General features: G+C 73.4%; 105 protein-coding genes and 7 tRNA genes (1 of these 112 cut by a window edge). 74 read left to right on the forward strand and 38 right to left on the reverse strand.

The window, feature by feature from the left end; genetic code table 11:
• Positions 1-693 carry the end of a 2-isopropylmalate synthase gene (locus tag WA788_RS11265; protein WP_335975434.1) on the forward strand. It extends 1,185 nt beyond the left edge of the window, so 693 of the gene's 1,878 nt are visible here — the last part of the coding sequence; the start codon falls outside the window, past its left edge; its stop codon occupies positions 691-693.
• Positions 694-741: 48 nt separating this feature from the next.
• On the opposite strand, the gene WA788_RS11270 is transcribed toward WA788_RS11265, so the two are convergent.
• Positions 742-1,641, reverse strand: a complete 900-nt coding sequence (locus tag WA788_RS11270) for a 5'-3' exonuclease (RefSeq protein ID WP_335976252.1) — start codon at positions 1,639-1,641, stop codon at positions 742-744.
• A 197-nt stretch (positions 1,642-1,838) separates the two neighbouring features.
• Here WA788_RS11270 and WA788_RS11275 point away from each other — a divergent pair, with 197 nt between their 5' ends.
• Entirely contained in the window at positions 1,839-2,849 is a 1,011-nt protein-coding gene (locus WA788_RS11275; protein ID WP_335975439.1) for a DUF2510 domain-containing protein, read from the forward strand.
• Positions 2,850-2,906: 57 nt separating this feature from the next.
• Here the strand turns inward: WA788_RS11275 and WA788_RS11280 are convergent, their stop codons facing one another.
• Positions 2,907-4,112: an amino acid deaminase/aldolase gene (locus tag WA788_RS11280; protein WP_335975443.1), complete on the reverse strand. Its 1,206-nt coding sequence runs from the start codon at positions 4,110-4,112 to the stop codon at positions 2,907-2,909.
• A gap of 473 nt (positions 4,113-4,585) precedes the next feature.
• On the opposite strand from WA788_RS11280, the gene WA788_RS11285 reads away from it, so the two are divergent.
• The 4 genes from WA788_RS11285 (at position 4,586) to WA788_RS11300 (ending at position 8,591) form a co-directional block, all read left to right on the forward strand.
• Entirely contained in the window at positions 4,586-5,560 is a 975-nt protein-coding gene (locus tag WA788_RS11285; protein WP_335975448.1) for a hypothetical protein, read from the forward strand.
• Positions 5,557-6,804 (forward strand): type VII secretion-associated serine protease mycosin, encoded by a 1,248-nt coding sequence (mycP, locus tag WA788_RS11290; protein WP_335975453.1) that lies wholly within the window; start codon positions 5,557-5,559, stop codon positions 6,802-6,804. The genes WA788_RS11285 and mycP overlap by 4 nt, the downstream gene beginning before the upstream one ends.
• A gap of 112 nt (positions 6,805-6,916) precedes the next feature.
• Positions 6,917-7,654, forward strand: coding sequence for an SseB family protein (locus WA788_RS11295; RefSeq protein ID WP_335975456.1), 738 nt, complete (start codon positions 6,917-6,919; stop codon positions 7,652-7,654).
• Between the two features lie 136 nt (positions 7,655-7,790).
• On the forward strand, positions 7,791-8,591 hold the full coding sequence (locus WA788_RS11300) for an MIP family channel protein (protein ID WP_335975460.1): 801 nt from the start codon (positions 7,791-7,793) through the stop codon (positions 8,589-8,591).
• A 26-nt stretch (positions 8,592-8,617) separates the two neighbouring features.
• On the opposite strand, the gene WA788_RS11305 is transcribed toward WA788_RS11300, so the two are convergent.
• Complete coding sequence (locus tag WA788_RS11305; RefSeq protein WP_335975465.1) at positions 8,618-9,013, reverse strand: DUF1844 domain-containing protein; 396 nt, start codon at positions 9,011-9,013, stop codon at positions 8,618-8,620.
• 366 nt (positions 9,014-9,379) lie between these two features.
• Here WA788_RS11305 and infC point away from each other — a divergent pair, with 366 nt between their 5' ends.
• The 12 genes from infC (at position 9,380) to WA788_RS11365 (ending at position 22,281) form a co-directional block, all read left to right on the forward strand.
• The gene (gene infC, locus WA788_RS11310; protein ID WP_335976254.1) at positions 9,380-10,012 is read left to right on the forward strand and encodes a translation initiation factor IF-3; all 633 of its coding nucleotides are present in this window, start codon (positions 9,380-9,382) and stop codon (positions 10,010-10,012) included.
• Between the two features lie 131 nt (positions 10,013-10,143).
• Positions 10,144-10,338 carry a 50S ribosomal protein L35 gene (rpmI, locus tag WA788_RS11315; RefSeq protein WP_103886374.1) on the forward strand — a complete coding sequence of 65 codons (195 nt, stop codon included), beginning with the start codon at positions 10,144-10,146 and terminating at the stop codon, positions 10,336-10,338.
• Between the two features lie 98 nt (positions 10,339-10,436).
• A complete protein-coding gene (gene rplT / locus WA788_RS11320; protein ID WP_335975471.1) occupies positions 10,437-10,820 on the forward strand; it encodes a 50S ribosomal protein L20 in 384 nt (127 codons plus the stop codon).
• A gap of 238 nt (positions 10,821-11,058) precedes the next feature.
• Positions 11,059-11,922, forward strand: coding sequence for a TrmH family RNA methyltransferase (locus WA788_RS11325; RefSeq protein WP_335975476.1), 864 nt, complete (start codon positions 11,059-11,061; stop codon positions 11,920-11,922).
• A 49-nt stretch (positions 11,923-11,971) separates the two neighbouring features.
• Positions 11,972-13,096, forward strand: coding sequence for a sensor histidine kinase (locus tag WA788_RS11330; RefSeq protein ID WP_335976257.1), 1,125 nt, complete (start codon positions 11,972-11,974; stop codon positions 13,094-13,096).
• Between the two features lie 253 nt (positions 13,097-13,349).
• Positions 13,350-14,471, forward strand: coding sequence for a phenylalanine--tRNA ligase subunit alpha (pheS, locus tag WA788_RS11335; RefSeq protein ID WP_335975478.1), 1,122 nt, complete (start codon positions 13,350-13,352; stop codon positions 14,469-14,471).
• The gene (gene pheT / locus WA788_RS11340) at positions 14,471-16,981 is read left to right on the forward strand and encodes a phenylalanine--tRNA ligase subunit beta (RefSeq protein ID WP_335975481.1); all 2,511 of its coding nucleotides are present in this window, start codon (positions 14,471-14,473) and stop codon (positions 16,979-16,981) included. The genes pheS and pheT overlap by 1 nt, the downstream gene beginning before the upstream one ends.
• Positions 16,982-17,201: 220 nt before the next feature.
• Positions 17,202-17,975 carry an ABC transporter ATP-binding protein gene (locus WA788_RS11345; RefSeq protein WP_335975485.1) on the forward strand — a complete coding sequence of 258 codons (774 nt, stop codon included), beginning with the start codon at positions 17,202-17,204 and terminating at the stop codon, positions 17,973-17,975.
• Between the two features lie 142 nt (positions 17,976-18,117).
• Positions 18,118-18,852, forward strand: coding sequence for a polyprenyl diphosphate synthase (gene uppS, locus WA788_RS11350; RefSeq protein ID WP_335975489.1), 735 nt, complete (start codon positions 18,118-18,120; stop codon positions 18,850-18,852).
• The gene (locus WA788_RS11355; RefSeq protein WP_443034010.1) at positions 18,849-20,387 is read left to right on the forward strand and encodes an oxygenase MpaB family protein; all 1,539 of its coding nucleotides are present in this window, start codon (positions 18,849-18,851) and stop codon (positions 20,385-20,387) included. Before uppS ends, WA788_RS11355 begins: the two co-directional genes overlap by 4 nt.
• Positions 20,388-20,531: 144 nt before the next feature.
• Entirely contained in the window at positions 20,532-21,176 is a 645-nt protein-coding gene (locus tag WA788_RS11360; RefSeq protein ID WP_335975491.1) for a dihydrofolate reductase family protein, read from the forward strand.
• Positions 21,177-21,306: 130 nt separating this feature from the next.
• Positions 21,307-22,281 (forward strand): aldo/keto reductase, encoded by a 975-nt coding sequence (locus tag WA788_RS11365; RefSeq protein WP_335975495.1) that lies wholly within the window; start codon positions 21,307-21,309, stop codon positions 22,279-22,281.
• A gap of 66 nt (positions 22,282-22,347) precedes the next feature.
• On the opposite strand, the gene WA788_RS11370 is transcribed toward WA788_RS11365, so the two are convergent.
• Entirely contained in the window at positions 22,348-23,664 is a 1,317-nt protein-coding gene (locus WA788_RS11370; RefSeq protein WP_335975498.1) for a cytochrome P450, read from the reverse strand.
• A gap of 98 nt (positions 23,665-23,762) precedes the next feature.
• On the opposite strand from WA788_RS11370, the gene WA788_RS11375 reads away from it, so the two are divergent.
• The 4 genes from WA788_RS11375 to WA788_RS11390 all read left to right on the forward strand — a co-directional run bounded on the left by WA788_RS11375 (position 23,763) and on the right by WA788_RS11390 (position 26,454).
• Positions 23,763-24,491 carry a TetR/AcrR family transcriptional regulator gene (locus WA788_RS11375; protein ID WP_335975501.1) on the forward strand — a complete coding sequence of 243 codons (729 nt, stop codon included), beginning with the start codon at positions 23,763-23,765 and terminating at the stop codon, positions 24,489-24,491.
• A 185-nt stretch (positions 24,492-24,676) separates the two neighbouring features.
• The gene (locus tag WA788_RS11380; RefSeq protein ID WP_335975504.1) at positions 24,677-24,943 is read left to right on the forward strand and encodes a GlsB/YeaQ/YmgE family stress response membrane protein; all 267 of its coding nucleotides are present in this window, start codon (positions 24,677-24,679) and stop codon (positions 24,941-24,943) included.
• Between the two features lie 161 nt (positions 24,944-25,104).
• Positions 25,105-25,296: a CsbD family protein gene (locus WA788_RS11385; protein WP_335975507.1), complete on the forward strand. Its 192-nt coding sequence runs from the start codon at positions 25,105-25,107 to the stop codon at positions 25,294-25,296.
• Between the two features lie 420 nt (positions 25,297-25,716).
• Complete coding sequence (locus tag WA788_RS11390; RefSeq protein WP_335975513.1) at positions 25,717-26,454, forward strand: hypothetical protein; 738 nt, start codon at positions 25,717-25,719, stop codon at positions 26,452-26,454.
• A 31-nt stretch (positions 26,455-26,485) separates the two neighbouring features.
• Here WA788_RS11390 and WA788_RS11395 read toward each other — a convergent pair whose 3' ends face one another.
• Positions 26,486-27,772 (reverse strand): NAD(P)/FAD-dependent oxidoreductase, encoded by a 1,287-nt coding sequence (locus WA788_RS11395; protein WP_335975516.1) that lies wholly within the window; start codon positions 27,770-27,772, stop codon positions 26,486-26,488.
• A 167-nt stretch (positions 27,773-27,939) separates the two neighbouring features.
• The gene (locus WA788_RS11400) at positions 27,940-28,797 is read right to left on the reverse strand and encodes a 3-hydroxybutyryl-CoA dehydrogenase (protein WP_335975518.1); all 858 of its coding nucleotides are present in this window, start codon (positions 28,795-28,797) and stop codon (positions 27,940-27,942) included.
• A 260-nt stretch (positions 28,798-29,057) separates the two neighbouring features.
• Between WA788_RS11400 and WA788_RS11405 the strand changes: the two genes are divergently transcribed.
• On the forward strand, positions 29,058-30,368 hold the full coding sequence (locus WA788_RS11405) for a glycoside hydrolase family 10 protein (protein ID WP_335975520.1): 1,311 nt from the start codon (positions 29,058-29,060) through the stop codon (positions 30,366-30,368).
• Between the two features lie 113 nt (positions 30,369-30,481).
• Positions 30,482-31,216 (forward strand): DUF7873 family protein, encoded by a 735-nt coding sequence (locus WA788_RS11410; protein WP_335975522.1) that lies wholly within the window; start codon positions 30,482-30,484, stop codon positions 31,214-31,216.
• 405 nt (positions 31,217-31,621) lie between these two features.
• Here WA788_RS11410 and WA788_RS11415 read toward each other — a convergent pair whose 3' ends face one another.
• Positions 31,622-32,350 (reverse strand): SDR family oxidoreductase, encoded by a 729-nt coding sequence (locus tag WA788_RS11415; protein WP_335975523.1) that lies wholly within the window; start codon positions 32,348-32,350, stop codon positions 31,622-31,624.
• A 210-nt stretch (positions 32,351-32,560) separates the two neighbouring features.
• Here WA788_RS11415 and WA788_RS11420 point away from each other — a divergent pair, with 210 nt between their 5' ends.
• The gene (locus tag WA788_RS11420; RefSeq protein ID WP_335976260.1) at positions 32,561-33,040 is read left to right on the forward strand and encodes an RrF2 family transcriptional regulator; all 480 of its coding nucleotides are present in this window, start codon (positions 32,561-32,563) and stop codon (positions 33,038-33,040) included.
• A gap of 69 nt (positions 33,041-33,109) precedes the next feature.
• Positions 33,110-34,285 carry a methyltransferase gene (locus tag WA788_RS11425; protein WP_335975527.1) on the forward strand — a complete coding sequence of 392 codons (1,176 nt, stop codon included), beginning with the start codon at positions 33,110-33,112 and terminating at the stop codon, positions 34,283-34,285.
• Between the two features lie 153 nt (positions 34,286-34,438).
• Here WA788_RS11425 and WA788_RS11430 read toward each other — a convergent pair whose 3' ends face one another.
• Together WA788_RS11430 and WA788_RS11435 are read right to left on the reverse strand one after the other, a co-directional pair.
• On the reverse strand, positions 34,439-36,658 hold the full coding sequence (locus WA788_RS11430) for an NADP-dependent isocitrate dehydrogenase (protein WP_335975530.1): 2,220 nt from the start codon (positions 36,656-36,658) through the stop codon (positions 34,439-34,441).
• Between the two features lie 154 nt (positions 36,659-36,812).
• Positions 36,813-37,259: a DUF1772 domain-containing protein gene (locus tag WA788_RS11435; protein ID WP_335975534.1), complete on the reverse strand. Its 447-nt coding sequence runs from the start codon at positions 37,257-37,259 to the stop codon at positions 36,813-36,815.
• A 92-nt stretch (positions 37,260-37,351) separates the two neighbouring features.
• Here WA788_RS11435 and WA788_RS11440 point away from each other — a divergent pair, with 92 nt between their 5' ends.
• The 7 genes from WA788_RS11440 (at position 37,352) to argH (ending at position 44,562) form a co-directional block, all read left to right on the forward strand.
• Positions 37,352-37,927: a TetR/AcrR family transcriptional regulator gene (locus WA788_RS11440; protein ID WP_335975536.1), complete on the forward strand. Its 576-nt coding sequence runs from the start codon at positions 37,352-37,354 to the stop codon at positions 37,925-37,927.
• Positions 37,928-38,019: 92 nt separating this feature from the next.
• Positions 38,020-39,048, forward strand: a complete 1,029-nt coding sequence (gene argC / locus WA788_RS11445; RefSeq protein ID WP_335975540.1) for an N-acetyl-gamma-glutamyl-phosphate reductase — start codon at positions 38,020-38,022, stop codon at positions 39,046-39,048.
• Positions 39,045-40,199, forward strand: coding sequence for a bifunctional glutamate N-acetyltransferase/amino-acid acetyltransferase ArgJ (gene argJ, locus WA788_RS11450; protein ID WP_335975543.1), 1,155 nt, complete (start codon positions 39,045-39,047; stop codon positions 40,197-40,199). Before argC ends, argJ begins: the two co-directional genes overlap by 4 nt.
• Entirely contained in the window at positions 40,196-41,197 is a 1,002-nt protein-coding gene (gene argB / locus WA788_RS11455) for an acetylglutamate kinase (RefSeq protein WP_335975547.1), read from the forward strand. Before argJ ends, argB begins: the two co-directional genes overlap by 4 nt.
• Positions 41,198-41,235: 38 nt before the next feature.
• Positions 41,236-42,399, forward strand: a complete 1,164-nt coding sequence (locus tag WA788_RS11460; protein ID WP_335976261.1) for an acetylornithine transaminase — start codon at positions 41,236-41,238, stop codon at positions 42,397-42,399.
• A gap of 16 nt (positions 42,400-42,415) precedes the next feature.
• On the forward strand, positions 42,416-42,949 hold the full coding sequence (locus WA788_RS11465) for an arginine repressor (protein ID WP_335975549.1): 534 nt from the start codon (positions 42,416-42,418) through the stop codon (positions 42,947-42,949).
• A gap of 146 nt (positions 42,950-43,095) precedes the next feature.
• Positions 43,096-44,562 carry an argininosuccinate lyase gene (gene argH, locus WA788_RS11470; RefSeq protein ID WP_335975554.1) on the forward strand — a complete coding sequence of 489 codons (1,467 nt, stop codon included), beginning with the start codon at positions 43,096-43,098 and terminating at the stop codon, positions 44,560-44,562.
• A gap of 72 nt (positions 44,563-44,634) precedes the next feature.
• On the opposite strand, the gene WA788_RS11475 is transcribed toward argH, so the two are convergent.
• The gene (locus WA788_RS11475) at positions 44,635-45,303 is read right to left on the reverse strand and encodes a lysophospholipid acyltransferase family protein (RefSeq protein ID WP_335975560.1); all 669 of its coding nucleotides are present in this window, start codon (positions 45,301-45,303) and stop codon (positions 44,635-44,637) included.
• Between the two features lie 534 nt (positions 45,304-45,837).
• Between WA788_RS11475 and WA788_RS11480 the strand changes: the two genes are divergently transcribed.
• Positions 45,838-46,359 (forward strand): GNAT family N-acetyltransferase, encoded by a 522-nt coding sequence (locus WA788_RS11480; protein WP_335975565.1) that lies wholly within the window; start codon positions 45,838-45,840, stop codon positions 46,357-46,359.
• A gap of 64 nt (positions 46,360-46,423) precedes the next feature.
• Here the strand turns inward: WA788_RS11480 and WA788_RS11485 are convergent, their stop codons facing one another.
• The 3 genes from WA788_RS11485 to WA788_RS11495 form a co-directional block, all read right to left on the reverse strand.
• A complete protein-coding gene (locus WA788_RS11485; RefSeq protein WP_335975570.1) occupies positions 46,424-46,921 on the reverse strand; it encodes a hypothetical protein in 498 nt (165 codons plus the stop codon).
• Complete coding sequence (locus WA788_RS11490; RefSeq protein ID WP_335975575.1) at positions 46,914-47,282, reverse strand: hypothetical protein; 369 nt, start codon at positions 47,280-47,282, stop codon at positions 46,914-46,916. Before WA788_RS11490 ends, WA788_RS11485 begins: the two co-directional genes overlap by 8 nt.
• An 82-nt stretch (positions 47,283-47,364) precedes the next feature.
• Positions 47,365-48,171 carry a class I SAM-dependent methyltransferase gene (locus tag WA788_RS11495; RefSeq protein ID WP_335975579.1) on the reverse strand — a complete coding sequence of 269 codons (807 nt, stop codon included), beginning with the start codon at positions 48,169-48,171 and terminating at the stop codon, positions 47,365-47,367.
• A 210-nt stretch (positions 48,172-48,381) separates the two neighbouring features.
• Here WA788_RS11495 and WA788_RS11500 point away from each other — a divergent pair, with 210 nt between their 5' ends.
• The 5 genes from WA788_RS11500 (at position 48,382) to WA788_RS11520 (ending at position 56,865) form a co-directional block, all read left to right on the forward strand.
• Entirely contained in the window at positions 48,382-49,032 is a 651-nt protein-coding gene (locus tag WA788_RS11500; RefSeq protein WP_335975585.1) for a GNAT family N-acetyltransferase, read from the forward strand.
• A 103-nt stretch (positions 49,033-49,135) separates the two neighbouring features.
• Positions 49,136-50,362, forward strand: coding sequence for a precorrin-6y C5,15-methyltransferase (decarboxylating) subunit CbiE (gene cbiE, locus WA788_RS11505; RefSeq protein ID WP_335975589.1), 1,227 nt, complete (start codon positions 49,136-49,138; stop codon positions 50,360-50,362).
• Positions 50,363-50,713: 351 nt separating this feature from the next.
• Positions 50,714-54,508: a nicotinate-nucleotide--dimethylbenzimidazole phosphoribosyltransferase gene (gene cobT / locus WA788_RS11510; RefSeq protein WP_335975594.1), complete on the forward strand. Its 3,795-nt coding sequence runs from the start codon at positions 50,714-50,716 to the stop codon at positions 54,506-54,508.
• A 193-nt stretch (positions 54,509-54,701) separates the two neighbouring features.
• Positions 54,702-56,057 carry a uroporphyrinogen-III C-methyltransferase gene (gene cobA / locus WA788_RS11515; protein WP_335975598.1) on the forward strand — a complete coding sequence of 452 codons (1,356 nt, stop codon included), beginning with the start codon at positions 54,702-54,704 and terminating at the stop codon, positions 56,055-56,057.
• Positions 56,050-56,865, forward strand: coding sequence for a TrmH family RNA methyltransferase (locus WA788_RS11520; RefSeq protein ID WP_335975603.1), 816 nt, complete (start codon positions 56,050-56,052; stop codon positions 56,863-56,865). The genes cobA and WA788_RS11520 overlap by 8 nt, the downstream gene beginning before the upstream one ends.
• A 39-nt stretch (positions 56,866-56,904) precedes the next feature.
• On the opposite strand, the gene WA788_RS11525 is transcribed toward WA788_RS11520, so the two are convergent.
• Positions 56,905-57,276, reverse strand: coding sequence for a MerR family transcriptional regulator (locus WA788_RS11525; RefSeq protein WP_335975608.1), 372 nt, complete (start codon positions 57,274-57,276; stop codon positions 56,905-56,907).
• Between the two features lie 60 nt (positions 57,277-57,336).
• Here WA788_RS11525 and WA788_RS11530 point away from each other — a divergent pair, with 60 nt between their 5' ends.
• Positions 57,337-58,044, forward strand: a complete 708-nt coding sequence (locus tag WA788_RS11530; protein ID WP_335975611.1) for an SDR family oxidoreductase — start codon at positions 57,337-57,339, stop codon at positions 58,042-58,044.
• A 55-nt stretch (positions 58,045-58,099) separates the two neighbouring features.
• Here the strand turns inward: WA788_RS11530 and WA788_RS11535 are convergent, their stop codons facing one another.
• The 3 genes from WA788_RS11535 to WA788_RS11545 form a co-directional block, all read right to left on the reverse strand.
• Positions 58,100-59,293, reverse strand: a complete 1,194-nt coding sequence (locus WA788_RS11535) for an acyl-CoA dehydrogenase family protein (RefSeq protein ID WP_335975615.1) — start codon at positions 59,291-59,293, stop codon at positions 58,100-58,102.
• Entirely contained in the window at positions 59,272-60,489 is a 1,218-nt protein-coding gene (locus tag WA788_RS11540; protein ID WP_335975620.1) for an acyl-CoA dehydrogenase family protein, read from the reverse strand. Before WA788_RS11540 ends, WA788_RS11535 begins: the two co-directional genes overlap by 22 nt.
• Before the next feature lie 316 nt (positions 60,490-60,805).
• Positions 60,806-62,023: a serine/threonine-protein kinase gene (locus WA788_RS11545; RefSeq protein WP_335975624.1), complete on the reverse strand. Its 1,218-nt coding sequence runs from the start codon at positions 62,021-62,023 to the stop codon at positions 60,806-60,808.
• A gap of 270 nt (positions 62,024-62,293) precedes the next feature.
• Here WA788_RS11545 and WA788_RS11550 point away from each other — a divergent pair, with 270 nt between their 5' ends.
• A complete protein-coding gene (locus tag WA788_RS11550; RefSeq protein ID WP_335975628.1) occupies positions 62,294-62,542 on the forward strand; it encodes a hypothetical protein in 249 nt (82 codons plus the stop codon).
• A gap of 793 nt (positions 62,543-63,335) precedes the next feature.
• On the opposite strand, the gene WA788_RS11555 is transcribed toward WA788_RS11550, so the two are convergent.
• The 5 genes from WA788_RS11555 to WA788_RS11575 form a co-directional block, all read right to left on the reverse strand.
• A tRNA-Val gene (locus WA788_RS11555) sits at positions 63,336-63,407 on the reverse strand.
• A gap of 20 nt (positions 63,408-63,427) precedes the next feature.
• A tRNA-Val gene (locus WA788_RS11560) sits at positions 63,428-63,499 on the reverse strand.
• Positions 63,500-63,540: 41 nt separating this feature from the next.
• Positions 63,541-63,612: transfer RNA gene (locus WA788_RS11565), tRNA-Val, on the reverse strand.
• Position 63,613: 1 nt separating this feature from the next.
• Positions 63,614-63,687: transfer RNA gene (locus tag WA788_RS11570), tRNA-Cys, on the reverse strand.
• A gap of 32 nt (positions 63,688-63,719) precedes the next feature.
• A tRNA-Gly gene (locus WA788_RS11575) sits at positions 63,720-63,792 on the reverse strand.
• Between the two features lie 223 nt (positions 63,793-64,015).
• On the opposite strand from WA788_RS11575, the gene WA788_RS11580 reads away from it, so the two are divergent.
• From WA788_RS11580 to WA788_RS11590, 3 genes are all read left to right on the forward strand, one after another.
• Positions 64,016-65,155, forward strand: coding sequence for a chorismate-binding protein (locus WA788_RS11580; RefSeq protein ID WP_335975632.1), 1,140 nt, complete (start codon positions 64,016-64,018; stop codon positions 65,153-65,155).
• An 82-nt stretch (positions 65,156-65,237) separates the two neighbouring features.
• On the forward strand, positions 65,238-66,059 hold the full coding sequence (locus tag WA788_RS11585) for an aminotransferase class IV (RefSeq protein WP_335975636.1): 822 nt from the start codon (positions 65,238-65,240) through the stop codon (positions 66,057-66,059).
• A gap of 17 nt (positions 66,060-66,076) precedes the next feature.
• Positions 66,077-66,913 (forward strand): GNAT family N-acetyltransferase, encoded by an 837-nt coding sequence (locus WA788_RS11590; RefSeq protein ID WP_335975639.1) that lies wholly within the window; start codon positions 66,077-66,079, stop codon positions 66,911-66,913.
• Positions 66,914-66,963: 50 nt separating this feature from the next.
• Here WA788_RS11590 and WA788_RS11595 read toward each other — a convergent pair whose 3' ends face one another.
• On the reverse strand, positions 66,964-67,464 hold the full coding sequence (locus WA788_RS11595) for a DsbA family protein (RefSeq protein WP_335975643.1): 501 nt from the start codon (positions 67,462-67,464) through the stop codon (positions 66,964-66,966).
• Between the two features lie 184 nt (positions 67,465-67,648).
• On the opposite strand from WA788_RS11595, the gene WA788_RS11600 reads away from it, so the two are divergent.
• Both WA788_RS11600 and WA788_RS11605 read left to right on the forward strand, forming a co-directional pair.
• The gene (locus WA788_RS11600; RefSeq protein WP_335975646.1) at positions 67,649-68,131 is read left to right on the forward strand and encodes a hypothetical protein; all 483 of its coding nucleotides are present in this window, start codon (positions 67,649-67,651) and stop codon (positions 68,129-68,131) included.
• A gap of 589 nt (positions 68,132-68,720) precedes the next feature.
• The gene (locus WA788_RS11605) at positions 68,721-68,915 is read left to right on the forward strand and encodes a hypothetical protein (RefSeq protein ID WP_335975650.1); all 195 of its coding nucleotides are present in this window, start codon (positions 68,721-68,723) and stop codon (positions 68,913-68,915) included.
• A 56-nt stretch (positions 68,916-68,971) separates the two neighbouring features.
• Here WA788_RS11605 and WA788_RS11610 read toward each other — a convergent pair whose 3' ends face one another.
• Both WA788_RS11610 and WA788_RS11615 read right to left on the reverse strand, forming a co-directional pair.
• Positions 68,972-69,547 (reverse strand): CGNR zinc finger domain-containing protein, encoded by a 576-nt coding sequence (locus tag WA788_RS11610; protein ID WP_335975653.1) that lies wholly within the window; start codon positions 69,545-69,547, stop codon positions 68,972-68,974.
• A 193-nt stretch (positions 69,548-69,740) separates the two neighbouring features.
• Positions 69,741-70,154, reverse strand: a complete 414-nt coding sequence (locus WA788_RS11615; protein WP_003959770.1) for an SsgA family sporulation/cell division regulator — start codon at positions 70,152-70,154, stop codon at positions 69,741-69,743.
• Between the two features lie 343 nt (positions 70,155-70,497).
• Here WA788_RS11615 and WA788_RS11620 point away from each other — a divergent pair.
• The 3 genes from WA788_RS11620 to WA788_RS11630 all read left to right on the forward strand — a co-directional run bounded on the left by WA788_RS11620 (position 70,498) and on the right by WA788_RS11630 (position 71,227).
• Positions 70,498-70,569: transfer RNA gene (locus WA788_RS11620), tRNA-Val, on the forward strand.
• Positions 70,570-70,656: 87 nt separating this feature from the next.
• Positions 70,657-71,118, forward strand: coding sequence for an SRPBCC family protein (locus tag WA788_RS11625; RefSeq protein ID WP_335975656.1), 462 nt, complete (start codon positions 70,657-70,659; stop codon positions 71,116-71,118).
• Positions 71,119-71,155: 37 nt separating this feature from the next.
• A tRNA-Val gene (locus tag WA788_RS11630) sits at positions 71,156-71,227 on the forward strand.
• A 113-nt stretch (positions 71,228-71,340) separates the two neighbouring features.
• Here the strand turns inward: WA788_RS11630 and WA788_RS11635 are convergent.
• From WA788_RS11635 to WA788_RS11650, 4 genes are all read right to left on the reverse strand, one after another.
• Positions 71,341-73,704: a hypothetical protein gene (locus tag WA788_RS11635; protein WP_335975659.1), complete on the reverse strand. Its 2,364-nt coding sequence runs from the start codon at positions 73,702-73,704 to the stop codon at positions 71,341-71,343.
• On the reverse strand, positions 73,691-74,803 hold the full coding sequence (locus tag WA788_RS11640; protein WP_335975663.1) for a patatin-like phospholipase family protein: 1,113 nt from the start codon (positions 74,801-74,803) through the stop codon (positions 73,691-73,693). Before WA788_RS11640 ends, WA788_RS11635 begins: the two co-directional genes overlap by 14 nt.
• A gap of 170 nt (positions 74,804-74,973) precedes the next feature.
• Positions 74,974-75,717: a class I SAM-dependent DNA methyltransferase gene (locus tag WA788_RS11645; RefSeq protein ID WP_335975667.1), complete on the reverse strand. Its 744-nt coding sequence runs from the start codon at positions 75,715-75,717 to the stop codon at positions 74,974-74,976.
• A gap of 77 nt (positions 75,718-75,794) precedes the next feature.
• The gene (locus tag WA788_RS11650) at positions 75,795-76,184 is read right to left on the reverse strand and encodes a winged helix-turn-helix transcriptional regulator (protein ID WP_335975672.1); all 390 of its coding nucleotides are present in this window, start codon (positions 76,182-76,184) and stop codon (positions 75,795-75,797) included.
• Positions 76,185-76,210: 26 nt separating this feature from the next.
• Between WA788_RS11650 and WA788_RS11655 the strand changes: the two genes are divergently transcribed.
• The gene (locus WA788_RS11655) at positions 76,211-77,740 is read left to right on the forward strand and encodes an MFS transporter (RefSeq protein ID WP_335975674.1); all 1,530 of its coding nucleotides are present in this window, start codon (positions 76,211-76,213) and stop codon (positions 77,738-77,740) included.
• Positions 77,741-77,877: 137 nt separating this feature from the next.
• Here the strand turns inward: WA788_RS11655 and WA788_RS11660 are convergent, their stop codons facing one another.
• On the reverse strand, positions 77,878-79,041 hold the full coding sequence (locus tag WA788_RS11660; RefSeq protein ID WP_335975677.1) for an epoxide hydrolase family protein: 1,164 nt from the start codon (positions 79,039-79,041) through the stop codon (positions 77,878-77,880).
• Positions 79,042-79,216: 175 nt separating this feature from the next.
• On the opposite strand from WA788_RS11660, the gene WA788_RS11665 reads away from it, so the two are divergent.
• Positions 79,217-79,816, forward strand: a complete 600-nt coding sequence (locus WA788_RS11665; RefSeq protein WP_335975680.1) for a TetR/AcrR family transcriptional regulator — start codon at positions 79,217-79,219, stop codon at positions 79,814-79,816.
• A gap of 33 nt (positions 79,817-79,849) precedes the next feature.
• On the opposite strand, the gene WA788_RS11670 is transcribed toward WA788_RS11665, so the two are convergent.
• Positions 79,850-80,533, reverse strand: a complete 684-nt coding sequence (locus WA788_RS11670) for a hypothetical protein (protein ID WP_335975684.1) — start codon at positions 80,531-80,533, stop codon at positions 79,850-79,852.
• A 127-nt stretch (positions 80,534-80,660) separates the two neighbouring features.
• Between WA788_RS11670 and WA788_RS11675 the strand changes: the two genes are divergently transcribed.
• The 3 genes from WA788_RS11675 to WA788_RS11685 all read left to right on the forward strand — a co-directional run bounded on the left by WA788_RS11675 (position 80,661) and on the right by WA788_RS11685 (position 82,403).
• Positions 80,661-81,485, forward strand: a complete 825-nt coding sequence (locus tag WA788_RS11675) for a helix-turn-helix domain-containing protein (RefSeq protein WP_335975686.1) — start codon at positions 80,661-80,663, stop codon at positions 81,483-81,485.
• Positions 81,482-81,703 (forward strand): DUF397 domain-containing protein, encoded by a 222-nt coding sequence (locus WA788_RS11680; RefSeq protein WP_335975690.1) that lies wholly within the window; start codon positions 81,482-81,484, stop codon positions 81,701-81,703. Before WA788_RS11675 ends, WA788_RS11680 begins: the two co-directional genes overlap by 4 nt.
• 79 nt (positions 81,704-81,782) lie before the next feature.
• Positions 81,783-82,403: a GNAT family N-acetyltransferase gene (locus WA788_RS11685; RefSeq protein ID WP_335975696.1), complete on the forward strand. Its 621-nt coding sequence runs from the start codon at positions 81,783-81,785 to the stop codon at positions 82,401-82,403.
• Positions 82,404-82,441: 38 nt separating this feature from the next.
• Here the strand turns inward: WA788_RS11685 and WA788_RS11690 are convergent, their stop codons facing one another.
• Entirely contained in the window at positions 82,442-83,155 is a 714-nt protein-coding gene (locus WA788_RS11690) for an SDR family NAD(P)-dependent oxidoreductase (protein WP_335975701.1), read from the reverse strand.
• Between the two features lie 144 nt (positions 83,156-83,299).
• On the opposite strand from WA788_RS11690, the gene WA788_RS11695 reads away from it, so the two are divergent.
• Entirely contained in the window at positions 83,300-83,905 is a 606-nt protein-coding gene (locus WA788_RS11695) for a TetR/AcrR family transcriptional regulator (protein ID WP_335975706.1), read from the forward strand.
• Positions 83,906-83,968: 63 nt separating this feature from the next.
• On the opposite strand, the gene WA788_RS11700 is transcribed toward WA788_RS11695, so the two are convergent.
• Entirely contained in the window at positions 83,969-84,406 is a 438-nt protein-coding gene (locus tag WA788_RS11700) for a nuclear transport factor 2 family protein (RefSeq protein WP_335975711.1), read from the reverse strand.
• Positions 84,407-84,685: 279 nt separating this feature from the next.
• Between WA788_RS11700 and thrS the strand changes: the two genes are divergently transcribed.
• The gene (gene thrS / locus WA788_RS11705; protein ID WP_335975714.1) at positions 84,686-86,668 is read left to right on the forward strand and encodes a threonine--tRNA ligase; all 1,983 of its coding nucleotides are present in this window, start codon (positions 84,686-84,688) and stop codon (positions 86,666-86,668) included.
• 42 nt (positions 86,669-86,710) lie between these two features.
• On the opposite strand, the gene WA788_RS11710 is transcribed toward thrS, so the two are convergent.
• Positions 86,711-87,370 (reverse strand): potassium channel family protein, encoded by a 660-nt coding sequence (locus WA788_RS11710; protein WP_335975719.1) that lies wholly within the window; start codon positions 87,368-87,370, stop codon positions 86,711-86,713.
• A 66-nt stretch (positions 87,371-87,436) separates the two neighbouring features.
• Between WA788_RS11710 and WA788_RS11715 the strand changes: the two genes are divergently transcribed.
• The gene (locus WA788_RS11715) at positions 87,437-87,994 is read left to right on the forward strand and encodes an HIT family protein (RefSeq protein WP_335975724.1); all 558 of its coding nucleotides are present in this window, start codon (positions 87,437-87,439) and stop codon (positions 87,992-87,994) included.
• 213 nt (positions 87,995-88,207) lie between these two features.
• Here the strand turns inward: WA788_RS11715 and WA788_RS11720 are convergent, their stop codons facing one another.
• Both WA788_RS11720 and WA788_RS11725 read right to left on the reverse strand, forming a co-directional pair.
• A complete protein-coding gene (locus tag WA788_RS11720; protein ID WP_443034011.1) occupies positions 88,208-89,917 on the reverse strand; it encodes a hypothetical protein in 1,710 nt (569 codons plus the stop codon).
• A 57-nt stretch (positions 89,918-89,974) separates the two neighbouring features.
• Positions 89,975-92,218 (reverse strand): elongation factor G-like protein EF-G2, encoded by a 2,244-nt coding sequence (locus WA788_RS11725; protein WP_335975733.1) that lies wholly within the window; start codon positions 92,216-92,218, stop codon positions 89,975-89,977.
• Between the two features lie 185 nt (positions 92,219-92,403).
• On the opposite strand from WA788_RS11725, the gene pgsA reads away from it, so the two are divergent.
• The 15 genes from pgsA to WA788_RS11800 all read left to right on the forward strand — a co-directional run bounded on the left by pgsA (position 92,404) and on the right by WA788_RS11800 (position 108,086).
• Positions 92,404-93,081, forward strand: coding sequence for a phosphatidylinositol phosphate synthase (gene pgsA, locus WA788_RS11730; RefSeq protein WP_335975738.1), 678 nt, complete (start codon positions 92,404-92,406; stop codon positions 93,079-93,081).
• Positions 93,078-94,073, forward strand: coding sequence for a phosphatidylinositol mannoside acyltransferase (locus WA788_RS11735; protein ID WP_335975742.1), 996 nt, complete (start codon positions 93,078-93,080; stop codon positions 94,071-94,073). Before pgsA ends, WA788_RS11735 begins: the two co-directional genes overlap by 4 nt.
• Positions 94,070-95,209: a glycosyltransferase family 4 protein gene (locus tag WA788_RS11740; RefSeq protein WP_335975747.1), complete on the forward strand. Its 1,140-nt coding sequence runs from the start codon at positions 94,070-94,072 to the stop codon at positions 95,207-95,209. Before WA788_RS11735 ends, WA788_RS11740 begins: the two co-directional genes overlap by 4 nt.
• 62 nt (positions 95,210-95,271) lie before the next feature.
• Positions 95,272-95,820: a hypothetical protein gene (locus WA788_RS11745; protein ID WP_335975751.1), complete on the forward strand. Its 549-nt coding sequence runs from the start codon at positions 95,272-95,274 to the stop codon at positions 95,818-95,820.
• 68 nt (positions 95,821-95,888) lie between these two features.
• The gene (pdxS, locus tag WA788_RS11750) at positions 95,889-96,839 is read left to right on the forward strand and encodes a pyridoxal 5'-phosphate synthase lyase subunit PdxS (RefSeq protein WP_335975755.1); all 951 of its coding nucleotides are present in this window, start codon (positions 95,889-95,891) and stop codon (positions 96,837-96,839) included.
• 7 nt (positions 96,840-96,846) lie between these two features.
• Positions 96,847-97,440: a pyridoxal 5'-phosphate synthase glutaminase subunit PdxT gene (gene pdxT / locus WA788_RS11755; protein WP_335975761.1), complete on the forward strand. Its 594-nt coding sequence runs from the start codon at positions 96,847-96,849 to the stop codon at positions 97,438-97,440.
• 65 nt (positions 97,441-97,505) lie between these two features.
• Entirely contained in the window at positions 97,506-98,258 is a 753-nt protein-coding gene (locus WA788_RS11760) for a YebC/PmpR family DNA-binding transcriptional regulator (RefSeq protein WP_335975765.1), read from the forward strand.
• Positions 98,259-98,415: 157 nt separating this feature from the next.
• Positions 98,416-99,024 (forward strand): crossover junction endodeoxyribonuclease RuvC, encoded by a 609-nt coding sequence (gene ruvC, locus WA788_RS11765; protein ID WP_335975767.1) that lies wholly within the window; start codon positions 98,416-98,418, stop codon positions 99,022-99,024.
• Positions 99,021-99,644, forward strand: a complete 624-nt coding sequence (gene ruvA, locus WA788_RS11770; protein ID WP_335975772.1) for a Holliday junction branch migration protein RuvA — start codon at positions 99,021-99,023, stop codon at positions 99,642-99,644. The genes ruvC and ruvA overlap by 4 nt, the downstream gene beginning before the upstream one ends.
• Positions 99,645-99,759: 115 nt before the next feature.
• Positions 99,760-100,839, forward strand: coding sequence for a Holliday junction branch migration DNA helicase RuvB (gene ruvB / locus WA788_RS11775; RefSeq protein WP_335975777.1), 1,080 nt, complete (start codon positions 99,760-99,762; stop codon positions 100,837-100,839).
• 164 nt (positions 100,840-101,003) lie between these two features.
• Positions 101,004-101,513, forward strand: a complete 510-nt coding sequence (gene yajC / locus WA788_RS11780) for a preprotein translocase subunit YajC (RefSeq protein ID WP_335975779.1) — start codon at positions 101,004-101,006, stop codon at positions 101,511-101,513.
• 76 nt (positions 101,514-101,589) lie between these two features.
• Entirely contained in the window at positions 101,590-103,392 is a 1,803-nt protein-coding gene (secD, locus tag WA788_RS11785) for a protein translocase subunit SecD (protein ID WP_335975781.1), read from the forward strand.
• A complete protein-coding gene (secF, locus tag WA788_RS11790; RefSeq protein ID WP_335975785.1) occupies positions 103,392-104,573 on the forward strand; it encodes a protein translocase subunit SecF in 1,182 nt (393 codons plus the stop codon). The genes secD and secF overlap by 1 nt, the downstream gene beginning before the upstream one ends.
• 99 nt (positions 104,574-104,672) lie before the next feature.
• Positions 104,673-105,233 carry an adenine phosphoribosyltransferase gene (locus tag WA788_RS11795; protein WP_335975788.1) on the forward strand — a complete coding sequence of 187 codons (561 nt, stop codon included), beginning with the start codon at positions 104,673-104,675 and terminating at the stop codon, positions 105,231-105,233.
• Positions 105,234-105,461: 228 nt separating this feature from the next.
• Positions 105,462-108,086, forward strand: coding sequence for a RelA/SpoT family protein (locus tag WA788_RS11800; RefSeq protein ID WP_443034012.1), 2,625 nt, complete (start codon positions 105,462-105,464; stop codon positions 108,084-108,086).
• A gap of 92 nt (positions 108,087-108,178) precedes the next feature.
• On the opposite strand, the gene WA788_RS11805 is transcribed toward WA788_RS11800, so the two are convergent.
• Positions 108,179-109,405, reverse strand: a complete 1,227-nt coding sequence (locus tag WA788_RS11805; protein WP_335975792.1) for a DUF349 domain-containing protein — start codon at positions 109,403-109,405, stop codon at positions 108,179-108,181.
• Between the two features lie 217 nt (positions 109,406-109,622).
• On the reverse strand, positions 109,623-110,474 hold the full coding sequence (locus WA788_RS11810; protein WP_335975795.1) for a peptidylprolyl isomerase: 852 nt from the start codon (positions 110,472-110,474) through the stop codon (positions 109,623-109,625).
• Between the two features lie 268 nt (positions 110,475-110,742).
• On the opposite strand from WA788_RS11810, the gene WA788_RS11815 reads away from it, so the two are divergent.
• Both WA788_RS11815 and hisS read left to right on the forward strand, forming a co-directional pair.
• On the forward strand, positions 110,743-111,456 hold the full coding sequence (locus WA788_RS11815; RefSeq protein WP_335975799.1) for an MBL fold metallo-hydrolase: 714 nt from the start codon (positions 110,743-110,745) through the stop codon (positions 111,454-111,456).
• 11 nt (positions 111,457-111,467) lie between these two features.
• The gene (gene hisS, locus WA788_RS11820) at positions 111,468-112,730 is read left to right on the forward strand and encodes a histidine--tRNA ligase (RefSeq protein WP_335975802.1); all 1,263 of its coding nucleotides are present in this window, start codon (positions 111,468-111,470) and stop codon (positions 112,728-112,730) included.
• Positions 112,731-112,833 lie beyond the last annotated feature (103 nt).

Below are 112,833 nucleotides of genomic sequence, written 5' to 3' on the forward strand. Positions count from 1 at the left end.
AAGGGCCTGGAGCACCACGCCCGCCGCGCCGCCGAGGCCGGCCGGCCCGCCGCGCAGATGCCCTGGGACGTGCCCTACCTGCCGATCGACCCCGCCGACCTCGGCCGGGACTACGAAGCGGTGATCCGCGTCAACAGCCAGTCGGGCAAGGGCGGCATCGCCTACCTGCTCAAGGACCGCCACGGCCTGGACCTGCCGCCCGCGCTGCGCGCCGACTTCTCCCGGATCGTGCAGGCCGCGGCCGACGACAGCGGCGAGGAGATCACCGCGCAGGCGCTGGGGGAGCTGTTCGCGGCCGCCTACCTCGCGCCCGCCGACACCGGGCCGCTCACCCTGACCGGCTGGCACGCCGCCGAAACCACCCCGGGCCGCCACGAGTTCACCGCCGTCCTGCACGACGGGAGCGCGTCGCCCACCGGCTCCGCCGGCCGTACGATCACCGGCGCCGGCAACGGCCCGCTGTCCGCGCTCACCGACGCGCTCGCCACCGCGGGCATCCCCGTGCACATCGAGCACTACGCCGAACACGCCACCGGCCCCGGCCCGGACAGCGCCGCGGTCGCCTACGTGCGGATCGGCGCGGGCGGGGAGAGCTGCTGGGGCGCCGGACGGGACACCTCGGTCCTCACCGCCTCGGTCCGCGCGGTGCTGTCGGCCGTCAACCGCTCCCGCCGCGCCGGCGCGGCGGCGTAAGGCGCCCGGCCCGCAGGCCGCTCCCGGCCGCCGAAGCCCTCGGGCCGCTCAGGTCCAGCCCAGGGCCGCGGACAGCCGGGACAGCGGGGAGCCCAGGCCCCAGCGGTCGGCCAGCGCGCCGAACGCGGCCGGGTCGGCAGGATCGGCGGGCAGCGCCGGGTCGAAGGCGGGCAGCGGGACGTCGGTGGCGACCCGCACCACCTTCGGCGCGACGTCCAGATAGGGCGCGGCCGCCAGGATGTTGCGGCGGCGGGCCGGCGTCAGCTTCGAGAACGGCTCGCCGGCCGCCGCCCGCACCCCCGCCAGGTCGCCGTAGAGGGTGACCAGTTCGGCCGCGGTCTTCTCGCCGATGCCCTTCACCCCGGGCAGCCCGTCACTCGGGTCGCCGCGCAGCGCGGCGAAGTCCGCGTACTGCTCCGCGCGGACGCCGTACCGCTCCTCGATCGCCCCGCCGTCGATCACGTCGCAGTCGCCGACGCCCTTGCGCGGGTAGAGCACGCGCACCCCGCGCGCGTCGTCGACGAGCTGGAACAGGTCGCGGTCGCCGGTGACGATGGCCACCGGCGCCGCGGCGCCGGTGGCGAGGGTGCCGATCACGTCGTCCGCCTCGTAGCCGGGCACGCCGACGCGGGCGATGCCGACCGCGTCGAGCACCGCCTCGATCACCGGGACCTGCGGGGACAGGGTGTCCGGGACCTCCTCGGTGCCCGCCTCGGCGTCGGCCACGCGGTGCGCCTTGTACGAGGGGATGAGGTCCACCCGCCACTGCGGCCGCCAGTCCGCGTCCATGCACGCCACCAGCGCGGCCGGCGCGTGGTCGGCCACCAGCCGGGCGATGAAGTCGATCAGCCCGCGCACCGCGTTGACCGGGGTGCCGTCGGGCGCCCGCACCGACTCCGGCACCCCGAAGTACGCGCGGAAGTACAGGCTCGCGGTGTCGAGCAGCAGCAGTTCCCCACCGGTACGGCCGCCGCCGCCGGGCTTCACGTTCGTCACGCGGCCAGCATCGCACGCACCACCGACACCCGGCCGTACCCCGGCCCCGGGACCGGACACGAGCCCCCGCGGGGCCGGGCCGAGGGGCGTGACCTGGATGTGACCCCTGTCCTTACAGGATTCTCATCCTGGGGCCATAAGGTGACGCCGTGACGACGACGACCCCGCCCGGCTGGTACCAGGAGCCCGGGCACACAGGCAACGGCCCGGCCATGGAACGCTGGTGGGACGGGACCGCGTGGACGGAGTACACCCGCACGGCACCAGTGGCCCCGACCGCCGGGCAGCAGCCCTACGGCGGCCCGCCCGGATACGCGCCGTACCCCTCGGGCGACGTCATAGGCTCGCCCGGCGGCGGCAACCGGCGCCCGCGGACCGTGGCCATCGCCATCGGGGTCGCGCTCGTCGTCATCGGCGGCATCGTGGCCGCGGTCGTCGCGGTGGGCAACAACAACGGCAGCGACAACAGCGCGACCAGCAGCAACCGCGGGCCGAACGCGACGATGCCGCAGCGCTCCGGCGGGCCGGGGAACCCCGAGCAGAACCCGCAGTCGCAGAACCCGGCGGACCCGAGCCAGCCGACCGACCCGACCAACCCCTCCGGCGGCGACACCGCCGTCGACGTGCTGGACGGCATCAGCCTGCCGGTGCTCGACGGCTGGACCGGCGGCACCACGCAGGACGGCCTCGCCAGCATCTCCACCGGCAGCTACACCTGCCCGGGCGACACCAGCGGCCAGCAGCAGTGCTCGCTGGGCGGCGCCTACTCCGAGCCGGCCGAGGCGCTGAAGGTCACCGCGACCACCGCCGAGGCCGCCGCCAAGGCGGACATCACCGGCAACGCGGCCGAGGCGTACAGCTCCGACACCTACGGCGCGACGACCTCGCACCAGCAGCTCCAGTCCAAGGCGGTCACGGTCGCCGGGCAGAAGGGCTACCTGGTCCGCTGGAAGGTCAGCACCAAGTCCGGCACCGAGGGCTACGTCGAGTCGCTGGCGTTCCCCGCGCCGAGCAAGAGCAGCCAGATCGTCATCGTCCGCTTCGGCTTCGACGTCAGCAGCAAGGCGCCCGGCCAGGACGTCATGGACGAGATCGCCGCGGGTATCAAGGCCGACAGCAGCGGCGCGTCCAGCGGCAGCACCGGCGGCACCGGCGTCTGACGCCCCGCCCCGCCCCAGCGCCGGCGGCCTCCCACCGCCCGGGAGGCCGCCGGCCCCTCACAGGAACGTCTTGCCCTCGCCCCGGTACGTGGGCACCTCCGCCACCACCCGGTCGCCCTCGACCAACTGCAACCGGTCGAAGCGCTCGCACAGTTCGCCCGCCTTGGCGTGCCGGAACCACACCGTGTCGCCCACCAGCAGGTCGTCGGCGGCCGAGCCGAGCAGCGGCGTCTGCACCTCGCCCGGCCCCTCCTGCGGGTCGTAGCGCAGCCCCTCCGGCAGATAGGGCACCGGCAGCCGGTCCGCGCCCGGCGCGCCCGAGGCCGGATAGCCGCCGCCGAGCACCGTGACCACGCCGACCCCGGGCCGCCGCACCACGGGCATCCCGAACAGCGCCGCCGGACGGCCGTGGAAGGAGGTGTAGTTGTCGAACAGCCGCGGCACGTACAGGCCCGAGCCGGCCGCGATCTCGGTGACCGCGCCCTCCGCCGCGGTGGACTGCACACTGCCGGTGCCGCCGCCGTTGACGAACTCCAGGTCCGGCACCACCGCGCGCACCGCCCGCACCGCCTCCGCCCGCCGCGCCGCCAGCTCCCGGCGCGCGGCGGACTGCATCAGCCGCACCGCGAGCGACCGCCCCGGCCGCCCCTTGATCGCGTCGCCGACGCCGGCTATGTGCCCTTCGTACGCCATGATCCCGACCACCCGGAACCCCGGGCGGGCGCCGATCGCCCGCGCGGTGTCGGCGAGCCGCTCGGGCGAGTGCAGCGGCGAGCGCAGCGCGCCGATGCGCAGCCGGCCGCCCAACTTCCGCAGGCTCGTGTCGAGTTCGAGGCAGACCCGGACCGTCTCGGTGCCGCCCGCGCCGCGCGCCGCGTCGATCAGGTCGAGTTGGGCGAGGTCGTCGACCATCACCGTGACCGTACGGGCCAGCTTCGGGTCGGATGTCAGCTCCGCGAAGCCGTCCCGGTCCGCGGACGGGTAGGCCAGCAGCACGTCGGTGAAACCGGTGCGCGCCAGCCACAGCGACTCGGCCAGGGTGAAGGACATGACGCCCTCGAACCCCTCCCGGGCCAGCACCCGTTCGAGCAGGGCGCGGCAGCGCACCGACTTCGACGCGACCCGGATCGGCTTGCCGCCCGCACGCCGGACCAGGTCCGCGGCGTTCGCGTCGAAGGCGTCCAGGTCGACGATCGCCAGCGGCGCGTCGAGGTGTGCGGTGGCCCGGTCGTAGCGGGCGCGGTCGGCTGAGCGCTGGGGCATGACCGCAGCCTGCCAGAACCCTGCTACCGAGCGGTAGACCCGGCGCCCGTGCTCCGAGTGGCAACTCACCCCGCGGCAACCCCGTAGAGTGACGCGCACAATCGACGGGAACGGTCACGAGGGAGTGCCGGGTGAGCACCGGAGTGGACAGCGGGAGCACCCCGCCGGCTTCCTTCCCCACCCTCCATCCGACATCGGGACGGCCGGTGGGCGGTCCGCAGGCGGGGCCGCCCGCGGCAGCCTCGGCGGCAGCGCCGCCGCCCGCCTCTGCGCCCGAACCGCCGAACCCGCCGCCGCCCGGTCCGCCGCTGCACGGGGGTTCAACTCCCGTGCCCCCTCCGCCTGTTGCACCGCCCGCGGCGCCGCCGACCTCCCCGCCCGCGGCGCCGCCCCTCGCACCGCCCCGGCCCGCCGCGCGGCCGTCCGTGCCGCCGCCTTCGATGCCGCCGACCGCCGCGCAGCCCGTGCGGTCCGTGCCGCAGCCGGCGCCGCAGGCGCCCCCGATGCCGCAGGCCGCACCGCCGGCGCCCGCCCCGCGGCCGCCGGTCGACCCGCCGTCGGCGCCCGCGCCCGCGTTCACACCGCCGCCGGTGCCGCCTGCGCCCGCCTACCCGGCCGCTCCCACGTACGCGCCCGAGCCGCCCGCACCGCGCACCTCCACCCGCGGCCGCCGGCTGCTGGCCGCGGCCAGCCTGGTCGTCGGCCTCGGCCTGGTCGGCGGCGCCGTCGCGGGCGCCGCCATCACCCACACCCCGGACCGGCCCGCGCCCGTCGCCGACGGCAGCCCGCAGGCGTTCGCGCAGGCCCGCGACGTGTGGCGCGACACCCCCGTGGACACGCTGTTCCCGCCCACCGTCGACGGCAAGGGCGGCGGGCCCGGCGGCGCCGACCGCTCCTGGACCCGGATCGGCGTGGCCGCCCCCGCCGGCTGCACCGGCGCCTTCGACCCGCTGCTCACGGAAGTGCTGGCCCCGGCCGGCTGCGTCCGCCTGCTGCGCGCCACCTACGTCGACAGCACCTCGACCACCGTCACCACCGTCGGGCTGCTCGTCGGCTCCGGCCAGGCCGCGGCCATGAGCGCGCTGGCCGAGCGGTGGAGCAGCCAGCACCTCGGCGAACGCGCCGACCTGCTGCCGCGCCCCGTCGCCTTCCCCGGCACCCCCGCCGCCGCCTTCGGCGACCGCCAGCGCGGCAGTTGGGACGTCCGGATCGCCGCGGACCTGCCGTTCGTGGTCTACGCCGTCAGCGGCTTCGCCGACGGCCGCACCGTCGCCCAGCCGGACCCGGCGGACAAGGCCGACGCGCAGGGCGCCACCACGCCCTCCGCGCAGGCCGGCCTCGGCTTCGACGCCACCGGGCTCGCCGCCGCCGTCGACGCGCGGGTGCACACCGCCGTCGACGCCCTCCGCCACCCGCAGACCACCACCGGCTCGGAGCACCACGGATGACCCCCGCCGCCGCACCTGGGCAGCGCCCCGCCGACCGCCGTGCCGCCGACCGCCGGGACCGCCGCCCGCGCGCCCTCGCGCGCGCCCTGGCCGCGCTCGCCGCGGCCGGCACCACCGTCGCGCTGGCCGCCGCACCCGCGGCCGCCGACAGCGCGCGGGCCTCCGACTGGGCGCTGTCCGCGCTGCACGCGCAGCAGGCGTGGCAGACCACCAAGGGCGCGGGCGTCACCGTGGCCGTGCTCGACACCGGGGTCGACTCCACCCACCCGGACCTGACCGGCCAGGTCCTGGCGGGCAAGGACGAGGTCGGCTTCGGCGCGAAGCCCGGCGACAAGGCGTGGGCCAAGCACGGCACCGGCATGGCGGCGATCATCGCCGGGCACGGCCACGGGCCCGGCGACGGCGACGGCGTGCTCGGCATCGCCCCCCAGGCCCGCATCCTGCCGGTGCGGGTGATCCTGGAGGACAAGGACCCGCAGCGGCAGAAGGCCAGGACCGACCGCGGCGACGCGCTGCCGGCGGGCATCCGCTGGGCCGTCGACCACGGCGCCGACGTCATCAACCTCTCGCTCGGCGACGACAGCGCCACCGCCGCCCCGGTCGCCGCCGAGGACGACGCGATCCGCTACGCGCTCGGCAAGGGCGTCGTGGTCGTCGCGTCCGCGGGCAACGGCGGCGACGCCGCCGACCGCTCCTCCTACCCGGCCGCCTACCCCGGGGTGATCTCCGTGGCGGCCGTCGACCGGCACGGCGAGCACGCCTCCTTCTCCACCCACCGCTGGTACACGTCGGTGTCCGCCCCCGGCGTCGAGGTCGTCATCGCCGACCCGGACCGCACGTACTACAACGGCTGGGGGACGAGCGCGGCCTCCGCGTACGCCTCGGGCGCCGTGGCGCTGATCCGCTCGGCCTACCCCAAGCTCAGCCCGGCGCAGGTCAAGCAGGTCCTGGAGGACACCACCCGGGACAAGCCCGCCGGCGGCCGCAACGACGAGGTCGGCACCGGGCTGATCGACCCCGCCGCCGCGCTCGCCGCGGCGAAGAAGCTCCGGCCGGCGCCGGTGCTGCCCACCCCCGCGGCCTACCCGCACGCCTACTTCGCCCCCGGCCCGACCACCCCGGCCAAGGCGGCGTCCTCCTCGCAGCTGCTCGCCAACGGTGCGGCCACCGCCTTCGCGGCGGTCGGCGCCGCGCTGATCGCCCTGGCGGCCCTGCTGTACTTCCGGCTGCGCCGCAGCAGCTGACCGCCCTTTCCGTACCCCCGGAGCGCCTCGCCCGCCGAGCGGCCCACCCGGTGACCGCGCACCCGCCGACCACCCCGCGTCCGGCCGCGGGAGCGGCGGATAGGGTGCCGGGGTGGCGTTGAAGAATATTCCGGACCCAGGGTTCGCGACGGACGACGGCTCGGCGGACCCGGCCCTGGCCCAGGCGCTCGCCGCCTACGCGGCCGACCGCGCGACCGACGCGGACGTGGTCGCCGCACTGCACGGCGCCCGGCTGCTCGTCCCGGTGGTGGCGGTGCTCGGCGAGGCCGAGACCGGGCCCGACGGGCTGGCCCGGGAGAAGAGCAGCGACATGGCGGTGCCGACCATCCAGGCACCCGACGGGCGCCGGGCCCTGCCCGCCTTCACCTCCACCGCCGCCCTGGCCCGCTGGCGCGCCGACGCCCGGCCGGTCGCGGTGCCCCTGCACCAGGCCCTCCAGGCGCTCGCGCACGAGAAGGCGGACACCCTCCTCATCGACATGGCCGGGCCGGTGGCCTACGAGCTGACCGGCGCCTCCCTGCGCGCCGCCGCGGCCGGTCCGGCCAGGACCGACCCGCTGGCCGACCCCGAGGTCCGCTCGGCGCTGCGTGCCGCGGTCGCCGCCGCACCCGGCATCGCCCGCGCCCACCTCACCCCCGGCGGGGCGGCCTCCGACGGCACCCTGGGCCTGGTGCTCGCCCCGGACGCCGACGTGGCTGCCGCCGCCCGCCGCGTGGCGGAGGTCCTGGCCGCCGACGAGACCCTGCGCGCCGCCCTCGTCCAGGGCCTGGACCTCGCCGTCCTCCCGCCGACCGCGAACCCCCCGGGGGAGCCGCTCTTCACCCGCTGAGCGCGCCGAGACCGCCGCTCGTCACCGGGCGCCCGAGACATCTCGCCCGGATTTCGCCGGAGTGCCCCGAGATGTGGGGTTCGCCCATTGCGGTGACAATGCAAAGGGCAGTGGTCCTCTCGTTCGAGGAGGCACGATGGACCGGCGACGTCTCACCGCGGCGGACGTGACGAACTACCGGCTCAGCGACCCCCGGGCCGTCGGCTGCGAGTTCGTCGGCACCCTCGCGCTCGTCTTCTTCGCGGTCGGCGCGGCGGTGGTGTCGGGGGCGTACATCGGCACCCTGGGCATCGCGCTGGCCTTCGGGTTCGTGCTGCTGGCCATCGCCTACGCGATCGGGCCGATCTCCGGCAGCCACGTCAACCCCGCGGTGACGCTCGGGATGCTGCTCGCCGGGCGGATCGAGCTGCGCCGGGCGGTCGAGTACTGGGTGGCGCAGTTCCTCGGCGCGATCGTCGGCGCCGCGCTCCTGCTGCTCGTCGCCGACCAGGTGCCCGGCTTCAGGCGGCACGGCGCCTTCGGCACCAACGGCTACGGCACGCGCTCGGCGGTCGGCATCAGCATCTTCGGCGCGTTCGTCGCCGAGGTGATCCTCACGTTCCTGCTGGTCTACGTGGTGCTCTCGGTGACGCACCGGATCGCGGTGGTCGGCTTCGACGGGCTGGCGATCGGCCTGGCCCTGGCCGTGATCCATTTGGTGGGCATCCCGCTCACCGGCACCGGCGTCAACCCCGCCCGCAGCCTCGCGCCCGCGCTGTTCGCCGGCAGCCCGGCACTCACCCAGGTGTGGCTCTTCCTGATCGCCCCGCTGGTCGGCGCGGCGATCGCGGCGCTCGTGCACCAGGCGACGCACCCGGCGATGGCCGCGGTGAAGGCCGCCCGCGCCGCCGCGGTGGAGGAGGAGGCCGCCGCCCGCACCACGGAGGAGGGTCCCTGAGGCGGGCGGCCGATCCCCGCCCGCGGTCAGCCGTAGACCGGACCGGTGAACTTCTCGCCGGGGCCCTGGCCGGGCTCGTCCGGCACCACGGACGCCTCGCGGAAGGCGAGCTGGAGGGACTTCAGGCCGTCCCGCAGCGGGGCGGCGTGGAAGGAGCTGATCTCCGTGGCGCTGGCGGTGACCAGCCCGGCCAGCGCCTGGATGAGCTTGCGGGCCTCGTCGAGGTCCTTGTGCTGCGCGCCCTCCTCGGCCAGCCCCAGGTTCACCGCGGCCGCGCTCATCAGGTGGACGGCCACCGTGGTGATCACCTCCACCGCGGGGACGTCCGCGATGTCGCGGGTCAGGTCGTCGAAGCCGGGCCCCGTGGTGGGGGTGTCGGCCGCGGGGGAGGCGGCCGGGCGGGAGGCTGGTGCGTCGCTCATGGCCGCCACGATATGCCCCGTCCGGCCGATTACGGCCCTCGGGCCCGCGCTGCTATGCTTGGACAACGACCGGTCGGACATCAGCGTGTCCGGCCACCAAGTGGAGGCTCCGAACTCCCACCTGCTCGGCCTGTCGGCCGAGGGGTCCCCGGTCAGACGGCTTCGGTCGGTGCGTCGCGCGCCCGGCCTTCGCCGTCCGATGCGCCCCGCGGAATAACGCGGCGGTGCTCCCGGTTGTGAGGAGCCCGCCTGTGTGCCGTACGGGGCGTTTCTGACGTTCGGGCACGGTGCACAGGGTAGAAGCAGAAGAAGACCCGAAGCGCGGCTGTCGGCCAGTCAGTCGCGTCGTGCAACCGAGGAGGCCCCATCAGCGCCGAGCCCCGCATCAACGACCGGATTCGCGTTCCCGAGGTGCGACTTGTCGGTCCCAGTGGCGAGCAGGTCGGCATTGTGCCGCTTGCCAAGGCCCTGGAGCTTGCGCAGGAGTACGACCTCGACCTGGTCGAGGTCGCGGCGAACGCCCGTCCGCCCGTGTGCAAGCTCATGGACTACGGGAAGTTCAAGTACGAGTCGGCCATGAAGGCCCGTGAGGCGCGCAAGAACCAGGCGCACACGGTCATCAAGGAGATGAAGCTCCGGCCGAAGATCGACCCGCACGACTATGACACCAAGAAGGGTCACGTCGTCCGGTTCCTCAAGCAGGGCGACAAGGTCAAGATCACGATCATGTTCCGCGGTCGTGAGCAGTCCCGCCCGGAGCTGGGCTACCGCCTGCTCCAGCGGCTCGCGGAGGACGTCCAGGACCTCGGGTTCATCGAGTCGAACCCGAAGCAGGACGGCCGCAACATGATCATGGTCCTCGGTCCGCACAAGAAGAAGACCGAGGCCATGGCCGAGGCCCGCGAGGCCCAGGCCGCCCGCAAGGCGGGCCGCCAGGGTGACGACGGCGACACCGCCGACGAGCAGTCGCAGGTCGAGGCTCCGGCCGACGCCGGCTGACACCGCGGTTCGAGAAGGACCCCGCAGGCCGCCCGCCCGGGCGGCTTCGGGTGGTAAGAGCAGAACTGACGCTCCCCGTACGCCCTCCACCGGGCGCCCGGGAGGGCCAGCGACGAGGAGACCACGGCGCCATGCCGAAGAACAAGACCCACAGTGGTGCGAGCAAGCGCTTCAAGATCACCGGCTCCGGCAAGGTGCTTCGCGAGCGTGCCGGCAAGCGCCACCTGCTCGAGCACAAGCCGTCCAGCAAGACGCGCGCCCTGACCGGCACCGTCGAGGTTGCCCCGGCCGACGCCAAGAAGATCAAGAAGCTTCTCGGCAAGTGAGCCGCGCGCCCCCGACCGGGGCGCGCGGTCCGATCCGGGACCCCCATCGCTTTCGGACCGCGTGACGAATACCGCGGTCCCGCAGAAGGAGTTATCAAGTGGCACGCGTCAAGCGGGCAGTCAACGCCCAGAAGAAGCGCCGGGCGATTCTTGAGCAGGCCAGCGGTTACCGCGGTCAGCGTTCGCGCCTGTACCGCAAGGCCAAGGAGCAGGTCACCCACTCCCTGGTCTACAACTACAACGACCGCAAGAAGCGCAAGGGCGACTTCCGGCAGCTGTGGATTCAGCGGATCAACGCCGCTGCCCGTGCGAACGGCATCACCTACAACCGCTTCATCCAGGGTCTGAAGGCCGCCAGCATCGAGGTGGACCGCAAGATCCTGGCCGAGCTGGCGGTCAACGACGCGCCCGCGTTCGCCGCGCTGGTCGAGGTCGCGCAGAAGGCGCTGCCGTCGGACGTCAACGCGCCGAAGGCCGCGTGACGCTGCGCTGGGCTCAGCCGGAGTGACGGTGCGCGGGTCTGCAGGCGGTTTGCCGTCTGCGGGCCCGCGGTGCGTTTCCCTCCGGGGTGGGTTGTGCCGGCGGTGGCGGGACCTTCCTCGGGTCGGTGGCCGGTCGCGCAGTTCCCCGCGCCCCCCGAGTACCGCCGCCCGTGGCTTCCCGCGCAGTTCCCCGCGCCCCCGGACAACCCCGCCCGTCGATGGAGAGAGAGCAGCCCGCGTGAGTACGCCCCCGACCGAGCTGAGTTCGTTGCGGTCCACGCGGGTGGTCGCGGCCCGCAGGCTCGGGAAGCGGTCGTTCCGGGCCAAGGAGCGGCGGTTCCTCGCGGAGGGGCCGCAGGCGGTGCGGGAGGCGGCCGCGCATCCGGGCGGGCCGGACGGCAGGACACTGGTCGAGCTGTACGCCACCGCGGAGGCGGCCGAGCGGCACCCCGACATCGTGGCGGCGGCCCGTGCCGCGGGAGCGCCCGTGCTGACCGCGACCCCCGAGGTGGTCGCCGACATCTCCGGCACCGTCACCCCGCAGGGCCTGGTCGGGGTCTGCCGGTTCCTGGACACCCCGTTCGAGCAGGTGCTCGCCGCCCGGCCGCGGCTGGTCGCGGTGCTCGCGCACGTCCGCGACCCCGGCAACGCCGGCACCGTCCTGCGCTGCGCCGACGCCGCCGGCGCGGACGCCGTGGTGCTCACCGACGCCTCCGTGGACCTGTACAACCCGAAGGCCGTACGGGCCTCGGCGGGCAGCCTCTTCCACCTGCCGGTCGCGGTGGGCGTACCGGTGGAGACGGCCGTGGCGGGCCTGCGGGCCCAGGGCGTACGCGTGCTGGCCGCCGACGGCGCGGGGGAGCGGGACCTGGACACCGAGCTCGACGAGGGCCGGATGCTCGGGCCGACCGCCTGGGTCTTCGGCAACGAGGCGTGGGGGCTGCCCGAGGAGACCAGGGCGCTCACCGACGAGGTGGTGCGGGTGCCGATCCACGGCCGGGCCGAGAGCCTCAACCTGGCGACGGCCGCCGCGGTCTGCCTCTACGCCTCGGCGCGGTCACAGCGCACATCCGCGGGGTGCCGCGGTGTCACCTCCAGCTAGTAGGGTGGCCGGTCCGGGCCCGGAGAGGGGGGTGGCTGCGTTGGACGTGATGCCGCAGCACGGCGTACGCGGCGGATCGGCCGCGCTGCCCGACGGCGCGTCCCCGTACGCCCTGGGCATCGATCCCGACGACCTGCCCGACGGGCTGGTGGTCGCCGACGAGCACGGGCAGGTGGTCTGCTTCAACGCCGCCGCCGCCCGGATCACCGCGCTGAGCCCCGCCGACGTACTCGGCCGCCCGGTGGAGCAGGCGCTCCCGCTGGAGGACCTGGACGGGCGCCGCTGGTGGCAGCTGACCGACCCGTACGGAGGGCTCGCCATCCGCTCCGCGCAGCCCGAGCGGAACCTGCTGCTGCCCGGCGGCCGCGAGGTGCTGGTCTGCGCGCGGTACGTCCGGCAGGTGCCGGGCGGGCCGGTGCGGCGGCTGGTGGTGACGCTGCGCGGCACCGAGGCGCGGCGCCGTACCGAGCGTTCGCACGCCGAGCTGATCGCGACCGTCGCCCACGAGCTGCGCTCCCCGCTCACCTCGGTCAAGGGCTTCACCAAGACGCTGCTGGCGAAGTGGGAGCGGTTCACCGACGACCAGAAGAAGCTGATGCTGGAGACCGTCGACGCCGACGCCAACCGGGTCACCCGGCTGATCGCGGAACTGCTCGACATCTCCCGGATCGACTCCGGCCGGCTGGAGGTGCGCCGCCAGCCGGTGGACATGGCCGCGGCCGTACGGCACCACGTGGACGCGCACGTCGCGGCCGGGCAGAGCGCGGAGCGGTTCGCGGTCAAGGTGCCCGGGCCGCTGCCGGCGCTGTGGGCCGACCCGGACAAGGTCGACCAGATCCTGGGCAACCTGCTGGAAAACGCGGTGCGGCACGGCGAGGGGACTGTCACCATCGAGGTGACCCGCGCCGCCGGCCCGACCGGCGACGACCGTACGACGGAGGGCACGGCGGTCACGGTGAGCGACGAAGGCCCCGGCATCCCCGAGGAGTCGATGAGCCGCGTCTTCACCCGTTTCTGGCGGGGCAGCAAGCGCGGCGGCACCGGCCTGGGCCTGTACATCGTCAAGGGCATCGTCGAGGCGCACGGCGGCACCATCAGCGTCGGGCGGGCGCCCGGCGGCGGCGCGGAATTCCGATTTACCCTGCCCGTCGGGGCCCCCGCCTACCTGGCCTGAGCGGCCGCCGGCACCAGACGGCACCCAACGGACCGGGAACAGCGCGCGGAAGCCGCCCCGACGGGCGCCGCCGTCACCGCCCGCCGGCCGCCACCACCCGAGCGGCCCACGGCCGCCACCACGGCCGTAGCAGGGCGCGACCGCCACGGCCGATAGACTCGTCCTTCGGCACGGGTCCGGTCGGGCAAGATCCTCCCCCGGAGGCACCGCCTCGGGGTCACCGCCACAGCATCCGCATTCGGAACGGGAAGAGATGTCGGCACCGAACAAGTCGTACGACCCAGTCGAAGTCGAGGCGTTGCAGCCGGAGCAGATCGAGCGGATGCGCGACGAAGCGCTCGCCGCGATCGCGGCCGCCGCCGATCTGGACGCCCTCACCCATGTCAGGACCGCGCACGCGGGCGGCGGTTCGCCGCTCGCGCTGGCCAACCGCGAGATCGGCGCGCTGCCCCCGCAGGCCAAGGCCGAGGCCGGCAAGCGGGTCGGCCAGGCCCGCGGCCAGGTGAACAAGGCGCTCACCGCCCGCCAGGCCGAGCTGGAGGCCGAGCGCGACGCGCGGGTCCTGGTCGAGGAGGCGGTCGACGTCACGCTGCCCTACGGCCGGGTCCCGGCGGGCGCCCGCCACCCGCTGACCACCCTCAGCGACCGGATCGAGGACATCTTCGTCGCCATGGGCTACGAGGTCGCCGAGGGCCCCGAGGTCGAGGCCGAGTGGTTCAACTTCGACGCGCTGAACTTCCCGCCGGACCACCCGGCGCGCGACGCCCAGGACACCTTCTTCGTCGCCGGCCCCTACGGCTCCGAGGCGTCCGGGATGGTGCTGCGCACCCACACCTCCCCGGTGCAGATCCGCGCGCTGCTCGCCCGCGAGCTGCCGGTCTACGTGATCGCGCCCGGCCGCGTCTACCGCTCCGACGAGCTGGACGCCACCCACACCCCGGTGTTCGCCCAGGTCGAGCTGCTGGCCGTGGACGAGGGCCTGACCATGGCGGACCTGAAGGGCACCCTCGACCACATGGTGGTCGCGCTCTTCGGCGAGGGGATGACCACCCGGCTGCGGCCGAACTTCTTCCCCTTCACCGAGCCGTCCGCCGAGATGGACATGCTCTGCTACGTCTGCCGCGGCGCGTCCGTCGGCAACCCCGACCGCCCCTGCCGCACCTGCTCCTCCGAGGGCTGGATCGAGCTGGGCGGCTGCGGCATGGTCAACCCGAAGGTGCTCGTGGCCTGCGGTGTCGACCCCCAGAAGTACAGCGGCTTCGCCTTCGGCTTCGGCATCGAGCGGATGATGATGTTCCGCCACAACGTCGAGGACATGCGAGACATCGTCGAGGGTGACGTGCGCTTCACCCTTCCGTTCGGGATGGAGATCTGATGCGGGTCCCGCTTTCTTGGCTGCGGGAGTACGTCGACCTGCCGGCCGGCACCACCGGCCGCGACGTCCAGGCCAAGCTCATTTCCGCCGGTCTCGAGGTCGAGACCGTCGAGCGCGTGGGCGCCGGGCTGCAAGGGCCGCTCGTGGTCGGCCAGGTGCTGACCATCGAGGAGCTGGAGGGCTTCAAGAAGCCGATCCGGTTCTGCACCGTGGACGTCGGCAAGGCCAACGGCACCGGCGAGCCGCAGGAGATCGTCTGCGGCGCCCGCAACTTCGCGGTCGGCGACAAGGTCGTGGTGATCCTGCCCGGCGGTGTGCTGCCCGGCGACTTCCACATCTCCGCCCGCAAGACCTACGGCAAGGTCTCGCACGGCATGATCTGCTCCGCCCGCGAGCTGGGCATGGGCGACGACCACGACGGCATCGTGGTGCTCCCGCCCGAGCACGAGGCCGGCACCGACGCGATCAGCCTGCTCGAACTCGTCGACGACGTGCTGGACATCGCGGTCACCCCCGACCGCGGCTACTGCCTGTCGCTGCGCGGGGTGGCCCGCGAGACCGCGACCGCGTTCGGGCTGCCGCTGAGCGACCCCGCGCTGATCGACGTGCCCGCGCCCAAGGAGGGCGGCTACCCGGTGCAGGTCGCCGATCCGGCCGGCTGCGACCGCTTCACCGCCCGCACCGTCACCGGCGTCAACCACGAGGCCCGCTCGCCGATCTGGCTCCAGCGCCGGCTGCAGAAGGTCGGCATGCGGCCGATCTCGCTCGCCGTGGACATCACCAACTACGTGATGTTCGAGGTCGGCCAGCCGCTGCACGCCTACGACCGGACCCGGCTGACCGGCCCGATCGGGGTGCGCCGCGCCGAGGCCGGCGAGAAGCTGACCACCCTCGACGGCGTCGAACGCGTCCTGGACGCCGAGGACCTGGTGATCACCGACGGGTCCGGGCCGATCGGCCTGGCCGGCGTCATGGGCGGCGCGCACACCGAGATCGCCGACTCCGGGATCGACTCCGGCACCAGCGAGATCGTCATCGAGGCCGCGCACTTCGACCCGGTGTCGATCGCCCGCACCGCCCGCCGCCACAAGCTCGGCTCCGAGGCGGCCCGCCGCTTCGAGCGCGGCACCGACCCGCAGGCCACCGCGGCCGCCGCACAGCGCGCCGTGGACCTGCTGGTGCTGCTCGCCGGCGGCACCGCGGAGCCCGGCGTCACCGACGTCGCCGTGCCGGTGCAGCCGCGCACCGTCGCGATGGCCGCCGACCACCCCGACCGGGTGGCCGGCACCGCGTACGGCCGCGAGACGGTGGTCCGCCGCCTCCAGCAGATCGGCTGCCACGTCACCGGCTCCGACGAACTGGTCGTCGCCGTGCCGAGCTGGCGCCCCGACCTCGCCTTCCCCAACGACCTCGCCGAGGAGGTCATCCGGCTGGAGGGCTACGAGAACCTGCCCTCCACCCTGCCCAAGGTGCCCTCGCAGCGCGGCCTGACCGACTCCCAGCTGCTGCGCCGCCGGATCGGCCGCGCCCTGGCCGGCACCGGCTACGTGGAGGCGCCGAACTACCCCTTCGTCGGTGCCGACGTCTTCGACGCGCTCGGCCTCGACGCGGACGACGCGCGCCGCCGCACCGTACTGCTGGCCAACCCGCTCTCCGACAACGAACCGGCGCTGCGCACCACCCTGCTGCCCGGGCTGCTCGGCGCACTGCGCCGCAACCACGGGCGCGGCAGCCACGACCTCGCGCTCTTCGAGACCGGCCTGGTCTTCCACCCCAAGGACGGCGCCGGCACCCCGCCGCGGCTGCCGGCCGACCGCCGGCCCACGCCCGAGGAGATCGCCGCGCTGGAGGCCGCGCTGCCGGAGCAGCCGCGGCACGCCGCGGTGGTGCTCGCCGGGTCCCGTGAGCTCGCCGGCTGGTGGGGCCCGGGGCACCAGGCCGGCTGGGCCGACGCGATCGAGGCGGCCCGCACGGTCGCCCGCGAGGCAGGGGTCGAGCTGATCCTGCGGCAGGACCAGCACGCGCCCTACCACCCCGGGCGGTGCGCGGCCTTCTACGCCGTCGCCCCCGACGGCACGGAGGTCCTGGTCGGCCACGGCGGTGAGCTGCACCCGCGCGTCACCAAGGCGCTCGGCGTGCCCGAGCGCACCTCCGCGATGGAGGTCGACCTCGACCTGGTCGAGTTCGCCGGTGCCGGCCGCCGGCCGACCGGGCCGCGCGTGTCCACCTTCCCCGTCGCCACGCAGGACGTCGCGCTCGTCGTCGCCGCCGACGTGCCCGCCGCCGAGGTCGAGGCCGCCCTGCGCGAAGGCGCCGGTGAACTCCTGGAGTCGCTGCGGCTCTTCGACGTCTTCACCGGGCCGCAGATCGGGGAGGGGCGCAAGTCCCTGGCGTATGCGCTGCGCTTCCGTGCGGCTGATCGGACCCTCACCGCCGAGGAGGCGTCCGCCGCCCGCGAAGCGGCGGTCGCCCGCGCCGCGGAGCGTACGGAGGCGGTGCTGCGGGGCTAGCTAGCTGGACCCTCCGGGGTGGGTGGTTCTGCCGGTTGCGGGACCACCCCCCGGTGGGGGGCTTGCGCTCCGTTCTCCCCCAGGGCTTCGCCTGGGAGGGACCCCCACGCGCCCCTTTGGGGCGCCCTCCTTCTGCGGGAGGACCCGCATCCACCGTCCACCCGGGTGGGATGGGGGCGGGGAGGGTGTGGAGGGGGGCGGTGGGGGACATGGTGGGGTGGTGGACGAGGGTGCGGAGAAGGGCCGGGCGGCGCCGACGGTCGTGGTGGACGACCTGCATGTGGTGTACCGCATCCATACGGCCTCCGCGGGGCGCGGCAGCGCGGCGACGGCGCTGGCCCGGATGCTGCTGCGCCGGGGTTCGCCGAACGTCCACCTGGTGCACGCGGTGCGGGGTGTGTCGTTCGTGGCGTACCGCGGGGAGGCCATCGGGATCATCGGCTCGAACGGGTCGGGGAAGTCCACCCTGCTCAAGGCGATCGCCGGGCTGCTCCCGGCCGAGCGCGGCCGGGTCTATACCGAGGGCCAGCCGTCGCTGCTGGGGGTGAACGCCGCGCTGATGAACGACCTGACCGGCGGCGTCAACGTGGTCCTGGGCGCGCTGGCGATGGGCATGGACCAGGAGGAGGTCGAGGCCCGCTACCAGGAGATCGTCGACTTCTCCGGGATCAACGACAAGGGCGACTTCATCTCGCTGCCGATGCGGACGTACTCCTCCGGGATGTCGGCCCGGCTGCGGTTCTCGATCGCGGCGGCGAAGAACCACGACGTGCTGATGATCGACGAGGCGCTGGCCACCGGCGACCGGGCGTTCCAGAAGCGCTCGGAGGAACGCATCCGGGAGCTGCGCGAGGAGGCCGGGACGGTCTTCCTGGTGTCGCACAACAACAGGTCCATCCGTGAGACGTGCGGCCGGACCCTGTGGATCGAGCAGGGCGAGCTGCTCATGGACGGCCCCACGGACGAGGTCGTGGACGCGTACGAGAAGGGCTGAGCCCCCCGCCGCCGACGTATTCGGACGGGCGTACGGCGGGTGAATCCCGCGGGATCGCGGTGTGTCGGGGCCCGGCCGGCGGGACCCTGCTGAGTGCCGGACCGCCGGTCGGCGGCGACTGCGCGACAGTGGGGGAGCACAGGTGACGCTCGACGGGCGGGACGTGCCGCGGCACGTCGCCTGCGTGATGGACGGCAACGGCCGGTGGGCCCAGCAGCGGTCCCTGCCGCGGACGTCGGGGCACCGGGCCGCGGAGGCACCGGTGATCGACGTGATTGAGGCGGCGCGCTCGGCGGGCGTGCGGTGGCTGAGCCTGTACGCGTTCTCCACGGAGAACTGGCGCCGCCCGGCCGGCGAGGTCGACTTCCTGATGGGGCTGGTGCGGCGGGTGGTCCGCAAGCACGCGGCGCTGCTGCACGTGCGCGGCATCCGCTGCCGCTTCCTCGGCGTCAGCGACCCGAGGATTCCCGCGCCGCTGGCCCGCGACCTCGCGGACCTGATGACGCTGACCGAGGCGAACCGGGGGATGACGCTGACCGTGGCGTTCGACCACGGCGGGCGCCGGGACATCGTGGAGGCGGCCCGCTCGCTGATCCGCAGCGCGGTGCCGGCCGACGCGGTCGACGAACGCCACTTCGCCGCGCACCTGCCCTTCCCCGACACCCCGGACGTGGACCTGGTCATCCGCACCTCCGGTGAGCAGCGCATCTCCAACTTCATGCTCTGGCAGGTCGCTTACGCCGAGTGGGTCTTCCCCCCGGTGCTGTGGCCCGACTTCCGCGCGCCGCACTTCCTGGAGTGCGTCCGCGCCTACCAGCAGCGCGACCGCCGCTTCGGCGGTGTCGCCCCGTCCCCGAACGGAGAGGTCCACCTGTGACCGAAGCAGGCAGCAGCGGCGCGGGGAGCACCGGCCCCCGCGCCCATCCCCAGGACGGCGGCGGCCGTTCGCTGTTCGGGCCGGACGCGCAGTTCCACCGGTTCTTCAACGACCCGCGCTGGGCGCTGGCCGTGGTCCGGGCCACGGTGCTGGAGGCGGCACACCCGCAGGTCGGCGCGGCCCTGATCGACAACTCGACGTTCGTGGCGCACCCGTGGCGGCGGCTGCGCAACACCCTCGTCAGCCTCCAGCGGATGTTCGGGGCCGACGACCGCACCCGGCAGCGGGAGGCGGCCCGCCTGAACCGGCTGCACGCCAGGCTGTCCGGCACCGACGCGCAGAACCGCGCGTACGACGCGATGGACCCGGCGGTCCGCGCGTGGGTGGTCGCGACGCTCTTCGAGAGCTCCGTGACCATGTGCCGGCTCAGCGGGCAGCCGCTCGACCAGGCCACGATGGAGCAGCTGTACGCGGAGTTCCGCGCGTACCTGGCCGCTCTGGGGGACCGGGCCGGGCACCTGCCGCCCACGCTGCCGGAGTTCTGGCGGTACTACGACCGCGTGGTCGAGGAGGAACTGGAGAACACGGACGCGGTGCGCCTGATCCTCTACAAGCTCTTCGACCACCTTCCGGCGCCGCCGCTGCTGGAGGGCCTGCCCACCGCGTGGGCCGCCGGACGGACGGTCGCCGGGCCGGTGATCGGCGCGATCACCGTGGCCTCGCTCCCCGAGGCGTTCCGCCGCCGCGCCGGGCTGCCGGAGACGCCGGGCGCGCAGACGCTGATGCAGGGCGCGTACCTCGCGGCGGGGCTGGCGCGGTTCCTGCCCGAGGGCTGGGTGCGGACCGAGGCCGTCACCGACCTGCTGTCGCTGACCCCGGGCAGCGACGACCCCCGGGCGGCGGCGCTGGACGCGCTGCGCGGCCAGGTGAAGCGGGCCGGCGCGCTGTTCCGGCTGGTCGCGCCGCTGCCCGCGCAGCGGACCGCGGAACAGGCCGGGCAGCGGCCCGGGACGCGCGGTGCGGAGCGGGCGCCGGACTCCCCGGAGGCGGCGGCCCGGGTGCGCGGCTCCGGCGAGTTCTTCACCGCGGTCCTCGACCAGACCGGCGACGGCTACCTCGACTGGCCCGACCTCGCCGCCATGGCCCGGGAGCTGTCCTTCCGCCTGGATCTGGACGAGCCGCAGGAGACCCGGCTCTACAACGCCTTCGCCGCCTGGTGGAAGGAGCTCCAGGCGGACCTCGACGTCAACGGCGACGGCCGGATCAGCGCGCAGGAGTACGCCGACGCTGTCCCCTCCCTGGCCGGTCCGGCGCTGATCAGGGTCGCCGAGGTGCTCTTCGACGTCACCGACGCCGACGGCAACCAGTACATCGACGCCGAGGAGTACCGGGCGCTGTTCCGCACCGGTTTCCACCGCAGCGTGGCGGGCGGCGAAGTCCGCTACTCCCGGGCGGCGTTCGTGAAGGACTTCCTGTCCTTCATGTCGGGCCGCGCGGCCTCCACCGCCTACGACCCGCTGTTCACGCAGGCGTAGGTGTCCGTCCGGGTTCCTCCGGCGCGGGTTCCGGTACGGCGTCCGGTATCTCTTCCGGCACGGGCGGGCCGCCGCCGCGGGCAGCGATGAGTTTCCGCGGCGGCAGCGGTCTCATGTCCGTCACCGACCGCACAGGAGGAACCCGTGGCGCAGTTGCTGCGTGTACAGAACTTCACCGTGTCCAGCGACGGCGTCGGCGCCGGCGAGGAGCAGACGCTCGAGCGGCCGTTCGGGCATGTCGACCCCGGGCAGCTGTTCGCGTGGGCCGGGGCCACCGCGAGCTGGCCGATGCGCACCGACGGCGGCGGCAGCCGCGGGCTGGACGACTACATGACCCGCGACTTCGCGCACAACATCGGCGCCGAGATCATGGGCCGGCACAAGTTCGGGCCCCAGCGCGGTCCCTGGCAGGACGAGGAGTGGCGCGGCTGGTGGGGCGACGAACCGCCCTTCCACACCCCGGTGTTCGTGCTCACCCACCACGAGCGGCCGTCCTTCACCCTGGGCGAGACCACCTTCCACTTCGTCGACGCGGACCCGGCCGAGGCCCTCGCGCAGGCGCGGGAGGCGGCGCAGGGCAAGGACGTGCGGCTCGGCGGCGGGGTGAGCACCATCCGGGAGTTCCTGGACGCCGACCTGGTCGACACCCTCCACATCGTGGTCGCCCCGGTCCGGGTCGGCTCCGGGCTGCGGCTGTGGGACTCGCCGGACGACCTGCGCGACCGCTTCCACGTGGACGTCGTCCCCAGCCCGAGCGGGGTGACCCACCACCTGTTCTGGCGCAAGTAGCCGCGGTGTCGGCAGGCGCGGGCCGCCGCCGGGTGGCCCGCGCCCGGCGCGGCGCGGAATGCGAGCCGGGCGCCGCGCGTTGGCGACGAGGAGATCATCACGAGGAGATCATGACGAGGAACGAGGAGCGATGAAGCACATCAAGCTGCGCGACCTGGACGTCTCCCGGATCGGGCTCGGCGCCATGGGCATGTCCCACGCGTACGCCGGGGCGGGGAGCGATGACGCGGAGTCGATCCGTACGATCCACCGCGCCCTGGAGCTGGGCCTCACGTTCGTCGACACCGCCGAGGTCTACGGGCCGTATGTCAACGAGGAGCTGGTCGGCCGCGCGCTCAAGGGCCGCTGGGACCAGGTGGTGCTGGCGACGAAGTTCGGGCTGATCTCGCACACCGGGCGGGAGGGCGGCGCCGACAGCAGCCCGGCCAGTATCCGCACCGCGGTCGAGGGTTCGCTGAAGCGGCTGGGTACGGACCGGATCGATCTGTACTACCAGCACCGTGTCGACCCGGGTACGCCGATCGAGGAGACCGTCGGCGCCCTCGCCGAGCTGGTCGCCGAGGGCAAGATCCGGTACATCGGGCTGTCCGAGGCCGGTCCCGACACCATCCGGCGCGCGCACGCGGTGCACCCGGTGACCGCGCTCCAGTCGGAGTACTCGCTGTTCACCCGTGATCCGGAGCAGCGGGTGCTGCCGGTGCTGCGCGAGCTGAACATCGGGTTCGTGCCCTTCTCGCCGCTGGGCCGCGGCTTCCTGACCGGGTCGATCCGTTCGGCCGACCAGATCGACCCGAAGGACTTCCGCGCCGACAACCCCCGCTTCACCCAGGAGAACTTCGCGCACAACCTCCGGCTGGCCGACGAGGTCGCGGCCGTCGCCGCGGAGATCGGCGCCACCCCGGCGCAGGTCGCGCTCGCCTGGCTGCTCGCGCAGGGCGACGACATCGCCCCGATCCCCGGCACCCGCCGGGTCGCCCGCGTCGAGGAGAACATCGGCGCCGACGCGGTCCACCTGACGGACGCGCAGCTGGCGAAGCTCAGCAGCCTTCCCCCGGCCGCCGGCGAGACCCACAACGCGGCGCAGATGCGCCTGCTGGAGCGCTGACCGCCCAACCGTCCGGCCCACCCGCCCGGCCCCCCGGCGCTTCTGCCGGCGGGGCCGGCGGAAGGGTCACAGGTGTGTGCGCGCCACGGCGGGCAGCGTGCCGTAGCCGCGCAGGATGCGGGTCGGGCGGCGGCGCGCCCCGGCCCGCAGCTCGATGGCGGGGAAGCGTTCGAAAAGCGTGCGCAGCCCCACCTCGCCCTCCATCCGCGCCAGTGACGCCCCGAGGCAGTAGTGGCGTCCGGCGCCGAACGACAGGTGGTCGCGGGCGTTCTCGCGGGTGACGTCGAAGGTGTGCGGGTCGGCGAAGACCTCCGGGTCGCGGTTGGCCCCGGCCAGCACCACGCTGACCAGCCGCCCGGCCGGCACCGCGGTGCCCGCGATGGTGGTCGGCCGCACCGTCATGCGGCCGGTGAGCAGCACGGGCGGGTCGTAGCGCAGGATCTCGTTGACCGCGTTGCCCCAGGCGTCGGGCCGCTCGCGGAGCAGGGCGAGCTGGTCGCGGTCGGCCGAGAGCAGCGCGATGCCGTTGCCGAGCAGGTTGACGGTGGTCTCGAAGCCGGCCGCGAGCACCAGCCCGGCGGTGGACTTCAGCTCCTTGTCGGTCAGGCCCGTGCCGTCCTCCTGGGCGGTGACGAGCTGGCTGAGCAGGTCCTCGCCGGGGTCGGCGCGCAGCCGGTCCAGGTGGCCGCTGAGCCACTGGTCGAAGGTGCCGAGCGCGGACTCCACCCGGCGGAACTCGCCCCAGGGCAGGCCGACATCGAGGCTGGGCGCGGCCGCCTCGCCGAGTTCCAGCACGCGGTGCCGCTCGGCGGGCGGGATGCCCAGGATCTCGCAGATCACCGTGACGGGCAGCAGCGCGCAGTAGCGCGCGATCAGGTCGGCGGGCTCGTCGGCCGGTATGGTCCCGACCAGTTCGTCCGCTATCTGCTGGGTCCGCTCCTGGAGTTGGGCCACCGCCCGCGCGGTGAAGACCTTCGTGACGAGCTTGCGGTAGCGAGTGTGCTGCGGCGGCTCGACCGCGAGCAGCGACGGCGGCCGGACCGGGTGCAGCACCTCGATCTCCGACCAGGCACCGACCTTGGCGAGCAGGGTGTCCGCGGCCACGAAGCGGCCCGCCTCGACATCGGGGTTGGCCAGCGCCTCCCGGACGGCCTCGTGGGAGGTCACGACCCTTCCGAACCTGGAGGTGAGCACAGGTCCCTGGGCGCGGATGTCGTCGAGCAGGGCGAACAGTTCGGCGCTGGTGCCGCCGGCCATCGTCGCGACGAGCCTCCCCTGGAGGTCGCCGCGCCGGGCACCGAGGGCGACCGCGGTGCGGGGGAGGGCGTGGTTGGCGCCCCAGCGCACCACCTGTTTGACCTGGCGGGTCGGAGGAAATTGCATCGGCGCTCCTCATCCTCATTACCCACACCGTGGGTAATCCGCGCGCCATTCAATACCCACGTTGTGGGTTTGTGCAAGGCAGGGCACAATGAGCTGCTATGACGCGACTCCCGGAGACCGGCACGACCTGCGCGGAGCCCGGCCCGGCGCGCCGCGGCCGACCGCCCAAGGGCACCGCCCAGCTCTCCCGGGACGGGATCGTCGAGGCCACGCTGAAGGTGATAGACGCCGACGGGACCGCCGCGGTCTCGATGCGCTCGGTCGCCCGCGCCCTCGGGGTCGACGCCAAGAGCCTCTACAACCACGTCGACGGCAAGGACGGGCTGCTGGACGCCGTCGCCGAGCACCTCCTCGGCGGGATCGCGCTGCCCGAGCTGACCGGGGACTTCGCCACCGACCTGCGCGCGGTCGCCGACGCCTTCCGCGCGCGGGCGCTGCTGCACCCCGAGGCGGCCGCACTGGTGCTGACCCGTCAGGTCACCTCGCTCGCCGCCCTCGCCCCCGTCGAGGCGATGCTCGCGGTGCTGCGCGGCGCCGGCTGCCCGGTCGGCGAGGCCGTCCAACTGCTGCGGCTGCTGGTGGCCGCCCTCGTCGGCATCCTGCTGCGCGAGGTCAGGACCGGGCCGACCTACGGCGTCGTCGAGGCGGGCGGCCTCGCCCAGCGCCGCGCCCTGCTGGCCGGCTCCGGCCTGCCCCACGTGGCGGAGGCGGTCGCCGAACTCGCGCACTTCGACCGTGAGGAGGGCTACGAGTACGCCATCGACGCGGCGATCGACGTCGTCGTCCGCCGCGTCGCCGCGGTCACCTCCGCCGCCGAAGGCCGCTGAGCGTCAATCGGTGAGCGCGCACCGGTGAGGCACGCACCGGTGAGCGCGGGTCCGTGGGGCCACTTCCGCCCGGGCGTTCGTGGCACAGCCGTCCGGAAAAGCACACCGGGGGCGGGGTTTGAAAAGCCCGGGACCGTAAAGGCGGTGGCTATCACGATTTCACGTCTCGGAGGGAAGAGCGGGTCATGGGAATTCTCGCGTGGATCATCATCGGACTGCTGGCGGGGGCCATCGCCAAGGCGCTCATGCCCGGTCGCGACCCGGGCGGAATCATCATCACCATGGTGATCGGAATTCTCGGCGGTCTGCTCGGCGGTTGGCTGGGGAAGGTCATCTTCCACGTCCACTCGATCAACGGGTTCTTCCACCTGTCGACCTGGATCGCGGCGATCGTCGGCTCGATGATCCTCCTGGCGCTCTACCGGGCGGTCACCCACGGCCGGCGCTCCTGACGCGGACATCCGCCCACCCTTCCGGCCGCGCCCGGGAGTTGTCCCACCGACCGGCCATGGGCAACGGCGCCAGGGTGGAGAAATTCCCAGAATTCCGTTTCCCGGAAATCGCCGTTCGATCCAGGAGATTCCCGGACCGACCGACAGAGAGGATCGACGACATGAGTGACCACGGCAAGACGCAGGCGAAGCTCGACGAAGCCAAGGGCAAGGTGAAGGAAAACGTCGGCCACGCCGTCGGCAACGAGCGCATGGAGGCGGAGGGCCGGACCGACCAGGCCGGGGCCGACATCCGCCAGGCCGGCCACAAGGCCAAGGACTCCGCCGAGGCCGTCTTCCACAGCGACGACTGACGCCCCTCGACGACCGACGTCGTGGCGGAACACGGGTGTGCCCGCCCGGAGGAGCAGGACCCTCCGGGCGGGCACACCCGTGTGCGCTGCGCTGCGCTGCGGTGCGGCGCGGTGCGGCGCGTCGACGGCGCCGCCGTCCACGGTCCCGGCCCGGGGCCGGGTCGGCCGCCGAGGCGGCGTCAGGACCGGGTGAGCAGCGCGCGACCGGGGCAGACGACGGGCATGGACACCGCCGACACGCCTCCGCAGCCCGACCGGCCGCCCGTACCCCCGACGTCTCCCGCGTCTCCGGCGCGCCGCGCGGCTCCGTACGCCGGGAGCGGCGAGGCGCCGCCGGTGCCGTCCCAGTCGCCCGGGCAACCGCCCCACGGCGACGCCGGCGGTTCCCGGGAACCGGGCCCGCGACGTCTCCGCGGGCCGGTGCTGCTCTCGATGCTCGCCGCCGCGGTGGCCGTCGTCCTCGTGCTGGTGCTGACCGGCAACGGCAGTCGCCACCAGGACGGTTCGCCCGCCGGCGGCGGGGGCGGACCGGTGGGGGCGGACGACTTCCATGCCGGCGACACCGCCCTGGTCGTCCTCGACGGTGTGTCCGGCCGCATCCAGCTGACCGCCGATCCGCACGCCCACGCCGTCACCGGCAGCTTCCACCGCACCGACGGCACCGCCGACCGACTGCGCGGACGGACCGTCCACGACGCCTCCGCCGGCCGTGACGCGCTCGAGGTCGGGTGCGAGGACCAGGCCGGGGTCCGCGTGCCGTGCGCCGGGGACCTGGTCCTGACCGTGCCCGCCCACACCGGGCTGCGCCTGCGCCAGACCTCGGGCCAGGCCGTGCTGAGCGGGCTGGGCGGCGACGTCACCGTCGACGCCTCCTCGATCCAGCTCACCACGGCCGGCCTGCGGTCCCGGATGGCGCACTTCACCGTCACCTCAGGCAGCGCCGACCTGTCCTTCGCGGGCGTGCCCGACGACTTCGACCTGCACGAGACGTCCGCGTCCGTCACCGCGCACCTGCCGCACTCCCCGGACGGCTACGCCGTCGCCACCGCGGCGTCGTCCGCGAGCACCCAGGTGACGGTGCCGCGCAATTCCGCCTCCGCGCACCGGCTCTCCCTGGCCGTCACCTCCGGCTCGCTGTCCGTCGCCTCCGCGGGATAGGGCGACCCCGCGCCGCACCCGGCGCGGCCGTTCACGCCCCCAGATCCGCCAGGACCTCCCTGGCGGCGCGGGCCCCCGACGCAAGGGCACCCTGGACCGAGCCGGTCGCCCGGTGGTCCCCGCACAGGTAGCGGCGTGCGCCGCCCGCGTCGCTCATGGCCGACCCGTCGCCCGCGGGCCGGCGCGTGCTGCGGGTGAGCGGCCAGGGCGGCGGCATCGCGGGCAGCGCCTCCGGTACGCGGAACTCCGCCACCGGCTCCCACCCGTCGGTGTCCGTGTCGTACAACTCCGCCAGGGTGCGGCGCACTTCGGCCTCGTCCGGGGTGCCGGTCACGCCGAGGACGGAGGTGGAGACGAGGGCCCGACCCGGAGGAGCGTAGGTCGGTCCGATCGCGCTCAGCACCACCGTGTTCAGCACGCGCCGGGCGGAGTCGGTGACCAGCACCGGCTCGGTGAGCGGCGGTTCGGGGGCGGCGTGGTAGTACGTCGTGACCGCGCGGGTCGGCACCGGCGCGAGCCCGGGCAGCAGCCGGACCGCGGCGCCGGGCCCGGTCGCGACCACCACGGCGGTGGCGGTCTCCTCCCGCCCGTCGGTGAGCAGCACGCCGTCGTCCGTCAGCGCCTCGACCGGGGACTCCAGACGCACAGTGCCGGGCGGCAACGCCGCGGCGAGCTGCGCCGGGACCGCGCCGATCCCCTCGGCCGGCAGGCACAGGGTGCCGCGCAGCATGGACCGCCACACCAGGTGGAAGAAGCGGCTGGAGGTCTCCAGTTCGTCCTCCAGGAAGACCCCGGACAGGAACGGCCGCAGTACCCGGTCCACGAACTCCTCGGAGAGCCCGGCCGCGGACAGGGCGGTTCTCGTGGTGCGGTCGGCGCCGTGCTTCAGCACGTGCGGCGGTGCGACCAGGTCGCGGCCGCTGAGCACGCCGAGCGCGGCGAGGTCGCGGGCGGAGCCGAGCCGCCCGGGCACGAGGTCGGCCAGCCGGCCGAGCCGGACGGGCCCGCGGGTGGGGTCCGCCACCCGCAGCCGCCCCTCGCCGGTGTGCACCAGCAGGTCCGGGGCGAACGGCCGCAGCCGCAGCCCCCGCAGCTCAAGTCGCCGCTTGACCTGCGGATACGACGTGTTGAACACCTGGAAGCCGCGGTCGAGGCGGAACCCGCCCCGGACGTCGGTGCGCATCCGCCCGCCCACACCGTCGGAACCCTCGAACACCCGCACCGTCAGGCCCGCGGCGGCCAGATCGCCCGCGCACGCCAGCCCTGCCGCACCTGCGCCCACGACCAGCACGTCCACGGGTTCCACCCCAGCCGCCACGACCGCCACCACCCTCTCCTCAGCGGTGGACTACCCGGCCCGCCCCAAAATCCACGGCTCCGTCCGGGTGATGCGCGCTGCCGGGGGCCCGCAGTCCCGTCGTGAGGGGCGATGGCGTGACCGCCGCGGCGCGGGCCGGAACGGTCCGGCCCGTCCGCCGGGAGCCGTCAGTAGGCGTAGAAGCCCGCGCCGGACTTGCGGCCCAGGCGGCCCGCGTCGACCATGCGCTGGAGGATGGGCGGGGCCGCGTACAGGGGCTCCTTGTACTCGGAGTACATCGAGTCGGCGATGGCGGCCACCGTGTCCAGGCCGATCAGGTCGGAGAGCTTGAGCGGGCCCATCGGGTGGGCGCAGCCCAGCTCCATGCCGTTGTCGATGTCCTCGCGGGTGGCGATGCCGGACTCGAACATGCGGATCGCGGAGAGCAGGTAGGGCACCAGGAGGGCGTTGACGACGAAGCCGGAGCGGTCCTGGGCGCGGATGGGGTGCTTGCCGAGGACGTCGGTGACCAGGGCCTCGGCGCGCTTGACCGTCTCGCTGCCGGTGGTGAGCGCCGGGATGATCTCGACCAGGCGCTGGACGGGGGCCGGGTTGAAGAAGTGGATGCCCACCACCTGGTCGGGGCGCGAGGTGGCCACCGCGAGCCGGACCAGCGGGATGGAGGAGGTGTTGGAGGCGAGGATGGCGTCGGGGCGGGTGACGACCTGGTCGAGCGTCTTGAAGATGCCGAGCTTGACCTGCTCGTCCTCCACCACCGCCTCGATCACCAGGTCCCGGTCGGCGAACTCGGCCAGGTCCGTGGTGTAAGTGAGCCGGTCCAGCGCCGCGTCCCGCTCCTGTTCGGTGAGCTTGCCGCGCTCCGCGGCCTTGGCGAGCGAGTTCGCCAGCCGGGCGCGGCCCAGCTCCAGCGCCTCGCCGGAGGTCTCGGCGACCCGGACGTCGAGTCCGGCCTTCGCGCACACCTCGGCGATGCCCGAACCCATCTGGCCCGCGCCCACCACTCCGACGCGCTGGATGTCACTCACTCGTCCGCCTCCCGATCGCCGGCCGTGTCCGGCCCCGTCGCTGCCTGCCGTGCGCTGGCTCGTACCTCTGATCACCGGCCCCTGATCACTGCCCCGATCGGGTACCGGACAGACGTTACCGCCCAGGAGGATCGGCGGGGCCGCCGCCCTGCCGCTCCAGTGGACTGGACCAGTCGGTGCTTGCCGCCATTGGCCCGGGCCACCATCATCGGCGGATCTGGACGGTGGATCAGGCAGATCGGCTCGATCAGGAGGACCGTATGGACCCGCTGCACCCGCTGCACCCGCTTTCCCGGAGGACGTTGACCGTCGCCGCCGCCGGAGCGCTGGCCTCGGCCGCGGCGGTCGGCACCGCACAGGCCGCGACCGCCGCCCGTACCGAGACCCCCGCCCGTACCGCCGACCCGGCCCGTCCCGCCGGCCCCGCCGCGGCCCCGGGCACCTCCCGCCGCGAGCTGCGCGGCATGTGGATCGCCACCGTCGCCAACACCGACTGGCCCTCCGCGCCCGGCCTGTCCCCGCAAGCGCAGCGCGCCGAGCTGACCGGCCTGCTGGACCTCGCGGTCGAACGGCGGTTGAACGCCGTGATGGTGCAGGTCCGCCCGACCGCCGACGCGTTCTGGCCGTCGCCCTATGAGCCCTGGTCGCAGTACCTCACCGGCACCCAGGGCCGCGACCCCGGCTGGGACCCGCTGGGCACCGCCGTCCATGAGGCGCACCGCCGCGGGCTGGAGGTGCACGCCTGGTTCAACCCGTACCGCGTCGCGATGACCGACGACCCCGGCACCCTCGCCCCCACCCACCCGGCCCGGCTGCACCCGGAGTGGGTGCTGCCCTACGGCGGCAAGCTCTACTACGACCCCGGGCAGCCGCAGGTCCGCCGCTTCGTCGAGGACGCCATGCTCGACGCGGTGCGCCGCTACCCGGTCGACGCCGTGCACTTCGACGACTACTTCTACCCGTACCCGGTGGCCGGCCAGACCTTCGCCGACGACGCGAGCTACGCCCGCTACGGCGCCGGCTTCCCCGACCGCGACGCGTGGCGCCGCCACAACACCGACCTGCTGGTGCGCGAGATGGCCGCCCGCATCAAGCAGGTCCGGCCCGGCACGCAGTACGGCATCAGCCCGTTCGGCGTGTGGCGCAACGCCGCCACCGACCCGCTCGGCTCGGCCACCGCGGCCGGGGTGCAGACCTACGACGACCTGCACGCCGACACCCGCGGCTGGGTCGAGCGCGGCTGGCTGGACTACATCGCCCCGCAGGTCTACTGGAACATCGGCTTCGCGGCCGCCGACTACGCGGTGCTGGTGCCCTGGTGGTCCGATGTGGTGGCCGGCACCCGCGCCAGGCTCTATGTGGGGGAGGCCCTGTACAAGGCCGGCGCCGCGGGCCAGCCGGCGGCCTGGCAGGACCCGGCCGAGCTCTCCCGCCACCTCGCCTTCGACGCCGGCTACCCGCAGGTGCGCGGCAACATCTACTTCTCCGCGACGCAGGTGGGCGCCGACCCGCTGGGCGCGATGAGCGAGGTGGTCGCCGAGCACTACCCGACGAGGGTGCGCACGCCGTGAGATGACGGGCGGTCAATTTCCCTCTGCCCGCGGCCGGTTGTGAGCACCTCACGGCCCGGCCGCGGGCGGATAAACGTTCGTGTGCCGATCGCCCGCGCTGCTACGTTCTCCGCGTGGCGAAACTCAATCAGATCATCGCAGTCGAGAAGGGCGCCAAGTCCAAGGCCCACCACGAGCTGGCGTCCGCCCAGCGCGACCTGCTCAAGCCCGCGCTGCTGTCCGGCATCGCCCGGACCTACCAGCCCAAGGACGAGGAGGGCGAGCAGCTGCCGCCGGAGTCCACCCGGGTGCAGGTCCAGGCCGAGCAGGTGCTGCGTTCCGCGACGACCGCGCTGAGCCGGCTCTTCGACGTGACCGCCACCAAGGACTGGGCGAACTGCGAGGCGCGCGCCGACATCACGGTGGACGGCCGCGAGCTGGTCCGCGACGTGCCGGTGACCTACCTGCTCTTCCTGGAGAAGCAGCTCGTGGAGCTGGGGCAGTTCATCCGGAAGCTGCCGGTGCTCGACGCCGCCGAGGCGTGGAACCTCGACGCCTCCACCGATGCCTGGAAGACCGAGCCGGTGCGCACCATCCGCACCCGCAAGGTGCCGCGCAACCACGTGAAGGCCGAGGCGACCGAGCAGCACCCGGCGCAGGTCGAGGTCTACTACGAGGACATCGCGGTCGGGTACTGGACGACGGTGAAGTTCTCCGGCGCGCTGCCGGCCCGCCGGGTCAACGAGCTGCTGGAGCGGGTGGACAAGCTCCACCAGGCCGTGCAGTTCGCCCGTGAGGAGGCCAACGGCGCCGAGGTCGCCGACCGGCGGGTCGGGGACGCCGTCTTCGGCTACCTGCTCGGGGCCTGACCCCACAAGTTCCCTCCGCCGCGTGCGGAGGGGCTTCCCCGCCCGAGTGCGGGGGAGTGCGCGGGAGCGCAAAGCTGAAACTGAAGCTCGTCGTGAGGCGGCGGCCGCGCACAGCGGCGCCGCGGCCAGACTCAGACTCTCGCTCCAGACTCAGCACGGGCCGCCGATCGCCGGCCCGCCGCTTCGGGCCAAGGGATCGCGAAATGCCGGTTCGACTCCGGCCCGCCGCTCTCGTGCGGCGGTAGTGAAAAGGCATCACGCGCGAGGTGACGCTCACCCGGGCGGTGACAGGGGCCGGCGGCAGCACAGGGCGGCACCAGCGGGGCCCGGGGCCAGGACAAGGCCCCGGGCCCCACCTTCGTGGCTGCCCGCCCGCGGGCGGTTTCAGGCGAGCCAGTCGGTGTATCAGGAGAGCCAGTCGGTGTAGCGGGTCGGCGCGAGCCGCGCGTTCCGGTCGGTGAGCACGTCGCCCTTGACCGCGCCGAACATGCCCGCGGCCGGGTCGGTGACGACCGTGCGCGCGTCCGCGCGGTGCCGCAGGGTGAGCCGGCCCAGCTCGTCCAGCGCGAAGACCTCCGGTCCGGCGACGTCGAGGACGCCGCCCAGCGGGGCGCCCGCGGCCACCTCGGCCACCGCGGCGGCCACGTCCGCGGCGGCGATGGGCTGGATGGGCGTGGCCGGCAGCCGTACGGTGTCGCCGTCGGTGGTCCAGGACAGGATCGCGTCGACGAACTCCATGAACTGGGTGGCCCGCACGATCGAGTACGGCACGGGCCCGGCCTTGAGGATGTCCTCCTGGAGCACCTTGGCCCGGTAGTAGTCCAGTTCCGGCACCTGGTCGACCCCGACGATCGAGAGGATCACGAAGTGCCGGACGCCGTTGCGTCCGGCGGCGGCGACGAGGTTGTCCATCGAGGTCCGGAAGAAGCCGGCGGACGCCTCGTCGAAGGTCGGGGAGTTCGTCAGGTTGACGACCGTGCCGGCGCCGGCCAGGGCCTCGTCCAGTCCTTTGCCGCTGATGACGTCCGTGCCGGTGGACTGCGAGTGCGGGGTCGCGTCGTGCCCGGCGGCCTTGAGCCGTGTGACGACCTGGGAGCCGATCAGCCCGGTGCCGCCGATGACCGCGATCTTCATGACATGCCTTCCGTCGGGTGCCGTTCCGTCCGTGCCGAGGCGTGCGTGCCCGGCGGGCCGAATGCCGCCGTGAACTCGGACACCTTCTGTCCGAGACTATACGCGGATGGGACTTGTCCGAGTCAAGATGGGGGGTGGGCGTGGCGCGGACGTGGTGCGTACCGAACCGAGTGGGCCCGCGAGCGGGCTGGTTAGAGTGATCAGGTGAAGATGTCCGGCGGAGTCGAGTGGGCCCTGCACTGCTGCGTGGTGCTCACGTCAGTGGAGGAACCGGTGCCGGCGACCCGGCTGGCCGAACTGCACGACGTCTCGGCGAGCTATCTGGCCAAGCAGTTGCAGGCGCTGTCCCGCGCCGGCCTGGTGCGGTCGGTCCAGGGCAAGGCGGGCGGCTACGTCCTCACCCGCGAACCGGCCTCGATCACCGTGCTCGACGTGGTCGAGGCGGTCGACGGCCCCGAGCGCGCCTTCGTCTGCACGGAGATCCGGCAGCGCGGCCCGCTGGCCACCCCGCCCGACTCCTGCACCGTGCCCTGCGCCATCTCCCGCGCGATGTCCGCGGCGGACACGGCCTGGCGGGAGTCCCTGCGCGGCGTCTCGATCGCCGACCTCGTCGCGGGCATGAACGCCGACTACGGGCCGGGCGCGCTGCCGGTCTTCGGCGCCTGGCTCACCGGCTCGCCCCCCGCCTGACGCCCCCGCGCGAGGGAGCCCGCGGCCGCGGCCGGAGCGGGCCCGTACCGGCGATACGCTGGGCGCACGATGCACCGATTCAGCTCGCCGTGGGGCGACCTCGACCTGACCCGCTACCCGGCCGAGCCGCGCGAGCAGCTGCGGGCCTGGGACGCCGCCGACGCGTACGCGCTCCAGCACCTTGCCGACACCGGGAGAGCGGCCCAAGCCGGCCGCACCGTCGTCGTCGGCGACCGCTGGGGCGCCCTCACCACCGCGCTCGCCGCGGGCGGCACCACCCGCCCCACCCTGGTCACGGACTCCTACCTCGGCCGCCAGGCCGCGGCGGCGAACCTGCGGCGCGCCATCCCCGACGCCCCGGCAGGCGCACCCGCAAGCGCCCCGGCCGAACTGCGCACCACCCGCGACGAACCGCCCGCGCGGATCGACCTGCTGATCATCAGGGTGCCCAAGAGCCTCGCCCTGCTGGAGGACCAGCTGCACCGGCTCGCGCCCGCCGTCCACCCCGGCACCACCGTGCTCGGCACCGGCATGGTCAGCGAGATCCACACCTCCACGCTCCGCCTCTTCGAGCGGATCATCGGCCCCACCACCACCTCGCTCGCGGTGCGCAAGGCCCGGCTGGTCTTCTGCACGCCCGAGCCCGGCCTCGCCCGCGGCGCCAACCCCTGGCCGCTGCGCTACGCCCTGCCCGACGGCATCGGCCCGATGTCCGGGCGCACCGTCGTCAACCACGCCGGGGTGTTCTGCGCCGACCGGCTCGACCTCGGCACCCGCCTGCTGCTGGCGCACCTGCCGGACCGCACCGGCCCGGACCGGGTGGTGGACCTCGGCTGCGGCAACGGCGTCCTCGGTACGGCGGCCGCCCTCGCCAACCCCGACGCCGAGGTGCTCTTCACCGACGAGTCCTACCAGGCCGTCGCCTCCGCCGAGGAGACCTTCCACGCCAACGCCGCGCCCGGCAGCAAGGCCCGCTTCGCCGTCGGGGACGCCCTCACCGCGGTGCCGCCCGGCAGCGCCGACCTGGTGCTGCTCAACCCGCCCTTCCACTCCCACCGCGCCACCACCGACGCCGCCGCCCGCCGCATGTTCACCACGGCGCACGCCGCGCTGGCCGCGGGCGGCGAGCTGCGGGTCGTCGCCAACCGCCACCTCGCCTACCTGCCGCGGCTGCGCCGCCTGTTCGGCAACGGCGAGGTGGCCGCGGCGAACCCGAAGTACGTGGTGCTGCGCAGCACCAGGTAGCTGCGCTCCGGGGCACGCACGCACGCTCCCGCTCCGGGCACGAAGCGCTCCCTGGCGGACGCCTTCACAGCGGGGAGGCCGCACGGCGGGGACTCACACGGCGGGACCCGCACGGCGGGGCGCCCTCGTACAGGAGGGCGCCCCGCCCGCCGATCAACCCAGCGACGCCACCGCGGCGTTGAAGATCGCCGACGGCCGCATGACCGCCGTCGCCTTCGCCGGGTCGGGCTGGTAGTACCCGCCGATGTCCGCCGGCGAGCCCTGGACGGCGATCAGTTCGGCGACGATCGCCTCCTCCTGCTCCGCGAGGGTCTTCGCCAGCGGCGCGAACGCCTCCGCGAGCTGCGTGTCGTCGGACTGCGCGGCCAGCTCCTGCGCCCAGTACAGCGCCAGGTAGAAGTGGCTGCCGCGGTTGTCGATCCCGCCGACCCGCCGGGACGGCGACTTGTCCTCGTTGAGGAACGTGCCGGTGGCGCGGTCGAGGGTGTCGGCCAGGATCTGCGCCCGCGTGTTCCCGGTGGTCTGCGCGAGGTGCTCGAAGCTCACCGCGAGCGCCAGGAACTCGCCGAGGCTGTCCCAGCGCAGGTAGTCCTCCTTGACCAGCTGCTGCACGTGCTTGGGCGCGGAGCCGCCGGCGCCGGTCTCGAACAGCCCGCCGCCGTTGATCAGCGGCACCACCGACAGCATCTTGGCGCTGGTGCCCAGCTCCAGGATCGGGAAGAGGTCGGTCAGGTAGTCGCGCAGCACGTTGCCGGTGACGGAGATGGTGTTCTCGCCGCGGCGGATGCGCTCCAGGGACAGCTTCGTCGCCTCGACCGGGGAGAGCACCCGGATGTCCAGGCCCTCGGTGTCGTGCTCGGGCAGGTACGCCTCGACCTTGGCGATCAGCGCCGCGTCGTGGGCGCGCTCGGCGTCCAGCCAGAAGACAGCCGGGTCGCCGGTGGCGCGGGCGCGGGTGACGGCGAGCTTGACCCAGTCGCGGATCGGCAGGTCCTTGGTCTGGCACATCCGGAAGATGTCGCCGGCCGAGACGGCCTGCTCCAGCACGACCGCACCGCTGCCGTCGACCACCCGGACGGTGCCGGTGGCGGCGATCTCGAAGGTCTTGTCGTGGCTGCCGTACTCCTCGGCCTTCTGGGCCATCAGGCCGACGTTCGGCACCGAGCCCATGGTGGCCGGGTCGAAGGCGCCGTGCGCCCGGCAGTCGTCGAGCACGACCTGGTAGACGCCCGCGTAGCTGCTGTCGGGCAGCACCGCCAGGGTGTCGGCCTCCTTGCCGTCCGGCCCCCACATGTGGCCGGAGGTGCGGATCATCGCGGGCATCGAGGCGTCCACGATGACGTCGCTGGGCACGTGCAGGTTGGTGATGCCGCGGTCGGAGTCGACCATCGCCAGCGCCGGGCCCGCGGCCAGCTCCGCGGCGAAGGACGCCTTGATCGCCTCGCCCTCCGGCAGCTTCTCCGCGCCGGCCAGGATCGCGCCGAGGCCGTCGTTCGGCGTCAGGCCGGCGGCGGCGAACACCGCGCCGTACTCCGCGAAGGTGTTCGGGAAGAACGCGCGCACCGCGTGGCCGAAGATGATCGGGTCGGAGACCTTCATCATGGTCGCCTTCAGGTGCACCGAGAACAGCACACCCTCGGCCTTGGCCCGGGCGACCTGCGCGGTGAGGAACTCGCGCAGCGCGCCGACCCGCAGCACCGACGCGTCCACGACCTCGCCGGCCAGCACCGGCACCGACTCGCGCAGCACGCTGGTGCTGCCGTCGTCGCCGTGCAGCTCGATGCGCAGGCTGCCGTCGGCGGCGATGACCGCGGACTTCTCGGTGGAGCGGAAGTCGTCGGCGCCCATCGTGGCCACGTTCGTCTTCGAGTCCGCCGACCAGGCGCCCATGCGGTGCGGGTGGGCCTTGGCGTAGTTCTTCACCGCGGCGGCCGCGCGGCGGTCGGAGTTGCCCTCGCGCAGCACCGGGTTGACCGCGCTGCCCTTGACCTTGTCGTACCGGGCGCGGATGTCGCGCTCCTCGTCGGTCTTCGGGTCGTCCGGGTAGTCCGGCAGTGCGTAGCCCTGCTCGCGCAGCTCGGCGACGGCCGCCTTGAGCTGCGGGATCGACGCGGAGATGTTCGGCAGCTTGATGATGTTCGCCTCGGGCCGCTGCGCCAGCTCACCCAGCTCGGCCAGCGCGTCGTCGATCCGCTGGCCCTCCTCCAGGTACTCCGGGAAGCCGGCGATGATCCGGCCCGCCAGCGAGATGTCCCGGCTCTCGACCGTGACCCCGGCGGTCGAGGCGTACGCCTGGATCACGGGCAGGAACGAGTACGTGGCCAGGGCCGGGGCCTCGTCGGTGTGCGTGTAGATGATGGTCGAGTCAGCCACCGCTTGCTCTCCGTCCAGTCTCCAACATTGCTTGATATCAAGATATCCCGTCGCCGTCCTCTCCTCGAACAAGCCCCCGGATTCCTGTGGACAACCGGACACCGCCCGGCCCCGGCCCCGTCCGTCCCGCCCTGCCCCGGCTCCGGCCCCTGCCTCAGACCAGGGCGGCGGCCAGCGCCGCGAAGGCCGCGACGATCACGGCGACGCGGACGTAGTGGAAGCGGTCCCAGCGGTCCATCTGCTCCCGCCAGTCCGCGGGCCGGTTCTCGGGGGTCCACGCCTTGGTGCGGTTGTTGATCGGGACGAGCAGCAGCAGCGACATGACCACGCTGGTGACCAGCAGCGCGCCGGCGGTGACGACGAGCCCGGCCCCGTGGTGGTGCCGGCCCGCCGCGGCCCAGAGCGCGACGAGGACGAGCGAGCCGATGTACCAGAACGGCATCACCGCGCCGAGCATCCGGCCCCCGTGGGCGCGGCCGAGCTGGTAGCTGTCGACGGGCAGCGCGCCGAGGATCGGGTTGACGACGAAGGCGACCGAGAACTCCACCCCCACCATCACGCCGACGACCACGGTGGTGACGACCTCGAGTGCGTTGAGCATGGGTGACCCCTTCTGGAATCTAGCGTTGCTAGGACTAGGGCCAACGCTAGACCTGCTGCCGCTCGGTTGTCTAGCGGTGCTAGGATCGACTCATGTCGGTACAGGAACGCAAGGAGCGCGAGCGGGCGGACCGCGAGCGGCTGATCGTGGCGACGGCCCGCGAGATCGCCGAGCGGCAGGGCTGGGACGCGGTCACCACCCGCCGGCTCGCCGAGCGGATCGAGTACAGCCAGCCCGTCCTCTACAGCCACTTCCGGGGCAAGCGCGAGATCATCGGCGCCGTGGCCGTCGAAGGGGCCGCCGAGCTGGCCGCCGCGCTGCGCTCCGCGGTCTCGGCCGTGCCCGGGCCGCGCGACCGGGTCGCGGCGCTCGCCCGGGCCTACCTCGACTTCGCGGCGCGCAACCCGGCGGTCTACGACGCGCTGTTCCGGCTCGACGGCGGTCTGGCGTTCGCGCGCGAGGACACCCCGGCGTCGCTCAAGGACGCCTTCGCCGCCCTGCTCGAAACCCTCGGCCCGGTCGCCGGGGACGCCGACCCCGGACTGTTCACCGAGCTGTTCTGGGCGGCCCTGCACGGCCTGGCCACCCTCACCCGCGAGGGGCGCCTGCCTGCGGCCGAGGCCGACCGCCGCGTCGGCCTGCTGGTGGACCGCCTCGCCGCCGGCTGACCCCGCCCTGGGTGCGCCTGCGGGTGACCCCCGATCGGCTCATTGCATAAAAGTGCACCCGCCCGTATAGTCATGCCGTCGAAGGAGGAGCCATGACGGTACGGGTGGCGGTGGCCGGGGCCAGCGGATACGCCGGCGGAGAGGTGCTCAGACTGCTCGTCGGGCACCCCGAGGTCGAGATCGGGGCGCTGACCGGCAACAGCAACGCCGGGCAGCGGCTGGGCGCGCTCCAGCCGCACCTGGTGCCGCTGGCCGACCGGGTGCTCGCGGAGACCTCCGCGCAGGTGCTCGCCGGCCACGACGTGGTCTTCCTCGCGCTGCCGCACGGCCAGTCCGCGGCCGTCGCCGAGCAGCTGGGCGAGGATGTGCTCGTGATCGACATGGGCGCCGACTTCCGGCTCCGGGACGCCGCTGACTGGGAGCGGTTCTACGGGTCGGAGCACGCGGGCAGCTGGCCGTACGGGCTGCCCGAACTGCCGGGTGGCCGCGCCGCGCTGGAGGGGTCCAAGCGCGTCGCGGTGCCCGGCTGCTATCCGACGGCCGTCTCGCTCGCCCTCTTCCCGGCCTACGTGGCCGGCCTGGTGGCGCCCGAGGCGGTGGTCGTCGCCGCGTCCGGCACGTCCGGCGCGGGCAAGGCGCCCAAGCCGCACCTGCTCGGCTCCGAGGTGATGGGGTCCATGACGCCCTACGGCGTCGGCGGCGGCCACCGGCACACCCCCGAGATGATCCAGAACCTCAGCGCGGTCGCCGGGCAGTGGGTGAGCGTGTCCTTCACGCCCACCCTCGCGCCCATGCCCCGCGGCATCCTCGCGACCTGCTCCGCGGCGGCGCTCCCGGGCGTCGGCGCGGCCGACGTGCGCGCCGCGTACGAGAAGGCGTACGCCGACGAGCCGTTCGTCCACCTGCTGCCCGAGGGCCAGTGGCCGGCGACCGCCTCCGTCTACGGCTCCAACGCCGCACACGTCCAGGTCGCCCACGACCCGGACGCCGGGCGCGTCATCGCGATCAGCGCGATCGACAACCTCGCGAAGGGCACCGCGGGGGGCGCCGTACAGAGCATGAACATCGCCCTCGGGCTCCCGGAGGCGACGGGACTTTCCACGATCGGAGTGGCGCCTTGAGCGTGACGGCAGCTAAGGGGTTCACGGCGGCGGGGGTTGCCGCCGGGATCAAGGAGAACGGCAACCCGGACCTGGCCCTGGTGGTCAACGCCGGGCCGCGCCGGGCCGCCGCGGGCGTCTTCACGTCGAACCGGGTGAAGGCCGCACCGGTGCTGTGGTCGGAGCAGGTGCTCAAGGGCGGCGAGGTGACCGCCGTGGTGCTCAACTCCGGCGGCGCCAACGCCTGCACCGGCCCCAAGGGCTTCCAGGACACGCACGCGACCGCCGAGCGGGTCGCGGAGGTGCTGGGCCACAGCGCGGGCGAGGTCGCGGTCGCCTCGACCGGCCTGATCGGCTTGCGGCTGCCGATGGACAAGCTGCTGGCGGGCATCGGCACGGCCGCCACCGCGCTGTCCGAGCACGGCGGCGAGAAGGCCGCCATCGCCATCAAGACCACCGACAGCGTGCACAAGACCGCCGTGGCCACCGGCCCGTCGGGCTTCACCGTCGGCGGCATGGCCAAGGGCGCGGGCATGCTCGCCCCGGGCCTGGCCACCATGCTCGTGGTCCTCACCACCGATGCCGACGCCGACCCGGGCACCTTGGACAAGGCGCTGCGGGACGCCACCCGGCTGACCTTCGACCGGATCGACTCCGACGGCTGCATGTCCACCAACGACACGGTGCTGCTGCTCGCCTCGGGCGCCTCCGGCGTCACCCCGGAGTACGAGGAGCTCGCCGAGGCCGTCCGCGCGGTCTGCGCCGACCTCGCCCGGCAGCTCATCGGCGACGCCGAGGGCGCGAGCAAGGACATCCGGATCGAGGTGGTGCACGCCGCGACCGAGGACGACGCCGTGGAGGTGGGCCGCTCCATCGCCCGCAACAACCTCCTGAAGTGCGCCGTGCACGGCGAGGACCCCAACTGGGGCCGGGTGCTGTCCGCGATCGGCACCACCTCCGCCGCCTTCGACCCCGACGCGCTCGACGTGGCGATCAACGGCGTGTGGGTCTGCCGGGCCGGCTCGGTCGGCGAGGACCGCGACCTGGTCGACATGCGCTTCCGCGAGGTCGTCATCACCGCCGACCTCGGCGCCGGCGACGCGTCCGCCGTGATCTGGACCAACGACCTCACCGCCGACTACGTCCACGAGAACAGCGCGTACAGCTCATGACCACCACCGACCCCCGCCCCGGGGGAACCCCGCGCAAGCACACCGCGCTGCCCAAGGCGCAGGTCCTGATCGAGGCGCTGCCCTGGCTGACCCGGCACCACGGCCGGACCGTGGTGGTGAAGTTCGGCGGCAACGCCATGGTCGACGACGCGCTGAAGGCCGCGTTCGCGCAGGACGTGGTGTTCCTGCGGCACGCCGGGCTCAAGCCGGTCGTCGTGCACGGCGGCGGCCCGCAGATCAGCGCCCAGCTGGACCGGCACGGCCTGGTCAGCGAGTTCAAGGCGGGCCTGCGGGTCACCACGCCCGAGGCGATGGACGTGGTCCGGATGGTGCTCGCCGGCCAGGTGCAGCGCGAACTGGTCGGCCTGCTCAACCGGCACGGCCCGCTCGCGGTCGGCCTGACCGGCGAGGACGCCCACACCATCAGCGCCGTCAAGCACCGCCCGACGATCGACGGCGAGACGGTGGACATCGGCCGGGTCGGCGAGATCACCGCGATCGACACCGGCGCCATCGAGGCGCTGCTCGCCGACGGCCGTATCCCGGTGGTCTCCTCGATCGCCCGCTCCGCCGACGACGGCCACATCTACAACGTCAACGCCGACACCGCCGCCGCCGCGCTGGCCGCGGCCCTCGGCGCCGAGACGCTGATGGTGCTCACCGACGTCGAGGGCCTGTACGAGGACTGGCCGCACAGCGACGACGTGATCAGCCGGCTGACCGCCAGCGAGCTGGAGATGCTGCTGCCGGACCTGTCCAGCGGGATGGTGCCCAAGATGGAGGGCTGCCTGCACGCCGTACGCCACGGGGTGAGCACCGCCCGCGTCATCGACGGCCGGGTGCCGCACTCGATCCTGCTGGAGATCTTCACCGACGAGGGCATTGGCACGATGGTCGTGCCCGACCCGGACCCGGCGCAGGACCCGGCGCCGCCCGGCGCCCTTGTCGCCGACCACACGACGACCGCGGACCCGTCCGCAGAAGGGGGAGCACGGTGACCGCCAACGAGGAGCTGGCCCAGCGCTGGCAGGGCGCGATGATGAACAGCTACGGCGTCCCCCGGCTGCCGCTGGCCCGCGGCGAGGGCGCCCGCTTCTGGGACGCCGAGGGCAACGAGTACCTCGACTTCGTCGGCGGCATCGCCACCAACGCCCTGGGCACCGCCCACCCGGCCGTCGTCGAGGCCGTCACCCGGCAGATCGGGTCGCTCGGCCACATCTCCAACCTCTTCCTCGCCGAGCCGACCGTCGCGCTCGCCGAGCGGCTGATCGAGCTGGCCGGTCGCCCGGGCCGGGTGTTCTTCGCCAACTCCGGCGCCGAGGCCAACGAGGCGGCCTTCAAGATCGGCCGGCTCACCGGCCGCACCCATGTCGTCGCCGCCCAGGGCGCCTTCCACGGCCGCACCATGGGCTCCCTGGCGCTCACCGGCCAGCCCGCCAAGCGCACCGCGTTCGAGCCGCTGCCCGGCGACGTCACCCACGTCCCGTACGGCGACGAGGCCGCGCTGCGCGCCGCGGTCACCACCGACACCGCGATGGTGATCCTGGAGCCGATCCTCGGCGAGTACGGCGTCGTGGTGCCGCCGGCCGGGTATCTGCGGGCGGCCCGGGAGATCACCGCGGCCACCGGCACCCTCCTGGTCCTCGACGAGGTGCAGACCGGCGTCGGCCGGACCGGCCACTGGTTCGAGTGCCAGGCACAGGGCGTCGAGCCCGACGTGATGACCCTGGCCAAGGGCCTGGGCGGCGGCCTGCCGCTCGGTGCGGCGATCGCGTTCGGCGAGGCCGCGGAGCTGATCACCCCCGGCAGCCACGGCACCACCTTCGGCGGCAACCCGGTCGCCTGCGCCGCCGCGCTGGCCGTCCTGGACACCATCGCGGCCGAGGACCTGCTCGACAACGTCAAGCGGCAGGGCGAGAAACTGCGGCAGGGCGTGGCCGCGCTGAACCACCCGCTCGTCGATCACGTGCGCGGTTCCGGGCTGTTGATCGGTATCGTGCTCACCGAGCCGCTGGCCGCCAAGGTCGAGCGCGCGGCGCAGCAGGCCGGGCTCCTGGTGAACGCGGCCGTCCCCGGGGTGGTGCGCCTCGCCCCGCCGCTGGTCGTGGGCGACGCGGAGACCGACGCGTTCCTCCGGGTGCTGCCCGGTGTGCTGGACGAGGTGCACCAGGCCGCTCAGGCGGGCCGATCAGGAGAATGACGGAGATCCGTACACGATGACCGAGCAGCATGCGCATGGCGCGGGACAGGCCGTCCCGCAGACCCGTACCGCCCGCCACCGCAGGATCGTCGACCTGCTGGGGCGGCAGCCGGTGCGCTCCCAGAGCCAACTGGCGAAGCTGCTCGCCGACGACGGGCTGAGCGTCACCCAGGCGACGCTCAGCCGGGACCTCGACGAACTCGGCGCGGTCAAGATCCGTACGAACGACGGGGAGTTGATCTACGCGGTGCCCTCGGAAGGGGGGTTCCGCACGCCGCAGGCGCCGCTGGGGGAGTCGGTCAAGGAGGAGCGGATGCGGCGGCTCGCCGCGGAGCTGCTGATCTCCGCGGAGGCTTCGGCGAACCTCGTGGTGGTGCGGACGCCGCCGGGGGCGGCGCAGTTCCTCGCGTCGGCGATGGACCAGGCCGAGGTGTACGACATCCTCGGGACGATCGCCGGGGATGACACGGTGGTGCTGATCTCTCGGGACCCCTCCGGGGGGCAGAAGCTGGCGGATCACTTGCTGAGGCTTGCGCAGGGGGAGGCGTAGCGCCGTCGTGGTTGCGGTTTCGTAGCCGGCTGCCGCCCGGTGGCCGGTTGCTCGCGCAGTTCCTCGCGCCCCTTGGTATGTGCGGCTCTCACCTTTGACGAGCTGGGGCTTTGGTGAATCATGCGGGGGAGTGCATAATTATGCTCATGAGTGCTGAGAAGAACGCGGCCGGCGGCCAGGATCTGAAGCTGTGGGGCGGGCGGTTCGCCGACGGGCCGTCCGCCGCGTTGGAGAAGCTGTCGGCGTCCGTGCACTTCGACTTCCGGCTCGCGCCGTACGACATCGCGGGGTCTCGCGCGCACGCGCGGGTGCTGTACCGGGCCGAGCTGCTGACCGCGGACGAGCTGGACCGGATGATCGCCGGGCTGGACGCGCTGGAGGCGGACGTGGCCGCGGGCACGTTCCGCGGGACGATCGCCGACGAGGACGTGCACACCGCGCTGGAGCGGGGCCTGCTGGAGCGGGTCGGCCCGGATCTCGGCGGGAAGCTGCGGGCCGGGAGGTCGCGGAACGACCAGGTCGCCACGCTCTTCCGGATGTACCTGCGCGACCACGCCCGGATCATCGGCGGTCTGGTCGCCGACCTCCAGGACGCGCTGGTCGGCCTCGCGGAGGCGCACCCGGACGCGGCGATGCCCGGCCGCACCCACCTCCAGCACGCGCAGCCGGTGCTCTTCGCCCACCACGTGCTCGCCCACGCGCAGGCGCTGTCCCGGGACGCGGAGCGGCTGCGGCAGTGGGACGAGCGCACCGCGGTCTCGCCGTACGGCTCGGGCGCGCTCGCCGGCTCCTCGCTCGGCCTGGACCCGGAGGCGGTCGCCCGTGACCTCGGCTTCGAGCACGGCAGCGCCGGCAACTCCATCGACGGCACCGCCTCGCGGGACTTCGTCGCGGAGTTCGCGTTCATCACCGCGATGATCGGGATCAACGTCTCCCGGATCGCCGAGGAGATCATCATCTGGAACACGAAGGAGTTCTCCTTCGTCACCCTGCACGACGCCTTCTCCACCGGCTCCTCGATCATGCCGCAGAAGAAGAACCCGGACATCGCCGAGCTGGCCCGGGGCAAGTCCGGCCGGCTGATCGGCAACCTCACCGGGCTGATGGCCACCCTCAAGGCGCTGCCGCTGGCCTACAACCGGGACCTCCAGGAGGACAAGGAGCCGGTCTTCGACTCCTGCGACCAACTGGAGGTGCTGCTCCCGGCGTTCACCGGCATGATGGCCACCCTCACGGTGCACGAGGAGCGGATGGCGGCGCTGGCCCCGGCCGGTTTCTCGCTGGCCACCGACATCGCCGAGTGGCTGGTCCGGCAGGGCGTGCCGTTCCGGGTCGCGCACGAGGTGGCCGGGGAGTGCGTCAAGGTGTGCGAGGCCGAGGGCATCGAGCTCGACCAGCTCACCGACGAGCAGTTCGCGAAGATCTCCCCGCACCTGGCCCCGCAGGTGCGTGAGGTGCTCAACGTGCCCGGCGCCCTCGCCGCACGCAACGGCCGCGGCGGCACCGCGCCGTCGGCCGTCGCCGTCCAACTCGCCGAGGTCAAGGCGGACCTCGCCACCCAGCACGCCTGGGCGACGGCCAAACAGAGCGCCGCTGCCGGGCCCTCCGCGTAAGCCGGGCCGCCGCACGAACGGCTGGGGGCGGGCACGAAGACCGTGCCCGCCCCCAGCCGTTTCAGCCTGTTCCTACGCCGCCTTCGCCTTGGTCGCGTAGATGTCGACGTACTCCTGGCCGCCGAGGTGCATCACCTCGGACATCACCTCGTCGGTGACGGCGCGCAGCACGTAGCGGTCGCGGTCCATGCCGTCGTAGCGGGAGAAGTCCAGCGGGGTGCCGAAGCGGACCTTCACCGGGGCGATGCGGGGCATCCCGGTGCCGCCGGGCTGCACCTTGTCGGTGCCGATCATCGCGAACGGGACCACGGGGGCGCCGGTCATCAGCGCCAGCCGGGCGATGCCGGTGCGGCCGCGGTAGAGCCGGCCGTCGGGGGAGCGGGTGCCCTCGGGGTAGATCCCGAAGATCTTGCCCTCCTCCAGTACCCGGCGCCCGGTCATCAGCGCCGCCACCCCGCCGTGGCCGCCGTCGCGGTCCACCGGGATCATGCCGCAGGTGGTGAAGAACCAGGCCATCAGGCGGCCCTTGAGCCCCTTGCCGGTGACGTACTCGTCCTTGCCGATGAAGTAGACCTGCCGGTCGACCACCAGCGACAGGAACAGGGAGTCGATGAAGGTGACGTGGTTGCCCGCCAGGATCACCGCGCCCTCAAACGGGATGTGCTCCACGCCCTCCACGACCGGGCGGTACAGCACACGCATCAGCACCAGCAGGATCGCCTTCAGCACGCTGCGGGACATGCGGGACAACGGACCCCTCCGGGCTCGTACGGACGTCAACCTGCGGACCGACCCTACCGGCCCGTAGGCCCCCGACGATACTTGCGCGGCCCCCGCCCGCGCACGCCGGGTTCACCCACCGGGGAACGGACGTCCGCGCAGGCCGCACCGGGTGCCGGGGACGGCGCCGACGCACGGCCGACCGGCCCCGCGCGGCAGGGGAGTTGGGAATATCACAGGCCGGTGCCGCCCAGGTCGCCCGCACGGGGCGCGAACTCGCCCGTTCCGGTCGTGAATCGGAGGGTTGAATCCCCGGTGGGACGGGGTAATGCACGGTAAACAGCCGACGTCCGGACGTGCTCGCGGCACGCCTCGGCGGCGCTGTGCCGGAGACCGCGGCAGCGGTACCCGACCGGTTCGTCTGTGCGATCATCGGCGCCAGCGGAGGCGACATCGAGCGCACATTCGTATCAACTCCGCACAGGCACACGTTCCGGGCGTGCACCACACCCTCAATCCCGCCCGGACGGATTTCGAAGGGGAGGCCCGCGCGACATGGGCATGAGCGTGACCATCTCTACGGCGAACAGCGGCGACGCCGAGAAGATCCTGAAACTCCAGTACCTGTGCTATCAGGGCGAAGCAGAGCTGTACGGCGACTACACGATCGAGCCGCTCACCCAGACCCTCGAGGAACTGCGCGCCGAACTCGCCGGGAGCACCGTCCTCGTGGCGCGGCTCGGCGAGGAGGTCGTCGGTTCCGTCCGCGGCGCCGTCGACGACGACGGCACCGCCCGTATCGGCAAGCTGATCGTCCACCCGCGCCTGCAACGGCACGGGCTCGGCGGGCGCCTGCTCGCCGCACTCGAAGACCGCCTCGCCGCCGAAGCCGAGGCCAAGCGCTACCGCCTCTTCACCGGGCACCGCAGCCAGGTCCAGCAGCGGATGTACCGCAAGCTCGGTTACGAGCAGGTGGGCGCCGCGGAGCCGGTCAACCGCCGGCTCAGCCTGGTGCACATGGAGAAGTCCGCGGCCCGCCCGCCGGCCCCCGCCGGGAGCTACGCGGCCACGGCCTGACCCGTACCGCGCGACGGCCCGCGAACCGGACGGTTCGCGGGCCGTCGCGCTGCGGTCCCCCGGATCACTCGCCGTCGCCCGCGTCGGTCGGCGCCGCCTCCGCGTCCTGCCGGGCGGAGCGGCGCAGCCACAGCAGACCGGCAACCGGCAGCACCACCGGCAGGAAGACGTAGCCGACGCCGAAGTCCGACCACACCGTCGCGTCGGGGAAGGCCGAGGAGTCGACGACGGTCAGGATGCCGACCGTGACCACGCCGACCAGCTCCGCCGAGCAGGAGGCCAGCGCCACCCGGCGGGCCGCGTCACCGCCCCGCCACAGCGCGACGGTGATCACCGCGTAGACGATCCCGGCGACGCCGGACAGGACGTACGCCAGCGGCGCCTCGTGGTACTTCGTGCTGAGCTGCACGATCGAACGGGACAGCGCGGCCACCGTGAAGACCGCGTAGACCGACAGCAGCAGCCGGCCCGGGCCCGTGCCGATCCTCGCCCTGGCCGCCGCCGGATGGGGTGACGTCACGTCGCTGCCGCCTTCCACTGTGGTGCTCCCGCTCTCAGCCATGTCCCGCTCCCCAGATCTGGTCCAACCGCAGCTCCAGCACCGCCAGCACCACCCCGCCGGCGGCCACGATCGCCGAGCCCCAACGGGTGCGCTCCGCGAGCGACATGAACGCCGCCGCCGGCACCACGCACACCGCGCCGGCCAGGTACGGCACGAACACCGCCAGGCCGTGCGCCGGCCGGTCGCCCCGGGTGAGCTGGACCACCGCGACCACGAGCTGCACCAGCACCGCGAGGGTGACCACCGCCATCCCGGCGAAGTGCCAGTCCTTCGTCGCCGAGTCGCGGTACGCGGCCCACCCGCACCACGCCGCGAGCAGCAGCGCCAGCACCGAGACCGTCCAGATGACCCCATCGAGCATGCGACGACTGTATTACGGGCGCGAGGTCCCCCCGACCGCCGGGCCACCGCCCCGCACCGCCCTTGCCGCGCGGTCGTGCCGCTCAGCCGTGCCGCACCCAGTACACGTCCGTGGTGTACGGCATCTCGATCGCCCCGCTGCCCCGCGTCGCGTCATGCGAGCCGAGCACCTCCTCCAGCTCCGCCCGCACCCGCTCCTGCCGGTCCGGACCGAGCACGGCTATGTGGCTGGAGGACATCATCCGGTCCACCACGTCGGCGACGGTCGTCGAGTGCGGGTTCGGCCAGTGCCGCTCCTCGATCACCCCCCAGCCCGCCCGCGCGGCGAACGTCTCCCGCCAGGCGCGGGCCAGCTCGCCCGGCGCGTGCGGCCCGGGGCCCGCGGCCAGCGGCGGACTGGGCAGGTCGCTCGGCGCCAGCCGGAAGTAGATGTCCTGGTAGTCCCGCACCCACGGCACCGACGTGTCGTAGGTGTTCCACACCAGCACCAGCGCGCCGCCCGGCCGCAGCAGCCGCTCCACCTCCGCCAGCGCCCGGTCCGCCTCGAACCAGTGCCAGGACTGCGCCGCCACCACCGCGTCCGCGCAGCCCCCGCGCAGCCCGGTGTCCTCCGCGGTCCCCGCCGACACCGCCACCCCCGGCAGCAGCTCCGCCAGCCGCTCACGCATCTCCGCGACCGGCTCCACCGCGAGCACCTCGGCCCCGGTCAGCGCCAGCAGCCTGGTGAACTTGCCGGTGCCGGCCCCCAGGTCGACCACCGTACGGCCCCGCTCCAGCGGCAGCGCGTCCGCGAGGTCCGCGAGCGCCGCGAGCGGATAGGAGGGCCGGGAGCGCTCATAGACCCCCGCGGCCCGCTGATAGCCGACTCCTGCTGCGTGGTGCACTCTCACGCGGGCTGACGGTAGCAGGATCGGATGACGTTCACGGATACCCCGACCGAACGGCGAGACACCCCTTCTACCCGCCCATCCCCCCTACCCTGGAAGCCAGTTCACCCCCGGCCCGCCGCGCCGGGCCCGCCGCGCGGACCCTGCCCGGCGCCCGCCGGGCGTGATGCTGCATGCTGTGCCATCCACCCATGCCCTGGTTACGGAGCACGAATGACCTCCACCTTTCCGGACATCTCACTCAGTACGGACCGGCTGGTGCTGCGCCCGTACGACGAGGACGACATCCCCGCACTCGTGGAGATGATGAACGACGAGCTGATCGCGGCGTGGACGAACGTGCCCCAGCCCTACACCGCGGCCGACGCCCTGGAGTTCGTCACCCGGAGCGCCCCCGCCGAACGCGTGCAGGGCCGCGGACTCGTGCTCGCCGTCACCGAGATGCTCACCCAGCGCCTGGTCGGCACCGTCACCCTCCAGAACACCGACTGGCGCATCCGCGGCACCGAGGCCGGCTACCTCACCGCCAGCTGGGCCCGCGGCGAGGGCTACGCCTGCGAGTCCGTCCTCACCATGTGCCGCTGGCTCTTCCGCGACCAGGGCTTCGAACGCGTCGAGCTGCGCACCGCGGCCGACAACACCGCCTCCCAGCAGGTCGCGCAGAAGATCGGGTGCGTCAGCGAAGGAGTGCTGCGCAGCGCCGGGATCGTCCGGGCCCGCCCCGACGCCGACCCGGCCGGGGCGTGGGACGAGGTCCGCACCGACCTGCTCGTGTGGAGCCTGCTGCGGGAGGACCTGGAGGAGCCCGGCACCCCGGGCGACGAGGTCCGCCCCGACGAGCTGAGCTACGCCGACTGGCGCTGAACACCCCGCGGTTCCCACCGCGGAAGAACGGACCGCCCCGGGCGGTCAGGGCCCGGGTTAGAGTTTTCCGGGGACCCTCATGACGGCTTGGAGGCGGGTGGCGATGGCCGACAGGGTCACCGTGATCGGATGGGACGGCACTCCGCTGCCCGGGGCCGCCCGGGCAGCGCTCGACGCGGCCACCCTCGTGGCCGGCACCCGCCACCACCTCGCGCTGTCGGACGTCCCCAAGGGCGCCGAGCAGATCGTGCTGGGCAGCATCGACATCGCGGCACGGCGGATCGCCGGACACCGCGGCACCGCGGTGGTCCTCGCCGACGGCGACCCCGGCTTCTTCGGGGTGGTGCGGGCGCTGCGGGCCCCCGAACTCGGCCTGGAGGTCGAGGTCGTACCGGCCGTGTCGGCGGTCGCCCGGGCCTTCGCCAGGGCGGGCATGCCCTGGGACGACGCCCGCGTGGTGGTCGCCACCACCCGCACCCTGCGCCGGGCGGTCAACGTCTGCCGCGCCAACACCAAGGTCGCCGTGCTCACCGCGCCCGGCGCCGGACCCGCCGAACTCGCCCTGCTGCTCACCGGAGTCCACCGCACCTTCGTGATCTGCGAGGAGTTGGGCACCGAGCGGGAAGAGGTGACGGTCCTCACCTCCGACAAGGTCGCCGACCACATATGGCGCGACCCGAACGTGGTGCTGGTCGTCGGCGGGCTCGGCTCCCGCGGCCAGGGCATCGCCGCGCTCGGCGCCCCCGTCACCCACTCCGGCGGCAGCTGGATCGCCGGGCGCGACCCGGGCTTCCCCGGCGACACGCGCGGCTGGGCGCTGCCCGCGGCGGAGTACGGCGGCCGGCTCCCGGCGCAGCTGCGGGCCTTCCAACTCGCCCGGCTCGGCCCCCGGTCCGGGGACCTGGTCTGGGACATCGGCGCCGCCGACGGGTCCGTCGCGGTGGAGGCGGCCGGTTTTGGCGCCGCGGTCATCGCGGTGGACCAGGACGCCGACGCGTGCGACTGGATCACCGCGACGGCGCGCCGCGTGGGCGTCCAACTCCAGGTGGTCCAGGGCACTGCGCCGGCCGCGCTGGACGACCTGCCCGAGCCGGACGTCGTCCGGCTCGGCACCGCGGACCCGGCGGTGGCCGCCGCCTGCGCGGCCCGGCGGCCGGCCCGGATCGTCGCCGCCGCAGGCAACCGGGACGAGGCCGAGGCGATCACCCGGGCGCTGACCGACGGCGGTTACGACGTCGAGCGCTCCGTGCTCCAGACGGTCGAACTGGACAGCGACTGGGCCGAGCGTGAGCGAGCGGTGAACTTCGCGCTGTGTGGCTCCCGGCGCTGACCGCGGGCCCCGCCGCGGTGATCGCCCGACTCCCCTGACAAGGCCCCGCCGTTGCCTTCCCCGGAAGGCCAACGGGACGGGTGCGCAGCACGTTTCCGCTGGTGGCAGCGGTACTTTGCAGGTCGGTGTGAGATACGTCCCGCCGTGCGGACCAAGGGCCTGAACGCGGTCGGACCCGGGGTAGGCTGACCGACTGTTGTGCCGTCATCACACGTTGACGGGTCACCCGGCGCTCCGGGGGGCCGGGTCCGACGTGCCGCATGCCGGACCCGCTCGTTAGACGTCGTAGGGGGTCGGGTCATGCAGGGCGCAGCGGCTGGAAGGAGCGAAACCGATGGGCGAGGGGCACGCATGACGGACACCGGTCAGATCCCCGGCGAGGGGCTGCCGGAGAACGCTGGCGCGGACACAGGCGCCGAAGCGCTTCTCCCGCCGCACACGGCCTTCCCCGGCAACGGCGCGCCGCAGCAGGCCGATTGGGCCGCCGCACCCGCGGGCGAGCAGCCCGCACCCGGATACGCCTACCTCGACCACCCGGCGCCGCCCGGTGAGGGGCTCGACGACGAGGACGACGTGCTGCTGATGCCCGGGACGCAGGGTTCCTGGAGCGACCCGCAGCCGGTGCCGCCGCCCGCGCCCGCGCCGGTGCAGCAGGTTCCGCAGGTCGCGCACGCCGTGCAGCAGCCGGTGTCCTTGCAGCAGCCCGCGGCGGACCGGCCGATCTCCGTGGAGGTGCCGCTCGAAGTGCCGTTGGAGACGGTGGCGCAGCCGGTGATCGGCCAGGGCGCGCAGGTGTTCGTCGCCCAGCAGCCGCAGCAACCCCAGCAGGACCCGACCCAACTCCAGCCCGGGCAGCCGCAGCCGGTGCAGAATCAGCCGGTGCAGGACCAGCCGGTGCAGGAGCCGCAGCCCGGCGCGGTGCCGGACGCGGCCGCGTACCCGGCCGCGCAGGCCGACGCCGCCGACACTGCGGCCGCGCCGCAGCCGCAGCCCGCCGCTCCCGGGTGGACGGCCCCGGCCGAGCCGGCGCCCGCGCTCCAGCAGCCCGCCCCGCCCCGCCGCCCCCTGCACATGGGCCCGCCCGTGACCGACACTCCGAGCGGCGGCGTCTCCGTACGGTCCCTGGCCGACCGCGGCCCCGCGGTCACGGTGCCCGGCCCCGCGACGTCGGGACCGGAGTACCTCGACGTGCCGCGCGACGACCTGAACGCCATCCCGGCCCAGCAGACCGGCGAGCCCGACGCGGCCGCGGTCGTCACCCCGGGCAACCCGTGGCCCGCCGCGCCCGGCGGTGCCTCGCAGCAGTCGCTGATCCCGCACGCGGACAGCGTGCCGCGCCCGGCCGAGCAGGTCGCACCGGTGCCCCCGGCGGCAGCGCAGGCGCCCGAAGCAGCCGGCGCCGTGGAAGCGCCCGAGGTGCCGCAGGAGCAGGTCCAGCCCGTCCAGCAGGAGCAGGAGCAGGTTCAGCAGGCCGAGGCGGCGCCGGCGGACGTGGCGCGGCCCGAGGTGCCGGTCGAGCCGGAGCCGGTGGCCGCCGCGCCCGCCCAGCCGCAGGCCGAGGTCGCACCGCAGGCCCAGCCCCCGGCCGCACCGCGGCCCGAGGGCCGGCCCGACGCTCCGGCCGAGGTCCAGCCGCAGGTGAGCGAGCAGGTGCCACCCCAGGCGGCAGCGCCGGTCGCCCAGGCCGCGGCCGTACCGCCCGAGGCGGCGGCGCCCGCCCCCGCGCCGGCCCCCGCTCCCGTCCCCGCGGAGCAAGCGGCCGCGCCCGAACCGGTCGTACCCCCGCAGGGCAGCGGTCCCGAGGCGTCCCAGGGCGCCGGGTTCACGGTGCTCCAGCCGCCGCAGGCACCGGCCCAGCCGGAGCCGGCCGTATCCGAGGCGGCCCCGGAGCAGGCGCCGGAGCAGGCGCCCGAGCCCGTCGTGGTGGCAGCGCCCGACGTCGCGCCCGAAGCCGTACCGGCCCCTGTACCGGCGGAAGTCGCGGAGGCCCCGGCCCCCGTCGAACCGCAGGGCCAGGCCGCCGCGCCGGAGCAGGCACCCGCTGAACCGGTCCCCGCCGCCCGCGGGCGGCGCGGCAAGCGCCGGGCCGCCCCGGCCGCCGCCCAGCCGGCCCAGCAGCCAGCGGCGCCCGAGCCCGAGACCGAGCCCGTTGCCGTAGCGGCGGCCGAGCCCGCGGCCGAGCAGCCCGTCGCCGAAGCGCCCGCGGACCAGCCCGCCGAACAGCCCGCCGCGGCGCCGGACGAGGCAGCCGACGCGGCACCGTCGGAAGCGCCGCAAGAGCCGCAAGAGCCGCAAGAGCCGCAAGCGGCGGAAGACCAGGAAGCGGCACAGCAGGAGCAGGACGCCTCGGACCACGAAGAGCCCGAGCAGCAGGAGCAGCCGGCCGCCGCGCAGCCCGCGGCGGCGAGGAAGCCGGCCGCGGAACCCTACGAGCCGGCCGTGCGCGACGCCGTGCACCGGGTGATCCGCGAGCGGCGCGACATCCGCAACGGCTTCCGCCCCGACCCGATCCCGCACGACGTGCTGCTGCGGGTGCTGGAGGCGGCGCACACCGCGCCGAGCGTCGGCCACTCCCAGCCGTGGGACTTCGTGGTGATCCGCTCGCAGAAGACCCGCGAGAAGATGCACGAACTGGCGATGGCGCAGCGCGACGCGTACGCCAAGTCGCTGCCCAAGGCGCGGGCCCGGCAGTTCCGCGAGCTGAAGATCGAGGCGATCCTCGACACCCCGGTGAACATCGTGGTCACCGCGGACCCGACCCGGGGCGGCCGGCACACCCTCGGCCGGCACACCCAGCCGCAGATGGCGCCGTACTCCTCCGCGCTCGCCGTGGAGAACCTGTGGATCGCCGCCCGCGCGGAGGGGATCGGCGTCGGCTGGGTCAGCTTCTTCGACGAGCGCCAGATGGTCGCCGAACTCGGCCTGCCCGAGCACCTGGAGGTCGTCGCCTACCTGTGCGTCGGGTACGTCGACGAGTTCCCCGAGGACCCCGAGCTGATGCAGGCGGGCTGGTCGCAGCGCCGCCCGCTGTCCTGGGTCGTCCACGACGAGGAGTACGGCAACCGCGCGCTGCCCGGCGAGGAGCCGCACGACCTGCTGGAGGAGACCCTGCGGGGCATCCGCCCGCTGGACGCCAAGGCGCTCGGCGAGGCGTGGGAGCGGCAGAAGCGGATGACCAAGCCGGCCGGTGCGCTGGGCATGCTGGAGATCATCTCCGCGCAGCTCAGCGGGCTGTCCCGGCAGTGCCCGCCGCCGATCCCCGAGCCGGCCGCGGTCGCGGTGTTCGCCGGGGACCACGGCGTGCACGCCCAGGGCGTCACCGCCTGGCCGCAGGAGGTCACCGGCCAGATGGTGGCCAACATCCTCGGCGGCGGCGCGGTCTGCAACGCGTTCGCCAACCAGGTCGGCGCCGAGGTCTGCGTCATCGACGTCGGGGTGGCCGCCGAACTGCCCGCCACCCCGGGGCTGCTGCCGCGCAAGGTGCGCCCGGGCACCGCGGACTTCACCGCCGGGCCCGCCATGAGCCGCGAGGACGTCCTCAAGGCGATCGAGGTCGGCATCGAGACCGCGCGCGACCTGGTCTCCGCGGGCAACAAGGCGCTCCTCACCGGTGAGATGGGCATCGCCAACACGACGTCGTCCGCGGCGATCGTCGCCGTCTACACCGGCGCCGACCCCGCCGAGGTCACCGGCCGCGGCACCGGCATCAACGACGAGATGCACGCCCGCAAGATCGACGTCGTCCGGCGCGCGCTCGAACTCCACCGGCCCGAGCCCGACGACCCGATCGGCGTCCTCACCGCGATCGGCGGGCTCGAACACGCCGCGATGGTGGGGCTGATGCTCGGGGCCGCAGCGCTGCGCACCCCGGTCGTGCTCGACGGCGTCAGCGCCGGCGCCGCCGCCCTGGTCGCCCGCGCGATCGCCCCGGAGGTGCTGGCCGCCTGCATCGCCGGGCACCGCAGCGCCGAGCCCGGGCACGTCGCCGCGCTCACCACGCTCGGGCTGCGGCCGCTGGTCGACCTGGACCTGCGGCTCGGCGAGGGCACGGGGGCGCTGCTCGCGCTCCCGCTGGTGCAGAGCGCTGCGCGGGCCATGCACGAGGTCGCCACGTTCGACGCCGCGGGCGTCACGGAGAAGGGGTAGCCGGCAACCGGGCCCGCGCCGGGTCCGGTTGCGGCACACCGCAGTGAGCCGCGCCCCGGTACGGCAGCGAGGCGCCTTACCGCTCTGCCGTACCGGGGCGCGGCCGCCCGCGCCACCGGGCGGCGCTGTGCCGTACGACCGCCGCGGCGCCGCGCCGTAGAGTTATGAACCCCTGCACGATCAAGGAGCCCTCATGCCGCACGACGACGCCCCCGCGTACCCCGTAGGGTTGCGGCTCGCCGGGAGGCGGGTCGTGGTGATCGGGGGCGGCCAGGTGGCCCAGCGGCGGCTGCCCGCGCTGGTCTCGGCGGGCGCCGACATCCTGCTGGTCTCGCCGTCGGCGACCCCCTCGGTCGAGGCGATGGCGACGGCCGGCGAACTGCGCTGGGAGCGCCGCACCTACCGTGCGGGCGACCTCGCGGACGCCTGGTACGTCCTGGTGGCGAGCACCGACCCGGCCGCAAACGCCGCGGCGAGCGCCGAGGCGGAGGAGCGCCGGGTGTGGTGCGTACGCAGCGACGACGCGGACGCGGCGACCGCGTGGACCCCGGCGACCGGCCGCAGTTCGGGCGTCACCGTCGCGGTGCTGACCGGGCACGACCCGCGGCGCTCGGCGGCGGTGCGGGACGCGGTCGTCGCCGGGCTGCGCGACGGCACGCTGGGGGCGCCGCACCACCGCGCCCGCACCGGCGGGGTCGCGCTGGTCGGCGGCGGCCCGGGCGACCCGGACCTGATCACGGTCCGCGGACGGCGGCTGCTGGCCGAGGCGGACGTGGTGGTCGCCGACCGGCTCGGCCCGCGCGACCTGCTCGACGAACTCGGGCCGCACGTCGAGGTGATCGACGCGGCGAAGATCCCGTACGGCCGGGCGATGGCGCAGGAGGCGATCAACGCGGCGCTGGTCGAGCACGCGAAGGCGGGCAAGGCCGTGGTGCGGCTCAAGGGCGGCGACCCGTACGTCTTCGGGCGCGGCATGGAGGAGGCCGAGGCGCTGGCCCGGGAGGGCATCCCGGTGACGGTGGTGCCCGGCATCTCCAGCGCGATCAGCGTGCCCGCCGCCGCGGGGGTCCCGGTCACGCACCGGGGGGTCGCGCACGAGTTCACCGTGGTCAGCGGGCATGTCGCGCCGGAGGACCCGCGGTCGCTGGTGGACTGGGCGGCGCTGGCCAAGCTGCGCGGCACGCTGGTGCTGCTGATGGCGGTGGAGCGGATCGCGTCCATCGCGGCGGCGCTGGTCGCCGAGGGGCGGCCCGCGGACACCCCGGTCGCCGTGATCCAGGAGGGTACGACCGCGGCGCAGCGCCGGGTGGACGCGACGCTCGGGGACGTCGGGCAGCGGGTCGTGGCGGCCGGGGTGCGGCCGCCGGCGGTGATCGTGATCGGCGAGGTGGTGGCCGTGGGCGGGGCGGTCGCGGACGCGGCGCGGGCGGCGGGTACGTACGGGCCCGGGGGCGAGGGGTCGTCTGCGCCCGGCGCTTCCGGCTCCTCCGGCTCGTCCGGTGCTTCGGGTTCCTCCGGTTCCGATACGGGCGGCGGGACGCGTGGCTGAACCGGTCCCCGTCACGGACCCGGCCGACCCGCGGCTGACCGACTACACCTCCCTCACCGACGTCGAGCTGCGGCGCCGCCGCGAACCGGCCGAGGGCCTGTTCATCGCCGAGGGCGAGAAGGTGATCCGGCGCGCCCTGGCCGCCGGTTACCCGATGCGCTCGATGCTGCTGTCGGCGAAGTGGCTCGGTCCGATGCGCGACGTGATCGCCGCGGCCACCGCGCCGGTGTACGAGGTCACGCCGCAGCTCGCCGAGCAGGTCACCGGTTACCACGTGCACCGCGGTGCGCTCGCCTCGATGGCCCGCACCCCGCTGCGGACCGTGGACGAGCTGCTGGCCGGGCTCGGGCCGGGGCCGCGCCGTGTCGCCGTCTTCGAGGACACCGTCGACCACGCCAACCTCGGGGCCGCCTTCCGCTCCGCCGCCGCGCTCGGGGTGGACGCGGTCCTGCTCAGCCCGCGCTGCGCCGACCCGTTCTACCGGCGGGCGGTCAAAGTCTCCATGGGCGCCGTCTTCTCCGTGCCGTGGACCCGGCTGGACAACTGGCCGTACGACCTCGAACTCCTGCGCGCGCACGGCTTCACGCTCGCCGCGCTCTGCCTGGCCGACGACGCCGTCCCGCTCGACGACCTCGCCGCCCGCCGCCCCGCCCGGCTCGCCCTCCTGCTCGGCACCGAAGGGGACGGGCTCACCCCCGCGGCTCTGCGGGCCGCCGACACCCGCGTCACCATCCCCATGGCCGCGGGCGTCGACTCCCTCAACGTCGCCGCCGCCTCAGCCGTCGCCTTCTACGCCACCCGCCCCTGACCCCCCTCACCCCCCGCTCAGCGCAGCCGGCCGGCGGGGCTAGGCCGCTGAGCAGGTGGCCGGGGTGTGCTCGTAGGCGGCGGAGAGGCGGATCAGCTCGTCGAGTTGATCGTGGGACCTGGTCAGGGCGTCGATCTGGGACCTGATGCGGGCGCGCTCGTCCATGAGCCGGCGCGTCATCTGCGGGGTCGCGACGAGCGTGTCCAGGAACGGAAGGATCTGCCGGATCGCCTTGCTGGCCAGGCCGGCAGCGTAGAGGAGCTGGATGAACTTCACCCGCGCGACGGCGGACTCGGGGTACTGCCGGTGGCCGCTGGGGCTGCGGTCGGCGACGACGAGCCCCTGCTCTTCGTAGTACCTCAGCGCGCGGACGCTGACTCCCGCGCGTTCGGCCACCTTTCCGATCCGCATGGCACCTCCGTCGCTCCGGACTTGATCCTCACGTTGACGTGAGGTTCTAGCGTACGCCGTATGAACATCAACGGAGCCACCGCGCTCGTCACCGGAGCCAACCGCGGCATCGGCCGCCACCTCGCCGCCCAACTCCTCGAGCGAGGCGCGAAAGTCTACGCGACCGCCCGTCGTCCCGAGTCCGTCGACCTCGACGGCGTCGAGGTCCTCGCCCTGGACATCTCCGACCCGGACGCCGTCACCGCCGCAGCCCGAGCGGCGGGCGACGTGAACCTGCTCGTCAACAACGCCGGCACCGGAGGCGGCGCCCTGCTCGGCGACCTGGAGGAGGTCCGTGCCGCCCTGGACGTCAACTTCTGGGGCACGCTGTCGATGGCCCGCGCCTTCGCACCGGTCCTCGCGGCGAACGGCGGGGGCGCGATGGTGAACATGGCTTCCTCGGCGTCATGGTTCGTCTTCCCCGGCAGCAGCGCCTACGCGGTCTCGAAGGCAGCGGTCTGGAGCATGACCCGGGCGCTGCGCCAGGAGTTGGCCGGTCAGGGCACGCTCGTCACCTCGGTACATCTCGGGGCGGCCGACACCGACATGATGAAGGGCTACGACGTGCCCAAGATGGACCCGGCCGATGTCGCCCGCATCACCCTCGACGGCGTCGAGGCCGACGCCGTCGAGGTGGTGGTCGACGAGTTCACCGAATTGGTCAAGGCGTCGTTGAGCCGCGACCCGAGGGAGTTCGACGAGCAGCTGCACCACCTGCTGAACCCCTGACCGCGGTCCGGGAGGCCACCCGGCCGCGACCGTCATTCCGCAGGTCGGCAAAGGCTCACTGCGGAGGCGGCGGGGGCAGGTGGACGAGGGGCGCCAGGGCGGCGCGGTGGCGGCCGGGAGTGCCCAGGGCGATCTCGTCGGCCTTGGCGCGCTTGAGGCGGAGGTGGAGGGTATGCTCCCAGGTCATCCCGATGCCGCCGTGGAGCTGGACGGCTTCCTCGGCGGCGCGGACGGCGACGCGGGCCGCGTAGGACTGGGCGACCGCGACGGCCACGGGGGCCTCGGGCGAGCCAGTCGCGAGGGCGTCGGCGGCCGCGCGGGCGGCGGCCCGTACGGAGACGACCTCCAGCCACAGGTCGGCCAGCCGGTGCTTGAGGGACTGGAAGGAGCCGACCACCCGGCCGAACTGGTGCCGCTGCCCGAGGTGGCGAACCGTTTCGTCAAGGCACCACTGCGCCAGGCCCAGTTGCTCGGAGGCGAGCAGGCCCGCACCGGCCAGCAGCGCCGCCTCCAGCGCGGCGGCCGGATCGGCGGCGGGCAGCGGGCGGGCCGCGGCACCGTCGAAGGAGACGTCGGCCAGCGGCCGGGTCAGGTCGAGCGAGGTGAAGGGCGCGACCGACACGTCCGCGGCGGCCGCCTCGTACAGCCCGGGGCCGTCCGGGCCCACCGCGGGGACCACCAGGACGTCCGCGCCGGGGGTGTCCGCGACGCTGGTCACCCGCCCGGTCAGGCGCCCCTCGGCATCGGCCCGTACGGTGGCGGGGAAGCCGCCGCCGGGCGCCGCGGCCAGCGGCACGGCCAGGGTGGCGCGCACCTCGCCCGCGGCGAGCCGCCGCAGCAGCGCCGCGACCGTACCGCCCGCCGCCGCACCGCCGGCCGCCTCGTCGCACGCCAGCAGCGCCGAGGTGGCCAGCACCGCACTGCCCAGGAACGGCACCGGCGCCACCGCCGCGCCCAACTCCTCCAGAACGACGGCCACTTCCCGCGCACCCGCCCCCTGCCCGCCCAGAACCTCGGGCACCAGCAGCCCGGCGAGCCCCAGTTCGGCCGCGAGCAGCCGCCACAGCTCGGGGTCGTACGGCTGCGGACCCTCCACCCGGGCGAGCACCGCCTCGGGCGGGCAGCGGTCGGCGAGCAGCGCGCGGACGGTGCCGCGCAGGTCGTCCTCGATGTCGGAGTAGAGCAGGTCGGGCGAGCCGGCGGGCGCGGGCCGGGTGGGGGCGGCGGTCATCGGGGCAGGTCCTTCCATGCGACGTCCTTGTCGGTCCGCGGTTCCGAGGGCAGCCGCAGCACCCGTTCGGCGATGATGTTGCGCAGGATCTCCGAGGTGCCGCCCTCGATCGAGTTGCCCTTCGCCCGCAGATAGCGGTAGCCGGCGTCGCGGCCGTAGAAGTCGACGCTCTTCGGGCGGACCATCGTCCAGTCCGAGTAGCGCAGCCCGTCCTCGCCCAGCAGCTCCACCTCCAGCCCGCTGATCTGCTGGTTCAGCCGCGCGAACGCCAGCTTCAGGCCCGCGCCCTCCGGCCCGGGGGAGCCCGCCGCGAGCTGCTGCCGGACGCGTTCCGCGGACAGCCGCGCCACCTCCGCGTCCACCCACGCGGACAGCAGCCGGTCGTGCAGCTCGGACGTACGCAGCTCCGGCCGCTCCCGCCACGCCGCCGCGGGCCCGGCGATCATGCCCGCCTCGCGGGGCAGCACCGTGCCGCCGATGGCCACCCGCTCGTTCGCCAGCGTGGCCTGCGCGACCCGCCAGCCGTCGCCGACCTCGCCGAGCCGGTGGGCGTCGGGTATGCGCACCCCGGTCAGGAAGACTTCGTTGAACTCGGCCTCGCCGGTGATCTGGCGCAGCGGCCTGACCTCGACACCGGGGTCGGTCATGTCGCACAGGAAGTAGGTGATGCCCTGGTGCTTGGGGGCTTCGGGGTCGGTACGGGCGATGAGGATCGCCCAGCGCGCGTTGTGGGCGCTGGAGGTCCACACCTTCTGGCCGTCCACGATCCAGTCGCCGCCGTCCGGTTCCCGGACCGCCCGGGTGCCGAGCCCCGCGAGGTCCGAACCGGCGCCGGGCTCCGAGAACAGCTGGCACCACACCTCCTCGCCGGTCCACAGCGGCCGCAGGAAGCGCTGTTTCTGCTCCTCGGTGCCGTAGCGGAGGATGGTCGGCGCGGCCATGCCCAGGCCGATGCCTATGCGGCGCGGGTCGTTGGAGGGTGCCCCGGCGGCGGCGAGTTCGGCGTCGACCACGGCTTGCAGCGACCGCGGGGCGCCCAGCCCGCCCAGGCCCGGCGGGAAGTGCACCCACGCCAGCCCCGCGTCGAACCGCGCCCGCAGGAACTCCCCGGGCGGTACGGCCTCCGGCGGGTGCGCGGCCAGCAGCGCCGCCACCTTCGCGCGCAGCGCCGCGGCGTCCACGGTGCCGTCCCCTGCCTCCTTGCCCTGACCCATCGCGCAGCCGCCCTTCCGTCACCACCACTCTAAGCAAGCGCTTGGAAAGCTACCCGACCCGGGCGCCGCTGCCTACCCCCACGGGGAGCGGTGAGCGCATACGGCGAAGGGCCGCGGCCGGCCGGAGCCCCGCCCCGGCACACCGCCCGGGCCCGCGCGGGCACGGCGCGGCGCGGCAGGGCGCCCACCAGCACAGGGGCCCCGGATGCCGTTGCGCCGGGGAAGCCGGGGAAGCGGGGGGGACCCAAGGACCGGGGGAGCCCGGGGACCGCGAAGGAGCCCCGGGACCAGGGAGACCCGCGGGGTCGGGGGAGAGCTACACCGCCTGGAGGACCGCGATGCAGGCCGCGGCGATGAGGGTGACGATGACGAAGACGAACACCCGCTGGCGCAGCAGCCGCCGACGGGAGTCGGGCGCGCCGGGACGGCGCGGCGCGGGCGTGCGGTTCGCCGGAGCACGGCCGGTGGGGGTGCGGTCCGCGGGGGTCCGCCCGGCGGGCGTGCGGCCCGCGGGAGTGCGCGGCGCGGGCCGGGCCGCGGGAGTACCGGGGGCCGGGAAGCCGCCGGACGTCCGCGCCGCGGGAGTCCGCGCACCGGAGGGGCGGCCCGCGGGCGCCACCGCGGCACCGCGCTCGGTCCGCTGCTGCGCATACTCCTCGGCCCGCCGCCCGGTGGGCCGCTCCGGCCGGGGCGGCCGCACCGCGGACAGCCCCCGCGCCTCGCGCGTCGCGATCTCCGCCAGCCGCTCCGACAACTGCACGGTGCTCGGCCGCTCCTCGGGGTCCTTCGCCAGGCACGCGTGGACCAGCGGCGCCAGCGCGTCGGGCACCCCGACGAGGTCGGGCTCCTCGTGCACCACCCGGTAGAGCATCACCTCGGAACTGCCCTGCCCGAACGGCGAGTCCGCGGTCGCCGCGTACGCCAGCGTCGCCCCGAAGGCGAACACGTCCGTGGCCGGGGTGACCGCCGCACCGCGCACCTGCTCGGGCGCGAGGAACCCGGGCGAGCCGACCGCCGTCCCCACGTGGGTCAGCGTGCTCGCCCCGGTCGCCCACGCGATCCCGAAGTCGATGATGCGCGGCCCCTTGGGCGACAGCAGGATGTTCGACGGCTTGAGGTCGCGGTGCACCACCCCGGCCTCGTGCACGGCCACCAGCCCCTCCGCCAGCGCCGCCCCGATCGAGGCGACCTCGGCGGCCGGCAGGATGCCCGCCTCGGCGACCTTGTCGTGCAGCGACGGCCCGGGCACGTACTGCGTCGCGAACCAGGGCCGCTCGGCCTCCAGGTCCGCGGCGACCAGCCGCGCGGTGCACCCGCCCCTGATCCGCCGGGCCGCCGACACCTCGCGGGCGAACCGGGACCGGAACTCCTGGTCCTCCGCCAGCTCCGGCCGGATCACCTTGAGCGCCACCCGCTGCCCGCGCTTGTCCGCGCCCAGGTACACCACGCCCATGCCGCCCGCGCCGAGCCGCCGATGCAGCCGGAACGAGCCGACGACCCGCGGGTCCTCGCGCCGTAGCCGCATCATCGCCATGTGTGTGTCCCCTACCTCCGGCGGTGGTGGCCAGGCCCCCGCTCCGCTTCGCTGGCCGGTCGGCCGTCCACAGCTTACGTACTCAAGTCCCCGTGTGCGGTGATGCCTCGCAGGCGACGGGCCGTGAATTGTCAGTGCCCGGTGGCATCCTGAAGATGCGGGAGATGACGGAAGCGGCAGGCCGGGGCCGGGAGCGGCGGCCTCGGGCACCGCCTTGCGCCCCTTCCCGTGCAGTCGCCAACGGGCAGTCCACCAAGGGGGAGTGACGCCGTGAAGGGTGATCGTGTGGAGATAGTCGTCGACGCGGGAGACAGCACCCGCACGTATGAGGTGAGCGCGACCCGCGCCGGCCGCCGGGTCGAGACGGCGGTGCGGCGCGGTGTGGTCGAGGTGAGCGAGGTCACCCGCAGCGGTACGCCGGTGCGGACCGCCCGTTTCATGGCCACCCGGGTGCTCGCGCTCGTCGAGCACCCCGTCCCCAGGGAGGACCCGGCCCCGGCACCCGCCCCGGCCCCGTGAGCCCGTCCCGTGAGCCCGTCCCGTGGGCCCGGCTGTCCGCGGCCGTCCGGGCCCGACCGCGCCCGGACGGCCTCCGGGACACCCCTGAGAGCCGCGGAGGCGGTGTCCACCCAGGGGAGTAGGCAGCCGTCGGGACGTCATCCTGCGGGAGGCCGGAAAGCTGTCCGGAGGCATGACGCCCCGGCCCGGACCGGACCGTAGATTAGGAGTCGAGCGGCGGGCGGGTACTCGTCCCCCGAGGTCAAGCGCCCGCCGCTCCACGAAGTGCACACGGATTTCGGTCACCGCCGCACCCGCGGCCGGATCGCACAGACGTCGTCCGTGATCGGCCTGTTGGGGCGTCACACCACGCTTCAGGCCCGGAAGAGCGGTCCGGGTCGGGACTCACCGGTCAACCCCGTGGGGACGGGGGTAGGACGGACGGCAGCGGTTGCCCGGGTATCAGCCGATACCCGGGCACAGCGCTGTTTCCGCGTACGGGCGCCCACGCCGCCGGGCCATGCGGGGCGGTTCGGCGCTTCCGCGCCTTCCGACGCACCCGCCCCGACCGGTACTCGGCTCGGCAGCAAACGTGAGGGCCGGTAACCCTGTGGGAACACCGGCCCTCATGTCATGATGACGAGATTTTCGGCACCTTATTCGAGGAGTGCACGCCAACCCGGCTGTCACATCGGCTCGTTCAGGACCGGGGGAGAGGGGCGGCGCCCCGACGGCGGTTTCCGCGCGCCTGTTGCCGCCATCTCGGCCGTGAGCCAGTAAAGATGACCGCAGCCGCGGCCACGCGGTAATCGGGTGGACGATACTGGGATTGAACCAGTGACCTCTTCCGTGTCAGGGAAGCGCTCTCCCGCTGAGCTAATCGTCCGGGATGGTGCCGGCGGTGCGTGCGCGATACTGGGATTGAACCAGTGACCTCTTCCGTGTCAGGGAAGCGCTCTCCCGCTGAGCTAATCGCGCGGGGGTGGAACGGTGGAGCAGCAGCCCCGATCGGGGGCCAGTGGACGATACTGGGATTGAACCAGTGACCTCTTCCGTGTCAGGGAAGCGCTCTCCCGCTGAGCTAATCGTCCTTGGAGGTGGAGACGGGATTTGAACCCGTGTAGACGGCTTTGCAGGCCGTTGCCTCGCCTCTCGGCCACTCCACCACAGCGGGGGTTCGGGATGATCCCCCACATCGAGCGGACGACGAGATTCGAACTCGCGACCCTCACCTTGGCAAGGTGATGCTCTACCAACTGAGCCACGTCCGCAGGTGCCGCCACCGTGGACTGCTCGGCGACGAGTTGAACTCTAGCGGATTCCCGGTCCAGCTCAAAAACCGGTTTCCGCAGCGTGCCGGGGCAATGACAAGCTGTCGACGGCGAAGCGGCCGGTCGCGGGAGCCCCGCGGCCGCCTCCGCGGAGCGCCCCGCAGGCCGCTCACCTGCGCGGTCCGGCCCGTCCCCGGCACTCCGCCCGACCCCCGGGAATCCCGTGCACGCCTCCTGCGAACCGCCCCCCATCGCCCGGTTCGGCCCGCTGCTGGCCACCGACCTGCGCGATGTCACCGACGACGTGGCCGCGCTGGACTCGTCCGGCTTCTGGGCCGTCGCCGCGGACTTCGACGGCCGTACGGTCTGCGCCCGCTTCGGCGACGTCCGGCGCGCCCCCCGGCCCGCGCCGCCGCCCGCCGCCACCCCCGCCGACGTCGCCGCGCGCACCGGCTGGCGCGGCCCCGACCCGCGGAGCTGGACCTCCTCCATGGACCGGGCCGGATACGAACAGGGCGTCCGCGAGATCCGGGCCAGGATCGCCACCGGCGAGGTCTACCAGGTCAACCTCTGCCGCGTGCTGACCGCGCCGCTCCCCGCGCCGTACGGCGACATCGACGCGCTCGGCGCGGTCCTCGCCCACGGCAACCCGGCACCGTACGCGGGCGTCATCCGGCTGCCCGCGCACGGCGTGGAGATCGCCACCGCGTCCCCCGAGCTCTTCCTGCGCCGCCGGGGCGACACGGTGGAGTCCGGCCCGATCAAGGGCACCGCCCGCACCGCCGCGGACTTCCTCGCCAAGGACCACGCGGAGAACGTGATGATCGTGGACCTGGTGCGCAACGACCTCGGCCGGATCTGCGCCCCCGGCACCGTCACCGTGCCCGCCCTGTGCGCGGTCGAGCCGCACCCCGGCCTGGTGCACCTGGTCTCCACCGTCCGCGGCCGGCTGCGGCCCGGCGCGGGCTGGCCGGAGCTGTTCGGCGCCGCCTTCCCGCCCGGCTCGGTCAGCGGCGCGCCCAAGTCGAGCGCGCTGCGGATCATCGCCGAGCTGGAGACCGCCCCGCGCGGCCCGTACTGCGGCGGGATCGGCTGGGTGGACGCCGACCGGCGCACCGCCGAACTCGCCGTCGGCATCCGCACGTTCTGGATCGACCGGGACGTGCCGGGCGGGCCCGTGCTGCGGTTCGGCGCGGGCGCGGGCATCACCTGGGGCTCCGACCCGGGCGGCGAGTGGGCCGAGACCGCATTGAAGGCCGAGCGGCTGCTGGCGGTAGCGTCGGAGGTGTACCCCGCGGCGCGCGAGGCACCGGCGCAGCCCAGCGGCGGCATACACGGGACAAGCGGCACCCGCGGGGTATGAAGGGCACGGCGGGCCCTTCAGCGGCCTTCGAGGACGCGGCGCCCGGCCCGGGCGCGGCACACGGCGGTGAAAGGACAGTGCGGTGAGGATCTGGGTGGACGGCGGGCTGCGGGACGCGGCCGACGCCACGGTGTCGGTGTTCGACCACGGACTGACGGTCGGCGACGGCGTCTTCGAGACGCTCAAGGCCGAGCACGGCCGGGCCTTCGCGACCACCCGCCACCTGCACCGGCTGGCCCGGTCCGCCGCCGGCCTCGGCCTGCCCGAGCCCGACCTCGACGAGGTCGCCCGCGCCTGCGCGGCGGTGCTGGAGGCCAACCCGATGCCGATGGGCCGGCTGCGCATCACCTACACCGGCGGCCTGTCCCCGCTCGGCTCCGACCGCGGCGACGCCGGCCCCACCCTCGTGGTCGCGCTCGGCCCGGCCACCGCCCGCCCTGACACCACCGCCGCGGTCACCGTGCCCTGGACCCGCAACGAGAAGGGCGCGCTGACCGGTCTGAAGACCACCTCCTACGGCGAGAACGTGGTCGCGCTGGCCCGCGCGCACGCCGCCGGGGCCTCCGAGGCGCTCTTCGCCAACACCCAGGGGCAGTTGTGCGAAGGCACCGGCTCCAACGTCTTCGTCGCGGTCGGCGGGCGGCTGCTCACCCCGCCGCTGGCCTCCGGCTGCCTGGCCGGCATCACCCGCGCGCTCGTCGTGGAGTGGGCCGGCGCCGAGGAGGCCGAACTGCCGCTGAGCGTCCTCGCGGAGGCCGACGAGGTCTTCCTGACCTCCAGCCTGCGCGACATCCAGGCCGTGCACCGCGTCGACGACCGGACACTGCCCGGCGCCCCCGGGCCGGTCACCGCCAAGGCGATGCGCGTCTTCGCCGAACGCGCCGCCGCCCACCCCAATCCTTGATCCTCAGGAGCACCGCGGTGACCACCACCCTGCGCCCGGCGGACCCGGTCCGCACCGGGGCCGACGGCTCGCGCTCCGCCACCTACACCGTCTGCGTCAACAGCCGCCCGGTCGGCGCCGTCCTGGTCGGCACCGACCGGCGCTACGGCCCGACGGTCGGCCGGATCGACGCGCTGCGGATCGACGAGCCGGACCGCCACCGCGGGCGCGGCACCGTGGCCGCGCTCGCCGCCGAGGAGGTGCTGCGGCAGTGGGGCTGCACCCGCGTGGAGACCACGGTCGGCGCGGACATGGCGTACGCCCGGCGGATGGCCGCGTCCCTCGGCTACACCGAGCGCAACCGCACCATGCTGCTCACGCTGCCCCAACCGCCCGCCCAGGACAGCCCGGTGCTGCCGCCGGACACCTCGCTGCGCCTGATGCGCGAAGACGAGTACGCCGCCTGGCGCGCCCGCGAACGCGACGGCTACCTCGCCGTCCTCACCGGCACCGGGGTGCCGCCCGACCAGGCCGAGCGGGAGGAGGCCGCCGGCTTCGACAGCGCCTTCCCCGAGGGACTGGACTCGCCCGGCGCCCTGGTGCTGGTCCTCGAACGGGACGGCGCGCCCGCTGGCCACCTGGCCTGGATACGCCTCGCCGACCCGTCCTGGGTCAGCTCCGTGGAGGTCGCCCCCGAGCACCGCGGACGCGGCTACGGCCGTGCCCTGATGCGCGTGGCGGAGGGCCTGACCCGAGAGGGCGGCGCCACCACCCTCGGGCTCAACGTCTTCACCGCGAACACCCCCGCCCGCCGGCTCTACGAGTCGCTCGGCTACCGCACCACCAACCGCCACTTCAGCAAACCGCTGCTGTAGCCGGGCGCTTCCGCGGCAGCTCCTCCCGCCGCGGAAGCGGCGGTTGCGGTTCAGCGGAGCAGGCGGTCCGCGATCTGCTCGATCCGCTCGCGCAGCCCCTCCTGCGACCTGGAGCCGTCCAGGAGTTCGCCGCCGATCTCGTACGTCGGGGTACCGGTGACGCCGATCGCCTTGCCCTCGGCCACGTCGGCGTCCACCACCAGCAGGTGCCGGCCGTCGATCAGCGCGGTCTCCACCTCCTCGGCGTCCAGGCCGAGTTCGCCGGCCGCCTCCACGAGCACCGGCTCACCGCGGTCGGCCAGCTCCGCCACCCGCCCGAGCACCGCCTCCGCGTACGGCCAGCCGCTGCCCTGCGCGAACGCCTCCTCGTACGCCTGCGCGGCCGCCTGCGCGTGCTGGTGCTTGGCCAGCGGGAAGTGCCGGAAGCGGATGTCGAGCGCGGCGCCGTACCGCTCGCGCAGCGCCCGCAGGTCGGCCAGGGCGCTGTGGCAGTCCGGGCACTGCAACTCGCACCAGACGTCGAGCACGGCAGGGGAGGGGGTGTCGGTCATACGACAAGTCTCCCACCTGCGGAGGAGGCGCCCGACAGCCGAACCCGGAGATGCCCCCCATATTCCGGGGCGGCGGGCGCCCCGTCATGGCCCCGGGGGGCTCGGGCGAGGCAGGATGGGAGGGACCACGCTCGCGGGGCCCCGGTCGGCCCCCGGGCCGAACCGCAGCCGCAGGAGCCGCCGGATGCTGACCGACACGCTGTGCGCCGCCCTGTCCGCGGGCGGCCTGGCCATCGCGATCGTGACCGCCTACCGCCGCCGGTTCCTGGCGGCGACGCGGATCGCCGCGATCTCCCTGCTGCCGGTCGGTCTCGCGCTGGCCGGGCTGGTGACCCTGGGCCGGAAGGTCGGCACCGCCACCGGCGACTGGGCGGTGGACCTCGTCTTCAAGCCGTCGGTGTGGCTCGGCTTCGGCGTCATCGCCTGTTCCGCGGTGCTGTTCGGGATCACCCGGCTGGTGTCCGGCCGGCGCGGGCGGCGCGGCGGGGCCGGTGCCGCGGGCGCCGCGGGTGCCGCCTCCTCGGCCGGCGCGTCGTCGCCCGCCGCCGTACCGGGCGCCGGCGCGCCCGCGCTGAGCGGGGGCCGGCGGCGCTCGGGCGGTGCCGGAGACAGCGGCCTGTCGGAGTTCGCGGACATCGAGGAGATCTTGAAGCGGCGCGGGATCTGAGGGGTTTTCCGGCCCTGCGCGCAAGTCGGTCCCGGCATCCGAGACGCTGGTAAACGCCCTTGTAAAGTCCGCGTGTTGGGCCGCGCGACGTGCGGCGCTGCGCGATCATCGCGGTGTGCTGCCCACCCACGGGGACGTCATCGCCCCTCCGCGGCCGGACCGTGCCGAACCGCCCGTTTCCGCCCTCGCCGCCCTCACTGCCCTCGTCACCCTCGCCGCCGCCGAGCCGGCGCGCCCGCTCCTCGTCGTCCGGCCGGTGCCGGTGCTGCCCGCCGCGCCGGTACGGGCGGCGCTGCCGCCGGCGCCGCGGCGGGCCGCGCTCGCGGTGCCGGCCGCGTCGGCGGTGAGTGGCCGGAAACCGGTTCGTACGGTTGCACCCGGCCGTTCTGTCCACCCGGGTTTCCCGGTCCGGCCCGGATTTCCGGTGCGGCCGGGCATCCCGGGCGTGTCGGAAGCACCGGGCCGTACGGTCGTACCGTCCGTCGTACCAGCCGTCCCCGTGGCGCCTGCCGTACCCGCGGGCGTATCCGGGCCCGTGCCCGCGGCCGTACCCGCGCCTGAGGCCGTACCCGCGGCCGTACCTGAGGCCGTGCCGACCCCCGCGGCCCCTGCGCAGAAGCCGCAGTCCTGGCGGGCGGCGCGCCGTGCGGCCCGGCGGCGCGGGGAGTTCGTGGAGCCCCAGGGGTGCCTGTACGCCCTCTCCCAGCCGCCTCTGATGCTCTTCCTGTGCGTGGTGGGCGGGCTCATCGGCGCCGGGGCCGGGTGGGACCTGCTGACCCTGTAGCAGCTCTCGTACGGCGCCCGTACGCGTTTACGTGGCCGACCCCGCCCGGCCGGGCCTCAGGCCTGCACGGGGCCGGCGTCCTCCGCCTCCCGCCGGCGGGCCCGGTACGCGGCGACGTGCAGCCGGTTCCCGCAGGTGCGGCTGTCGCAGTAGCGGCGGGAGCGGTTGCGGGACAGGTCCACGAAGGCGCGGCCGCAGGAGGGGGCCTCGCAGCGCCGCAGCCGCTCGCGCTCCCCGGCGAGCACCAGGAACGCGATCGCCATCCCGCAGTCCGCGGCGACGTGCGTGGCCAGGGAGGCACCGGGCGAGAAGTAGTGCACGTGCCAGTCGTACCCGTCGTGGTCGGTGAGCCGGGGGGTGGTGCCCGCCTCGGCGATCATCGCGTTGAGCAGGGCCACGGCACTGGCGTCGTCGGGCGCGGCGAACACCTGCGCGAACCGGTCGCGGACGGCGTGCACGGCGGCGATGTCCTCGGCGTCGAGGACGGCCACGTCGCTGACCTTGTTGCGCTCGACGAAGGCCCGCAGGTCGGCGACGTCCGCCAGGCCCTCGCGGCCCTCGGTCCGCAGTGTGGAGTTGACCAGGTCCACCACGCAGTCGAGCGCGCACCTGGTGTCGTGGTTGATGAGCACGGGATCGCTCCTGCCCGCTGGCCGGCGGCTGAATCCCAGGACTCTAGCGCGGGAGCCGCCGCCGTGGGGGTCTGCTTCCCACGGACGGCGGCTCCGTTGCCTGCGGCGCCGGTCCGCTGGTGGTGGTCCGGCGCGGGTGGTGTCCGGGCGTCCCCCCGAGTAGGACGGCCGCGGACGGTATGGGATACGGGGTTCAGCTCTCCGCGAGGATGTGCGAGAGCTCCGTGTCCAGATCGAAATGGCGGTGCTCGGTGCCCGGCGGGACCGCGGCGTCCGTCCGCTTCAGGAAGGACTCCAGGGCCCGCGCCGGGGCTTCGAGCAGGGCTTCGCCCTCCGGGGAGCTGAGGGCGATGCACACGACGCCCTGACCGTGGCTGCGGGACGGCCAGACTCTGACGTCGCCGGTGCCGGTGGGGCGGTGCAGCCCCTCGGCGAGCAGGTCGCGGGCGAACACCCATTCGACCGTCTCTTCGGCTCCGGTGTGGAAGGTGGCGTGCACGGCATACGGATCGGCCGTGTCGTACCGCAAGCCCGCGGGCACGGGCAGTGAGGATTCGCTCGACACAACGAGGCGCAGGTGCAGCTCGCAGCTGACCGTGGTGTTCATAAGCGCCAGGGCCTTTCGCTCAGTGTGCGCTCGGGGATTCGCACGTCGGCGAAATCGACATGCCACCTGCGGCGACGTTGTAAACCCCTCTGAGGTGTTTGTGGGGCTTGCGGTACCTCGTCCGGCGCAGCGGTACGACCCGTACGGAGCCGTTTCAGGACGGTTTGGCCAGTCCGGGGGAGTCGCGCAATCGCTACATGGAGTGACGTTTTCGGGGCGCGGTCCGCTCGTGTGTGCGGACTCGGAACCGCGCTGCCGGGGCGCCGTTTCCGGGAAGATCATCCGCGGCGGCGCGGGTGGTCCGAAGCGGTCCGCCGGGTGCGGTAATGTTGGGCACGCACCGGGGCGATTAGCTCAGCGGGAGAGCACTTCGTTCACACCGAAGGGGTCACTGGTTCGATCCCAGTATCGCCCACCCGGAAAAGGTCCCGGGCCGTCCATCCGACGGCCCGGGACCTTTCGTATGTGCTCCCTCGCCCAACTCCCGGCGCACACTGGGCCCATGGACTGGAGCCACTACCGATTCCGCAGCTCCTGGCGCCTGGACGCCGGCCCCGACGCCGTCTACCGCGTCCTCGAACGCCCCGACGCCTACCCCGACTGGTGGCCCCAGGTCCGCGCGGTCCACCGTACGTCCGAGACCACCGGCCTCCTCCGCTTCCGCTCCGCCCTGCCCTACGACCTCACCGTCACCGCCCGCGCCACTCGCCAGGACCCGCGCGCCCGCGTCCTCGAAGCCGCCCTGTCCGGAGACCTCGACGGCTGGGTCCGCTGGACCCTCCACCCCGCCCCCGGTGGCGCCACCCACCTCCTCTACGAGCAGGACGTCACCGTCCGCAAGCCCCTCATGCGACGGCTCGCCCTGCCCTGCCGCCCCCTCTTCCGCGCCAACCACGCCGCCATGATGCGCTCTTGCCGCCGCGGCCTGCGCGCCCACCTCGCCGCCACGCCCCATCGCGTTTGAACCACCCCCGGCCCGCCCTGTATTGTTCACGTCGTCGGGGCGATTAGCTCAGCGGGAGAGCACTTCGTTCACACCGAAGGGGTCACTGGTTCGATCCCAGTATCGCCCACCCCACCCAAAAGGGGCCGCCCACCGAGGCGGCCCCTTTTGCTGTGCGGCGCGGCTTGCGCTTGTGGTTGGGGGCGGGCAACTGCGGTCGGGGGTGCCGGAGTTGGGGAGGGCTCAGGGGCGGGGGGGTGGGGGCGGCAGAGCGCTGGCCCGGGCCACGCGTTCGGCGGCCAGGTGGGAGCGGACGATCACCACGCGGATCATCGGGCCGCCGATGCCGGTCTTGATCACGTAGAAGACGAAGATGTTGGTCGCCGCGGCGCCGAGCGCGTAGACGTAGGTGTCCTCCAGGACGTGCGTGTAGAGCAGGACCCCGATGGTGAGCACCGCCGCGGCGTAGAAGAGCGAGGTGGGCGCCCACTGGGCGAAGGAGGACAGCCCGGTGATCTTGCTGTCGTCGGCGGGGACGGTACTGAGCCCGAGGCGCCGGGAGCGGGCGATCGCCGTACGCGCGAAGAAGAGCGTCATGTAGTTCGTCAGGCACAGGGACACCTGGCCGATCGCCGAGTTGACCGGCCACCACCGCGGTTCCACCAGCGTGACCGCCAGCACGAGTGCGCACGGCAGCAGGGCCATCATGCGCATCACCGCCTCGGTCGCCAGCGCCAGCCAGCTCATGGCGCCGACGCGGCGGCCGACGACCAGGGGCGTCAGGCCGGAGGAGATGATCTCGTAGTACTTCGGCGCGGCCAGCGCGTAGGAGAAGCCGACGATCCGCGCCGGAAGGTTCGCCTGCCAGTCGGGCACGTGGTAGTCCCCGCGCCGCCACGCGTCGATGACGGGCAGCCCCGTGGGGTCGTGCGTGAGGTGCTGGACCAACTCGACCGTGCGGTTCCCCCAGCCCAGGTTCAGGTCGCGCAGCAGCCAGGTGATGACGACCGTGTTGGTGACCGCCCAGACCGCCGCGGCCACGAACGACCAGGCGAGCAGCCAGTTGGCGAGCAGTCCCCGGTTGGCGGCGGGCCGGACGCTCTGCTGCCTGCGCATCCGCCACAGCCGCCACTCCCGGCCCGGGTCGCCGGCCAGCGGCCGGAGCAGCTCGCGGGACGCCCGCAGCCCCGTCTCCACCCGCAGGACGTCCGCCCCCCGCTCGGCGGCCTGCGTCATCTCCAGCTCGGCCAGGAAGCTGTTCTTCAGCTCGGTGAACGAGAAGTCCGGCCCCGCCCCCGCGGGGAAGATGAGTAATCGGCGCCCGGGGTCGGCGTCGACCAGGTCCTCGACGAAGCGCGCCAGCAGCATCGCCCGCATGTAGAAGACGTCCGGCACGACGCCGTCGGTGCTCGTCCGGCCGCAGCCGATCAGCACGAGCAGTTGGCCGACCGAGTACAGGTCGGCCCGCCCGATCTCGCTGTCGCCCGCCCTGACCTCCGGCGCGATGTACGCGGCGTCCGTGCCCGTCGTCCCGGTGACGGTGTGGGTGTAGAGGTAGTTGCGCCCCAGGTCGATGAGCTGGAAGGAGCCGTCGACGTCGGACACGATGATGTTGGACGGTGACAGGTCCGCGTGCACGCCGGGGAAACGGTCGGGCGAGGGGCCGGGCGAGGAGCCGGCCCGGGCGACGGTCTGGAGCTCCTCCAGCGCCTCGAACAGGCGGCGCCCCCTGTCCCCGAGCCGGTCCAGCCGCAGCGACCGCGACTCCTCGCCGCCCGCCGCTTCCCGCGCACGCTCCTCGTTGACGGTCTCCGCGAGGGTCTTTCCCGCCACGAAGTCCATCAGTATCCAGCTGTCGAAACTGGCCCACACGTGCACGAGGTGCCGGGCGCCGGTGGCCGGGTTGCCGTAGCGCTGGGCGTACTCCCGGGTGGCGTGCGCGATGATCGGGAACTTGGTGAACGGGTAGATGATCAGCTTCAGCGCGAACGGCAGGCGGTTGCCGTGGACGGCCCGGGAGGTCACGCCGCGCAGGATCAGCGAGGTGCTGCCGTGGCGGTGGAAGCTCAGCGGTTCCTGCTCCACGGCGGCCCACTCCTGCTCCGCCGGCTCGCCCGCCGTGGCGGAGCGGCGCCCTCCGGCCGGCGGGTCCGGCCGGTAGGCCTCCGCGATGGCCCTCGCCACGGCGGGCTCGGTGACCAGGGCCCCGCAGGTGTCCGCGCAGTCGTGGGTCAGGGCCCGGCCCTGCCGAGCGGGCGCGGCGGGGGCGTGCGCAGCGGAGCGCTGCGCCTCGGACTCGGCGAGGCTGAGCAGGGTGACCAGCAGCAGGCCGGTGAAGCCGAAGAGGCCGGCCAACCGCGTCCGTCGCTCGTCGCTCTCGGCACGGTAGCCGCGGCACCAGGCCGACAGGGCGGCGATGAGGGCCGCCCTGCCGTCGAGCCCGAAACGGTCGTCGAACGAGCGCTCGTCCAGCGGGATCTCCTGGAGCAGGCGCCGCCAGGAGCGAAGCCGCCGGGTCCGGTCCCGGGACGTCTCCGGCCGACCGGTGTCGGCCAGGCCCAGCAGAGCGACCGGGTTCGCGGTCTGCGCGTCGCTATATTCCGTCAAGTCCCTTAGTGCTGGGATCAGTTGATCCAGCGTCACGTGCTGAGTGGTCATCGGTGGAGTCCACTATCGTCAATCTGGGCATGGCCCGGACACTTCCCTGGCGGATGAGTTCGACCGGTCGCCCCTCCGTCGCGCAGAACGCCACCTCGTAGGCGGTCCGGGCGTTCTCCAGCAGGAGGTGCTTGTCCAGTTCGTGGCGCTTGAGTTCGGTCATCCACGGCAGCGGCGCGAGGTCGAGCACCTGGGGTGCGTCCTCGGCGGGAGCGGTCCGCATACGGTGGAGCCAGTCCTGGTCCCGGTGCTTCTCGCGGATCGCGAGCAGGTAGCCGCGGCCCAGGCCCTTCTTGATGCGCTCGAGGTACAGGTACGTGTAGCGGTGCAGGAGCGAGAAGCCGGTGCTCGCCGGGCGCATCGGGCGCGTGCTGAGGGAGAGCACGTGGGTGCAGCCGTCCTGGACCGCCAGCCGGAACGGCAGCGCGGTGAGCACCCCTCCGTCCAGCGCGCGCCGCCCGTCGGCCATGGTGACCGTGCCCGGAAGGGCGATCGGCAGCCACGCGGAGGCGCGGAGCGCCGCCTTGAGCTCCGCGCGGGTGGAGAAGTCCCGCAACGGCACCGTCTTGAGCGCGTCGACGTCCGTCACCGGGACGACCAGCGGGATGTCCGAACGGAGCACCGCCTCGTAGTCCAGCGGCTTCAACTGCTCCATCACGTGGTCGAAGGCGTAGTCCAGGCCCAGGATCGGCAGCCGCCGCAGGGCCCGCGCGAAGTCGACGAAGTGCTTGGTCGTCAGGTCGTCGTAGTAGATGGACAGCGGGTACCAGGTCTCGCCGGCGAGGAAGTAGGCGGCGTTGATGCCGCCGGACGAGCAGCCGTAGACCGCGTCGAAGGCGTTCTTGAAGCCGTAGTCCTCGAGTTGGGTGAGCATCGCCGCCGAGATGACGCCGCGCATGCCGCCGCCCTCGATGGCGAGCGCCACTTTCGCGCCGTCGCTCCGCTGCCCCGGGAGGCTGCCCTCGGCCCGGCGGGCCCGTAAGACCTCCAGGACCGGGTGGGCGGAGTCCCAGTACGCGTCCGCACTCCCGACATCACCGCTTCGCATGATCCCCCATCTGGATCGGCCGCCTGGCCGGCGCCGCGCTGCACCGCCGCGCCGGCTGTCGCTGCACTGTGCCAGACGCGGTCTCCCGCTGTCCCGGTTCCCCCGTAATTCGTCGCCCGACGCGGTGATATCGCGGTCAGCCGCCGACCTTGCCGCCGCCTGGGCCGGGATCAGGTGGTGGGGCTGCGGTAGATGGAGATGTGTTTGGGGGAGGTCGCGGTGAAGGGGGTGCCGGTCCAGTCGGCGGTGCGGCGGTCGAGGTGGAGGCCGGCGAGGCGGGCCATCAGGTCGAGTTCGGCCGGCCAGGCGTAGCGGTGGCGGGTGTTGACGCGGCGGTAGCGGCCGTCGTCGGTGTCGCGGGTGAAGTGGTGCGAGGTGAGCATCTGCTCGGCCAGGTCGAAGGTGTCGAAGCCGAGGTGGTGGTCGGAGACGTCGAAGGGCACCGCGACCTGCCCGGGCGGCAGGAGCTGGAGCGGGGGTACGAGCAGCTCGACGAGGAAGCGGCCGCCGGGCCGCAGATGGCGGGCGGCGTTGCGGAAGCACTCGACCTGCTCCTCCTGGGTGAGCAGGTTGGAGATGGTGTTGTAGACGAGGTAGACGAGGGAGAACTCGCCGGGGACGCGGGTGGTCGCCATGTCTCCGAGGACGACGGGCAGCGTGTCCGCGTCGACCTTGCGCCGCAGGACGGCCGCCATGTGCGCGGACAGTTCGATGCCGGTGACGGGCACGCCGCGCTCCCGCAGCGGCACGCCGATCCGGCCGGTGCCGATCGCGAACTCCAATGCCGGCCCGTCGCCCGCCAGTTCGGTGAGGAGGGCGAGGAGCGGTTCGAGGGCCTCGGGTGTGGAGCTGTCCGCTTCGTCGGTGTCGTACCGCTCGGCCATCGCACGCGTCCACAGCTCGCTGCTCGTCATGGGCGGCCACTCTGCCGCCGGGCGGGGGGAGTTGTCGACGCAATTACCGCAGCCGGCCCCCGGCCCCCGTACGCCCCTCAGGAGCCCGACGCGGCCGCCTCGTCGTAGGTGGCGCGGGCGGCCGTGATGTCCGCCCGGTGCCGCTCCGCCCAGCCGACCAGCCCCGTCAGGCTCGCATGCAGTTCGCGGGCCATGGGCGTGAGCCGGTACTCCACCTTCGGCGGCACCGTCGGGTAGACGGTCCGCACCAGCAGGCCGTCCCGCTCCAGCTTGCGCAGGTTCAGCGTCAGCATGCGCCGGCTGATCCCCGGAATGGCCCGCTCCAACTCCGTGAACCGGACCGGGCCGTGGGCCGCGGCGACGAGGATGCCGATGCTCCACTTGCCCGCGACGTGGTCGAGGACCTCGGTGAGCGGGCACGCCTCGTTGTTGACCTGGTCGGACACATCCGTGTGACCGCGTGACATGAAAGTGCCTCCTTCCGCCGCGCGCCATGGTTACAGACGATGGCCGCTGTAACAACCAGTGCACCAAGCAAGTTGCGCAGGCAAGTTGCTCCAAGGAAGGGGTCCCCGTGCGGGAAAACGTACCGACGGCGTCACGCTGGACGGCACTGGCCGTGCTCTGCGCCGGGCAGTTGATGGTCATCCTCGACGGCACCGTCGTGAACGTGGCGCTGCCGTCCATCCAGCAGGACCTCGGCTTCTCCTCGTCGGGCCTCGCCTGGGTCGTCAACGCCTATCTGGTCCCCTTCGGGGGCCTGCTGCTGCTCGCCGGGCGGCTCGGCGACCTCGTCGGCCGCAAACGCGTCTTCACCGCGGGCCTGGTCCTCTTCACCGCCGCCTCGCTGCTGTGCGGCGCGTCCCAGGACCCGGCGACGCTGCTGGCCGCACGCTTCGTCCAGGGCATCGGCGGCGCGGTGACCTCCGCGGTCACGCTCGGCATGGTCGTCACCCTCTTCCCGCGGCCAGGGGAGCGGGCGAAGGCCATCGGCGTCTACAGCTTCGTCCAGTCCGCGGGCGGCTCGCTGGGGCTGCTCGCGGGCGGCGCCCTGACCCAGGCCGTCGGCTGGCACTGGATCTTCCTGGTCAACGTCCCGATCGGCATCGCCGCCGCGCTGGCAGCCGCACGCGTGCTCACCGCCGAGCCGGGCAACGGCCTGGACCAGGGCACCGACGTCGCGGGCGCCCTCCTGGTCACCGCCGGGCTGATGCTCGGCGTCTACACGATCGTCGGGACCGCCGACCACGGCTGGAACTCCCTACCGACCCTCGGCTGCGGCGCCACCGCCCTCGCCCTGCTCCTCGGCTTCGTCGCCCGCCAGGCACGCGCCGCCCACCCGCTGCTGCCGCTGCGCGTGCTCCGCGCCCGCGACGTCTCCGCGGCGATGGGCATCCAAGCCCTCCTGGTGGCGGGGATGTTCAGCTTCCAGTTCCTGTGCGTGCTCTACCTCCAGAAGGTGCTGCGCCTGGACGAGATACGCACCGGCCTCGCCATCTTCCCGGTCCCGGTCGCGATCGGCGCACTGTCCCTCGGCGCCTCGCCCAAGCTGATCGGCCGCTTCGGGCCCCGCGCCGTGCTCCTGCCGGGACTCGCGCTCATCGCGGCAGGGCTCGCCGCGCTCGGCCGCGTACCGGCGGGCGGGAACTACGCGGTGGACGTGCTGCCCGCGCTGCTGCCGATCGGCGTCGGCTTCGGCCTGGCGATGCCCTCGCTCGCCACGCTCGCGATGTCGGCGTCCACACCCCGGGACTCGGGGATCGCCTCGGGCCTGTTCAACACCATGCAGCAGGTCGGCGGCGCCTTCGGCCTCGCGGTCCTCAGCACGCTCGCCGCCTCGCACACGGACTCCCTGCTGGGCGGCGGAACGGGCACCGCCTCGGCGCTCACGGCCGGCTACCGGCTCGCCTTCCGTGTCGCCGCCGCCCTCGTCGTAGTAGCGCTCCTCCTCGCCGCGGCCCTGCTGCGGTCGCCCGCGGCGGTACGGCGCCGAGCGGACGAGGAGAAGCCGGTCGCCGTGTAGGGCCGGTCCGACGGTTCGCGGTGCGGCCTCAGCGGTGCGGCCCCAGCGCTACGGCAACGGCACTACGGCAACGGCGCCGCCCGCCGACCCCGCCCGCCGACCCCGCCCGTCGGCCCCGCCCGCAGGCCCCGGCGCCGTCAGGACCGAAGGCCGCGCAGCCCGGCGCGGATCTCGTCGACCAGGATGCCGGGCTGCTCCAGGGCCGCGAAGTGCCCGCCCCGCTCGGCCTCGCCGTAGTGGATCAGGTCGCTGTAGGTGGCCTCGATCCAGGTGCGCGGCAGGAGCGGGATGTCCTTCGGGAACACGGTCACCGCGACCGGGAGCGTCAGCTTCGGGCCCGCGAAACTGCCCGTCCTGTTCTCCCAGTAGATACGTCCGGACGACGCCGCGCTGTTGGTGAGCCAGTACAGCGACACCGCGTCGAGCATGTCGTCCCTGCTCAGGGCGTCCTCGGCGAGCCCGCGGTTGTCGGTCTTGGACTGGAACTTCTCGTAGATCCAGGCCGCCTGGCCCGCGGGCGAGTCCGCCAGGGCGAATCCGACGGTCTGCGGCTTCGTGCCCTGGAGGTGGTTCGACCCGCCGAGGTCGCCGGTGTAGAGGGCGAGGGAGTCCACGGCGTAGCGCTCTTCGGGCGACAGGGTGTCGGGGATGTCCGCGGGGAAGGCGAACGGGGTGGTCAGGTGGATGCCGAGCAGCCCCTCCGGCCGCGTGGCTCCCAGCGCCGTCGTGACGACGGCGCCCCAGTCGCCGCCCTGGGCGGCCCACCGGGTGTAGCCGAGCCGCTTCATCAGCTCCGCCCACGCGCCGGCGATGCGCGCGGCGTTCCAGCCGGTGCCCTCGGGCTTCTGCGAGAAGCCGAACCCGGGCAGCGAGGGGACGACGACGTCGAAGGAGTCGGCGGCGTCCCCGCCGAACGCCACCGGATCGGTCAGCGGGCCGATCAGCTTCAGGAAGTCGATGTTCGAGCCGGGCCATCCGTGGGTGAGGATCAGCGGCATCGCGCCGGGGTTCTCGGACCGCACGTGGAGGAAGTGGATGTCCAGGCCGTCGATCTCGGTGAGGAACTGGGGGTAGCGGTTGAGGTCGGCCTCGAAGCGCCGCCAGTCGTAGCCGCGCTCCCAGTACGCGACCAGCGACCTGGCGTGCTCCACGCGGACCCCCTGCGACCAGTCGTCCACCGTTTCCGGGTCGGGCCACCGCGTCCGGGCCAGCCGCTGCTTCAGGTCGTCGATCTCCGCGTCCGGGATCGAGACGGTGAACGGGCGGACGGGGGCCGAGGTCGGCGGCGTGGGTACGGTCATTGCCTTCATCTCCTGGGCTTCGCAGGACGGGCTTGCGGTACGGGCTTGTGGTACGGGCTCGCAGGTCGAACCCGCAGGTCGAACCCGCAGGTCGGGCCCGCAGTACGGCGCAACTCTTCGTTGCACACCACTGTGCAATCTACGCCGTTGCACACCGGTGTGCAACAATGGACACGTGCCCACCGAGTCCTCCCGCGCCCGCGCGACGCAGCAGACCCGCGACCGCATCCTCGACGTCTCCCTCGACGTGCTGGGGGAGAACCCCGACGCCGGCATGGGCGACATCGCCGCCGCCGCGGGCGTGGTCCGGCGCACCGTCTACGGCCACTTCCCCTCGCGCCTGGACCTGATCCAAACCCTCACGGAACGGGCCGTCACCGAGATGACGGCCGTGCTCACCGAGGTCGACGCCTCCGGGCCGGCGGCGGACGCGGCCTGGGCGGCGTTCGTCGCCCGCCTCTGGCCGGTGGCGCACCGGTACCGCGTGCTGCTCGCGCTGCGCCGCGGCGAGTACGGCGAGGCGATCCACGGCCTGCTCGGTCCGCTCGACGAACTCCTCGCCGCCCTCGTACAACGCGGCCAGGAAGCCGAGGTGTTCGCACGGCACCTGCCCGCCGCCGTGCTGAGCCAGCTCGCCTACGGCGTCGTCTTCGCCGTCGCGGACAGCGACCTGGCGAACGGGACGCTCGGCGCCCGAGCCGCGGCGATTACGAGCCTGCTGATGCTGGGGGTTCCTGAGGCGCGCGCCCTCGCTCTCGCCGACGACCGGCCCTGACCCGCGGCGCGAGCGCCTACCCGGCAGCCGCAGCTACTCCGGCAGCCGCACCGTGCGGTAGTCCACGAGGCGGGTGATGTACTGGCCGGCCTGCAGCCAGACGGTCCGCGGGCTGTAGAGGGGGACGGTCTCCACGGCGACGGCGCGCGGGCGGGCGACAGTGGGGACGTGGAGGGCACCGTGGACGGCGGACAGGTGGAAGCGGCGGGCGCGCACGGCGACGTAGTGGTCGCGCAGGTGCGGGCAGAGCCGTACGGCCTTGCGGGCGCACGGGGTGCAGACCGGCGGGTGCGGGGACTCGATCGGCGCGGGCCAGGGCTCGCGTTCGTACTCCGCGCGGCCCATCAGCCACAGCACGCCGTCGCGGTCGCGGTCGGCCGGGCCGCCGCACACCTGGCACAGCGCGCGCAGCATCGTACGGCGCTGCCGCAGACTGTGCACCCGGCCGTACTCCGGCGCCCCGACCCCGGGGCTCGCCCCGATCCGGCGCCACAGGATGCCGAAACGGTCCCGGTCCAGCGGGTGTTCGTCCGCGTACCCGAGCCGCCCGCGCCGCACCACGAGCGCGGCCGGCTGCTCCGCCTCCGACGACCACGCGGTGATGTACGGCACCACCCCGCGCAACGGAAAGGAGCCGAGCGGACGGGTCGGCAGGGCATGGGGCGGTACGGCACGGGTCGGTACGGCACGGGTCGGTACGGCAGGGGTCGGTGCCATGGAACGAACTCCTCGCGGCGCGAATTCTGCTGGGCCCACCACATTGCCGCCCGGCCCAATTCCGTGCCATGGAAAGGCTGTCACCAAAGCCCCCGTGTGGACAGCCGATTGACGGTACGTTCGAGCAATGGAACTCCATGACGAGGACACCGCTGCCACCCCGCGCGCGATGCTCGGCCGTCGGCTCCGCCGCCTACGGGAAGCGTCCGGCCTTTCCCAACGGGCGCTGGCGAACGTCGTCGGCTATCCCCACACGTACATCAGCCGAGTCGAACGCGGCGAGCAGTTGCCCTCGGAGGCCCTCGCGGAAGCGTTCGACACGTATTTCCGTTCCGACGGCCTCATCACGGAGCTGCTCGCCATGGCCCAGGACAGCCTGATCGCGGACTACAGCAGGAAGATCGTCGCGAAGGAGGGCGACGCGACGCGTATCCAGGTCTTCACGAGCAGTACGGTGCCCGGGCTGTTGCAGATCGAGGAGTACACGCGGGAGTCGTTCACGGTCGGCATCGCCGGGGAGCGTGTGCCGGAGGCGGAGGTACGGGCCCAGGTCCGGCAGCGGCGGGCCGCCATCTTCGATCGCCAGGACCCGCCGCTTTACTGGGCCATCATGGACGAGGCGGTGCTGGCGCGCGGTAGCCACCGCCGGGAGACGACGGTCCGTCAACTGGAGCACCTGGTCGAGATGGCGGTCCGCCCGAACATCACGCTCCAAGTGCTGCCCTTTTCCAAGGGGCTTCACCCGATGATGGGTGGCAGCCTGACGTTGCTGACGTTGGGGGACGGGAGCACCCTGGGGCTGGTCGAAAGCTTCGCTTCGGGCAACGGTGTAGAGTCCCCGAGCGGGGTGCTGGCGCTCGTCCAACGCTTTGACGTGGCCCGTTCCCAGGCCCTGCCGGCGAACGAATCTCTCGACGTTATCCATCGTTACCTGAAAGGGTGCGCCGAATGAATGCTTTCCGTATACCCGATGCTTCGGTTCTCACCGGCTGGCGCAAATCCTCGTACAGCGGCTCGGAGAATCAGGACTGTGTCGAAGTGACCCGGATGGGCGGCCATTTCGCTACGCGCGACAGCAAGAACCCGAACGGCCCGGCCCTGGTGTTCACCCAGGACGCGTGGGCCTCGTTCGTGGGCGCCGTCGCTTCGGGCGCATTCGACAACGCGTAGTTTCGCGGAGTGACGGACAAGGGTGCCCTGTTCGGCGCGGACGGGGCACCTCGTGGAATTCGGAAGGGGACGCGGGGGGATGGGGTTCGTGTGGGAATGGCCCGTGCTGGAGGGGGAGTTGGTCCGGCTGGAGCCGCTGGGGCACCAGCACGTCCCGGACCTGGCCGTGGCCGCGGAGGAGGACCGCTCGTCGTACGGTTTCACCTGGGTGCCCAGGGCCGATGAGGCCGGGCGCTACGTCGACGAGCAACTCGCCCGCGCCGCGTCCGGACGGCTCGCGCCGTACGCGCAGGTGCTCAGGTCCACCGGGCGCGCGGTGGGCGCGACATCCTTCTGGGACCCGCGCTTCGCGCTGACCCCGGACGCGCTCTCCGCGGTCGAGATCGGGTTCACCTGGCTGGCGGGCTCCGCGCAGGGCACCGGCGTCAACACCGAGGCCAAGTACCTGCTGTTCCGGCACGCGTTCGAGGTCTGGCACGTGGCGCGGGTGGACCTCAAGACCGATGCCCGCAACCTCCGTTCACGCGCCGCCATCGAAGCCGTCGGCGCCACCTTCGAGGGCGTACTCCGCAACTGGTCCCGTTCCTGGGCCCCCGGCGAGGACGGACAGCTCCGCGACTCGGCGATCTTCTCCATCACCGCCCAGGAGTGGCCCGCCCGCCGCACCCGCCTGGAGTCCCGCCTCGCCTCCCCCCGCTGACCGCCCCCGGAGAACGGGCCGACGCGGGGGAGTCGGGCTCAGGCGTTGGCGTGGATGCCCAGGCCGCCGGAGATGGTGAGGTTGTCGCCGGTGAGGTAGGCGGCGGCGTCGGATGCGAGGAAGGCGACGGCTTCGGCGATGTCCGCGGGGGTGCCGGCGCGGCCGAGGGGGATGTCGCGGGCCCAGGCGTCGATCATCTCGCGGGGGACGCCCATCTTGGCGTAGGCGGGGGTGTCGATCAGGCCGGGGCTGACGGCGTTGACGCGGATGCGGCGGGGGGCGAGTTCGAGGGCGACGGACCGCATGAGGGGGAGCAGGGCGCCCTTGGCGGCGGTCACGGCGGCTCCGACACCTTCGCCGGCGCCCACGGTGAAGACCACCGAGGCGCCCTCGTTGAGGAGGGGGAGCGCCTTTTGCAGGGTGAAGAAGGTGCCCTTGACGTTGGTGTCGAAGAGGGCGTCGAAGGCGTCCTCGTCGGTCGACTCGATCGGGCCCGGGCGGGAGATGCCCGCGTTGAGGAAGAGCAGGTCGAGGGAGCCGAGGTCGCGGCGGGCCTGGTCCAGCGCGTGGTCGATGTCCGGCAGGGAGCGTGCGTCGGCCCGGACGGCGGTGATGCCCGGGGGGAGGCCCGCGTCGGTGACGTTGCTGAGGCCGGTGACCATGACGCGGTAGCCGCGGGAGTGGAGCAGTTCGGCGGTCGCCTTGCCGATGCCGCTGGTTCCTCCGGTGATGAAAGCCGCGGGTGCGGGCATGATGCGCTCCTTTTGCGTACGGGTTTTGCGTACGGGTGTGGTGGACGGGCGCGGTGCGCCTGTGTGGCAGCGTACGTCAGTGTGGCAGTGACTGCCAAACATCTGGTGACTGCCGACATGGCAGTGCTGAGCTAGGCTGGTGCCATGAAGAAGGAGGGCACACCGGCGACGGGCGCACCGGCCACGCTGTGGGACCGCACGCGGCAGTTGGCGTCCCAGGAGATCCTCGAGACGGCGCTGCGGCTGTTCACCGAGCAGGGGTACGACGAGACGACCATCGCCCAGATCGCCCGCGAGGCCGGCGTCTCCCAGCGCACCCTCTTCCGCTACTTCGGCACCAAGGAGGACCTGCTCGGCGGCGGCGGCCAGGAGCGGTTCGGGCAGGTCCTGACGGCCGCGGTCGGCGCGCAGCCCGCCGACGCCGACGCCTGGGAGGTCCTGCGCGCGGGGATCGCCGCCCTCCTGGCGCTGCACGACAGCCGGGAACAGGCTCTGCGGCGCTTCCGCCTGCTGCACAACACGGCGTCGCTGCGCGCCGGCTGGCTCGAAAAGGGGCTGCGGTTCCAGGAGGACCTGCTGCCCCTCATCGAGCCCCGGATGGGCGCCGGCAACAAGGGCGCCAAGGCCCGCGCGGTGATCGCCACCGCCTTCGCCTGCCTGGACGCCGCCTCGATGGCCTGGGTCGCCGACGACGGCCGCGGCGACATCATCGACCTCTACGACGAATGCCTGACCGCCGTCCGCACCTGACGCGGGTGCAGGGCGGCAGCGGAGTCAGGGCCGGTCGGGGTCGGGGTCAGGGCCGGTGCCCGGTCAGGGCTGGGCCGGGGTGGGGCCGGCGGCGGTGAGGCCGGCGAGGACGGCCTCACCGAGGGTGTGGACCGCGGACTGCGGCCGGACCATGACGGTGAACTCGCGGATGCGGCCCGCGTCGTCGAGGTGGATGAGGTCGATCCCGTTGATGTCGCGCCCGTTGACCGTGGCGCGGAAGAGCAGCACCGCGGCCGGGGTGTCGCCGTCGTCGGTGAGGGTGAGGGCGGAGCCGTCGAGCCGGCCGACGTACCGGAAGTCCTCGAACGTGCGCAGCAGGACCCCGAGCAGGCCCAGCACCTGGTCCCGGCCCTCGAAGGGGCGGAACTTCACCGGGCTGTAGAGCCGCACGTCCTCGGTGAACAGGTCGGTCATCGCCCCGAGGTCGCGCTGCTCGACGGCGGTACGGAAACGGTCCACTGCGGTGTCGGTCGACGTCATGGCGGCGGCGCTCCTGGTCCTGGGGTCCCGGGCGGGGAGTACTCAGCGGGGAGTACCCATCGGATCGAGCACGCATCGGATCGCGTACTCGCGGTCCTGAGTAGGATGCGGCACGGCCGTCGGCCGCGTCGACCCCGAGTGCCCACCGCCCCTGCCCCCACCGGCCCCGGCGCCACACACCCGCGGCTTCGCGCCCGCCCGCCCCGGCTCGGTACGATTCAGCGCAGCGGCGGCGGACGACCCGCCCGCGCCCGTAAGCGACAAGTCAGGAGCAGACCGGTGTCAGACCTCCGTGTGGTCATCAGACGCGATTCCGCCGAACCGGAAGAGCGGTTGGTCACGACGGGCACGACCGCGGCCGATCTGTTCGAGGGCGAGCGCTCCGTGGTCGCCGCCCGCGTCGGCGGCGTGCTCAAGGACCTCGCGTACCCGCTCGCGGACGGCGACGAGGTCGAGGCCGTGGAGATCACCAGCCCCGACGGGCTGAACATCCTGCGGCACTCCACCGCGCACGTGATGGCGCAGGCCGTGCAGGACCTCTTCCCGCTGGCCAAGCTCGGCATCGGCCCGCCGATCAAGGACGGCTTCTACTACGACTTCGACGTCCCGCAGCCCTTCACCCCCGATGACCTCAAGGCCATCGAGAAGCGCATGCAGGAGATCCAGAAGCGCGGCCAGCGCTTCTCCCGGCGCGCGGTCACCGACGACGCCGCCCGCGAGGAGCTGTCCGACGAGCCGTACAAGCTGGAGCTGATCGGGCTCAAGGGCGCCGCGGCGGGCTCCGACGACGGCGCGGACGTCGAGGTGGGCGGCGGCGAGCTGACCATCTACGACAACCTCGACGCGAAGACCGGCGAGCTGTGCTGGAAGGACCTGTGCCGCGGCCCGCACCTGCCCACCACCCGCGCCATCCCGGCCTTCAAGCTGATGCGCAACGCCGCCGCGTACTGGCGCGGCAGCGAGAAGAACCCGCAGCTCCAGCGGATCTACGGCACCGCGTGGCCCACGAAGGAAGAGCTGAAGGCCCACCTCGACTTCCTCGCCGAGGCCGAGAAGCGCGACCACCGCAAGCTCGGCGCCGAACTCGACCTGTTCTCCTTCCCCGACGAGCTGGGCTCGGGCCTGGCGGTCTTCCACCCCAAGGGCGGGGTGATCCGCAAGGAGATGGAGGAGTACTCGCGCCGCCGCCACGAGGAGGCGGGGTACGAGTTCGTCAACACCCCGCACATCACCAAGGCGAAGCTCTACGAGACCTCCGGCCACCTGCCGCACTACGCCGAGGGCATGTTTCCCCCCATGGAGTTCGAGGGGCAGGACTACTACCTCAAGGCCATGAACTGCCCGATGCACAACCTGATCTTCGACGCCCGCGGCCGGTCCTACCGCGAACTGCCGCTGCGGCTGTTCGAGTTCGGCACCGTGTACCGGTACGAGAAGTCCGGCGTCGTGCACGGCCTGACCCGCGCCCGCGGCTTCACCCAGGACGACTCGCACATCTACTGCACCAAGGAGCAGGTGCCCGACGAACTGGACTCGCTGCTCACCTTCGTGCTGAACCTGCTGCGGGACTACGGTCTGAGCGACTTCTACCTGGAGCTGTCCACCCGCGGCGACTCCGAGAAGTTCATCGGCACCGACGAGGAGTGGGCCGAGGCCACCGAGCAGCTGCGGCTGGCCGCCGGCAAGCAGGGCCTGGAACTGGTGATGGACCCGGGCGGCGCCGCCTTCTACGGCCCGAAGATCTCCGTCCAGGCGCGCGACGCGATCGGCCGGACCTGGCAGATGTCCACGATCCAGGTCGACTTCCAGCAGCCGGCCCGCTTCAAGCTGGAGTACACCGCGGCCGACGGCACCCGGCAGCAGCCGGTGATGATCCACCGGGCGCTCTTCGGCTCCATCGAGCGGTTCTTCGCGGTGCTGCTGGAGCACTACGCGGGTGCCTTCCCGGCCTGGCTCGCCCCCGTCCAGGCGGTCGGCATCCCGGTCGGCGACGCCCACGTGCCGTACCTCCAGGAGTTCGCGGCCGACGCCAAGCGCAAGGGGCTGCGGGTGGAGGTCGACGCCTCCTCCGACCGGATGCAGAAGAAGATCAGGACCTGGCAGCGGCAGAAGCCGCCGTTCATGATCATCGTCGGCGACGACGACATGTCCCAGGGCACGGTCTCCTTCCGCTACCGCGACGGCTCGCAGGAGAACAACATCCCGCGCGAGGACGCGCTCGCGAAGCTCGTGGACGTCGTCGAGCGCCGCGTGCAGGTCTGAGCCGCTCACCCGTACCCCGTCCCCCGGCCCGCCGACGCCACGTCAGCGGGCCGGGGGCCGTTCGTCCTCCCGCGCGAAGACCTGGAACAGCCAGGACGAGAACGCGCCCGTCACCGCGCCCAGCAGCGCCACACCGCACACCATCAGCCCTACCGCCACGGTCCGGCCCAGCGGCGTGACAGGGGTGACGTCCCCGTAGCCGACCGTGGTGATGGTCGAGCACATCCACCACACCGCGTCGCCGAAGGTACGGATCGTCGCGCCGCGCGCGCCCCGCTCCGCCTGGTAGACCGCGAGCGCCGCCGAGAAGCCCAGCAGCGCCGCGGTGATCCCGGTGTAGGCGATCACCCGCCCGTACAGGCTCAGCTTCGGCACGTCCCGGCGCTGCTGCACCGCCTGGTAGGTGTCCACGAAACGCAGCGGGCGCAGCAGCGGCAGCACCAGCACGGCGGTGTCCAGCAGGTGGTGGCGCAGATGCGCGAGCAGCGAGGCGTACGGGCCCAGCCGCCAGCGCACCACGTAGTCGACGAGGAACACCGCCCAGGCGCCGTACACCACCCCGAGACACACCTCGTGCCCCGCCGCAGGCATGCCGCGGGCCAGCACGTGCACGGCGTACGCGGTCAGGAAGAGCAGCGCCACCGCGAAGAGGGGCAGCTCGCTGCGGTCCTCCCAGCGGGTCAGTCGGGGGTCGGCGGCCATCCCGCCAGGATCGCGGGCGGCGATGCGCCCCGGCCCCGGCGACACGCGGACCAGGGGGTTGGCCATATGCTGAACGGCATGACGAGTGAGCCGGAGCAGCGGGGCGGGGCGGGGGGTCCGGACGCGTTCCAGCGGCTGTGGACTCCGCACCGGATGGCGTACATCCAAGGCGAGAACAAGCCGAGCGGGCCCGACGCGGGGGACGGGTGCCCCTTCTGCGTGATCCCGTCGAAGACCGACGAGGACGGGCTGGTCGTCGCGCGCGGGGAGCGGGCGTACGCGGTGCTCAACCTCTACCCGTACAACAGCGGCCACCTCATGCTCGTGCCCTACCGCCACGTCGCGGACTACACCGAGCTGGACGAGGGCGAGACGGCGGAGGTCGCGCGGCTGACGAAGCAGGCGATGACGGCGCTGCGCGCCGCGTCCGGGGCGCAGGGGTTCAACATCGGGATGAACCAGGGGGGCGTGGCCGGGGCCGGCATTGCGGCGCACCTGCACCAGCACGTGGTGCCCCGCTGGGGCGGCGACGTGAACTTCATGCCGGTCGTCGGCAACACGAAGGTGCTGCCGCAGCTTCTCGCCGACACCCGCAAGCTTCTGGCTGACGCCTGGCCGCACTGACCCTCCGGGGTGCCCCGTCCGCGGAGTTACGGGACCTTGCGGTCCGCGGTGGCTGGTCGCGCAGTTCCCCGCGCCCCTGTATGTGCTCGGGTTCGTCCGGGGCGAGCCCGCGTGGTGGCCGCACTTACCCAGGGGCGCGGGGAACGGCGCGACAAGCCCCCCACCGGCAGGTGGTCCCGGAGCCGACAGCACCACTCACCCCGGAGGGTCCCGTTAGGCGTCGTACGCATCCGCCTTCTTTGGTTCGACGGACTGCACCATGCCGCTGAGGGCCATGGAGCGGCTGGTGAACTGGGAGACGTCGACCCCGTTCTCGTCCATGATCTGGATCGCGGCGGCGTGGACGGCGCGGACGACGGGGGTGACGGCGCGCAGCGCGTCGTCGGCCATGAAGCGGTGCTGCCAGGGCTGGTCGGCCCAGGTGTGGCGCAGCCCGAACGGCTCGGGGAGCTTCAGGGAGCCGCCGAGGTGGTCGAGGATCGCCGGGAAGCGGGTGAAGGGGGCGCGGGCGGTGAGCCGGACGACCTCGCCGGCGGTGACGACCGGGAGCGAGATGGTCCTGGTCTCCCAGAACTTCACCTGCTTGCTGACCGTCTTGGTCGGCGCCGACGGCTTGGAGGTGAACAGCCCCTTGATCGGGCCGAGCGCGTAGCCGGTGATCTCGACCCGGAGGGTCTGCGCGAGCACCGTGACGGTGACCATGACGGTCAGTACCAGGTTGCCGTCCCACAGCACGAACTGGATGCCGAGGTAGTGCCGGTTGCCCTTGCCGAACTGCTGGGTGTTGCAGATCCGCTGCACCTCGAAGTCCTTGACGGTGTACGCCTCGACCTCGGTGCCGGTGGGCCGGGAGATGCTGCCGGCGCCCGCGCTGATCGGCGCCACCACCCAGTGCCGTATCGACGGCTTCGGGAAGCCGCCGGTGTGCAGGGGGCCGCGCTCCAGCATCCGCAGCCGGTCGTGGATCGCCCGTACCACGTCCCAGCTGCGGAACGGGTTGATCTCCTTCATGTCCTCGCGGGGGACCAGCTCCTCGGCCATCTGCCAGTTGCACCAGCGGGTGCCCATGCCGAGTATCCCCTTGGGGCCGGCGTAGAAGACCACGTTGCTGTTCTGCTCGGCGGACAGCTTCGCCAGGCTCTGCCGCAGCGACTCCGCCCGCAGCTGGTTGGGGTTGCGCGGCACCGCCTCGGGGATCTTCGCCCCGACCCCGGAGCCGCCGGCCAGGTCGCCCCAGCGGGCCCGCAGGTCCTTCGCGGTGCGCTCGCACATCCGGCGGGCGAGGAACCAGCCGATCACCGGCACGATCATCATCACGCGGAGGTACTGCTGCCAGAACCCGCTGAGCGGCGGCCTGATCGCCAGCAGCACGGCCAGCAGCGCGGCGACCGCGAGCACCGCGCCGCCCAGTGCGCCGGCCCGCTTGCCCTTCGCCTTCAAAGTGGCCAGCGACCTGCGCAGCTGGAACGCGCCCAGCCACAGCAGCGTGCCGGGCAGGAACAGCACCCCGCACACGCCCATCACGATGCTGAGCTTGTCGTCGCGCTCCTGCCTGATCCGGCTGGCCGCGAGGCAGTGCTCGACGACGGTCTGCGGCTCGATGCCGAAGGACTGGACCAGTTCGCCGCGCGCCGCGCCGAGCATCCTGACCTGCACGGCCCGGGCGAAGGCCTCACCGAGGTTCGGTTCGAACAGCGACAGCCGCGGCGGTGTCACCTTCGCGCCGTCGCTGATCTCGATCAGGGCCGCCATCGAGGAGTCCCGGTACGCCGCCGAGGCGAGCGCCTGGGTCGCCGCGGTCTCGCCATCGGTGCCCAGGAGCGGGACCTGCGCCCCCGGGCTGAAGTCGAACCCGTCTGTCACCGCAGCCCCCACTCGCCATCCGACCGCACCCTGCGCGCCAACCGGCTCCGACCGGCCCATTCCCCGTAACAGGCCGCATCACACGTTCGGAGCAGTCACCACATTACCGGCGGGGCGTCACCTCGCGCGCGCCGTCTGCTGTTCCGGCTGGTCCAAGTGGTGCATTTTCGCCGCGAGTTGCGCCGGCATCGGCTCATGGCGGGCGTAGTGGCGGCTGAACCGGCCGGTGCCGTGCGACAGCGACCGCAGCTCCACCGCGTACCGGCCGATCTCGATCTCGGGCACCTCCGCGCGCACCAACGACCGCCCCGTACCGTCCGGTTCGGAGCCCAGCACACGGCCGCGCCGCGCGGACAGGTCGCCCATCACCGGACCCACGTAGGCGTCCGGCACCGACACCCCGACCTCGTCGACCGGTTCCAGCAGCTGGATCGGGCACCCGGCGGCGGCCTCGCGCAGCGCCAGCGCGCCCGCGGTCTGGAAGGCGGCGTCGGAGGAGTCCACCGAGTGCGCCTTGCCGTCGAAGAGCGTGACCCGCACGTCGACCAGCGGGAAGCCGGCGGTGACCCCGCGCTCGGCCTGCGCGCGGACGCCCTTCTCCACCGACGGCACGAACTGGCGCGGCACCGCCCCGCCCACCACCTTGTCGACGAACTCCAGCCCCGAACCCACCGGCAGCGGCTCCACCTCGATCTCGCAGATCGCGAACTGGCCGTGCCCGCCGGACTGCTTGACGTGCCGGCCGCGGGCACTGGCGGCCCGCCCGAAGGTCTCCCGCAGCGGCACCCGGTGCGCCACCGCGTCCACCCGCACCCCGTAGTGGCCGCGCAGCCGCTCCAACGCCACCTCGGCGTGCGCCTCGCCCATGCACCACAGCACCACCTGGTGGGTGTCCGGGTTCTGCTCCAGCCGCATCGTCGGGTCCTCCGCGACCAGCCGTGCCAGCCCCTGGGAGAGCTTGTCCTCGTCGGAGTCGGCGTGCGCCTCGATCGCCACCGGCAGCAGCGGGTCGGGCAGCCGCCAGGGCGCCATCAGCAGCGGGTCGTCCGGGTCGGAGAGCGTGTCCCCGGTCTCCGCCCGCGTCAGCCGCGCCACGCACACCAGGTCGCCGGCGGCCGCCGACGGCACCGGGCGCTGCTGCCGCCCGAACGGCGACGACAGCGCGCCCACCCGCTCGTCCACGTCGTGGTCCTCATGGCCGCGGTCGCCCAGGCCGTGCCCGGAGACGTGCACGGCCGCGTCGGGCCGCAGCGTGCCGGAGAAGACCCGCACCAGGCTGAGCCGGCCCACGTACGGGTCGGAGGTCGTCTTGACCACCTCGGCGGCCAGCGGCCCGTCCGGGTCGCAGGCCAGCGGCGGGCGGGGGCGGCCGGCCGGGTCGGTGACCGGCGGGACGACGCGCTCCGGCGGGGTGGGGAAGCCCCGGGTGACCAGGTCGAGGAGTTCCACGGTGCCCAGGCCCTGCCGGGCGCCGCCGGCGGCGGGCGCGGCGGCCAGCACCGGGTGGAAGGTGCCGCGGGCCACGGCCCGCTCCAAGTCGGCGATCAGGGTGCCGACGTCGATGTCCTCACCGCCGAGGTAGCGGTCCATCAGCGTCTCGTCCTCGCTCTCGGCGATGATCCCCTCGATCAGCCGGTCGCGGGCCCGCGCCATCCGCTCGGCCTGCGCCGGGTCCGGGTCGGCCTCGACCCGCTCGCCGCCGGAGTAGTCGTGGACGCGGCCGGTCAGCAGCCCGGCCAGGCCGGTGACCGGGGCGTGCCCGTCGGGGCCCGCCGGGCCGTGCACCGGCAGGTACAGCGGCAGCAGCGCGTCCGGGTCGTCGCCGCCCAGTTCGCTCGCGCACCGCGCGGCGGTCTCCTCGAACCCGGCCCGCGCCGACTCCAGGTGCGTGACCACCACCGCGCGCGGCATGCCGACCGCGGCGCACTCCTCCCACACCATCCGGGTTGCGCCGCCGACGCCCTCGCCGTCCTGCGCCGCCGAGACGACGAAGAGGGCCGCGTCCGCCGCTCGCAGACCGGCCCTCAGCTCCCCGACGAAGTCGGCGTACCCGGGGGTGTCCAGGACGTTGATCCGGACCCCCTCCCACTCCACCGGCACCAGGGAGAGCTGGACGGAGCGCTGCCGGCGCTGCTCGATCCCGTCGTGGTCGGAGAGCGACCCGCCGTCCTCCACCCGCCCGGCCCGGCCCACCGCCCCCGTCGCCAGGGCCAGCGCCTCCACCAGGGTGGTCTTGCCCGCGCCGCTGTGGCCGACCAGCACCACATTGCGCACCTGCCGCGGGTGGCTCCCGCCGGGAGCCGCCGCCGCTACGCCTCCCGCGGCCCCAGGTGCCGCGTCCTTCCTACCGCCACCGCTCATGCGTCCCGCCTCCCGAGGTTCACTCCGCGGGTGCGTACAGTTCCCCTTCGACGGTACGCCCGTCCGGGCACCAGGGGACCTGTCTGGCTACGATGGGCCATCCGGCGGCCGTTTTGGCCGCCGCGTGCGGGGACTGTCGAGCAGCCCGTCCCCGTTCCGAACTCCACCGACCTGTCGGGAAGGCCATGCTGAACAAGTACGCGCGTGCGTTCTTCACGCGTGTTCTCACGCCGTTCGCCGGATTCCTCCTGCGCAAGGGGGTGTCGCCGGACACGGTGACCCTGATCGGCACCGCGGGTGTCGTCGCCGGCGCACTGGCCTTCTACCCCAGGGGCGAGTTCTTCTGGGGCACCGTCGTCATCACCCTGTTCGTCTTCTCGGACCTGGTCGACGGCAACATGGCCCGCCAGGCGGGCCGCTCCAGCCGCTGGGGCGCGTTCCTGGACTCCACCCTGGACCGGGTCGCCGACGGCGCCGTCTTCGGCGGCCTGGCGCTCTGGTACGCCGGCGGCGGCGACAACCTCGTGCTGTGCGCGGTCACCATCTTCTGCCTCGCCAGCGGCCAGGTGGTCTCCTACACCAAGGCGCGCGGCGAGGCGATCGGCCTGAAGGTCGCGGTCAACGGCCTGGTCGAGCGCTCCGAGCGGCTGGTCATCACCCTGGTGCTGTGCGGCTTCGCCGGCTTTCACCGCACCTTCGGGGTGCCCGGCATCCAGTGGGTGCTGCCGATCGCCCTGTGGGTCGTCGCCGTCGGCAGCCTGGTCACGCTGATCCAGCGGGTCGTCACCGTGCACCGCGAGGCCGCGGAGGCCGACGCCGCCGAGGCGGAGAAGCGGGCGGTCAGCCAGGGGAGCAGCGTGTGAAGGAGCGCCTCACCGACGGCCTGTACGGGCTCGGCTGGAGCGCGGTGAAGACCCTGCCGGAGCCGGCGGCACGCGCGCTCGGCCGGACCGTCGCCGACGCCGCCTGGCGGCAGCGCGGCAAGGGCGTGCAGCGGCTGGAGGCGAACCTCGCCCGCGTGGTGCCCGGCGCCGGCCCGGAGCGGCTGCGCGCGCTGTCCCGCCAGGGCATGCGCTCCTACCTGCGGTACTGGATGGAGTCCTTCCGGCTGCCGGCCTGGAGCAAGGACCGCATCCGCACCGGCTTCGCCCCGCAGGACGTGCACTGGCTCACCGACGGGCTCGCCGCCGGGCGCGGGGTCATCCTCGCCCTGCCGCACATGGGCAACTACGACCTCGCCGGCGCCTGGGTCACCACCAAGCTGGAGACCCCGTTCACCACCGTCGCCGAACGGCTCAAGCCCGAGACCCTCTACGACCGGTTCGTCGCCTACCGCGAGGGCCTGGGCATGGAGGTCCTGCCGCACACCGGCGGCGCCGCGTTCGGCACCCTGGCGCGGCGGCTGCGCGCGGGCGGCCTGGTCTGCCTGGTCGCCGACCGGGACCTGTCCAAGAGCGGGGTCGAGGTCGACTTCTTCGGCGAGAAGACCCGGATGCCCGCCGGGCCGGCGATGCTCGCCCAGCAGACCGGCGCGCTGCTGCTGCCGGTCACCCTCTGGTACGACCAGTCGCCGGTCATGCAGGGCAAGGTGCACCCGCCGGTCGAGGTCCCGGCCGACGGCGACCGGGCGAGCCGCACCGCGGTGATGACCCAGGTGCTGGCGAACACCTACGAGTCCGGGATCGCCGAGCACCCCCAGGACTGGCACATGCTGCAACGGCTCTGGCTGAGCGACCTGCCGCAGCGCGCCGCCGTCGAGTCCGCTGCCGAGCCCGCTGCCGGGACGGTCACCGCCGCTGAGACGGCCACCGCCGTCGCCGCGCCGGACGAGAGCCCCGGGACGGAGCGGCCTTGAGGATCGGGATCGTCTGCCCGTACTCCTGGGACGTCCCAGGCGGCGTCCAGTTCCACATCCGCGACCTCGCCGAGCACCTGATCACGCTCGGGCACCACGTGTCCGTGCTGGCCCCGGCCGACGACGAGACGCCGCTGCCGCCGTACGCGGTCTCCGCCGGCCGCGCGGTGCCCGTGCCGTACAACGGCTCCGTGGCGCGGCTGAACTTCGGCTTCCTGTCGGCCGCACGGGTCCGGCGCTGGCTGCACGACGGCGGGTTCGACGTCATCCACATCCACGAACCCACCTCGCCCTCGCTCGGGCTGCTCGCCTGCTGGGCCGCCCGCGGCCCGATCGTGGCGACCTTCCACACCTCCAACCCCCGCTCGCGCGCGATGATCGCGGCCTACCCGATCCTCCAGCCCGCGCTGGAGAAGATCAGCGCGCGGATCGCGGTCAGCGAATACGCCCGCCGCACCCTGGTCGAGCACCTCGGCGGCGACGCGGTCGTCATCCCCAACGGCGTCGACGTCGGCTTCTTCGCCGCCGCGCGGCCCCGGCCCGACTGGCAGGGCGACACCATCGGGTTCATCGGGCGGATCGACGAGCCCCGCAAGGGGCTCCAGGTCCTGATGCGGGCGCTGCCCGGGATCATCGAGCGCCGCCCCGGCGCCCGCCTCCTGGTGGCCGGGCGCGGCGACCAGCGCGAGGCCCTGGAGCCGCTGCCGCCCGAACTCCACGGCCACGTCGAGTTCCTGGGGATGGTCAGCGACGAGGACAAGGCGCGGCTGCTGCGCAGCGTCGACCTGTACGTGGCGCCCAACCTCGGCGGCGAGAGCTTCGGGATCATCCTCGTCGAGGCGATGTCCGCGGGCGCGGTGGTCCTCGCCACCGACCTCGACGCCTTCGCGCAGGTGCTCGGACAGGGCAGCGCGGGCGAACTGTTCCCCAACGGCGACGCCGCCGCGCTGGCGGACGCCGCGGTACGCCTCCTCGGGGACGACGCCCGCCGCGAAGAGCTGCGCGGCCGCGCCTCGGCGCACGTACGGCGCTTCGACTGGTCCGTGGTCGCCGCGGAGATCCTCTCGGTCTACGAAACGGTCACGGTCGGCACGGAGTCCGTCCACCCCGACCGCCCGGGCTTCCCCGCCACCTGACCGCCCGCCGCACGGCGCCGTCGCGGCGGATCGCGGCCACCCGGGGGGAATAGGGTGCCGCGGTGACCACCGTGATTTGCGTCGTAGCCGCACTGATCCTGCTCGGGCTCTACCTCAGCTGGACCGCGGGCCGCCTGGACCGCCTGCACGCCAGGATCGACGCGGCGCGCGCCGCGCTCGACGCGCAACTGCTGCGCCGCGCCTCGGTCGCGCAGGAACTGGCGACCGCGGGCGTCCTGGACCCGGCCGCCTCCATCGTGCTGTACGAGGCCGCGCACGCCGCCCGCCAGGCCGAGCCGGACGGGCGGGAGGTCGCCGAGAGCGAGTTGAGCCAGGCGCTGCGCGCGGTGTTCGCCGAGCCGGACACGCTCGCGGCGGTCGAGGCGGCGCCCGGGGGCGCCGAGGCGGTCGGCGAGCTGACCCGCGCGGTGCGCCGCGTGCCGATGGCCCGGCGCTTCCACAACGACGCGGTGCGCGCCGCGCGCGCCCTGCGCCGCCACCGCGTGGTGCGCTGGCTGCGACTGGCCGGCCACGCCCCGTTCCCGCTCGCCTTCGAGATGGACGACGAGCCGCCGGTCCTGCTCACCGCGGAGGGCGCCACCACCGCATAGGAGCATCCGCGGGAGCCACCTGCGCCGAATTGGCCCTTTTCGGTGGTCCACGCGCCGCCGGACGATGGATGCACAAGCCATCCACAGCCTGGAGTGAGGTCACCTTGTCCACCGCTTCCCCGTCCTCCGCAGCGTCCCCCGAGACCGGCACCGCGCGCGTCAAGCGCGGCATGGCCGAGCAGCTCAAGGGCGGTGTGATCATGGACGTCGTCACGCCTGAGCAGGCGCGGATCGCCGAGGACGCCGGCGCGGTCGCCGTCATGGCGCTGGAGCGGGTGCCCGCCGACATCCGCAAGGACGGCGGCGTGGCCCGCATGTCGGACCCGGACATGATCGACGGCATCATCAGCGCCGTGTCGATCCCGGTGATGGCCAAGTCCCGGATCGGCCACTTCGTCGAGGCCCAGGTGCTCCAGTCGCTCGGCGTGGACTACATCGACGAGTCGGAGGTGCTCACCCCGGCCGACGAGGTCAACCACTCCGACAAGTGGGCGTTCACCACCCCGTTCGTGTGCGGCGCCACCAACCTCGGTGAGGCGCTGCGCCGGATCGCCGAGGGCGCGGCGATGATCCGCTCCAAGGGCGAGGCCGGCACCGGCAACGTCGTCGAGGCCGTCCGCCACCTGCGGCAGATCAAGGGCGAGATATCCCGGCTGCGCGGCCTGGACCACAACGAGCTGTTCGCCGCCGCCAAGGAGCTGCGCGCGCCCTACGAGCTGGTCCGCGAGGTCGCCGAGCTCGGCAAGCTGCCGGTCGTGCTCTTCTCCGCCGGCGGTGTGGCCACCCCCGCCGACGCGGCGCTGATGCGCCAGCTCGGCGCCGAGGGCGTCTTCGTGGGCTCGGGCATCTTCAAGTCCGGCGACCCGGCCAAGCGCGCCGCGGCCATCGTCCGCGCCACCACCTTCTTCGACGACCCGAAGGTCATCGCGGACTCCTCCCGCAACCTCGGCGAGGCGATGGTCGGCATCAACATCGACACGCTGCCGGAGTCCGAGCACTACGCGAACCGCGGCTGGTAAGGCGACGATGACGAGCTCTCCCACCATCGGCGTCCTGGCCCTCCAGGGCGACGTCCGGGAGCACCTGGCGGCCCTGGCCGCGGCGGACGCCGCGGCCACGGCGGTCCGGCGCCCGGAGGAACTGGCCGGGCTGGACGGCCTGGTGATACCCGGCGGCGAGTCCACCACCATCTCCAAGCTCGCCGCGCTCTTCGGGCTCACCGAGCCGCTGCGGGACGCGATCCGCGGCGGACTGCCGGTCTACGGCACCTGCGCCGGGCTGATCATGCTCGCCGACAAGATCCTGGACCCCAGGTCCGGGCAGGAGACGTTCGGCGGCATCGACATGATCGTGCGCCGCAACGCCTTCGGCCGGCAGAACGAGTCCTTCGAGGCGTTCGTCGACGTGCGGGGCGTGCCCGGCGGACCGGTCGAGGGCGTCTTCATCCGCGCGCCGTGGGTGGAGTCGGTCGGCGCGGACACCGAGGTGCTCGCCGAGTACGGCGGCCACATCGTCGCGGTGCGGCAGGGGAACGTGCTGGCCACGTCCTTCCACCCGGAGCTGACCGGCGACCACCGGGTGCATGAACTCTTCGTGTCCGCCGTGCGCGCGGGGAGCTGACCGTATCCCGGTAGGATCGGGCGCGCGACGAAGAACAGTACTGGTGACGCGAAGGAGACTGTCGGATGTCCGGCCACTCTAAATGGGCTACGACGAAGCACAAGAAGGCCGTGATCGATGCCAAGCGCGGCAAGCTCTTCGCGAAGCTGATCAAGAACATCGAGGTCGCGGCCCGGACCGGCGGGGCCGACCCGGACGGCAACCCGACGCTCTTCGACGCCATCCAGAAGGCGAAGAAGAGCTCGGTACCGAACAAGAACATCGACAGCGCGGTCAAGCGCGGCGCGGGCCTGGAGGCCGGCGGCGCCGACTACCAGACGATCATGTACGAGGGCTACGGGCCGAACGGCGTCGCCGTCCTCATCGAGTGCCTGACCGACAACCGCAACCGCGCCGCGTCCGACGTGCGGGTGGCGATGACCCGCAACGGCGGCTCGATGGCCGACCCGGGCTCGGTGTCCTACCTGTTCAACCGCAAGGGCGTGGTGATCGTCCCCAAGGGCGAGCTGGGCGAGGACGACGTGCTCGGCGCGGTGCTGGACGCCGGCGCCGAGGAGGTCAACGACCTCGGTGAGTCCTTCGAGGTGATCAGCGAGGCCACCGACCTGGTGCCGGTCCGCAAGGCCCTCCAGGAGGCCGGGATCGACTACGACTCCGCCGACGCCAACTTCCTGCCCACCATGCAGGTCGAGCTGGACGAGGACGGGGCCCGCCGGATCTTCAAGCTGATCGACGCGCTGGAGGACAGCGACGACGTGCAGAACGTCTTCGCCAACTTCGACGTCTCGGACGAGGTCATGGAGAAGGTCGACGCCTGACGCGGCGCCTGACGCGACGCCTGACTCGACGTCAGGGAGGGGCCGGCGGGGACACACCCCGCCGGCCCCTCCGCTGTTTGTCGGTGCCAACCGCTAACCTGCACGAACAGGTTGGCGAACGACCGCCGACCGCGGCGGACGCGCGGGAAGGGGCGGCATGCGGGTGCTCGGCGTGGACCCGGGGCTGACCCGGTGCGGTGTCGGTGTGGTCGACGGCGTGCCCGGCCGGGCGCTGGCGATGGCCGGCGTCGGGGTGATCCGCACCCCGTCCGACGCGGAGATCGGCCACCGGCTGGTACTGATCGAACGCGGCCTGGAGGAGTGGCTCGACGAGCACCGCCCCGAGGCCGTCGCCGTCGAGCGCGTCTTCAGCCAGCACAACGTCCGCACCGTGATGGGCACCGCCCAGGCCAGCGCGGTCGCCATCCTGTGCGCCTCCCGGCGCGGCCTGCCGGTGCACCTGCACACCCCCAGCGAGGTCAAGGCGGCCGTCACCGGCAGCGGCCGGGCCGGCAAGGAGCAGGTCGGCGCCATGGTGACCCGGCTGCTGCGGCTGGACGCCCCGCCCAAGCCCGCCGACGCCGCCGACGCCCTCGCGCTCGCCATCTGCCACATCTGGCGCTCCCCGGCCACCAACCGCCTCCAGCGGGCCGTGGCCGGGAACCGCCTCCAGCAGGCCGCCGCGGCCCACCGCGCCGTCCGACCGCCCGCCGCACCCGTACACCCCGTGCCTTCCGCACCCAGCAGCCAGGAGCCCACCGCGTGATCGCCTTCGTCAGCGGCCCGGTGGCCGCACTCGCCCCGGACTCCGCGGTCATCGAGGTCGGCGGGATCGGCATGGCGGTCCAGTGCGCGCCCGGCACCCTGTCCGCGCTGCGGCTCGGCGAGCCCGCCCGGCTGGCGACCTCGCTGGTGGTCCGCGAGGACTCCCTGACGCTCTACGGCTTCGCCGACGACGACGAGCGGCAGGTCTTCGAGCTGCTCCAGACCGTCAGCGGGGTCGGCCCCCGGCTGGCGCAGACCATGCTCGCCGTGCACAGCCCCGACGCCCTGCGCGCCGCTGTCGCGGCCGGGGACGAGAAGGCGCTGACCGCCGTGCCCGGCATCGGCAAGAAGGGTGCCCAGCGGCTGCTGCTGGAGCTCAAGGACCGGCTGGGGGCGCCGGTGGGCGCCGCGGGCGCCCCGGCGGCCGGGAGCGCGGCCCGCGCGGCCGCCCCGCCGTCCTGGTCCGAGCAGCTGCTCACCGCGCTCGTCGGGCTCGGCTACGCGCCGCGCGAGGCGGAGGAGGCGGTGACCGCGGTCACCCCGCAGGCCGAGGCCGCCGCCGAGCCGAACGTCGGCACACTGCTGCGCGCGGCCCTCCAGACCCTCAACCGCACCCGCTGACCGCGCCCCGACCCGCCTGCCGCCCCCCACGCCCCGCCCCACCCGAACCCTGACCGACCCGAGACCGGCCGCGAACCCCGACCGCCTGCCGACCGCCCGACCCGAGAGACCTGCCATGAACTGGGACGACGCCCCCGCCGACACACCCGACCGGCTGGTCGGGTCGGCCGCCGACCACGACGACCAGGCGGTCGAGGCGGCGCTGCGGCCCAAGGAGCTCGACGAGTTCATCGGCCAGGAGCGGGTCCGCCAGCAGCTCGACCTGGTGCTCAAGGCCGCCCGCCAGCGCGGTGCCACCGCCGACCACGTACTCCTGTCGGGTGCACCCGGGCTCGGCAAGACCACTCTTTCGATGATCATCGCCGCCGAGATGTCCGCGCCGATCCGGATCACCTCGGGCCCGGCCATCCAGCACGCCGGCGACCTCGCCGCGATCCTCTCCTCGCTCACCGAGGGCGAGGTGCTCTTCCTCGACGAGATCCACCGGATGTCCCGGCCCGCCGAGGAGATGCTCTACATGGCGATGGAGGACTTCCGGGTCGACGTGATCGTGGGCAAGGGGCCCGGCGCGACCGCGATCCCGCTGGAGCTGCCGCCCTTCACCCTGGTCGGCGCCACCACCCGGGCCGGGCTGCTGCCGCCGCCGCTGCGCGACCGGTTCGGCTTCACCGGCCACATGGAGTTCTACGCCCCCGCCGAACTGGAGCGGGTCATCCAGCGCTCGGCCGGCCTGCTGGACGTGGCGATCGACACCGGCGGCGCCGCCGAGATCGCCGGCCGCTCCCGCGGCACCCCCCGGATCGCCAACCGGCTGCTGCGCCGGGTCCGCGACTACGCACAGGTACGGGCCGACGGCGTGGTCAGCCGCGAGGTCGCCGCCCGGGCCCTGGAGGTCTACGAGGTCGACGGCCGCGGCCTGGACCGGCTGGACCGGGCGGTGCTGCACGCGCTGCTGAAGCTCTTCGGCGGCGGCCCGGTCGGCCTGTCCACGCTCGCGGTCGCGGTGGGGGAGGAGCGGGAGACCGTCGAGGAGGTCGCGGAGCCCTTCCTGGTCCGCGAGGGACTGCTCGCCCGCACCCCCAGGGGCCGGGTGGCGACCCCCGCGGCCTGGTCCCACCTGGGCCTCGTACCGCCCCAGGAGGGCGGGGGGACGAGTCGGGGCGGAACCGGACAGACCGGCCTGTTCGGTCCCTGACCTCCGCTAGACTCCTACGATCAGGAACCCCCATGCAATGCTGGGCGTTGTTCCATCGGCGAGCCAGCGCTTAGACTCCGCCGACGCCCTTCCTCTGGATCGGCACCCACATCCCGAAATCCAGGCCATCCCCCACGTTGGCCGTGCGAAGGAATGTCCACACCGTGAGCATCGGAATTCTCCTCCCCCTGATCCTGATCATCGGCGTCATGTTCATGATGACCCGGTCGCAGAAGACCAAGCAGCGCCAGGCGTTGGAGATGCGCAACAAGATGGAGCCGGGCACCGGCGTGCGCACCATCGGTGGCATGTACGCCGTGGTGAAGGAGGTGAACGAGGAGACCGTCCTGCTGGAGATCACCGACGGTGTCCACGCGCACTTCACCAAGTCCGCCATCGGCACGGTGCTCTCCGAGGAGGAGTTCAACCGGATCGTGCACGGCATCGAGCCCGAGGAGCCCGCGGGGCTCGACGACGACGCCGTGAGCGACGCCGACGCGGCCGCGGGGGACGCCGCGCCGGCCGACGGTGCGACGGACGCGGACGCCGCCGAGGGCGGCGAGGAGCAGGTCAGCCTCGACAAGTCCGAGGAGGCCGCGGCCCCGTCGTCGACGGACGCGCCCGCCGCCGAGGACGGGGCCGCCAAGGAGCCGAACGGCTCCGCCGCGAAGTAAGCGTCCTGCTTCATCCACTCGTGGCCGCCCCCGGGCCCGCATGCCCGGGGGCGGTAGGACAGGGAGAGACAACAAGGTGGCAGCAGCCAAAAAGGGCCGTAGGTCCTCGGGGAGCCAGGGGTACCCCGGGCGCGCTCTGGCCGTGATCCTCATCGCCCTGGTGGCGCTGACCGGGGGGATCTTCCTCTCCGGCCACAAGACCCCGCGGCTCGGCATCGACCTCGCCGGCGGCGTGGAGATCACGCTGACCGCCAAGCCCGACCAGGGCAAGGCCGTCACCAAGGCGAACATGAACACCGCGGTCAACATCATCAACAACCGCGTCAACGGCCTGGGCGTCTCCGAGGCGGAGGTGCAGACCCAGGGGAACGACAACATCATCGTCGACATCCCCAAGAGCACCAACGCCGACCAGGCCGAGCAGCAGGTCGGCACCACCGCCCAGCTGTACTTCCGGCAGGTGCTCGCCGACGGCGACGGTTCGCCGACCGCGACGACGACGCCGACGCCCACGCCCACCGGCTCCGCCACCAGCAAGTCGTCCAGCACCGCCAGCCCGAAGGCCACCTCGAGCGCGACGGCCTCCAGCACCGGCAAGTCCACCGCGACCCCCTCGTCCACCAGCAGCCAGGGCCGCGCGGTCACCGACGCCCTGAAGTCCGGCACGGACAAGGCCCCGACCCCGCAGGCCACCGCCACGGCGTCGAGCAGCGCCTCGGACGGCACGACCGACACCAGCGGCACCAGCACCAGCACCACCGACGCCACCTCCGGCGTCTCGGCCGCGCTCCAGGCCAAGTACGAGGCGCTGGACTGCACCAAGCCCGCCCAGCGCGCCAAGGCCAGCGAGGGCACCAAGCCCACCGACAACGTGATCGCCTGCGGCCAGATCGACAAGCAGTGGGTGAAGTACCTGCTCGGCCCGTCCCAGATCGACGGCAAGCACGTCACCAGCGCCAACGCGGTCTTCGACACCCAGAGCGGCAACGGCTGGGTGGTCAACCTCAGCTTCGACTCCAAGGGCTCCTCGCAGTTCACCAGCGTCACCAAGAACCTCGCGGCGCAGTCCTCGCCGAACAACCAGTTCGCCATCGACCTCGACGGCAACGTGGTGTCGGCCCCCTCGGTGTCCTCGACCCTGTCCGGCGGCACCGCGCAGATCTCCGGCAGCTTCACCCAGCAGTCCGCCACCGACCTGGCGAACGTGCTGAAGTACGGCTCGCTGCCGCTGGCGTTCAACATCTCCGACAAGACCACCGTCTCCGCCGCGCTCGGCGGCGAGCAGCTGCGCGGCGGCATGATCGCCGGCGCCGTCGGCCTCGCCCTCGTGGTGATCTACCTGCTGGCCTACTACCGCGGCCTGAGCTTCGTCGCGGTGCTCAGCCTGGTCGTCTCCGCCGCACTGACCTACACGATCATGTGCCTGCTGGGTGAGGCGGTCGGATTCGCGCTGAACCTGCCCGCGGTGTGCGGTGCCATCGTCGCGATCGGTATCACCGCCGACTCGTTCATCGTCTTCTTCGAACGGATCAGGGACGAGCTACGCGACGGCAGGACACTGCAACCCGCGGTGGCCCGCGGCTGGCCGCGCGCCCGGCGCACCATCCTGGTGTCGGACTTCGTGTCCTTCCTCGCCGCCGCGGTGCTCTACGTCGTGTCCGTCGGCAAGGTCCGGGGCTTCGCGTTCACGCTCGGCCTGACCACCCTGCTCGACGTCGCCGTGGTCTTCCTGTTCACCAAGCCGCTGATGACGATCCTCGCCCGCCGCGCCTTCTACGCCAAGGGCCACAAGTGGTCCGGCCTCAACCCGGAGAGCCTCGGGGTCAAGGCACCGCTGCGCCGTATCCGCCGCCAGTCCTCCGAGACGAAGGAAGCCTGATGTCCAAGCTCGGCACTCTCGGTCACCGGCTGCACCGGGGCGAGGTCAGCTACGACTTCGTCGGCAAGCGGAAGATCTGGTACTCGATCTCCATCCTGGTCACGATCGTCGCGATCATCGGCCTGGTGGTGAACGGGCTCAAGGAGAGCATCGACTTCTCCGGCGGCGCGGTCTTCAACACCCCGAAGACGTCCCTGTCCGTCTCCGACGTGCAGAACAAGATCTCCGGGGACACCGACGGCCGCGACGCGACCGTGCAGAAGCTCGGCAACGGCAGCATGCGCATCCAGGTGGCCGGGCTCTCCACCGACCAGTCGAAGAAGGTCCAGAAGGAGATCGCCGCGGACCTGAAGATCCCGGCGTCGAAGATCGACGCCGAGATCGTCGGCCCGAGCTGGGGCAAGGAGATCACCCACAAGGCACTGGAAGGCCTGATCATCTTCCTGGTGCTGGTGGTCATCTACCTCGCCATCGCCTTCGAGTGGCGCATGGCGCTGGCCGCCCTCGTCGCCCTGCTGCACGACCTCACCATCACCGTCGGCGTCTACGCGATCGTCGGCTTCGAGGTCTCGCCCGGCACCGTGATCGGCCTGCTGACCATCCTCGGTTACTCGCTCTACGACACGGTCGTGGTGTTCGACGGGCTGAAGGAAGCCAGCAAGGACATCACCAAGAAGAACACCTCCACCTACAGCGAGGTCGCCAACCGCAGCCTCAACAGCACCCTGGTGCGGTCGATCAACACCACGGTGGTCGCGCTGCTGCCGGTCGCCGCGCTGCTGTTCATCGGTGGCGGCATCCTCGGCGCCGGCATGCTCAACGACATCGCGCTCGCGCTGTTCGTCGGCCTCACCGCGGGCGCGTACTCCTCGATCTTCATCGCGACCCCGATCGTGGCGGAGCTGAAGGAGCGCGACCCGCAGATGAAGTCGCTGCGCAAGCGGGTGCTCGCCAAGCGCGCGTCCGACGCGGCGAAGGCGAAGGCCCGGGCCGCCGCGGGCGAGTCCGCGGCCGACGAGCCCGAGGACGAGCAGCCCGAGGACGGCGAGGAGGACGCCGCGGCCGCGGTCGTCGGCCCGCGCGCCACCGGCAGCAGTGACTCCGGGGTCCGCCCGAACCGCAGCCAGCCGTCCAACCGGGGCAGCCGCGGCCGCGGCCGCCCCTCCGGCAAGCGCCGCTGAGCCCTCGCCCGCCGCCGCCCGGGAGTACCCGCCGGGCGGCGGCGGGCGTTTTCCCGCCCGCGCACCGCGCACCGAGCACCGAGCACCGAAAGAAGCATCATGACGACGACGGAAGCCGCCTCCCCCGAGCTGCGGGACCTGCTGCTCTCCCGTATCCGCGACGTGGCGGACTACCCGCAGCCCGGGGTGGTCTTCAAGGACATCACCCCGCTGCTGGCCGACCCGGTGGCGTTCAACGCCCTGGTCGACGCGCTCGCGGAGCTGTGCACCCGCCACGCGGCCACCAAGATCGTCGGCCTGGAGGCGCGGGGCTTCATCCTCGCCGCGCCCGCCGCCGCCCGCGCCCGGCTCGGCTTCGTACCGGTCCGCAAGGCCGGCAAGCTGCCCGGACCGACGCTGGCGCAGGGCTACGCGCTGGAGTACGGCACCGCCGAGATCGAGGTGCACGCCGACGCCTTCGGGCCCGGCGACCGGGTGATCGTCATCGACGACGTGCTCGCCACCGGCGGCACCGCCGAAGCCGCGCTCGACCTGATCGCGCGCACCGGCGCGAGCGTCGTCGGCGTCGCGGTCATGCTGGAGCTGGGCGCGCTCGGCGGCCGGGAGCGGCTCGCCCCGGTCCTCAAGGACGTCCCGCTGGACGCCCTCGTCGTGGTCTGAGCGGTCCGCAGCGGATCGGCCGCCCCCGGGCCGCCGCAGGGCCGCCCGGGCCCGTACGGCGCCCCTGAGGCGCTTCGCCGGCGTACGGCGTGCCCGGCGCGGCGTACGGACCGGCGTACGCCGGTGCGTGTGCGCCGGCCGGGCCGGGCGGAGCCGCCTTGCTCCGCCGCGCGCCCGCCGGGTGCCGCCGCTCGTTACCATGGGACTTCGACCGCGTGAGGAGTGCCCTTGCCAGACCAGGCCCAGCCGCTCGACGCCGCCGACGGGACCGCCCAGGGGACGGGCCCGGCCGACGGGCGCCGGGGCACGCCTGCGACCGGCGCGCCGGCGCCCGCTCCCACACCCGAGTCCGCGCCCCCGCCCGCCGGGGCCCACCCGAGCGCCGACAGCGGCGCCGGCAAGGCCGCCGACCAGGCCAAGGGCGACCAGGGCAGGGGCGACCAGGGCAAGGGCGCCACGCTCGCGCCCAAGTCCGGCCCGGCCCCCGCTCCCGCGCCCACCCCCGCCGCCCTGCGGCCGGTGCGCACCCCCGGCAGCGTCGCCCCCACCCGGCCCGGCGCCTCCTCCAGCCGGGTCCGCGCCCGGCTCGCCCGCCTCGGCGTGCAGCGCTCCAGCGCGTACAACCCGGTGCTCGAACCCCTGCTGCGGGTCGTGCGCGGCAACGACCCCAAGGGCGACAGCGCGCAGCTGCGGCAGATCGAGGCCGCCTACCAGGTCGCCGAGCGCTGGCACCGCGGCCAGAAGCGCAAGAGCGGCGACCCGTACATCACGCACCCGCTGGCGGTCACCACCATCCTCGCCGAGCTGGGCATGGACCCCGCCACCTTGATGGCCGGGCTGCTCCACGACACCGTCGAGGACACCGACTACGGCCTGGACCAGCTGCGCCGCGACTTCGGCGACCAGGTCGCCCTGCTCGTCGACGGCGTCACCAAGCTGGACAAGGTCAAGTTCGGTGAGGCCGCGCAGGCCGAGACGGTGCGCAAGATGGTCGTCGCGATGGCCAAGGACCCCCGGGTCCTGGTGATCAAGCTCGCCGACCGGCTGCACAACATGCGCACCATGCGCTACCTCAAGCGGGAGAAGCAGGAGAAGAAGGCCCGCGAGACGCTGGAGATCTACGCCCCGCTCGCCCACCGGCTGGGCATGAACACCATCAAGTGGGAGCTGGAGGACCTCGCCTTCGCGATCCTCTACCCGAAGATGTACGACGAGATCGTCCGCCTCGTCGCCGAACGCGCCCCCAAGCGGGACGAGTACCTGGCCGTGGTCACCGACCAGGTCCAGCAGGACCTGCGCGCGGCCCGGATCAAGGCCACCGTCACCGGGCGCCCGAAGCACTACTACAGCGTCTACCAGAAGATGATCGTCCGCGGCCGGGACTTCGCCGAGATCTACGACCTGGTCGGCATCCGGGTCCTCGTCGACACCGTCCGGGACTGCTACGCGGCGCTCGGCACCATCCACGCGCGATGGAACCCGGTCCCCGGCCGGTTCAAGGACTACATCGCGATGCCGAAGTTCAACATGTACCAGTCGCTGCACACCACCGTGATCGGCCCCAGCGGCAAGCCCGTCGAGTTGCAGATCCGCACCTTCGACATGCACCGCCGCGCCGAGTACGGCATCGCCGCGCACTGGAAGTACAAGCAGGAAGCGGTGGCCGGCGCCTCCAAGGTGCGCACCGACAGCCCGCGTTCGGACAAGAAGGACGACGCGGTCAACGACATGGCCTGGCTGCGCCAGCTGCTGGACTGGCAGAAGGAGACGGAGGACCCGGGGGAGTTCCTGGAGTCGCTGCGCTTCGACCTGTCGCAGAGCGAGGTCTTCGTCTTCACGCCCAAGGGCGACGTGATAGCGCTGCCGGCCGGCGCTACCCCGGTCGACTTCGCCTACGCGGTGCACACCGAGGTCGGGCACCGCACCATCGGCGCCCGCGTCAACGGCCGTCTGGTGCCCCTGGAGTCGACCCTCGACAACGGCGACACCGTCGAGGTGTTCACCTCCAAGGCGTCCGGCGCCGGGCCGTCCCAGGACTGGCTGGGCTTCGTCAAGTCGCCCCGGGCCCGCAACAAGATCCGCGCGTGGTTCTCCAAGGAGCGCCGCGAGGAGGCGGTCGAGCAGGGCAAGGAAGCGATCGCCCGCGCGATGCGCAAGCAGAACCTGCCGATCCAGCGGGTGCTGACCGGCGACTCGCTGGTCACCCTGGCGCACGAGATGCGCTACCCCGACATCTCGGCGCTCTACGCGGCGATCGGCGAGGGCCACATCACCGCGCAGTCCGTGGTGCAGAAGCTGGTCGACGCGCTCGGCGGGGAGGACGGCGCCACCGAGGACATCGCCGAGATCACCACCCCCACCCAGGGCCGCACCAAGCGGCGGAAGAACGCCGACCCGGGCGTCATCGTCAAGGGCGAGAGCGACGTGTGGGTGAAGCTCTCCCGCTGCTGCACCCCCGTCCCGGGCGACCCGATCATCGGCTTCATCACCCGGGGCAACGGCGTGTCGGTGCACCGAGCCGACTGCGTCAACGTCGAGTCGCTCTCGCAGCAGCCCGAGCGGATGATCGACGTCGAGTGGGCGCCCACCCAGTCCTCGGTCTTCCTCGTCGCGATCCAGGTCGAGGCGCTGGACCGGGCCCGGCTGCTCTCCGACGTCACCCGGGTGCTGTCCGACCAGCACGTCAACATCCTGTCCGCGGCGGTGCAGACCTCCCGCGACCGCGTCGCGATCTCCCGCTTCACCTTCGAGATGGGCGACCCCAAGCACCTCGGCCACGTCCTCAAGGCGGTCCGCGGGGTCGAGGGCGTCTACGACGTCTACCGCGTCACCTCCGGCCGCCAGCAGCGCTGAACGGCCGCCCGCCACCCGCAACACGAAGAGGTCCCCCGCGCCACGGGCGCGGGGGACCTCTTTCTCTGGTGGATGCCGGCGTCAGCCTCCGCTCAGCGGAACTCGCCCATGCCCTTCAAGGCCGCGTCCAACAGCGCCTGCCGGCCGTCCAGTTCGGACTGGAGCTTGTCGGCCTTCGCGGTGTTGCCCGCGGCGCGCGCCGCCTCGACCTGGTCGCGCAGCTTGTCGACCGCGGCCTGCAACTGGCCGGTCAGACCCGCCGCACGCGCCCGGACCTCCGGGTTGGTGCGCCGCCACTCCGCTTCCTCGGACTCCTGGAGCGCCCGCTCCACGGTGTGCATCCGGCCCTCGATCCGCGGCCGGGCGTCGCGCGGCACATGGCCGATCGCCTCCCACCGCTCGTTGATCGAACGGAACGCCGCCCGCGCCGACTTCAGGTCGGTCACCGGCAGCAGCTTCTCCGCCTCGATGACCAGCTCCTCCTTGCGCGCGAGGTTCTCCCGCTGCTCGGAGTCCCGCTCGGCGAACACCTCGGAACGCGCGGCGAAGAACACGTCCTGTGCACCGCGGAAGCGGTTCCACAGGTCGTCCTCCGCTTCGCGCTGGGCGCGGCCGGCCGCCTTCCACTCCGCCATCAACTCGCGGTAGCGGGCCGCGGTCGGCCCCCAGTCCGTGGAACCCGACAGCGACTGCGCCTCGGTGACCAGCTTCTCCTTGGTGCGGCGGGCCTCCTCGCGCTGCGCGTCCAGCGACGCGAAGTGCGCCTTGCGCCGCTTGGAGAAGACCGAACGGGCGTGGCTGAAGCGGTGCCACAGCTCGTCGTCGGCCTTGCGGTCCAGCCGCGGCAGACCCTTCCAGGTGTCCACCAGGGCCCGCAGCCGCTCACCGGCGGTGCGCCACTGCTCGCTCGCGGCCAGTTCCTCGGCCTCGGCGACCAGCTTCTCCTTGGCGGCCTTCGCCTCCTCGCCCTGCTTCGCCCGCTCCGCCCGGCGCTGCTCGCGCCGGGTGTCCACGAGCGCCACCAGCGCGTCCAGCCGGGTGCCCAGCGCCGCCAGGTCGCCCACCGCGTGCGCCTCGGTCACCGAGGTGCGCAGGTGCTCGATCGCGGCCAGCGCCTCCTTGGGCGCCAGATCGGTCGTCTGCACCCGCCGTTCGAGGAGGCCGATCTCCACGACGAGCCCCTCGTACTTGCGCTCGTAGTAGGCGAGCGCCTCGTCAGGGGAACCCGCCTGCCACGAACCGACCTCCTTCTCACCGTCGGCCGTACGCACGTACACGGTCCCCGTCTCGTCGACGCGGCCCCACGGGTCGCTGCTCACAGCGCCTCCCTCATGTGATGCCCACCCGCGTCACCGCCGGCGGGCATCGTCCACAGTTTCCCTCCGGCCGGGCCGCACGCCCTGACCGGTTCCAACGGCCAACATAGGCGACCGGCGCCCCGGCTGTCCGCATCCGATACGCGCTCAATCGCGAATTCGGATACCGATCAGGACTCGGTCCGGCCGCCCGCGGGCAGCCCGGGCACCCGGCCGCGGGTCAGGACTTGCTGACCGTCGCCTTGTTGATCACCACGGTCGCGTTGGGCGCACCGTCGCCCTGGCCGGTGCTCTCACCGTCGGCGGCGATCTTGTCCAGGACCTTCATGCCGGCCTTGGAGACGGTGCCGAACGGCGTGTAGCTCGGCGGCAGCGGGCTGTCCTTGTAGACCAGGAAGAACTGGCTGCCGCCGGTGTGCGCCTGGCCGGTGTTGGCCATCGCGATGGTGCCCGCCGGGTAGGTGACCGAGCCGGTGGAGGAGTCGGCCTTGCCGAACGCCGTCAGGTTCTCGTCCGGGATGGTGTAGCCCGGGCCGCCCGAGCCCTGACCGGTCGGGTCGCCGCACTGGAGCACGTAGATGCCGGTCGTGGTCAGCCGGTGGCACTTGGTGTGGTCGAAGTAGCCCTGGTCGGCGAGGAACTTGAAGGAGTTGACGGTGTGCGGGGCCTTCGCCGTCTCCAGCGCGATCGAGATGTCGCCGCAGGTGGTCGCCAGGTCGAAGGTGTAGCCGGCCGACTTGTCGATGGTCATCGCCGGCTCCTTCTTCCACTGCTTGGTGCCGGGCTTGCCCGCCGCCGCCTTCTCGCACGGGTCCGGGCCCTTGGAGACGGTGGGGCTCGCCGAGGCGGACGCGGTCGCACTGGTCGCGGCGGCGTCGTCCTTCTTCTTGCTGCTGCCGTCGAACGCGCCGGCCGCGTACGCCCCGCCGAGCGAGGCGGCGACCACGGCGACCACCACGGCGATCACCGAGTTGCGCACCCGCGTCTTGCGCTGCGCGCTCACCCGGCGCTGCTGCTGGCGCGCGAACTTGTCCCGGGCGAGCTGCCGCCGCCGCTGATCCTTGGTGGTCACTTCGCCGTCTCCGTCGTCTGTCTGGGCGTCGGTTGTCCGTCCGTGCCGCGCACCGACGCATTGCGTTGTATGTTTCCTGTGCGCCGGCTGTATCGAAGGGGACACAGCCGGTGTCGAAGCTGCCGTATGCGAATGTACGTGCCGCAGATCTTCGCGTCACGCCGCACCTGCCGTCCAGTCCGCGCACCACCCCGCAACCGGTTCGCAGCCGCGCCCCGCTCGCCGGTAGGCTCGGGGGCAGCCCACAGCGGACGACATAAGGACGAACGTGCTCATTGCCGGGTTCCCCGCCGGGGCGTGGGGCACCAACTGCTACGTGGTCGCGCCCGCCGCAGGCGAGGAGTGCGTGATCATCGACCCGGGGGTCGACGCGACCCAGGGCGTCGAGGACGTCCTCGCCAAGCACCGGCTCAAGCCCGTGGCGGTCATCCTCAGCCACGGCCACGTCGACCACGTCGCCTCGGTGCTGCCGGTGTGCGGCGCGCACGACGTGCCCGCCTGGCTGCACCCCGCCGATCGGTACATGCTCAGCGACCCGGCGACGGCGATCGGCGCCTCCGTCGGCTCCCCGCTGCTGGCCGGCCTGACCGTCGGCGAGCCCGACGACCTTCGGGAGCTGACCGACGGCGAGACCCTCGCGCTGGCCGGTCTGGAGTTCGGCGTCGCGCATGCGCCCGGCCATACCAAGGGGTCGGTGACCTACCGGCTGCCCGAGAGCGCCGACATCCCGTCGGTGTTCTTCTCGGGCGACCTGTTGTTCGCCGGCTCCGTCGGACGCACCGACCTGCCCGGTGGCGACACCGCCGAGCTGTACGAGTCGCTGGCCCGCGTGTGCCTGCCGCTCGACGACTCGACGGTGGTGCTCTCCGGGCACGGCCCCCAGACGACCATCGGCCGCGAGCGCGCCACCAACCCCTTCCTGGGCAAGGTGGCCGGCGGCCACGGAACCGGCGACGACCCGGCTCCACGACGAGGATTGTGACTGTCACTGCCGTGAGCACGTTCCAGGCCCCCAAGGGCACCTACGACCTCCTGCCGCCCGACTCCGCGGCCTTCCTCGCGGTGCGCGAGGCGATCGCCGCCCCGGCCCGCCGCGCCGGCTACGGATACGTCGAGACCCCCGGCTTCGAGCACGTCGAGCTGTTCGCCCGCGGTGTCGGGGAGTCCACCGACATCGTCACCAAGGAGATGTACGCCTTCAGCACCAAGGGCGGCACCGAGCTGGCACTGCGCCCCGAGGGCACCGCGTCGGTGCTGCGCGCCGCCCTCCAGGCCAACCTGCACAAGGCCGGCAACCTCCCGGTGAAGCTGTGGTACTCCGGCTCCTACTACCGCTACGAGCGCCCGCAGGCCGGCCGCTACCGCCACTTCTCCCAGGTCGGCGCCGAGGCGATCGGCGCGGAGGACCCGGCGCTGGACGCCGAACTGGTGATCCTGGCCGTCGACGCGTACCGCTCGCTGGGCCTGCGCGACTTCCGGCTGCTGCTCAACTCGCTGGGCGACAAGGAGTGCCGCCCGGCCTACCGCGCCGCGCTCCAGGACTTCCTGCGCGGCCTCGACCTCGACGACGACACCCGCAAGCGGATCGAGATCAACCCGCTGCGGGTGCTGGACGACAAGCGCGAGGCGGTGCAGCGCCAACTCACCGGCGCGCCGCTGATCGTGGACCACCTGTGCGAGGCGTGCAAGGCGTACCACGAGCAGGTCCGGGAACTGCTGACCGCGGCGGGCGTGGCCTACGAGGACGACCCGCGGCTGGTGCGCGGGCTGGACTACTACACCCGCACCACCTTCGAGTTCGTGCATGACGCGCTCGGCTCGCAGTCCGCGGTCGGCGGCGGCGGGCGGTACGACGGCCTGTCGGAGATGATCGGCGGCCCGTCGCTGCCGTCGGTCGGCTGGGCGCTGGGCGTGGACCGCACGGTGCTCGCGCTCAAGGCCGAGGGCGTCGAACTCGCGCTGCCCGCCGCCACCGACGTGTACGCGGTGCCGCTCGGCGAGCAGGCCCGGCGCACCCTCTTCGCGCTGGTCACGCAGTTGCGTCGGGAGGGGATCGCCGCGGACTTCGCCTTCGGCGGCAAGGGCATCAAGAACGCGATGAAGTCCGCGGACCGCTCCGGCGCCCGGCTGGCGATCGTGGCCGGCGAACGGGACCTGGCCGAGGGCGTCGTGCAGATCAAGGACCTCGCCAGCGGCGAGCAGGGTCCGGTGGCGCTGGACGAGGTGGCCGGAACCGTCAAGGAACGGCTGGTTTAAACCCCTCGAACGTGTACCGGGGCGGCGTACCTTACACCGTACTCACCGCCCCGGGTGCACAATGTCTGTGCCCGCCCCATGGATTCGATGAGAGATCGGCGAT

This window comes from Streptomyces sp. CA2R106 (assembly GCF_037034245.1).
Lineage (GTDB): Bacteria > Actinomycetota > Actinomycetes > Streptomycetales > Streptomycetaceae > Actinacidiphila.

What these genes read in the sequence shown, in the direction of transcription:
- WA788_RS11280 (WP_335975443.1), bottom strand. Translation starts at nt 4,112, where the DNA reads ATGCCCCAGCGCTCAGCCGACCGCGCCCGCTACGACCGGGCCACCGCA.
- mycP (WP_335975453.1), top strand. Translation starts at nt 5,557, where the DNA reads ATGACCCCCGCCGCCGCACCTGGGCAGCGCCCCGCCGACCGCCGTGCC.
- WA788_RS11300 (WP_335975460.1), top strand. Translation starts at nt 7,791, where the DNA reads ATGGACCGGCGACGTCTCACCGCGGCGGACGTGACGAACTACCGGCTC.
- WA788_RS11305 (WP_335975465.1), bottom strand. Translation starts at nt 9,013, where the DNA reads ATGAGCGACGCACCAGCCTCCCGCCCGGCCGCCTCCCCCGCGGCCGAC.
- rpmI (WP_103886374.1), top strand. Translation starts at nt 10,144, where the DNA reads ATGCCGAAGAACAAGACCCACAGTGGTGCGAGCAAGCGCTTCAAGATC.
- WA788_RS11330 (WP_335976257.1), top strand. Translation starts at nt 11,972, where the DNA reads ATGCCGCAGCACGGCGTACGCGGCGGATCGGCCGCGCTGCCCGACGGC.
- pheS (WP_335975478.1), top strand. Translation starts at nt 13,350, where the DNA reads ATGTCGGCACCGAACAAGTCGTACGACCCAGTCGAAGTCGAGGCGTTG.
- pheT (WP_335975481.1), top strand. Translation starts at nt 14,471, where the DNA reads ATGCGGGTCCCGCTTTCTTGGCTGCGGGAGTACGTCGACCTGCCGGCC.
- WA788_RS11365 (WP_335975495.1), top strand. Translation starts at nt 21,307, where the DNA reads ATGAAGCACATCAAGCTGCGCGACCTGGACGTCTCCCGGATCGGGCTC.
- WA788_RS11370 (WP_335975498.1), bottom strand. Translation starts at nt 23,664, where the DNA reads ATGCAATTTCCTCCGACCCGCCAGGTCAAACAGGTGGTGCGCTGGGGC.
- WA788_RS11375 (WP_335975501.1), top strand. Translation starts at nt 23,763, where the DNA reads ATGACGCGACTCCCGGAGACCGGCACGACCTGCGCGGAGCCCGGCCCG.
- WA788_RS11380 (WP_335975504.1), top strand. Translation starts at nt 24,677, where the DNA reads ATGGGAATTCTCGCGTGGATCATCATCGGACTGCTGGCGGGGGCCATC.
- WA788_RS11385 (WP_335975507.1), top strand. Translation starts at nt 25,105, where the DNA reads ATGAGTGACCACGGCAAGACGCAGGCGAAGCTCGACGAAGCCAAGGGC.
- WA788_RS11405 (WP_335975520.1), top strand. Translation starts at nt 29,058, where the DNA reads ATGGACCCGCTGCACCCGCTGCACCCGCTTTCCCGGAGGACGTTGACC.
- WA788_RS11415 (WP_335975523.1), bottom strand. Translation starts at nt 32,350, where the DNA reads ATGAAGATCGCGGTCATCGGCGGCACCGGGCTGATCGGCTCCCAGGTC.
- WA788_RS11420 (WP_335976260.1), top strand. Translation starts at nt 32,561, where the DNA reads ATGTCCGGCGGAGTCGAGTGGGCCCTGCACTGCTGCGTGGTGCTCACG.
- WA788_RS11425 (WP_335975527.1), top strand. Translation starts at nt 33,110, where the DNA reads ATGCACCGATTCAGCTCGCCGTGGGGCGACCTCGACCTGACCCGCTAC.
- WA788_RS11435 (WP_335975534.1), bottom strand. Translation starts at nt 37,259, where the DNA reads ATGCTCAACGCACTCGAGGTCGTCACCACCGTGGTCGTCGGCGTGATG.
- WA788_RS11440 (WP_335975536.1), top strand. Translation starts at nt 37,352, where the DNA reads ATGTCGGTACAGGAACGCAAGGAGCGCGAGCGGGCGGACCGCGAGCGG.
- argC (WP_335975540.1), top strand. Translation starts at nt 38,020, where the DNA reads ATGACGGTACGGGTGGCGGTGGCCGGGGCCAGCGGATACGCCGGCGGA.
- argB (WP_335975547.1), top strand. Translation starts at nt 40,196, where the DNA reads ATGACCACCACCGACCCCCGCCCCGGGGGAACCCCGCGCAAGCACACC.
- WA788_RS11460 (WP_335976261.1), top strand. Translation starts at nt 41,236, where the DNA reads ATGATGAACAGCTACGGCGTCCCCCGGCTGCCGCTGGCCCGCGGCGAG.
- WA788_RS11465 (WP_335975549.1), top strand. Translation starts at nt 42,416, where the DNA reads ATGACCGAGCAGCATGCGCATGGCGCGGGACAGGCCGTCCCGCAGACC.
- argH (WP_335975554.1), top strand. Translation starts at nt 43,096, where the DNA reads ATGAGTGCTGAGAAGAACGCGGCCGGCGGCCAGGATCTGAAGCTGTGG.
- WA788_RS11475 (WP_335975560.1), bottom strand. Translation starts at nt 45,303, where the DNA reads ATGTCCCGCAGCGTGCTGAAGGCGATCCTGCTGGTGCTGATGCGTGTG.
- WA788_RS11480 (WP_335975565.1), top strand. Translation starts at nt 45,838, where the DNA reads ATGGGCATGAGCGTGACCATCTCTACGGCGAACAGCGGCGACGCCGAG.
- WA788_RS11485 (WP_335975570.1), bottom strand. Translation starts at nt 46,921, where the DNA reads ATGGCTGAGAGCGGGAGCACCACAGTGGAAGGCGGCAGCGACGTGACG.
- WA788_RS11490 (WP_335975575.1), bottom strand. Translation starts at nt 47,282, where the DNA reads ATGCTCGATGGGGTCATCTGGACGGTCTCGGTGCTGGCGCTGCTGCTC.
- WA788_RS11500 (WP_335975585.1), top strand. Translation starts at nt 48,382, where the DNA reads ATGACCTCCACCTTTCCGGACATCTCACTCAGTACGGACCGGCTGGTG.
- cbiE (WP_335975589.1), top strand. Translation starts at nt 49,136, where the DNA reads ATGGCCGACAGGGTCACCGTGATCGGATGGGACGGCACTCCGCTGCCC.
- cobT (WP_335975594.1), top strand. Translation starts at nt 50,714, where the DNA reads ATGACGGACACCGGTCAGATCCCCGGCGAGGGGCTGCCGGAGAACGCT.
- cobA (WP_335975598.1), top strand. Translation starts at nt 54,702, where the DNA reads ATGCCGCACGACGACGCCCCCGCGTACCCCGTAGGGTTGCGGCTCGCC.
- WA788_RS11525 (WP_335975608.1), bottom strand. Translation starts at nt 57,276, where the DNA reads ATGCGGATCGGAAAGGTGGCCGAACGCGCGGGAGTCAGCGTCCGCGCG.
- WA788_RS11530 (WP_335975611.1), top strand. Translation starts at nt 57,337, where the DNA reads ATGAACATCAACGGAGCCACCGCGCTCGTCACCGGAGCCAACCGCGGC.
- WA788_RS11535 (WP_335975615.1), bottom strand. Translation starts at nt 59,293, where the DNA reads ATGGAAGGACCTGCCCCGATGACCGCCGCCCCCACCCGGCCCGCGCCC.
- WA788_RS11540 (WP_335975620.1), bottom strand. Translation starts at nt 60,489, where the DNA reads ATGGGTCAGGGCAAGGAGGCAGGGGACGGCACCGTGGACGCCGCGGCG.
- WA788_RS11545 (WP_335975624.1), bottom strand. Translation starts at nt 62,023, where the DNA reads ATGGCGATGATGCGGCTACGGCGCGAGGACCCGCGGGTCGTCGGCTCG.
- WA788_RS11595 (WP_335975643.1), bottom strand. Translation starts at nt 67,464, where the DNA reads ATGACCGACACCCCCTCCCCTGCCGTGCTCGACGTCTGGTGCGAGTTG.
- WA788_RS11600 (WP_335975646.1), top strand. Translation starts at nt 67,649, where the DNA reads ATGCTGACCGACACGCTGTGCGCCGCCCTGTCCGCGGGCGGCCTGGCC.
- WA788_RS11615 (WP_003959770.1), bottom strand. Translation starts at nt 70,154, where the DNA reads ATGAACACCACGGTCAGCTGCGAGCTGCACCTGCGCCTCGTTGTGTCG.
- WA788_RS11625 (WP_335975656.1), top strand. Translation starts at nt 70,657, where the DNA reads ATGGACTGGAGCCACTACCGATTCCGCAGCTCCTGGCGCCTGGACGCC.
- WA788_RS11640 (WP_335975663.1), bottom strand. Translation starts at nt 74,803, where the DNA reads ATGCGAAGCGGTGATGTCGGGAGTGCGGACGCGTACTGGGACTCCGCC.
- WA788_RS11645 (WP_335975667.1), bottom strand. Translation starts at nt 75,717, where the DNA reads ATGACGAGCAGCGAGCTGTGGACGCGTGCGATGGCCGAGCGGTACGAC.
- WA788_RS11650 (WP_335975672.1), bottom strand. Translation starts at nt 76,184, where the DNA reads ATGTCACGCGGTCACACGGATGTGTCCGACCAGGTCAACAACGAGGCG.
- WA788_RS11655 (WP_335975674.1), top strand. Translation starts at nt 76,211, where the DNA reads ATGGTTACAGACGATGGCCGCTGTAACAACCAGTGCACCAAGCAAGTT.
- WA788_RS11660 (WP_335975677.1), bottom strand. Translation starts at nt 79,041, where the DNA reads ATGACCGTACCCACGCCGCCGACCTCGGCCCCCGTCCGCCCGTTCACC.
- WA788_RS11670 (WP_335975684.1), bottom strand. Translation starts at nt 80,533, where the DNA reads ATGGCACCGACCCCTGCCGTACCGACCCGTGCCGTACCGACCCGTGCC.
- WA788_RS11675 (WP_335975686.1), top strand. Translation starts at nt 80,661, where the DNA reads ATGGAACTCCATGACGAGGACACCGCTGCCACCCCGCGCGCGATGCTC.
- WA788_RS11680 (WP_335975690.1), top strand. Translation starts at nt 81,482, where the DNA reads ATGAATGCTTTCCGTATACCCGATGCTTCGGTTCTCACCGGCTGGCGC.
- WA788_RS11685 (WP_335975696.1), top strand. Translation starts at nt 81,783, where the DNA reads ATGGGGTTCGTGTGGGAATGGCCCGTGCTGGAGGGGGAGTTGGTCCGG.
- WA788_RS11690 (WP_335975701.1), bottom strand. Translation starts at nt 83,155, where the DNA reads ATGCCCGCACCCGCGGCTTTCATCACCGGAGGAACCAGCGGCATCGGC.
- WA788_RS11695 (WP_335975706.1), top strand. Translation starts at nt 83,300, where the DNA reads ATGAAGAAGGAGGGCACACCGGCGACGGGCGCACCGGCCACGCTGTGG.
- WA788_RS11700 (WP_335975711.1), bottom strand. Translation starts at nt 84,406, where the DNA reads ATGACGTCGACCGACACCGCAGTGGACCGTTTCCGTACCGCCGTCGAG.
- WA788_RS11710 (WP_335975719.1), bottom strand. Translation starts at nt 87,370, where the DNA reads ATGGCCGCCGACCCCCGACTGACCCGCTGGGAGGACCGCAGCGAGCTG.
- WA788_RS11715 (WP_335975724.1), top strand. Translation starts at nt 87,437, where the DNA reads ATGCTGAACGGCATGACGAGTGAGCCGGAGCAGCGGGGCGGGGCGGGG.
- WA788_RS11720 (WP_443034011.1), bottom strand. Translation starts at nt 89,917, where the DNA reads ATGGGCCGGTCGGAGCCGGTTGGCGCGCAGGGTGCGGTCGGATGGCGA.
- WA788_RS11725 (WP_335975733.1), bottom strand. Translation starts at nt 92,218, where the DNA reads ATGAGCGGTGGCGGTAGGAAGGACGCGGCACCTGGGGCCGCGGGAGGC.
- pgsA (WP_335975738.1), top strand. Translation starts at nt 92,404, where the DNA reads ATGCTGAACAAGTACGCGCGTGCGTTCTTCACGCGTGTTCTCACGCCG.
- pdxS (WP_335975755.1), top strand. Translation starts at nt 95,889, where the DNA reads ATGCACAAGCCATCCACAGCCTGGAGTGAGGTCACCTTGTCCACCGCT.
- pdxT (WP_335975761.1), top strand. Translation starts at nt 96,847, where the DNA reads ATGACGAGCTCTCCCACCATCGGCGTCCTGGCCCTCCAGGGCGACGTC.
- WA788_RS11760 (WP_335975765.1), top strand. Translation starts at nt 97,506, where the DNA reads ATGTCCGGCCACTCTAAATGGGCTACGACGAAGCACAAGAAGGCCGTG.
- ruvC (WP_335975767.1), top strand. Translation starts at nt 98,416, where the DNA reads ATGCGGGTGCTCGGCGTGGACCCGGGGCTGACCCGGTGCGGTGTCGGT.
- ruvB (WP_335975777.1), top strand. Translation starts at nt 99,760, where the DNA reads ATGAACTGGGACGACGCCCCCGCCGACACACCCGACCGGCTGGTCGGG.
- secF (WP_335975785.1), top strand. Translation starts at nt 103,392, where the DNA reads ATGTCCAAGCTCGGCACTCTCGGTCACCGGCTGCACCGGGGCGAGGTC.
- WA788_RS11795 (WP_335975788.1), top strand. Translation starts at nt 104,673, where the DNA reads ATGACGACGACGGAAGCCGCCTCCCCCGAGCTGCGGGACCTGCTGCTC.